A 115,343-nucleotide genomic window follows, 5' to 3' on the forward strand; every position below is an offset into this window, starting at 1 on the left:
CGCCGGCCCCGGCCACACCGCTGTCCCCCACGGCGGCGCCCGCCGCCGCGCCCGCACCGCCACCGCCCAGCGGCCCGCCGCCCACGCCGTCCGGACCGCCGGCGGCGACGATGCAGGGCCTCGCCTACCTCGTCGGCGGCGTGCCGGCCGACGTTCGCCGGGCGGCGGGCGCCAGCGCGCGCGCGAAAAGGGCGCCGGAGCTCGAGCACGCCGACGCTGCCACAGAGGCGCAGCCGGGGGAAGAGGCTTCACATGGGCGGCGTCAGCGGTCGAAGACCGAGCATTTCGGCCGCCGCTACGAGTATCTGGACGCCCAGCCGGCAGCCTCGACCCGGGGCGCGGAAGCCCTGGGGTTCGCCGGGACGGCGCCGGCGAAGTCCGCCACCACACCCGCGGGGTTGACCGCACTCGCCGAAGACGCGTTCGGCGGCGGCACACGGGCGCCGATGCTCCCCAGTACCTGGGACGACAAGCCGTGATTCGCCCTGCCCGACAGCCACATTCGGGCGGCCGCGCCCAGCCGCTCCGGCGTCCGCCACCGGCGCGAGCCGAATACGGGCGGCCGCGATGCGGAACCGCCGCAAGGCGGTAACCTAACGGCCATGCAGAACGCGTCCGTGGTGTCCCTGCTGCGGGAACGCGCCGGCCTGCAGCCCGACGATGTCGCGTTCCGGTACACCGACTACGAGCAGGATTGGGCGGGCGTCACCGCGACGCTGACGTGGGCGCAGCTCTACCGGCGCACCCTGAACGTCGCGCACGCGGTCAAACGGCACGGCGCCGTCGGGGACCGGGCGGTCATCCTGGCTCCCCAGGGCCTGCCCTACATCGAGGCGTTCCTGGGGGCGATGCAGGCGGGGCTGATCGCCGTGCCGCTGTCCGTGCCGGCGGCAGGCTCGCACGACGAACGGGTCGGCGCCGTGTTGGCCGACACCACACCGACCGTCGTCCTGACCACGTCGGCCGCCGCGGTAACCGTCACCGACTACCTCGCGCAGCCGGGACCGGCGCCCCGCCCGAACGTCATCGAGGTGGACGCGCTGGACCTGGACGACGCCGGCGCGCCGAGCATCCGGATCAGCGGCGCCCCCGACACGGCCTACCTGCAGTACACCTCCGGATCGACGCGGCTTCCCGCCGGCGTCATGATCTCGCACCGCAACCTTCAGGTGAACTTCCAGCAGTTGATGGCCGACTACTTCGCCGAGACCAACGGCGTGCCGCCGCGCGACACGACCGTGGTGTCGTGGCTGCCGTTCTACCACGACATGGGGTTCGTGCTCGGCGTCATCGCGCCGATCCTGGGCGGCTACCGCGGCGACCTGACGAGCCCGGTCGCCTTCCTGCAGCGGCCGGCGCGGTGGATCCAGGCGATGGCGAACGCCCGCCCGGTGATGTCGGCGGCGCCGAACTTCGCCTTCGAACTAGCCGTCCGCAAGACCTCGGATGCCGACCTGCAAGACGTCGATCTGGGCAACGTGCTGGGCGTCGTCAGCGGCGCCGAGCGCATCCATCCCGCCACGCTGGACCGGTTCTGTAAACGGTTCGCCCCCTACAACTTTCGCGAACACATGATGCGCCCCTCCTACGGCCTCGCCGAGGCGACCGTCTACGTTGCCAGCCGCACCGCGAGCCGCGCCCCTGAGGTCGTTCACTTCGAGCCCGAGAAGCTGTCCGAGGGCGCCGCGCAGCGGTGCCCGGCCCAGAGCGGCTCGCCGCTCCTCAGTTACGGCACGCCGAGGTCGCCCGCGGTGCGAATCGTGGACCCGGACACCGGCAGCGAATGCCCGGCGGGCACGGTCGGGGAGATCTGGGTCCACGGCGACAACGTGGCGGGCGGCTACTGGCAGAAGCCGGAGGAGACCGAGCGCACCTTCGGGGGCGTCCTGGCCGAACCGTCACCGGGCACGCCCGGACGAGGATGGCTGCGCACCGGCGATCTCGGGTTCGTCTCCGAGGGCGAGATGTTCATCGTGGGGCGGATGAAAGATTTGCTCATCGTTTACGGGCGCAACCACTATCCCGAGGACATCGAATCGACCGTCCGGGGGATCACCGGGGGCCGGGTCGCGGCGATCTCCGTCCCGGTGGACGAGACCGAGAAGCTGGTCACCATCATCGAATTGAAGAAGGGCGGCGATTCCGACGAGGAGGCGCTGCGCCTGCTCGACGTGGTCAAAAACGATGTCACCGCGGCCATTTCGAGCTCGCACGGCCTGAACGTCGCCGATCTTGTGCTGGTGCCGCCGGGGTCGATTCCCACCACGACGAGCGGCAAGATCCGGCGGGCCGCCTGTGTCGAGCATTACCGCCGGCAGCAGTTCACCCGACTGGACGCCTGAGCGGCCAAGGCGCGATCCACGCCCGGGCGACTCGACGCACCGTCACGGGACCGTACCGATCGCATCCTCTGGCTCGGCCCCGACAGGTTCTGCCGCCGGAACCCCCTCCCCCGCGACGGCCGAATCCTCTTCGACTACATCGGATTTGAGCAACGGCCAGCCCTTGCGCAGCACGTAGTCGAGCCAGGCGCCCGCCAGTTGCGACGTGAGCACGGCCGCGACCACCAGTGTGGTGTAGAACTTCGAGCTGATGATCCCGGCGTCGAAAGCGACGCTGGCAAGCACGATCCCGGGGCCGCCCCGGGCGTTGGTGGTGATTCCGAGGTTGATCAACTCCAGGCCCCGGAACCCCGCCAGCCGCCCCGCGAGTGCCACCGACAACATTTTCACGACGCAGGTACCGGCGATGAAGATGACGATCATCGGCAGGGAGACGCCCCGGATGAGGTCCAGCTTGAGGCCCACGATCGCGAAGTAGACCGGGATGAAGAACGCGAAGGAGACCTTACTGATCGCATCGATCGAGTCTGCGAAGATCGCGCGTTCGTTGTCCACCAGGGCGAAGCCCGCGAGGAAGGCCGCGAACACGAGGTTGACATCGAGCGCCCCGGCGACCGCGCAGTAAGCCAGCAGGATTGCGATGGCATATCCGGTGGGCGAGTGTTGCGCGAGGACGTTCCAGCGCGCCTTGTTGAAGGCCTTGATCATGCGCGGGACCACCGTGAGGCCGAGCGCGAAATAGGCCACCGTGATCAGCAGGTGCAAGCCCATCTGCCACGGATGCAGGTGGGATTTCGCGGCGATGGAAGTCGCGATCGCCAGCGCCAACCACAGCACGATGTCCTCGAGCACAGCGACCCCGAGGATGAGCCGCGCGAAACGCGTGTCGAGGATCTTGAGGTCGGCGAAGATCTTGGAGACCACCGGCACGGAGGTGACGGCGACGCCGACCGCCAGGATGATGATGAGGGACACCCGGTTGCCGTGCGGTCCGGCCAGGCTCGGACGGATCAGCTGCGGCCCGAATGCCAGCCCCAGCAGGAACGGGATGCCGGTGCCCACGATCACCAGCCAACTCACCGTCCGCCGTTCACCCTTGCCGAACAGTTGTTGCACCTCCGCGCCGGACACGAACATCAGCAGCAGCAAGCCGAGCCAGTAGACGAAGCTCAGGATGTGGGTGTTGTGCCTGGCGGTGCCGACGAGGTGCTCGACGAAGTGCAGCCGGCCGAGCAGTGCGGGGCCGAGCACGATCCCGGCGAGGATTTCCCCGACGACCTTCGGCTGACCGAGCTTCAAGAACACATACCCCAGCAGCTGGGCGAGCCCGACGAGCGCAAACAGAACGCAAATAACCGCTGTCAGTTGAGGATTCGACACTACGCACTCCTGATGCTATTGGGAACACTCCGGCCGGCGCGGCCGTGGCCGGTGCCCCAGCGTTGATAGAACTGATAAGCGAGCGTCAATGCTCCGGACCCGATAGCCACGGAAATCGGGAATTTGACAGTGGGCGAATCGATCACCAGGGGCAGCAGCCCTACCGCCAGTGCGGGCGGCATGCGCAGCCGCAGCAGACGCAGGGCGGCGATGCCCAACGCCATCGCGCAGGCGGCCGCGACGGCTCCGCGGCCGAACAGCGTGACGGCCCCCCATCCCGCGACCGCATTGAGGACGCACACCCCCGGCAGCGCCAGCGGTTTTCCCGCCCACGGACACGTCGTGGGGTGGGCGAACATCTCGTAGGCGATGACGATCAGCGGCGGGAAGAGGATCAACCGGAGTCCCGCCGCGGTGGCGCACCAAGCCATCACCGTCAAGAACGCGAAAAACGGTAGTACCCACGCAGTCCCGGCGGCGGGCGACTCGAGGACGTCGTCGACGCTTGGCGTCGAGACGTCGGTTTGCGGATACTTTCGCCGGCAGTGCCGTTGCCACGGCAGCAGAATCGCGACGAGGACGATCAGGCTCAGCGCGATGGAAACCGGATAGAGCCAGGTCTTGATTCCCAGGAAGAGCGGTAGCGCCCCGGCCGCGATCCCCGGGGCGACAGTGGATTTGAGCAGCGCCAGTAGCAACAAGCATGGTGTGACGATCAGCAGAATCGCCGCAACGCCGAACGGGAGCATCCGCGTGATCAGCACGCCGATGACCGCCCCCGCCACCGGCGTGACCACGAGCCGCCCGGGCTGGCCGGCCCACTTCCCCCACGGCCTCGTCAAGACGTCGTAGGACAGGGCCGCCAACCCGGGAAACAACAGGTAGTGCCAGCCGTGCAGGCGTGCCGCCAGCACGATGTATGCCAGGGCTATTGCCTCCATCAGGAGGCGATCCCGAAGTGCCAGGCCTCGATCAGCCATAGACCCTGTGTCCTGTCGTGGCGCCGCGGGACTCCGCGTCACCGCGAAGTCCCGCGACACCGTGACGTCGTTTCCGGTGAACTCAGCCGGCCGGGAGGGATTCGCCCTTTTCCAGCCAATGGGCGCACTCGGGGCCGAGCTTCTCGAGAGCAACGCGGTCGAAGCGCTCGACCTGCTCCGGGGTCAGCTCCTGGCGATGGTCGCGCTTGAGCCCCTTGTGGAAGAAGGCCTTGGCGCTGGACATGTGCGACCCGCCGAACGGCGCCATCTTCTCCGCCCGCTCGCTCATGTAGTCGAACGAGCAGTGCTCCACGATGACGTCCATCCGCAGCGACGCGGGGTCGATGGAGAAGAACTGGGCGAGCCGGGCGATCTGGCCCCGAAGGTCCCTCTTCAGCTCCCCGTAGTGCAGCAGCAGCACGTTCGGCTCATTCCGCAGCGCCCACCACGTTTTCATGATGTCGAGCAGGTCGCAGCACTGGTACCCGTTGGTGTCCAGCCACAGATCGAAGAACTCCTGCATGTCCTCGGGGATCACCAATGGCGCTGGGTCCCCGGACCACTCGGCGTGGATCTTGTTGATCGCCTCCATGGTCGCCGGATTGAAGTTGTACAGATAGTTGTGGAAGCTGATGCCGAGGTCTTTGCCGTTACGCCCGACGAACACGTAGCGGGCTTCCGGGGCGATCGGCAGCGCATCGGCGGGCAGATGCGATTTCATCACCCGCCGCATTCCGGCTTCCCGCTGCTCCTTGAGCACCTTGAGCATCCCGGCGTGATCGCCCCAGCTCGAATCCAGCCACGGCGAGGTGTCCGAGAGTCCGCCCTCGGGTTCCTCACCGTTGTGCAGAATCTGCTGGACGATCCTCTGGGTCCAGGTGGTGCCGGCTTTGAACGGGTCCGCGACGACGATGTCGCTTTCGACGAAGCCACCCTGGGCCAGGAAGTCTTCCCAGACCCTGGAATCGGAGAGGTAGTCCCGCAGGACTCTGGTCGGAGCGAGAAGTTGGTTTTCCACCGTGAATGTGCCTTCCGTAAGAACAGGTTGCGAGATACGTGATTCACACGCTCTGGCAAGCAACGCGACCCGGCTGATCGGCTCGGTGAAAAACACCTCCGCAAAACCCCGGGTCTCCATTACCCGAGAGTTCGGCAGGCAGCGTTGCTATCCAGTTGGTCGAACGGGCCACGAGCGGTCCCGCCGAAGCGGGGCGAACTGACCTCGAGTCTCCTAGTCACATCCGACCGCGTAGCAAGCCCGCATGTCGTCCGCGCCTATTTAAACTCGTGATGATTCAAATTATGTGGCGAACACCTGGCAACTTCCTGTGCTGCGGTTGGACGCTTCCTGTCCTTTTGGCAGCAAACAGGTCACCGCCGCATGACGCGCTGTCTCCGCGCAGTTACCCCGCGGGGCGCCGTCGCGGCGCGCAAACGAACGGCCCGGCCGTCAGGCCACTCGTCGCGCTTGGGGTGGGCGCACCAGCGGTCCGGCTCCGCGGTGTTGAACAAGCCGATCGGCTGGAACTAAAGCCAATCGGCTGGAACCGAAGGCCCTTTCGGCCGCACCGGTGCCGGCCACCGGGCGGCGCACCACCGGCCCGCCGGGGCGCCGTGCGACATCTATGCGGACACTCCGGCGGCCCGCCGGCGCGCCGTGGCGATGCGGTGCGCCGGCTAACGCTCCGTGCCCTCATCAAAAGAGACCGACCGGTGACTGGGCTATCCCAATCACCGGTCGGCACTCTTCAGCGTCTGGTATTCTCCTGCCGCCGCGCGGTCAGGCTTGCGCCTCCTCGAGGAAGCGGCCCATCACATCGGGCCCGGTGGAATGCATGTCGATCGACAGTTCGAGCAGCCTGTCCTTCGCCTTCTTCGGCAGCAGCTCGATCGACTTCGTCGTGGCGGAGTCGTACTTGGCCCCGGGGAAGCGCTGCAGCACGACATCCTTCTGCTCTTCGGTCGTGTAGATCTCGAGCAGCCTCATGCCGGCAAAAGCTTCCCTCGCCGCGTCGGCCATTCCGGCCTGTTGCAGCGCCTCGAGCCTCTCCTCGTTGATCCAGACGTTGACCTTGATCATCTTCTCCGTGGTGCTCATGATTCCTCCAATGCGTTCAGCGTGAAGACCGGGCGTCGGGTCTTGAGGTATTCCTCGGTCACGAAGGGCGAGCCCTCGCCGTATTTGGCGGCGGATTCCATCACGACCTCGAAAACCTCGTGCCGCATCACCTTCTGCGTCGGCTTGACCTCGTCGGTCAGAATGCTTCTGATCAAGCTGCCGCTGAAGCTCTGCGACTGCGAGTCGTGCCCGCACAGGGCGGAGTTGGTGACCTCCTGGCACTCCGGGCAGTACCAGTTCTCCCTGAGGAACACCGGTTTGATGCCGAGCTCGGTCCGGTGCTCCTTGAGCAGGTTCTGGGCGTCGTAGGGATGGTAGAAGTCGCCCACGCCGGCGTGGTCGCGCCCGAACATGTGATGCGTGCATCCGAGGTTCGTCCGCAGGATCGCGTGGAAGATCGCCTCACGGGGGCCCGCATACCGCATGTCCCACAGCGTGAAGGACACCATGTGGACGTTGTCGCGGAAATACCCGTGTGTCCGGAGGGCGTTCTGCGCCAACAGGATCGCCTCGTCGATGTAGTCGCCGACCCGCTTCTGGCCGATGATGGCGTTCACCAGCACGCCGGTGTTGAGGTTGTCGACGGGCATGTCCTCGTTTGCGGCCAGCCAAGCCTGCTTCATCAGCGCTTCGTGGCCGGTATGGGGCACGTTCCTGGTCTGGTGGGCGACCGCGTGCTTCCAGTCTCGCTCGGCCAGCGCTTCCATGTGCTGTTTGGGAGTGAGCCAGAAGCTCTTGAACGGCTCGTTGAAGACCGGCTCGTTGATGAGCGTGATGTCGCCGCCGACGAACCGGTTCTGGTAGGCCAGCGTCTTCTTCACGCCGGGGTGTCGCGGATCCGAAGTGCCGTAGGTCTTCTCGGCCATCCGCGCGAGGTCGTACTCGTAGATCTCGGAGATTTCGAAGATGGCCATGGGGGCGTCGAGATATTCGAGGACAACGCGGTCGCCCTCCTTGATGTTCATCCTCGCGATGTCGTCGGCGGACATATCGAAGACGATCGGTATGCTCCACAGCGTTCCGTCCGGGAGCTGCATGTTGTCCAGCGTCCCGTCGACCTCCTGCCGCCCCATGAATCCCGTCAGCGGGGTGAAGAAGCCATAGGAGAGGCTGATCACCTCGTGCGCAGTGGCTTTCGAGATGGGAATCCGCGGCATGCCCTTGATCTGGCCCGCGGCGTTATCGGTGGATATCCGTTCCACAATGGGATTTCCGTTGTGCCCCTTGTAGTTCATGATGACCTCTTTTTCTTATCCGTGTGATCGGCGGTTCGTGGTTGGGCGCGCTGGGCGGACACCGGCCAGCGCGGCTGGTCAGACTTCGACCATTCCTTCCCGGGGATTTTGGCTGCGGTCGAGCGCCGGGATGACTCCCGCCTGCTCGAGGTGGAGAACCACTTCGTCGGCCAGGGTCTCCGCCGGCTTCTCGCCGCCCTCGAGCCGCAATTCCGCCCGTGCCGGCGCCTCGTAGGGGTCATCGATCCCGGTGAAACCCTTGATCTCGCCGGCCCGGGCCTTCTTGTAGAGCCCCTTGGGGTCGCGCTGTTCGCAGACCTCGATGGGGGTGTCGATGAAGATCTCCTGGAAATCCCCTTCGCTCAGCGTGGCGCGCACCGCGTCGCGGTCGCGGCGGTAAGGGCTGATGAATGCCGTCAAGGCGATGACGCCGGCCTCGCAGAACAGCTTGGACACCGCGCCGATTCGCCGGATGTTCTCTTCGCGATCCTGCGCGGAGAAGCCCAATCCGAACCGTTGTGCGAACTCGGTCCCGTGACGCTCTTCGAGGATCCCCGGGCCGGCGTTCAGCCCATAGCGCACGTTGTCCCCGTCCAGCAGGAAGCTCCGCACTCCGCGCTCGTAGAGCTTCTGCTCGACGAGGTTGGCGACCGTGCTCTTGCCACTGCCGCTCAGCCCGGTGAACCAAATGACGCATCCGCGATGGCCGTTGAGTTTTTCGCGCTCACCGCGACTGATGTTGTGCTCGTGCCAGGTGATGTTGTTGGACATTTTTTTCTAGCTCCTCATGGGGTGTGAACATGGGATGTGAACAGACCGTGGGTGTTTCATGGATGCCCGATCGCGCATGGCGTCACGTTTTGACCGTCTCCCCCGCCGTAGTTTCCCGCGACGCCGCCGAGATCGACGCGTGCCGTCTCTGTGGTCGCACGTAGCGGGCCCAGACCAGCAACGCCGCCACGACGTAACACGCCAGGAAGATGCAGAATGCCGGGGTTTCAGTGCCTTCGGCGTCATAGGACTGCCGCAGTGTCAGGTCGATTCCCACCCCGCCAAGCGCACCGAAGGCCCCGGCGAAACCGATCAGCGCCCCCGAACGGACCCGGGCCCAATGGTGACGTTCGCCGTTGTCGAGGCCAAGCGCACGACCGCGCTCCTCGAAGACCGACGGGATCAGCTTGTACACCGCCCCTTTGGCCGCTCCGCAGAAGATGAACAGCGCGATGAAGCCGACGATGTAGCCCACCATCGTCGGGCCCGTCGCTTCGGCTCTCCGATCCTCGGCGGCGTCCGCTTGCAGACTGACACCGACCAGCAGGGCACCGGCGACGATGGCGGCGACGAAGACGGTCAGCGTGACCCGGCCACCGCCGAATCGGTCGCTCACCTTGCCGCCGACTATTCGCGCCAGCGAGCCGAGCAGCGGCCCGATGAAGGCGATCTCGGCGGCGTGCAGCGCCGCCTGGCTGTGGGTTTCCCCCGCCGCCGTGAAGTTGTGCGCCAACACCTGGCCGAAGGCGAACGCGAAACCGAGGAACGACCCCGACGCGCACATGTAGCAGAACGAGATGGCCCAGGAGTCCGGCACCGAGATGATCGCGCGCAGGTTGTGCAGCGACAGGCCCGTGCGGTGCGCGACGACGTTGTCCATGAACAGCGCCGCGCCGATACCGCCGATCGCGAGCAGCACCAGGTAGATCGCGCACACCCAGTACGGCGCCTCATGCCCGGCGGTGGCCAGTACCACCAGTCCGACGGCCTGAATGCTGGCCGACCCGAGGTTCGCCATCCCGCCGATGAGGCCGAGCGTGACCCCCTTGAGGCGTTGCGGGAACAGGCCGTCGACTTTGGCCAGCGACGCCGAGTAGTTGCCGCCGCCCAGTCCGGTCAGCGCCGCGCACACCAGGTAGGGCCACAAGGGCAAACCGGGGTGGGCCAGCAGGACAATCGCGCCGGCTGTCGGAATGAGCAGCACGGCCGCCGAGAACATGGTCCAGTTTCGCCCGCCGAACCAATTGGCGGCCATCGCGTAGGGGATGCGTGCCAGCCCACCCACCAGGGCGGCGACGGCCCCGATCAACAGCTTGTCGCCGGTGGAGAAGCCGTAAACCGACTCCGGCATGAACAGCACCATCACCGACCAGAGGTACCAAATCGAGAAGGCGACATGGACGTTCACGACCTGCCAGAAAAGGTTCCGGCGGGCGATGGCGCGGTTTCCGTTGTCCCAGGCCGCGGCGTCCTCTGGGTCCCAGACCGCGATGCGATGCGAACGCGCCACGCGATATCTACCTTTCGCCGACGATGCTGTCGCGCCCCCGACCCCGCCGCCCTGAGAACTCAGGGAGTCCGGCGCGGTCAGGTTCGTCAACAACTCAGTGCTTGCCAACCCGGACAGCGCGCGGCCGTTGGGCTTTGGGCGCAGAGCCGGCCGTTCGCAGGTATCTGCGAAACCTGAACGGCCACTCGTCGCCCTCCACGTCACGTACGACCGCACGCCTTGCCAGCCGGCGGTGCTGAACCTTCCGCAGGAACCGTCGGCCGCCGACATTGACAGCCAGTTGCGGCTTATCCCACGCCTCCTCCATCGAGTAAAACGCCGGTGCGGCCACTTTACAACTTAAGATGGTCAACTTACAGGAGATTTACAGACAAAGGTGAGCCGTCGCCCCCTGCCGGTCGACTCAGGGACCCGGATTGGGCCTCACGAACGCGCCACCCGCGCGTCGGCGGATTGGTCACGGTGGATCCCCCGCGCCGCCACCAGCGACATGGAAGCCGGCCCTTCCGGGGGGGCGACTTCGTGGCCGGGCGGCACCGGGCCGGGCGCGGGCATGGTCCGCGGTCGCGCGTAGCGCACCCAGGCCAGGACAGCGGCCGCGACGTAGCACACCAGGAAGATCCAATACGCGGGCGTCTCGGTACCCGCGCTGTCGTAGGACTGCCGCAGGGCCAGGTTGATTCCCACGCCGCCGAGCGCGCCGAACGCACCGGCGAAACCGATCAAGGTTCCAGATCGGATCCGCGCCCACTGCCTGCGTTCGGTGTCGCCGAGATTGCGCTCCCGGCTGCGCTCGTCGAAGACCGAAGGGATCAGCTTGTACACCGAGCCCTTGCCCGCGCCCGAAAAGATGAACAGTGCGATGAAGCCGACGATGTAGCCCACCATGGTGAACAGCGTCACCGGCTTCCCCGCGCCGCGGGTCAGGTCGTCGTGGGTGCTGACCGCGACCAGAAACCCGCCGCCCACGATCATGCACACCAACAGCGCCACACTGACGCGGCCGCCACCGAAGCGGTCGCTCAACTTGCCGCCGGCCACCCGCGCCACCGATCCCAGCAGCGGTCCCGCGAAGGCGACCTCGGCCGCGTGCAGCGCCGCCTGGGCGTGGCTTTGCCCACTGACGAAAAAGTTGTGTTGGAGCACCTGGCCGAAGGCGAAGGCGAAGCCGAGAAACGAACCCGAGCAACACAGGTAGAGGAACGCGATGCCCCAGGAGTCGGGGACCCGCAACACCTCTTTGAGGTGGCTCATGTCGATGCGGTAATGCAGGTTGTCCATGAACAGCGCCGCACCGAGCCCGGCGACGGCCAGCAGCACCAGGTATATCGCGCACACCCAGTACGGCGCCTCGTGTCCCGCCGTGGCCAGTACGAACAGGCCCACGGCCTGGATGACCGCCGACCCGAGATTCGCGATCCCGCCGGTGAGGCCCAGCGCGAAGCCCTTGAGCCGCTGCGGGAAGAACGCCTCGGCGGTGGACAGCGAGGCCGAGTAGTTGGCACCACCCAATCCGGTCAGGGCGGCGCAGATCAGGTACGGCCACAACGGCAGCCCCGGATGGTTCAGGAGCACAATGGTTCCCGCGGTGGGAATCAGCAGTATGGCCGACGAGAACATCGCCCAGTTGCGCCCGCCAAACCGGGCACCCGCCATCGCGTAGGGGATGCGCGCGACCGCCCCGACCAACGACGCCGTGGCCCCCATCAGCAGCTTGTCTCCGGTCGAGAAGCCGTAAGTCGACACCGGCATGAACAGCACCATCACCGACCAGAGGTACCAAATGGAGAAGGCGACGTGCGCGGTGGCGATCGACCAGATCAGGTTGCGGCGGGCGATGGCGCTGTTGCCGACGTCCCACGCGGCGACATCCTCTGGGTCCCAGTCCGGGATGCGTTGCGTCATGCGTGAGTTACCTTTCACCGGTCACGCCGACCGCCATCGCGCTCCGTGGCGGTCGGTTCCATTGGGACGATTGCCGATTCAGCAGCGCGAGGTCGAACTCGATTCGTTGTCAGTCCTTTTCGCGTTGTCCTCACGTGCGCGAGGCCACTCGGCCGTGAACGCCCGCGATTGGCCGGCCGCGCGTTGAGTCAACTTTCGATGGAACCGTCGACGTCAGCGGTGACGCACAATTGAAGCGGTTCCATCAACGTCGCGCGCCGCCGCCCACCGGTACGTTCCGGGTGGCAACGCGCTATGGCCAACCGACCGCCAGTCAAATCGAAAAGCGCGCGTTCGACAACTCGAATCACTCACTTTCAGGACATTTCCAGCCAACCTCACCGATATGTCCAGTTACCCACGGCCCCAAACGAATTTATACAGTGTCCTCCGTGAAAAAAGCCCCGGCTTCGACACATCGACGGAACGGACACGGCCAATCCGGGCACGTGAAGCCGGCGCCGGCAAGACGCTCCACCAGGCGGGTCAGCGGCCACCTTGTTGCCGGCACCGGGGAGCCCCCGCCGGCACCGCTCACCAGATGGTTTGCTGCCGCGGCCGGCGTCGCAACAACGGTGACCGATCGAAACCGTGCCACTGCGAGCGAAGCATGCGGTCGGCGGTCGCCATACCGGCGACGCGCATATCTGGACGTACCGGTGAAGTTAGCTGGAAATCTCCTGTACATCAACGATTTCGCGTTGCCGAATGCGCGCAATTCGGTTTGACTGCGAAATAGGCAAACCACGTTGCTAATGCGGCAGTTCCGCAATTGGCAAGGCGCGATAGCCCCCGGGACCGCCATAATTCGCAGTCATCGCCGACGGCCGAAGGCCCCCGGAACAATGCAGTCCATTTGTGCGGCGGCCGCGACGCGAAGGACAACTGGCCATTCATTTGGTCCTGGCCAGGCCCGCGTCCGCCGTGTCGGCCGAGTTCTTTGGCATCCCGCGATCTCGGCCGATCCGCCGGCCCGAACGCGCCGCGGATTCGCCGCCCGCGCGCGGCTGACGAAGGGGGACCATATGCTCGACTACGGGGCACTGCCGCCCGAGATCAATTCCGGCCGAATGTATTCGGGTCCCGGGTCCGGACCCATGCTGGCGGCGGCCGCGGCGTGGGACGTCTTGGCCAACGGGCTGGAATCTGCCTCGCGCGGGTACACCTCGGCGCTGGCGCAATTGCAGGGCGAAAGTTGGTCTGGCGGTGCGTCGACGGCGATGGCCGGCGCGGCCGCGCCCTATGTGGCGTGGGTGACCGACGCGGGCGTGCAGGCCGAAGAGGCCGCAAGCCAGGCAAGGGCGGCCGCGGCGGCCTTCGAGGCCGCCTTCGGCGCCACCGTGCCGCCGGCACTCGTGGCGGCCAACCGCGCCCAGCTGCGGGCGCTGGTGGCGACGAACGTGTTCGGGCAGAACACCGCGATGATCGGGGCGACCGAGTCCGCGTACGAACAGATGTGGGCGCAAGACGCCGCCGCGATGTACGGCTACGCCGGGTCCTCGTCGGCCGCGACGACGCTGCGGCAATTCACCCAGCCTCCGCAGACCACCAACGCCGGCGCGCAATCCGCTCAGACCGCGGCGGTCGGCCAGGCCACGGGCACCTCGGCCACCGGGAGCGCCCAGGGCGCCCTGTCGCGACTGACATCGGCTGTGCCGCAGCAGTTGCAGGCCCTTGCGTCGGGGGGCGCGGCGGGCTCCTCGGCAGGCCCCACCTCAGCCGGGTCCTCAGTACTGACCGCATTCAGCAATTTCAACACCCTTACCGGCCCGGCGGGCCTGGCCTCCAACTTCAGTCGCACCAGCACCTCGGCGATGAGCGGCTACACGGGGATATACCGGTCTTCCATCCAAGCCGGTAAAGATGCCGCCAAGGCGGCGGCCACCCCCGCCATCAGCGGCGAGGCGGCGGCGTTGACTTCCGCCGGCCCGCGACCTCCGGTGCTCGCGACCACGGGCAATGCCACGGCGGTGGGGAGACTGTCCGTTCCGCAGACCTGGGCGACCACGAATCCGGCGGCCGTCACGGTTGCCGACGCGCACTGGCTGTCCGACACCGAACTCGACGGTGGGCCGTCCTGGCACGAAGGGCCGCCGACCAACATGTTCAACGGGGTGCCGGCAACGAGTGCCGGGGCATCGTCTTCCGGGCTGTTGTCACGTCCCTCGGTCAACAACGTGTTGCGGGTGACGCCACGCCAATTCAAGATGCCGCGCCCTTCGGCGGGCGGCTAGCTGCGATTCGCGCCCGCCAGCGCACACAGAACCGCAAATCATTCGTTGCGCGAGGTCCGCGCGACGGTTGACACCCGGCCAGGAAAGGGACTTGGATGCTTGATTTCGGGGCGCTTCCGCCCGAAATCAACTCGGCACGAATGTATTCGGGCCCGGGCGCGGGGCCGCTGATGGCGGCCGCGGCGGCCTGGGACGCGCTGGCCGCGCAGCTGGAATCGTATGCGGTCGGTTACTCCTCGGCGGTAGCTGACTTGAGCCAAAGCTGGTCGGGCGGCGCGGCGTTGGCGATGTCGACCGCCGCCGCGCCGTATGTGGCGTGGGCGTCGGCGACGATGGCGCTCGCCGAGCAATCGGCGGCCCAGGCCCGGGCGGCGGCGGGCGCGTACGAGGCGGCATTCGCCGCGACGGTGCCTCCGCCGATGATCGCCGCCAACCGCGCGCGGCTGGCGATTCTGGTCGCCACCAATTTCTTCGGCCAGAACACGCCGGCGATCGCGGCGACCGAACTCGAATACGCCGAGATGTGGGCGCAGGACGCCGCTGCGATGTACGGGTACGCCGCGTCCGCTGCTGCCGCGACCGCGCTGACGCCGTTCGCCCCGCCGCCGCATACCACGAGCGAAGCCGGGCAATCCGGTCAGGCGGCCGCGGTCGCCCAAGCCACGGGCACCTCGACCGCAGGACACGCCCAGACGACGGTGGCAGGGCTGGCGCCCACCGTTTCGCAACAGCTGCAGACACTTTCGACAGGGGGCGCTTCGAGCCCGGGTACCTCGCCGGCGTCCACCTCCGCGGGGTCGTCGGTGCTCAACGCATTCAGTAACTTCAACACTCTGACTGGACCGGCGAATCTCGGCGCCGCCTTCAGCCGTACAGAAACGTCGGGCATGAGCGGCGGGACGGGCCTCTACCGCTCCGACATCCAATCCGACTCTGCCGGCGTCCCCGTTCCCCGGGTCACCACGGTCGGCGCGCAGACGGCAGGCTCGGCGGGCCTGCGCGGTCCGGTGCTTGCGGACGCGGGCAGGGCGGTGCCGATCGGCAAGCTGTCGGTCCCGCAGAACTGGGTGACGGCCAGCCCCGCCAGCGGCCCGGGCAACGGCCCAATGCCGCTGCCGGAAGCCGGCTTTCGTGCGACGCCCCCGTCCGAGGCCCACTCGCCCGCGAGCACGTTGGGCGGTCTACCGCCTGCGCGGCCTGGGCAGGGAGCCACCGGGGTGCCCGTCCTGCGCAACGGGCGGCGCGCTTTCAAGATGCCCCGCCCGACTTTCGGCGGCTGACCGGCTCCCCCGGCCGGTCACGACGCGGACGGCGCGACCTCCGAAGCGGCCAGTTCGTCGCACAGATGGTCCGCCAAATCGCGAACCGTGGTGATCTTGGTGGGGCTGACCCGCACCCCGGTTTCGGTTTCGATGCGGGTTCGCAACTCCAAATTGCCCAGCGAGTCCAGCCCATAGTCGGACAACGGGCGATCGGGATCGATTGTGCGCCGCAGCAATAGGCTGATCTGGCCGGACACCAGCCGGCGGATCGCGCTCGGCCATTCCTCGCGGGGCAGCGCCCCCAATTCGGCCAGGAACTTGCCCGTGTCGGGCCTGCCCTGGCCCATCGATCCGAACGCCTCGGCGAAGCGGCTGCGTTGCGCGAACGAGGTCAGCCAGGGCGTTCCCACGATCGGCGCGTAGCCGGAGTAGGGGCGGTCGTAGCGCAGCAGCGACTCGAAGGCGTGGTAGCCCTCCGCCGGAGTGATCGCGATGCCGGCGTCTTCCGCCAGGGCCGTGGCACGGCCGACTTCCGACCATGCGCCCCAGGCGATCGCGCAACCCGGCAATCCTTGGGTGCGCCGCCAGAAAGCGAACGCGTCCAGCCAACTGTTGGCCGCGGCGTACGCGCCCTGGCCCGGGGAGCCGACCAGGGCGGCGGCCGAGGAGAACGTGCAGAACCAGTCCAGCGGCTGCCCGTCGGTTCCCTCTGCCAAGGCCCGATGCAGGTTCCAGGCCCCGTAAACCTTCGGCGCCCAGCACCGGTCGATGAGCTCGTCGGTGATGTTGGTCAGCGTGGCGTCCTCGACGACCGCCGCGGCGTGCAACACCCCGCGCACCGGCAGACCCGTCGCCGCCGCGCACGCCACCAGGCGTTCGGCCGTGGCCGGTTCGGCGATGTCGCCACACTCGACCGCGATGTCGGCCCCGGCCGCCCGGAGGCGCTCAATCGCGACGCGCGCCTGGTCGTTCGGTGCCGAGCGGGAGTTGAGCACGATCCGCCCGGTACCTCGGGCCGCCATCTCGCCGGCCAAGAACAGCCCCAGCCCGCCGATGCCACCGGTGACGATGTAGGCGCCGTCGGCGCGGAACGGGTGGACGTCCTCCGGGGGGACCGCGGCCACGCTGCGCCCCGCGCGCGGCACGTCGAGCACCACCTTGCCGGTGTGCCCGGCCGCACCGACCAGGCGGACTGCGGCGGCGGCGTCGTGGATCGGGTAGTGCGTGGTCCGCGGCATCGGCAGCTCGCCCTCGGCCGTCCGTTGGTACACGGTGGTCAACAGGCGGCGGACCGTCTGCGGGTGGCTGAACGTCAGCAACCCCAGATCGACCGCGAACAGAGACAGGTTGCGGCGGAACGGAAAAAGCCCGAGGTGGTTGTCGCGGTAGATGTCCCGCTTGCCCAGCTCGACGAACCGCCCGCCGAAGGCCAGCAACTCGATTCCGGCGCGCTGGGCGGCACCCGGCAGCGAGTTGAGCACGACGTCGACGCCGTATCCGCCGGTGTCACGGCGGATCTCGTCGGCGAACGCCGCGCTGCGCGAGTCGTAGACGTGCTCGACCCCCATGTCCCGCAGCAATTGCCGGCGCTGCGGGCTGCCCGCGGTCGCGAAGATCTGGCAACCCGCGGCGCGGGCGATCGCGATCGCCGCCTGTCCGACGCCCCCGGTGCCGGAGTGGATGAGCACTTTGTCGGACGGCGCGATGCGGGCCAGGTCGTGCAGGCCGTACCAGGCGGTCGCCGCGGCGGTGGGCACCGCTGCGGCGTCGTCCAGCGCCATGCCGGCCGGCAGCGTCACGGCGTGCCGGGCTTCGGCGATGACGAAGGTGCCCCAGCAGCCGTTTCGGGACATGCCGCCGACGCGATCGCCGACCTCGTGCTCGGTGACATCCGGCCCGACGGCCGTCACCACGCCGGCGAAGTCGCCACCCAACTGCTGCTGATAGCCCTCGAAGGTGGGATAGCGACCGAAGGCGACCAGCACGTCGGCGAAGTTGACGGTGGACGCGGCGACCGCGACCTCGATCTCCCCGGGTCCGGGCGGGACGCGGTCGAACGCGACGAACTCCAGCGATTCCAGGTCGCCGGGCGCGCGGACCTGCAGGCGCATGCCGTCCCGGTCGTGGTCGACGACCGTGGTCCTCCGTTCGGCCGGACGCAGCGGGCCGGGCCGCAGCCGCGCGGTGTACCACTGCCCGTGCCGCCACCCGGTCTCGTCCTCCTCCGATCCGCTCTTCAACTGCGCTGCAACGCTTTCGGGTTCGGTGACCGCGTCGACGTCGACCTGGGTGACGCTCAGATGCGGGTGCTCGGAATCGATCACCCGCAGCAGCCCGCGCAGCCCGGTCTGCTCCAGGTTGGCCACGTCCCCGGCGACCACGTTCGCGGCGTTCCGGGTCACCACGAAAAGTCGGGGCGATTCGCCGGGCAGCTCGGAGAGCTCCCGGGCGACCGTCACGAGGTGGGACACGTAGTCGCGCCCGCGCCGTGCCTCGTCGGCGCCGCCGACCCGCTCCGCGGTCACCACGACGACACCCGTCAGGCCCTTGAGCGGGCCGTGCCCATTCGACGCGGCCGGGCCGTTGCCGCTCAGCAGCGTGCGCAGCTGACCGGTGCCCGCCGACCCGAGCGGCACCGACACGGTGGTGCATTGCGCGCCATCGGCATTCAACGCCTCGCTCAGTCGCGCCGGCAACGGGTCCGTCGCCTCGCACGCGCTCAGTAGCAGCCACGAGCCGGGCACCGCCCGCGCCGGGTCGGGCAGTTGGCGCGGCTCCCACTCGATGGTCAACAACCGCTCGTTGAGCAGCTTCTGCGCCCGCTCGTGCTCGGACACCCCGCCGGCCAGCCGCAGCCCCTCGACGGTCAGCAGGACGGTGCCCGACTGGTCCAGCACGTCGAGGTCCGCCTCACACTCGCCGGCGCGAGACGACGTCACCCGGGCCAGACAGTATTGCGCGTTCCGCGTCGAGGAATAGCTGCGCAGCCGCCGCACGCCCACCGGCAGCAGCAGGCCGCCGGCGCTCGCTTGCTGCACCTCGGGATGGACGACCACCGCCTGGAAGCAGGCATCCAGCAGGGCCGGATGGATCGCGTAGCCCGACTGCTGCGAGCGGATCGCCCCGGGAAGCGCGACCTCGGCGAGCACCGTGCCGACGCCCCCGTCGGCGACGAGCGCCGCCGCCAGACCCGAGAACGCCGGGCCGTACTGAATCCCCATCCCGTCGAAGGCTTTTCGCAATTCCGCCCCGTCCATGCCGGACAGGTGGTTGCCGATCAGCGTGGCCATGTCATGGGCCGGCGGCTGCCACGGCTCCGCCTCGTCCGCTCCCGCGGGCGCCCGCAGGACCGCGGCCGCCCGGCGCACGGGTTCGCCCTCCTCGTGGGTGTCCACCGTGAAGTCGAGGACGCCGGGCGCGGCGACCGTCGCCGCGCACGACGCCCGCGTCCGGTCGTCCAGCAACAGCGTCTGCTCGAACGTGACGTCGCGGACCTCGCACCGTTCGCCGAGGGCCACACGCGCCGCGGCGAGCGCCATCTCGCAATAGGCGGCGCCGGGAAACGCTGCCACACCGTGGATTTGGTGGTCGCCGAGCCACGGGTGCGCCTCGGTGCCGACGTCGCCCTGCCAGACGTGCCGCTCAGGCTCCTCACGCAGGTGCACGTGCGCACCGAGCAGCGGATGGACGGGCAGGACCGAGGAGCCGTGCGCGTGCTCTTTCGCCTCGCGGCTGAGCATCAGCCTGCGGTGAGTCCACGTCGGCAGCGGGGCGTCCACAAGACGCCCGGTGGGGTACTGCACCGAGAAATCGACCGCGGCGCCGGCGCTGTGCACGTCGGCGACGAAGCCGCGCAGGCCGACCGGCAGCTCCTGCTCCCTGCGCATGGCGGCCAGCGCCGCGATGGGCATGTCGAGGCTGCCGGCGTTCTGCTCGACCGCGTGGGTGAGCAGCGGATGCGGCGCCAGCTCCCCGAAGACCCGGAAGCCGTCCTTGAGGGCGGCCTGCACAGCCGCGGCGAAACGCACGGTGTAGCGCAGGTTTTCGGCCCAGTAGTCGCCGGTGAACGACGGCCGCTCGCGGGGATCCCACAGCGTCGCCGAGTAGTAGGGAACCTCGGCCTCGCGCGGCTCGAGGCCGGCCAGCGCCTCGACCAGGTCGTCGAGGATCGGCTCCACCTGCGGCGAATGCGAGGCCACGTCCACCGCCACCTCGCGCGCCAGCACGTCCTGCTCTTGCCAGGACGCGACCAGGTCGCGGATCGTCTGCGTATCGCCGCCGACGACCGTCGACGTCGGCGAGGCGACCACGGACAGGACGACGTCACAGACCCCGCGGATGGACAGCTCCGACAACACCTGCTGCCCGGGCAGTTCCACCGAGGCCATCGCGCCGCTGCCGGCGATCCGGGCCATCAGCCGGGAGCGGCGGCAGATCACGCGCACCCCGTCTTGCAGCGACAGCCCGCCCGCGACGACCGCTGCCGCGGATTCACCGAGGGAATGCCCGATGACGGCGCCGGGACGCACGCCGTACGACCTCATCGCCGCGGCCAGTGCGACCTGCATCGCGAAGATCGTCGGCTGCACCCGGTCGATGCCGGTCACCACCTCCGGCGCCGACATCGCCTGCGTCACCGAGAACCCCGACTCGGCGGCGATCAGCGGCTCCAGCTCGGCGATGGTCGCCGCGAACACGGGTTCCCTGGCCAGCAGTTCGGCGCCCATCTGCGGCCACTGCGACCCCTGTCCGGAGAACACCCACACCGGCCCCAGGTCGTCCTGACCGACGGCGGGCTCGTACGGGACGTCGCCGCCGGCGACGTCGCGCAGGACCGCGCTCAGCTCGCCGAAGTCGCCGGCCGGGACCACCGTCCGCACCGGCCGGTGCGCGCGACGGCGCGCCAGGGTGTAGCCGAGGTCGTGCAGGCCCGCGGTACCGGCGCCGCCCGCGTGCGCGTCGACCCAGTCGGCGAGCCGGGCGGCCGTCACGCGCAGCTGCTCCGCGGACGTCGCCGACAGCGGGAACAACAACGCCCCGTCGCCGTTCGGCCGGTCGGGCGTGCCCGCCGGGGCCGGCGCCTGCTCCAGGACGGCGTGCACATTGGTGCCCGACATTCCGTAGGACGACACCGCGGCGCGGCGCGGGTGCCGGCCGTCGGTGGGCCAGGGCGTATTGGCCTGCGGCACAAACAGTTCCGTATTGACCCCGGCCATCTCGTCGGGCAGCCGGGTGAAGTGCAGGTTTTGCGGCACCACGCCGTGCTGCAGCGCGAGGATCGCCTTCATCAGCCCCAACGGTCCGGAGGTGGACTGCGTGTGGCCGAAATTCGTCTTCACCGACCCGAGCGCGCAGGGCCCCTCGGTGCCGTACACGGCGGCCAGGCTCGAGTATTCGATCGGGTCCCCCACCGGCGTGCCGGTACCGTGCGCCTCGACGAAGCCGACCGTGGTGGCGTCGACGCCGGCAGTGTCGAGGGCCTTTCGGTAGACGGCCACCTGGGCGGTTTCCGACGGCGCGGCGATGTTCACGGTGCGGCCGTCCTGGTTGGCCGCGGTGCCGCGGACGACGGCCAGGACGCGGTCGCCGTCACGCTGCGCGTCGTCGAGCCGCTTGAGCAGCAGCATGACGCAGCCCTCCCCGGACACGAAGCCGTCGGCCCTGGCGTCGAAGGCGTGGCAGCGACCGGTCGGCGACAACATGCCCTGCAGCGACCCGGAGACCGACTTCCGCGGCTCCAGCGTCACGACGACGCCGCCGGCCAGGGCGATGTCGCTTTCCCCGCTGTGCAGGCTGCCGCAGGCCTGGTGGACGGCCATCAGGCCCGACGAGCAGGCGGTGTCCACGGTCACCGCCGGGCCGTGCAGACCCAGCGTGTAGGCGATCCGGCCGGACGCGAAGCTGTTGCTGGTTCCGGTGAACCCGTACGGGCCTTCGGCGGCGCCGCAGTCGGCGGACAACAGTTCGTAGTCGCCGTGGGTGAGGCCGACGAAGACGCCGGTCTGCGAGTGCGACAGGCCCGCGGGATCGAGGCCCGCGTGCTCGATGGCGTCCCACGACGTTTCCAGCAGCAAGCGGTGTTGCGGGTCGATCGCGGTGGCCTCGCGCTCGGTCATCCCGAAGAAGTCGCAGTCGAAGCCCGCGACGTCGTCCAGGAAGGCGCCCCACCGCGTGACCGATCGGCCTGGCACGCCGGGTTCGGGGTCGTAGTAGAGGTCGGCGTCCCAGCGGTCGGCGGGAATCTCGCCCACCAAGTCATCGCCGCGCAACAATGCGTCCCACAGCCGTTGCGGAGAATCGATCCCACCGGGAAGTCGGCAGGCCATACCGATCACAGCAACGGGTGTGGCGGTTGCGACACGCAATGCGCAGTCCCCTGTTCTCCCCCAACGGCGTTGGGCAATGGTGCGGTGCCAGCTTACCGACCCGACCTCCGTTCGCCACATCGGCGTTGCGGGCCCGGCGGAATCCGCATGCCGGACCATCCGCAAAAGCGCGAAAGTGGGTCAACCGCACCGGGATTCGGACCACACGCATCGCGCGGCGGCCGGGTGGCGGCGTCGCGACCCGTCGCGTCGTTGGGCGGCACGACGTTACGTCTGGCCGCCCCCTTCCGATTCACCGGAGTCGACGGCCCTCGCGGGGTCCTCGATCACGTGATAGACCGGATCGACCATCGATACGGGCCGGTTGCCGGTCTGGCGGGCCTTCCCGGTGAGCCGCAACAGCTGCCCGGGCTGGATGTCGGCGCCCCCGTGGCCGGGGCGGAAGGTGACGGTGATTTCCCCGCTGTTGTCCCCGACGACGACCTGCCGAAAGGTGCGCCCGCGGTCGGTGACGTCCTCGACCTGGTTGACCCGGCCCTCGACGGTGGCCCGCTGCCCCGAGATGAGCCCCGCCACCAGGATCACCGATGCCGGCCGCTCGGGGTGCTCGTAGGCGTCCACCTTCTCGTCCTCACCCCGCGAGACCCACGCCTCGAGCTTCTCGACCTCCTGCGCGATCCGCTGCTCGAAGGTGTCGGGGTAGGCCTCCTTGATTCGCGACTCCACGTCGTAGGGCACGATCGTGGCCGCCGCATCGGGGATCAGGCTCACCGCGCGGGAGATCTTGTCCGCGGTGCGATCGTGCAGCAGGCGGCCCAACAGCCGCGCGAACGTCCGGCGTGGCAGCAGCACCGTCACGTTGGTGTGCGGTTGCTCGTCGCGCGCCTTGGCCACCAGGAGTTGCGCGGCCCGGCTGATCCGGCGGTCCGGGCAGTCCACCACCCGCAGCGGCGTGTCCAGACCGAAGTGGTCCCAGCGCTTGCGCAGTTGCGCGGCGTGGGCCGGGTCGACCATGAAGTGCACGGCGGTCAGTTCGTCGGCGCGCAGTCCCCGGCCGTAGCGCAACGCCTCGATCACCGCCAGGTCCACCGAGTCGACGAGGACGAACACCCGGTGCCGCGCGTACTTCACCAACTCCGGGCGGTCGGTGCGAAACATCTCGAGAATGGCCGCCTCGGCGCGGTATTCGCGGTTGAGCCGCATCAGCATGAACACCAGCAGCGGGAAGACGACGACCACCAGCCACGCGCCCTCGGTGAATTTCGCCACCGCGAAGATGCCCACCACGATCGTCGAGAGGACCGCCGCGGACAAGTTGATCGCCAGGCGGCGCCGCCATCCCGGATCGCGGTGCGTCAGGTGATGTTTGGTCATGCCGTAGCCGGCCATCGAGAACCCGGTGAACACGCCGATCGCGTAGAACGGGACCAGCGCGTTGACCGAGCCGCCGGTCACGATCAGCAGCAGCACCGACAGCGCGGTCAGGGTGATGATGCCGTTCGAAAAGACCAGGCGGTGACCGCGTTTGGTGAGTTGGCGCGGCAGGAACCGGTCCTCGGCGACGAAGCTGGCCAGCGCGGGGAATCCGTTGAAGCTGGTATTCGCGCCGGTGAACAAGATGGCGGCGGTCGCGGCCTGGACCAGGATGTAGAAGACATTGCCGACGACGCCCCTGCCGAAAACGGCGCGGCCGATCTGCGACAGCACCGACGGGTACTCGGTGAGGTACGGCGTGGCGTGGGTGACGTGCGCCAGGTAGGCGACGCCGGCCAGCAGCAGGCCGAGGATGGTGGCCATGGCGGTGAGCACGCGGCGTGCGTTGCGGCCCTGAGGCTTTCGGAAGTAGTCGACGGTGTTCGAGATGGCCTCGACCCCCGTCAGCGACGAGCCGCCGTTGGCGAACGCGCGCAGCAGCACCAGGATCGTGGCCCCCAGGACCAACCCGCTGCCCTGATGAACCGGCACGGTTCCGGGCATCCGCGCCGGATCGTAGACCGGCAGGTTGCCGGCGAACGCGCGGACCACGCCGACCACGATGGTCAGTCCCACCATGGCGATGAAGGAATAGGTGGCCACCGCGAACGGCATGCCGGCCTCCTTCAAGCCGCGCAGGTTCGCGTAGCAGATGGCAAGCACCACACCGACCGTCAGCTCCAGGCTGTACGGCCCCAGCGCGGGAATGGCGGACACCACCGCGACGGTCCCGGCCGCCGATTGCACCGCGACGGTGACCACGTAGTCGATCAACAGTGCCGCGGCGGCGATCTGCGCCACCCGGGGCCCGAAATTGTCGCGAGCGACGATGTAGGAGCCGCCCGCCCGGGTGTAGGCCATCACCACTTGCCGGTAGGAGGCGGCCACCAACACCAGGATGAGCAGGATGACCCCGGTGATGGGCAGCAACAGCAGGAAGGCGGCCAGCCCGGCCTGCGGCAGCAGCTCGATCAGGATCTGCTCCGGGCCGTAGGCGACCGACGAGACCGCGTCCGGCGAAAGCGCGCCCAGGGCAACCGGATTCGACAGTTTTTCGGACGCGATGTCCTCGGTGATCAGCGGCTTGCCCAGGAATACACGCTTGACGATGTCCCCGACCGAAAGAGGGATGCGCAACTTGCCGGCCGACGTTGTCACGACCACCGTCCTTACCTGAGCGGGCGGAACACCTTCGATGCATTGTGCACGGTCGCCGCTGCCCCGGCGGTAGGCGGTGCGTGTCGGCTAGGCAACATTGCCCGCCTCCACCTCGCGCCGCCAGACGGCGCGCATCGTCGCCGGGCTAGGCGAGCCGCCCCACGGCCGCGGCGATCCGCTCGTCGGTGGCGGTCAACGCGACCCGCACGTGCCGCGCGCCGCGGGGGCCGTAGAAGTGGCCCGGCGCCACCAGGATGCCGCGCTCGGCCAGCCACGTGACGCTGTCCGCGCACGGCTCGCCGCGGGTGGCCCACAGATACAGGCCCGCCTCGGAATGGTCGACGGTGAATCCGGCCGAGCGCAGCGCAGGCAGCAACGCGGACCGCCGACGTTCGTACCGCTCCCGTTGCGCCCGCTCGTGGGCGTCGTCGTCCAGGGCGGCGACCATGGCCGCCTGCACCGGCGTCGGCACCATCATCCCGGCGTGTTTGCGGACCGCGAGCAACTCGGCCACCAGATCGGGATCGCCGGCGACGAAGCCGGCCCGGTAACCGGCCAACGACGAGCTCTTCGACAGCGAATGGATCGCGAGCAGCCCCCGGTGGTCGCCCTCGCAGACCGACGGATGCAGGATCGACAGCGGCTGGGCCTCCCAGCCCAGCCCCAGATAGCACTCGTCGGAGGCCACCACGCTGCCCCGCTCGCGCGCCCAGCCGACCACTTTGCGCAGGTGGTCGACGCCCAGCACGCGTCCGGTCGGGTTGCTCGGCGAGTTCAGGTAGACCAGCGCAGGCGATTGCGGGCCCAACTGAGTCAGCGAATCCGCGCGCAGCACCGCCGCACCGGCCAGCCGCGCCCCGACGTCGTACGTCGGATACGCCAACTCGGGCACCACGATCACGTCCGCGGGCCCCAGCCCGAGCAGGGTCGGCAGCCACGCGATGAGCTCCTTGCTGCCGATCACCGGCAGCACGTCGGCCTGCGCCAGCCCGGTGACGCCGAAGCGGCGGCCCAGCGCGGCGACCGCCGCCTCACGCAGCCGAGGGGTGCCGGCGGTGGCGGGATACCCGGACGCCGAACCGGCGGCCGCCAGCGCGTCGGAGATCACCGGCGCGACCGGGTCCACCGGGGTGCCGACGGACAGGTCGACGATCCCGTCGGGGTGGGAGCCGGCCAGCGCCTTCGCATCGGCGAGGGTGTCCCAGGGGAACTCCGGCAGGGATTCCGACACCCGCCCGCGCGGGGCGCGCGGCCCCGCCCCGGGCTTGTGCAGCACCGGCCCGCTCAGTCGCCCTCGCCCTGCGGTGGCAGGTCCTTGACCACCTGCGGGTCGTTCTCGGTCAGGCCGACCTTGGCGGCGCCGCCCGGGGAGCCCAGCTCGGTGAAGAAGTCGGCGTTGATCTGGGTGTACTGGCTCCACTGGTCGGGCACGTCGTCTTCGTAGTAGATCGCTTCGACGGGGCAGACCGGCTCGCACGCCCCGCAGTCGACGCACTCGTCGGGGTGGATGTACAGCATCCGCGCGCCCTCGTAGATGCAGTCGACCGGGCACTCCTCGATACATGCCTTGTCTTTGATGTCGACACAGGGTTCGGCGATCGTGTAGGTCACAGACGTCTCCTCCATGTACTACTTCGGTGTGGGCTGCTCTTCGGCTCGCGCCCGGTGCCCCGGCCGCTCCAGACAAAGCTTTCGGTTACTGATACTAGACGTTGCACATACACGTCAACCACTTGGCACGCCCGTCGCAGCGACGATTTAAGACTGCCAGTCTCGCGCCCCGCGAACGGAGCCCGTTTCGCCGAGGGCGAACAGCCACCATAGCGCGGTGACCTGCGGAAAGTCGCGCTTCGGCGGGGCTCCACGATAACCATTGAGACGGGACGATCCACGCGGGGCCTGGTAACCTCGATGGGAAGACGGCAACCGCTGGGCAGATGTCGTCGCCTTGATAGCGGTGCATTAACGGGGAAGGTGTCCACACATGAGGCTGTCGTTGACCAAACTGACCGTTGCGGCGGGTAGCGCGGCGGTGGCGTTGACCGCCGGCGCCGGGATCGCATCCGCGGACCCGACCGACGCGATCATCAACACCACGTGCAACTACGGACAGGTGATCGCCGCGCTCAACGCGACCGATCCCGCGGCCGCCGCGAAGTTGAACAGCTCGCCGATGGCACAGTCCTACATCCGCAGCTTCCTGGCCTCGCCGCCGCCCAAGCGCCAGGAGATGGCCCAGCAGATCCAGGCCATGCCGTCGGCGATGAAGTACTACGAGGACATCAACCAGGTCGCCGTCACCTGCAACAACTTCTGAGCCCGGATCACCGGTTCAGTAGCCGCTGAGTAGGCCGCTGACGCGGCCCAGGGCTTCCGTCCCGACGGGGCGACAGACGCGCGACGAGTCCGCGGGCCGACGCACCCCGAGCAGCAGGACCCTCGCGGGCGCACCGGTTTTCGGGGTGGCGGTTCCTTCGGGCCCTCGTGGGTCCCCCGGTCCACCGCGTCGGCTTTACCCGCCGCGCCGGACCGCTAAGCCGCCCGCGGCGCGTACGTGGTGGTGCGTTGGCGCGCCGGGCGCCCGATCCCTTCCGCGATGGCGGTCAGCTCTTCGACAGTCTTGGCCGAGCCGTGCTCCGAGCCGGCCATCCGCGAGATGGTCTCCTCCATCAGCGTGCCGCCCAGATCATTGGCGCCGCCGCCCAGCATCACCTGGGTGCGCTCGACGCCCAGCTTGACCCAGCTGGTCTGAATCTGGGAGATGCGGCCGTGCAACATGATCCGCGCCAACGCGTGCACGGCACGGTTGTCGCGGTGGGTGGGGCCGGGGCGGGCCGCGCCGGCCAGATACAGCGGCGAGCTCTGGTGCACGAACGGCAGGGGCACGAACTCGGTGAAACCTCCGGTGCGGTCCTGGATTCCGCGCAGCACGTTGAGGTGCGCGACCCAGTGCCGCGGGCTGTCGACGTGGCCGTACATCATCGTCGACGACGACCGCAGGCCCACCTCGTGCGCGGTGGTCACGATGTCGATCCACTCCGACGTCGGCAGCTTGCCCTTCGTGAGCACCCAGCGCACTTCGTCGTCCAAAATCTCGGCGGCCGTGCCCGGGATGGTGTCCAGCCCGGCCTCGCGCAAGCCGATCAGCCACTCACGCACGCTGAGCCCGCTCTTGGTGACACCGTTGGCGATCTCCATCGGCGAGAAGGCGTGCACGTGCATCGAGGGCACCCTCGCCTTGACGGCGCGGACCAGGTCGGCGTAGCCGGTGACCGGTAACTCCGGGTCGATCCCGCCCTGCATGCAGACCTCGGTGGCGCCTTCGACGTGCGCCTCCCACGCGCGGTCGGCCACCTCGTCGGTGGACAACGAATAGGCGTCGGCGTCGCCCTTGCGCTGCGCGAACGCGCAGAACCGGCAGCCGGTGTAACAGATGTTGGTGAAGTTGATGTTGCGGTTCACGACGAACGTCACGTCGTCACCGACGGCGTCGCGGCGCAGCGCATCGGCCAGGGCGGCAACGGCTTCCAGCGCCGGACCGTCGGCGGTCGCCAGCGCCAGATACTCGCCGTCGGTGCAGCCGGCCGGATCGCGCTCGGCCGCCCGCAGGGCGGCCAACACATCGGTGTCCAGGCGTTCTGGTGCTTTGGCGCCTTGCGCGGCCAGCTCGTGCACCTGCGCGCGGATCGATTCCCAGTCACCGAAGGCGCTGTCCAGGTCGCTGCGTGCCTCGGCGGCGCGACCCTCGGTGTCGATGGCCGCGTTGAGGTCGACCCGCCCGGCGGAGGCGACGTCGTCGGGCTCCTGCCAGGGCAGGCCCACCGGATTGATGTCGCGGGCCAGGCCGGTCACCGGGTCGGCCAGCGCCAGCACGTGTCCCCGCACCCGCGGGTCGATCCACGCCGCGCCCGCCTGCACGTATTTCGGTTGGGCGGTCAGCCGCTGAACGAGTTCGTAGCCGGCCTCGGCGGTCACGTCAGCCAGCTCGTCGAGGGCGGGCCACGGCCGCTCCGGGTTGACATGGTCGGGTGTCAGCGGCGACACCCCGCCCCAGTCGTCGACCCCGGCACCCACCAGCGCCAGGCACTCGTCGCGGGACACCAGATTGGGTGGCGCCTGGACGCGCATGCCCGGCCCGAGCACCAACCGCGCCACCGCGACCGTCGCCAGGTAGTCCTCGATGCCCGCGTCCGGGACGGCGGCCATCGCGGTGTGTTCCTTGGCGCGGAAATTCTGCACGATCACCTCTTGGACGTGACCGAACTCCTTGTGCGACTTGCGAATCGCTTGCAGCGTCTCGGCGCGTTCGGTCAGCGTCTCGCCGATGCCGACGAGCAGACCCGTGGTGAACGGAATCGACAGCCGGCCCGCGTCGGTGAGCGTGCGCAGCCGCACCGCCGGGTCCTTGTCCGGGCTGCCGTAGTGCGCAAGGCCTTTCGTCTCGAACAGCCGTCGCGACGTCGTCTCGAGCATCATGCCCATCGACGGCGCGACCGGCTTCAGCCGGGCCATCTCCGACCAACTCATCACGCCGGGATTCAGGTGCGGCAGCAGCCCCGTCTCTTCGAGCACCCGGATCGCCATGGCCCGCACGTAGGACAGCGTGGAATCGTAACCCCGTTCCCCGAGCCACTGTCCGGCTTCCGGCCACCGATCCTCGGGCCGGTCGCCAAGGGTGAAAAGTGCTTCCTTGCAACCGAGTTCGGCTCCGCGGCGGGCGATGTCGAGGATCTCGTCGGGCTCGAGGTACATGCCGGCCCCACTCGCGCGCAGCTTGCCGGGCACGGTGACGAAGGTGCAGTAATGGCACGTGTCGCGGCACAGCCGGGTGACCGGGATGAACACCTTGCGCGAATAGGTGATCGGCAGCCCGCCGCCGGGGCCGCGCCGGCCGGCCGACGTCAGCCCCGCGTCACGCACCCGCGCGGCGCTGGCGCACAGATCCGCGAGGTCGTCGCCCCGCGCGGTCATCGCGACGGCCGCCTCATCGACATTGAGCGCCACACCGTCTCGAGCGCGGCGCAACACCCGCCGCAACGCCGAGGCGCTGGTCCTCGGTGAGGACGTGGGCGGAACCACAGGATTAGGAAGAGCGATACGCTCCTCGCCCGGAGTCAGCGGCACCTTCGTGTAACTTCCCCACGATCGAATTTCATCCGCGTGTCCCAACATGTGAAATTTTCGGACCCGTGCGGGCCCCGTCTGCGCAACAGTCAACAGTAGCGGCAGGGCCGCACCGGCGAGCGGGGACGTCCCGGCCCGCTCGCCGCAGGAACGTCAGGCCCGGCGCCCGCGCCGCCACAGCACCCAGAACGGCGGCGCGACGCCCAGCACGATCAACAACAAGGCCCCGTATGCCATCACGCCCCGGCCGCCCAGGATGACGTCGTCGGCGGGCCCGCCCATGCTGATCACCGCCACCGTGAGCAGCCACGTCCACAAGGGCAGCGCGGCGAGCCGCGTCGACGTGGTCCACCGCCCGGCGGCCCAGACCAGGGCGGCGTTGACCAATCCGGAGATCAGTCCGCTGACGGGAAAGGGGATGGCTCCGAGATAGGAGGGCAGCAGCAGGGCCCCGGCCAGCGCGGAGAGAACCCCGTCGACGGCCAGCAGCGCCAAGACAACGAAACGTATCGCGGGGTCGGTCGCGCCGCTGTCCTCCAGCGATGCGGCGCGCGGCTCGGTTTCGATCAGGTCGGAACGCTGTCGACGTTGGACAGTATCGAGCCGATGACCCACTGCAGGCTGTCCAGCCGGTCCTGCCAGTGCTGCTGATTAGGGTCCAGGTCGGGGTCCATGCGAAATCCTTCCGTGGCTGCCTGATTGGCAAGACTACCCCGTGACGGCCGCGCTGAAATCAAGCCCCGCAAGCAGATCTGTTTCCCAGCCGCGCTCGTCGCGCTCCCCCGCCCCGCCGGCGGCCAGGACGTAGTGCTCCTCCGCCACGATCGGCAGCGCCATGTTGTTCGACAGGGCGCAGGCCCGGCCGGTGGGCCCGACGACCACCTGGGTGGCATGTGCGGCCAGCGCAGCCCGCTTCGCCGCCCAGGCCTCAACGCCGGCCTCGACGACGGCGTCGATCTTGTCGTCGGGGTAGCCGAAGTCGAACTCTTCTCGTGTTGGGATCCCCCACCCGGGCAGCAAGTCGCCGCGGTCCAGCACCCGCCAGCCGGCCTCGAAGGCGCTCTCGGCCACGACGGTCCAGTAGAACTTCGGCACCCGCCACGGCTCGCCGGGAAAGTCGCCGGAGCCGGCCCCCGGACCGGACGCCGCCACGGCGGCCGTCGTGATGGTGTGGGTATGGACGTGATCGGGGTGGCCGTAGCCGCCGCCCGGATCGTAGGTCACGACGACGTGCGGGCGCTGCTCGCGGATCACCGCGACCAGCGCGCCGACGGCCTCGCGCTCGTCGGCGTCGACGAAGCGCTCGCGCCGCCGCCCGGGTGTGCCCGGCATGCCCGAGTCTCGCCAGCGTCCCGCGCCGCCGAGATAGTGCGGCGCGCCGGCACCGAGCGCACGCAACGCCGCGGTGAGCTCGCCGATGCGGTAGCCCCCCAACTGATCCGCGTGGTCGACGGCCAGCCCGGCCCAGCGCTGGCCGATGACCTCGCCCTCCTCGCCGAGGGTGCAGGTGACGACGCGGACGTCCGCCCCGCGGGCCGCGTAATGGGCGATGGTGGCGCCGTTGCTGAGGCTCTCGTCGTCGGGATGCGCGTGCACGAACAGCAGCCGTGGCGTCTCGGGCATGGACGCACCCTACCCGCAGTCGCCGACCGCCGGCGGTCTCGTCGCAGCCGATAGGAACGCATACGGCTACTATCGAGGAATGCCGCAGCTCACCCAGACCGCCGCCCAGGCAGGCGGCCGGAGCCGCCGACGGGGTGAGGTCCTCGAACGGGCGCTCTACGAGGCCACGCTGGCCGAACTGGCGGAGGTCGGCTATGGCGGGCTGACCATGGAGGGGATCGCGGCGCGGGCCCACACCGGCAAGGCCGCCCTGTATCGGCGCTGGGCCACCAAGTGCGAGCTGGTGCACGCCGCGCTGGTGCACACCTTGCCGCCCGTGCCCGAGGCGCGCTCCGGCCGGCCGGCCCGGGAGAACCTGCTCACGGTGTTCAGCGCCCACCGCGATGTCTGCGCCGGGAAGACCGCCTTCCCCGGCATGGCAACGGTCTACCAGCTGCTGCACGAACCCGAGATGCGCGCCATCTTCGCCGACGCCGTGGTCGCCCCGCGCCTGCAGATCATCGAATCGATCCTGCAGGCCGCCGTCGCGGAGGGCGACCTCGATCCGGAGATGATCACCCCGCTGACCGCCCGCATCGGGCCGGCCCTGATCAACCAGCACTTCCTGCTGACCGGGTCGCCGCCGAACCGCCGGGAGCTGACGCTCATCGTGGACGCCGTCATCCCGCCGCGTGGGGTGCGGGCGGCCCGGGACTAGCGAAGGCCCGTCAGGGCCCGGTCTTGACCCATTGGCCGGCGTCGCCGACGATGCCGACCGGCACCGCACCCGTGAGGCTGACGTTCTGCACGCTCGGGCCGGCGGCGACGATCGTGGTGTCCTGCAGGATCGGCAACACGGTGGACATGTTCCACAGTCGCGGCTCGACCGCGGTGATCACGTCGTTGATGTTCTTGGTGCCGTTGAGCGCCGCATCGATGTTCGACTGGACGCTGCGATCGCAGATCCCGGTGAGATTCGACGGCGCCTGCACCAGCGCGTTGGGGTCCGCCGGACGGCTGGGCGGGGTCGACGTCGGCGTGGTGACCGACGGATTGGGGCCGGTGGTCGTCGGGCCGCCCGGGGCGGGAGCGGTGGTCCTCGGCCCCGCGGACGTCGGAACCTGGGTGGACTCCAGCGCCGGGCAACCGTAGCGCGACGCGAGCCGCGTGGCGAGGTTTCCGCCCGCCTGGCGCCAGCCGACGATCGCGTCGACCTGGTTGTTGTTCAGCGCGTCGCGATAGAGCGTCACCGGGTCCAGCGCCCGCACGCTGGCGGCGATGCCGACGTTGCGCAACTGGTCGGCCGCGGTGTTGGCCACCGCGACGGACGTCGGGTCGTTGGTCGCGACCCCGATGGCCAGCGACAACTGCTGGCCGTCCTTGCTGATCCGGCCGCGGATGACCTCGGGCGGCGCGGTGTTCGCCGGTGTCGGCGCCGGCGACCCCGAAGCGTTGCCTTCCACCGTGTAGCCCGACCCCTCGAGCAACGCCAGCGCCGCAGGCGTCGTCATCGCGGGTGGCGCGGTCGGCTCGTAGCCCGGGTCGCTGGGCGCGCGGATCTGGGCCTGGTCCAGCGTGACGGTGTTGTCGCTGCCCGCGCCCACGGCGGCCAGCAGGTCGACGTCCAACAGCCCGAGGATCGCCTTGCGCACCTGCGCGTCGGCCAGCTTTGACTCGTTGGCCCGCAGCGTCAGCTGCATGATCCGGGGCGTCACGATCCGGGCGGTGCGGACGTCGGGGATCGCGGACAGTTGCGCGAAGGCCGCCGACCCGCCATGCACCTGCGCCACCTGGGTGTCGCCGTTGCGCACCGAATCGGCCAGGGCCGCCGGCGCCCCGGCGCGCCGGAAGAGGATGAGCGCGGGCTTGGCCGGCGTCCCCCAATAGCGGTCGTTGCGGGCCAGCAGGATCTCGTCGCGCTGCGGATCGATGCTCTCGACGCGGAACTGGCCGCCGGTGACCGGCAGCGCGCGGGCCAGCCCGGCCGCGAAACCGCCCGGCACGTCCTTGACGATGTGCGCCGGGAGGATGTTGCTGAACAACTCCTTCCAGGACGGGTACGGCTGGGCGAAGGTGACCACCGCCTGCTTGCCGCCCTCGAGCGACTGCACGCCGGTGATGAGGTCGTAGCCCGCGGGGTCGACGACGCCGGGCTGGCTGACCATCTGGTGCCACAGGTACCAGAAGTCGTCTGCGGCGATCGGGGCGTTGTCGGTCCACTGCGCTTCCGGCCGGATCTTGTAGGTCACCGTGAACGGGTTCTGGCCGGTGACGTCGGCGGACTCCAGCAGGGTCGGGTCCATCTCCCAGCGCGATCCCGTCGGCGTGGCGGGGTCGGGCACCGGCCGGAACGCGCTGGGCAGGACCAGGGCGCTGATCGCGGCGTTCACCGGGGACAGGTCGGAGAGCAGGTGCGGGTTGAATCCGGCGCCGATCGAGTCGATGCCCATGATGATCTGGGTGGGTCGCGGCGGCGGCGGTGGCGAGTTGTGCGGCGTGTCGGTGCTCTGCGGAGCCGGCGGGGGGTTGACCGTGCACGCCGCCAGCGCCAGCCCCGCCAGCGAGCCGACCACGCCGACCGTCACGAAGAAACGGCGGACGCGTCTCGGCATGCCGATCAGGGTATCGAGCAGCTGCCCGGCAGCCCGCCCATGCACGCGCGATTAACCCCGGGCCTTGGCGCGCGACCGGCTGCGGGCCCGGGTCGTGGCGTCCAGCTCGACCTTGCGCACCCGGACGATCTCCGGGGTCACCTCGACGCATTCGTCCTGCGCGCAGAACTCCATGGCCTGCTCCAGGTCGAGCTCGAGCGGCTTGGCCAGCGTCTCGATGACGTCCGCGGTCGACGAGCGCATGTTGGTGAGCTTCTTTTCCCGGGTGACGTTGATGTCGAGATCCTCTGCGCGCGGGTTGATTCCGACGACCATGCCCTCGTAGGTGTCCTGCCCGGGCTCGACGAAGAACTGGCCCCGGTCGGCGAGCTGAATCAGCGCGAAGGGGGTGATGGTGCCGGCGCGGTCGGAGACCAGCGAGCCGGTGTGGCGGGCCCGGATCTCGCCCGCCCACGGGCGGTAACCGTCGAACACGGCGTTGGCGATCCCGGTGCCGCGGGTGATGGTGAGGAAATCGGTGCGGAAGCCGATCAGGCCGCGGCTGGGCACGATGAAGTCCATCCGGACCCACCCGGCCGCGTGGTTGGTCATCTCCTCCATGCGACCCTTGCGGGCGGCCATCAGCTGGGTGATCGCGCCGACGAACTCGTCGGGGCAGTCGATCGTCATCGCCTCGAACGGCTCGTGCAGCTGACCGTCGATGGTGCGGGTCACCACCTGCGGCTTGCCGACCGTGAGCTCGAAGCCCTCGCGGCGCATCTGTTCGACCAGCACCGCCAGGGCGAGCTCGCCGCGGCCCTGCACCTCCCAGGCGTCGGGCCGGCCGATGTCGACGACGCGGATGCTGACGTTGCCGACCAGCTCCTGGTCGAGGCGGTTGCGGACCATGCGCGCCGTCAGCTTGTGGCCGGACACCTTGCCCGCCAGCGGCGAGGTGTTGGTGCCGATCGTCACCGAGATTGCCGGCTCGTCGACGGTGATCCGCGGCAGCGCGTGCGCGTGGTCGGGATCGGCCAGCGTGTCGCCGATCATGATCTCGGGCAGCCCGGCCACCGCCACGATGTCACCGGCGACCGCCTCGTCGGTGGCGCTGCGCTCGACGCCCTCGGTGGCGAGGAGCTCGGTGATCTTGGCGCTGGTGATGACCGGCAACCCGTCGACCTCGCGCATCCAGGCGACCTGCTGGCCCTTGCGCAGCTTGCCGTTGTAGATGCGGATCAGGGCGAGCCGGCCGAGGAAGGCCGACGCGTCGAGGTTGGTCACCAGCGCCTGCAGCGGCGCCTCGGGGTCTCCCGACGGCGCCGGGATGTGCTCCATCAGCACGTCGAACAGCGGGTCCAGGTTCTCGCCCGCGGGCACCTCGCCGTCGGCGGGCTGGGTGGTGCTGGCAACCCCGGCGCGGCCGGACGCGTACAGCGTCGGGAGGCCCAGCGCATGCTCGGCGGCCTTGGCCGCCTCGTCGTCGAGGTCCGAGGCGACGTCGAGCAGCAGGTCGTGGCTGGCCTCCACCACCTCGGCGATGCGGGCGTCGGGCCGGTCGGTCTTGTTGACCACGAGAATCACCGGGAGGTGCGCGGCCAGCGCCTTGCGCAGCACGAACCGGGTCTGCGGCAGCGGCCCCTCGGAGGCGTCGACCAGCAGCAGCACCCCGTCCACCATGGACAGCCCGCGCTCCACCTCGCCGCCGAAGTCGGCGTGCCCGGGCGTGTCGATGACGTTGATCACCGTCACGCTCCCGTCCGCGTTGAGGCGGTGCACGGCGGTGTTCTTGGCCAGGATGGTGATGCCCTTTTCCTTCTCCAGGTCACCGCTGTCCATGATGCGTTCCTGGGCGTCGTCACCGCGGTGGTGCAGCGCCCCCGACTGCCGCAGCATCGCGTCCACCAGGGTCGTTTTGCCGTGGTCGACGTGGGCGACGATGGCGACGTTGCGGAAAGGCACGTCGGTGATTGTGGCAGCGCGGGGCCTTGCAAAGCGAACCGGCAGGCGGGCCGACCCGCCGTCCGGTGTGCGTTCGAGGCGGCCCGCCGCGGCGTGCCGGCGCCCCGGGCACACCCTCGAAGCCCCCGCCGCGCACGCGATGCGCGGCGGGAGAGCGTCGTCTACCAGCCCCTGCGACGGGGCGCCGCGCCGACCAACTCGCCCTTGGTCGCCACGTCGCGGCTGCGGTAGACGATGTACGGCCTGAACAGGTAGGCGACCGGCGCGCTGAGTATGTGCACCAGCCGGGTGAACGGCAACAGCGTGAACAGCACCATGCCGATCAGGGCGTGCAGCTGGTAGTCCAGCGGCGCGTTGACCATCACCTCGCCGTGCGGCTGGAAGATCCAGATCCGGCGGAACCACAGGCCGACCGTGTAGCGGTAGTGGAACTCCCCGCCGTGCGGCCCGGTGCCGATCAGGTCGCAGTACAGGCCCACCACGATGGCCAGCACCAGCACCACGTACATCACCTTGTCGCTGCGGGTGGTGGCCATGGAGACCGCGGGCCGGGTGAACCGCCGGTAGATCAGCAACCCGATTCCGACCAGGGTGGCAAACCCCGCCACCGACCCGGCGATGACCGCCTGCAGGTGGTAGGCGTGGTCGCTCACCTTCAGCAGGTGCGTCACCCGCGGCGGGATGAACAGCCCCATCACGTGCCCGGCGAAGACCGCCAGGATGCCGAAGTGAAACATCGGGCTGGCCACCCGCAGCAGCCGCGACTCGTAGATCTGCGAGGAGCGGGAGGTCCAGCCGAACTTGTCGTAGCGGTAGCGCCACCAGGTGCCGACGATCAAGACCGTCAGCGTGACGTAGGGCGCGATGTCCCAGAACAACACGTTGCTAAACACCTGGCGCTCCTTCGCGGCGGGGCGGCACGGTCAGGTTGAAGGGTTGCAGCCCAACGGCTTCCGCGGGCGGCCCGGCCTTGGCCAGGCGCTCCGCGCGGCGCACGTCCTGATCGGTCGCGGCGGGCAGGGTCGCGCACACCGCCGCCACGGTGGGCTCGTAGGGCGACTTCGCGTCGGCGAGCGCGCCCCGCAGCACGTCGATCGGGACGCGGTGTTCGGCCAGCAGCCGCCGCCCGGCCCCGGGATCGACGGTGGCGGCGAATTCCAGCACGACGGGCAGGTGGTCGGGCGCCTCGGCGCGCGGCGGCTGCACCCCCGATTCCCGGTACGCGGCCGCGAATTCGACCATCTCCCGGCCGCGGTTACGGGTGTCGCCCGCGGTCCAGTACGTCAGGTACATCGTGCAGTGGCGCCGCATGTCGAACGTCGCGACGTAGTCCATCGCGGCCGCCATGGGTTCGCGAGCGCGCAGCGCGGCCAGCGTCTGCCCGAGCAGCGCCGCCGCGGGCCCGTGGATGTGGCCGAGCAGCTCCTCGACGGTGTCCAGCCGGCCCGGCAGCTCGTCGTCGGGGTAGGCCAGCAACAGCGACGCCGCCTGCCACACCAGCCGGTCCTGCAGGGTGTCCGCGCGGCCCCGGCGCCCGGCCAGCAGCCTCATCGTTTCTGCTCTTCGGGGAACATCCCGGCGGGCACCTGGCGCCCGTCCCAGTTCAGCAGGTTCACCCGGGCGGACCGGTGACCGTCGGCCGGCGCCTCGCCGCCCGGCCGCTTGAGCGCGTGGAACGTCTCGACCGACACGGGCACCGGTTCGCCCGACTCGTACATGCCCGGGCCGCCGTCGCCCGTCAACGAGCAGCCCATCTCCTCGAGGTCGCGGGCCTGCGGGCTGAACGCGGTCGGGATGACGTACCGCTCTTCGTATTTGGCGATGGCCAGCAGCCGGTACATCTCGTAGATCTGCTCTTCGGTCATTCCCACCGAGTGCGGTATGTGCGGCTGGGTCTCCCGCCCGAGATTGATGTCGCGCATGTAGGAACGCATCGCCGCGAGCCGCCGCAGCACGCCCTCGACCACCGCGGTGTCACCGGCGGTGAACAGTTCGGCCAGGTACTGCATGGGGATGCGCAGCGCGTCCAGCGCGCCGAACAGGTTGCCCAGGTCCTCGCCGTCGTGGCCGTCCCGGCTGACGGCGTCGACCACCGGCGACAGCGGCGGGATGTACCAGACCATCGGCATGGTGCGGTATTCGGGATGCAGGGGCAGCGCGACCTTGTAGTCGTTGATCAGCGCGTACACCGGCGAGCGCTGCGCGGCCTCGATCCACTCGTCGGAGATGCCCTCCGCGCGCGCGGCGGTGATCACCTCGGGATCATTGGGGTCCAACAGGATTCGGCACTGCGCCTCGTACAGGTCGGTGTCGTTCTCCACCGACGCCGCCTCCAGCACGCGGTCGACGTCGTAGAGCACCAGGCCCAGATACCGCAGCCGGCCGACGCAGGTCTCCGAGCAGATGGTCGGCAGGCCGACCTCCATCCGCGGGTAGCACAGCGTGCACTTCTCGGCCTTGCCGGTCTTGTGGTTGAAATACACCTTCTTGTAGGGACACCCGGAGACGCACATCCGCCAGCCGCGGCAGCGGTCCTGGTCGACCAGCACGATGCCGTCCTCGCTGCGCTTGTACATCGCCCCCGACGGGCACGACGCCACGCAGGAGGGGTTGAGGCAGTGCTCGCAGATCCGGGGCAGGTAGAACATGAAGGTCTCTTCGAGCGCGAGTTTGACGTCCTCGCCGACCTTCTTCAGGATCGGGTCGCCGGCCAGGATCTCCGGCGACCCGGACAGGTTGTCGTCCCAGTTCGGTCCCCACGAGATTTTCATCGGTTCGCCGCTGATGAGGCTCTTCGGCGCGGCGGTGGGGAACGTGTCACCCGCGGGCGCGGTGGTCAGGTTCTCGTAGTCGTAGGTCCAGGGCTCGTAGTAGTCGTCGATGATGGGCAGCCGGGGGTTGGCGAAGATGCGCAACAGCTTCTGGATGCGCCCCCCGTCGCGCAGGCGCAACCGGCCCTTCTTGTCGCGAATCCAGCCACCGCGCCACCGCTCCTGGTCCTCGTAGGTGCGCGGATAGCCTTGGCCGGGGCGGGTTTCGACGTTGTTGAACCAGACGTATTCCGTGCCGGAACGGTTGGTCCACGCCTGTTTGCAGGTGACCGAGCAGGTGTGGCAGCCGATGCATTTGTCGAGGTTCATCACCATCGCCAGCTGCGCCATGACCTTCATGAGGGCCTCGCTTCCCGTGCGCGCATCAGTACGTCACATCCTGACTGCGACGGCGCACCACGGTGACCTCGTCGCGCTGGTTGCCGGTCGGTCCCATGTAGTTGAAGGCGAACGCGTGCTGGCCGTAGCCGCCGGCGAGGTGGCTCGGCTTGATGCGGACCCGGGTCAGCGCGTTGTGGTTGCCGCCGCGCTTGTTGTTGGTCTCGGTGCGGGGCGTGTCGACCGTGCGCTCCTGCACGTGGTAGACGAAGACCACGCCGTCGGGCATGCGGTGGCTGACGATGGCCCGGCACACGTAGATGCCGTTGGCGTTGACCGCCTCCACCCAATCGTTGTCGCGCACTTTGAGTTTGGCTGCGTCTCCGGGGCTCATCCACATCGTCGGGCCGCCCCGGGACAGCGACAGCATGTAGAGGTTGTCCTGGTAGGTGGAGTGGAACGACCACTTCGAGTGCGGGGTCAGGTACCGCACCGTCAGGCCGACCCCGTCGTCGGTGGGGCCGAGCTCGGGCTGGCCGAACAGCCGCGCCATGTCCAGCGGCGGCCGGAACACCGGCAGGTGCTCGCCGAGTTCCTCCACCCAGTCGTGGGCCAGATAGAAGTGCATCCGGCCGGTCAGCGTGTGGAACGGCTTGAGGTTCTCGATGTTGATGGTGAACGGCGCGTAGCGGCGCCCGCCGGTTTCGCTGCCCGACCATTCCGGGCTGGTGATCACCGGGACCGGCCGCGCCTGGGTGTCGGCGTAGCTGATGCGGCGCTCCTCGCTGCCCTCGGCCAGGTGTGCCAGCCGCTGGCCCGTCCGCTTCTCCAGCTCGCGGAAGCCCTCGACGGCGAGCCGCCCGTTGGTGGTGCCGGACAGCAGCAGCAGCACGTCGGCCATCCGCGCGGCGGTGGTGATGGCCGGACGGCCCGCCGCCGCACCGGAATTCATCACGCCGAACTTGGCCGAGAGCTCCTCGACCTCCCGGAACGGATGCACCGTGACGCCCTTGGTGGTCAGCCCGAACGTGTCGACCAGCGGGCCCAGCGTCCGCCACTTGTCGTAGACGGCGCCGTAGTCGCGTTCCACCACGGTGAGCTTGGCCATCGTCCGCCCGGGCACCGGGGTGGCGCCGGTGTGCAGCCAGTCTTGTTCCGTGCCATCGGGATAGGCCATCGCGTCCGGGGTGTCATGCTGCAGCGCGGTCAGGACCACGTCGCTGCGGGTGCCCAGGTGCCGCTTGGCTAGGGCGCTGAAGGCGCGCGCGATCGCGCCGAAAGCCTCGAAGTCCGAACGGGTTTCCCACGGCGGATCGGTCGCGGCGCTGAACGCGTGCACGTACGGGTGCATGTCCGTGCTCGAGATGTCGGCCTTCTCGTACCAGGTCGCCGCCGGCAGCACGATGTCGGAGACCAGCGTCGTCGACGTCATCCGGAAGTCGATCGACATCATCAGGTCGAGCTTGCCCTCCGGGATGTCGCCCTCGCACACCACGTCGGCGGGCGGTACCCCGTCGGCGGGCGGCTCGGCCTGGATGTTGGCGTCGGTTCCCAACAGATGGCGCAGGAAATACTCGCCGCCCTTGCCCGACGACCCGATCAGGTTGGCCCGCCACACCGTAAGCACCCGTGGCCAGTTGACCGGGTTGTCCGGATCGGTGACGGACAGCTTGAGTTTGCGGTCGCGGAGTTGCTCGGCGACGTAGTCGGAGGCGTCGCGGCCTGCGGCGCACGCCTCGTCGGCGACGTCCAGGCTGGACCGGTCGAACTGGGGGTAGAACGGGCTCCAGCCCATCGCCGTCGCCGACGCCAGCAGGTCCATCGTGTGCTTGCCCGCGAACCGGCCGCGGCCCAGCGGGCTGGCCAGCTTGTCGGCCCCGTAGCCGTCGTAGCGCCACTGGTCGGTGTGCGCGTACCAGTACGAAGCGCCCGGCACCTGCCGCGGCGGGCGCACCCAGTCGGTGGCCATCGCCATCGTCTGAAACCCGGTGAGCGGACGCACCTTTTCCTGGCCGACGTAGTGCGCCCAGCCGCCGCCGTTGCGTCCCATCGACCCGGTGAGCATCAGCAGCGCGAGCACCGCCCGGTAGATCGCGTCACCGTGGAACCACTGACAAATGCCGCTGCCCATGATGATCATCGACCGGCCGCCGGATTCCTCTGCGCTGCGGGCGAATTCCTTGGCCACGCGGATGGCCTGCGCGGCCGACACGCCGGTGATTGGCTCCTGCCAGGCCGGGGTGTTCGGCTGGGTCCCGTCGTCGTAGCCGGTCGGCCACTCGCCGGGCAATCCCGGCCGGGCCACCCCGTACTGGGCGAGCATCAGGTCGAACACCGTGCACACCAGGTGTTGGCCGGCGCGGCGCACCGGGACCCCGCGCGCCACGGTGGTGCCCTCACCGTTGATCGTGTCGAAGCTGGGCAGGTGCACCAGCGCGGTATCGGCGTCCCCGTTGCGGCCGTGCGTGTTTCGCACGCTCAGCGCGGGCTGCAGCGCGCCGAGGTCGAGGTTCCACTTCCCGACCCCGTCCTCGCCGTAGCGGAATCCCAGCGAACCGTGCGGCACCATCACCGAGTCGGTGGTCTCGTCCAGCACCGCGGGCTTGAGCGCCGCGTTCTCGACCGCCTCCCCCAGATCGGCCGCCGTGAGGTTCTTCCCCGGCACCAGCATGTCGCCGCGTTCTTCCAGCTTGATCAGGAACGGCAGGTCGGTGTAGCGGCGCGCGAAATCGGTGAAGAACGGAACCTCTTTCTGCACATAGCATTCCGAGAGGATGACGTGGCCCATCGCCATGGCCAGCGCCCCGTCGGTGCCGGCCGCGCACGGCATCCATTCGTCGGCGAACTTGGTGTTGTCGGCGTAGTCGGGGCTGACGGTCACCACCTTGGTGCCGCGGTAACGCGCCTCGGCCATCCAGTGCGCGTCCGGCGTCCGGGTGATCGGGACGTTGGAGCCCCACATCATCAGGTACGCGGCGTCCCACCAGTCCCCGGACTCGGGCACGTCGGTCTGGTCGCCGAACACCTGCGGGGAGGCCACCGGCAGGTCGGCGTACCAGTCGTAGAACGACGTCATGGGGGCGCCGATCAGCTCGAAGAACCGCGAGCCCGCCGCATAGGAGACCATCGACATCGCCGGGATCGGCGAAAACCCGGCGACCCGGTCGGGGCCGTAGGTCTTGATGGTGTGCACGTGGGCGGCGGCGATGAGTTCGGTGGCCTCGGCCCAGGTGATCCGGACCAGTCCGCCCTTGCCGCGGGCGCGCTGATAGCGGCGCCGGCGCTCGGGGTCGGCCTGGATGTCGGCCCACGCCAGCACCGGATCCCCGAGCCGCGCCCTGGCTTCCCGGTACATCTCGACCAGCAAGCCCCGCGCGTAGGGATAGCGCACGCGGGTCGGCGAGTAGCTGTACCAGGAGAACGACGCGCCGCGGGGGCAACCGCGCGGCTCGTATTCCGGACGGTCCGGGCCCACCGTGGGATAGTCGGTCTGCTGGGTTTCCCACGTGATGATCCCGTCCTTGACGTAGATCTTCCACGAGCAGGAACCGGTGCAGTTGACGCCGTGGGTGGAGCGGACCACTTTGTCGTGGCTCCACCGGTCGCGATAGAACACGTCGGCCTCGCGGCCGCCCTTGCGTGTGACCGTGCGCAGGTCGGCGGAGATTTCGCCGGACGTGAAGAAGCGCCCGCTGCGCTCCAGCAACTCCTCGAGCGCTCCACCGACGTGTGGCGTGACAGTCAACAGGTACCCCTTCTACTCCGTAGCGTCGCGCGTCGTAGCCGGGCCGTCGCTTCGACCCCAGATGCGTCGTGTGCGCCGGACCCCGGCCCACCGATTCGGCCGCCCGCGCCAACCCGGATCGGCAGCGCCATCGATGTCGGCGGCCCGCGCGCTGGGGAGCGATCGAGCACCAGCATAGGCCGCGGGAGACAGGCCCATCACCTCCGTCGCGCGCGGCCTGTTAACGAGGAATCGTCTGGTCAGCATGCGTTTGTAGATCCGGAGATGCTCGGGGCGGGCGACGGATCGCTTACCGCATGCACCTCGAGGTCAAGTCGTTTATTACAAGTTCCGTTGTTATATCCCAAGTTCACATGGGTGACCTTCTACGGCGCTGGACGTCAGCTTCGGAAAGGCTGTGGACTTGTTATGAGCTTTCGCCGGCCAGCGTCCGCACCAGGTCAGCGAGCCAGCCGCGGTCGGCCGGCACCCAGTCGACGTCGGGCACCTCGGCCGCCGTCACCCAGCGCAGCGCGCGGTGGTCGTGCGCGCGCGGTTCACCGCCGAGCAAGTCCACGCGGTACGCCCGCAGCGTGATGCCGTCCAGCGCGATGTCGGCGCCGAGGCGGTCGCCCACTGCGACGTCGCCGTCCGTCAGGCCCAGTTCCTCGGCCAGCTCCCGGGCCAGCGCGGCGTGCTCGCTTTCGCCCGCCGCGACCTTGCCGCCGGGCAACTCCCAGCGGCCGGCCAACTCGGGCGGCCGCAGACGCTGCGCCACCAGCACCGTGGCGCCGCGGATGACCGCGCCCGCGACGACGATCTGGGTCGGCATGGCCAGACGGTATACGGTCGAGACATGGCTGTGTTAACGGATGAGCAGGTGGACGCCGCACTGCCCGATCTCAACGGATGGGAGCGCGTCGACGGCGCGCTGCGCCGGTCGATCAAGTTCCCGAGTTTTCTGGCCGGCATCGACGCGGTGCGCCGGGTGGGCGAGCACGCGGAGAGCAAGGACCATCACCCGGACATCGATATTCGTTGGCGGACAGTGAGTTTCGCCTTGGTGACGCATTCCGAGGGAGGCATCACCGAGAAGGACGTCGCCATGGCGCACGACATCGACGGGATCGTCGAAGACTAATTAGTCGTGCGCCCCGTCCTCGACCGTCACGCCGGCGTGTCCCCCGTGAGCGGGTGGTGCCCCCAGTTCGCGGGATCGGCCGGCGGCCGCGATCCAGCCCAGGGTGGCCACCGCCGCCACGATGTAGACCAGGCCTGCCCAGGCCAGATACCACGGCCGGCTGATCTGCCAAATGGTCGGCTGCGCGAAGAGCAGTAGCCACGGCACGCCGACGGCGGTGAGCGCCAGCCAGCCCCAGCCCACCATCCGCGCGCCGGGACGCTCGCGCAGCGGGCCGTGAATCGCCCAGATCATCAGCGGCACCAGCCACACCCAGTGGTGGGTCCACGAGATCGGGGACAGCAGCAGCCCGAACATCTCGACCACCAGCAACCTGCCCAGCCGATCCGAGCTGTCCAGCGCGCGCCACGCCAGCACGGCCAGCACCGCGGTGACGGCGATGGCGGCCAGGACCCCCGGGCCGAAGCCGGCGTCGTGACCGAGGATCCGGGAGATGCCGCCGCGCCAGGACTGATTGATCGACGTGGCGATGGGCCCCACGCGGTGCGCGTCGCCGAGCAGCTTCGTGAAGTAATAGCGGGCCTGGTCGCCGACGACCAGGGCCGACACGCCGATGGTGGCGAGGAAGACCGCGAAGGAGAAGGCCGCCGCGGCCCAGCGCCGCATCCCGACCAGGTAGACGCCGGCGATCGCGGGCGTCAGCTTGATCCCGGCCGCCGCGCCGACCAGCAGCCCCGACAGCCACCACCGCGTCGTCAGCACCGCCCAGAGCACCGCCAGCATCAGCAGCACGTTGACCTGCCCGTAGTCGAACGTGCTGCGGAGCGGCTCGATCCAGATCGTGACCGCCGTCCAGGCCATCGCGAGGCGGCGACCGTCGGCGCCCGGCGCGACGCCGATCAGGCGCTGGCTGATCCGGATCGCGCCGTAGAGCGCGGCCATCGTCGCGATCTGCCACCCGAAGGCGACCACGGTGAAGGGCAGCAGGGTGAGCGGGTAGAAGACGACCGCCGCGAAGGGCGGATAGGTGAACGGGAGCGGGAAGTCGGGCGTCTGATCGGCGTAGACGTAGCTGTACAGCGTGCCGGGATGGTCGATGGCGGCGGCACCGCCGAGGTAGACGTGCAGGTCGACGAAGTTCGCCCCGTGCGGGGTCAGATACGTCCACGCGAGCCGCGCGGCGACGCTGGCGACCAGCAGCGCGGGTGCCGCCGCCCGAAGCGAACTCGCGAATCGCCGGCGCGGGGGGGTCGCCGGCGCGGCCGAGGTGGTGTCTATCAGCACGACTTTAGCGATCGCCCGGCCGTGCGCGGCGGGGACGGACGCGTTACCGGATCGGGCCTGGTCGCGGGGCGTTTGGTCACCGCAGCCACTCGTATCAGTAACGATCAAATAAATGCCACACGTGTCACTTGAGTCCCACCAGTATCAACGTAACTTCGGCGGCGGACCCGTTTTCCACAACCAGGGAGAGTCATGCCAACCATCTGGACTTACATGCGTGCAGCGGCCGTCGTCGTCGGTTCGTCCGCAGCCCTACTCACGGGCGGTATCGCCCACGCCGACCCCGTGCCGGCTCCGCCGATTCCGAACATTCCGCAGCAGCTGATCAGTTCGGCGGCCAACGCGCCCCAAATCCTGCAGAACCTCGCAACCGCGCTGGGCGCGACCCCGCCGGCCGCGCCGGCCGCCCCGGGCATCACCTTCCCGGGAGTTCCCTCGGCCGCCACGACGTCACCGGCGACGTCACCGGCGGGCATCCCCTCGATTCCCGGGCTGCCCCAGGCGGCCACGCCCTCCGCGCCGTCCACCGCGACGGCCACGCAGGGCCTGCAGGGGTTGATCCCTGGGCTCACGCAGCCGGCACCCGCGGCGCCCGCCGCGCCGGCCGCGTCGTCCATCCCCGGGTTGCCGGCGATCCCCGGGCTGTCGACGCCGACCGCCCCCGCCACCCCGCCGAGCCCGCAGATTCCGCAGGCGAAGGTCGACATGCCGGCGTTTCTGCCCAACCTGCCGGTCAACATGCCCGCGCAGATGACCCTGCCGCAGGACCTGCCGGCGCTGGCCGGGGCTCCGGCACCGGCGGCACCGGCGGCACCGGCCGCACCGGCCGCACCGGCAACCGGGGCCAACCCGGTAGCGCCGCTGCTCGCCGCCCTGCCCTGAGTAGTCAGCCAGACAGCACAGCCACCCCCTACTGACCGGAGGACACACCGTGGCAACCACTTGGAATCTGTCCAAAGGATTGGCCGCTGTCGTGACGGCATCGGCTGCCGCGTTCGGGTTCTGCCCGAGCGCGGCAGCCGACCCGGCGACACCGCAACCGAGCCCCACCCAAGAACTTCCCGGGCTGCCGGCGTTGTCGCAGCTGAGCCCGATCATTCAGCAGGCGGCCACCGATCCCGGGCAGGCGACACAGCTGCTCATGGCCGCAGCGCAAGCTTTCAGCCACAACCAGAACGCGCCCGCCGAGTCCCGGAACGTGGCCACGTCGGTCAACCAGTTCCTGGCGACGCCGGGTGCGGCGGGCGAGCCTGGGACGGCGCTTCCGGACGCCGCTCCGGTGCCGCACGTCCCGGCGGCGGGTGTCGAACCGGGCGCCCAGTCGCACTTGCCGACCGGCATCGACCCGGCACACGCCGCCGGACCGGGCCGGGTCGCGGCGCCGCCGGCCGGCGCCGAACCGGCGCCCCAGGCGCACCTGCCGGCCGGCATCGACCCCGCACACGCCGCCGGACCGGGGCCGAGCGCGGCGCCGCCGGCCGCGGCCCCGTCCGTCGCACCCGCCGCGGCGCCCGTACCGGCGCCACCCGCGCCGGAGGCGGTACCGGCCCCCGCGCCGGACGCCGCACCGGCGCCCGCGCCCGCTCCCGCGGCGGCCGCCCCGGGGTTCGGCCCCGACGCGCCGCCCACGCAGGACTTCATGTATCCCTCGATCGGCACCAACTGCCTGGCGGACGGCAGCACGGCGATCGCAACGGCGCTGTCGGTGGCGGGGCCCGCGAAGATCCCGACGCCGGGGCCGGGCCCCGGGCAGACCGCCTACGTGTTCACCGCCGTCGGCACGCCCGGCCCCGCCGAGGTGCAGAAGCTGCCGTTGAACGTCACGTGGGTGAACCTGACCACGGGCAAGTCGGGGACCGTCGCGCTCAAGCCGCGCACCGACATCAACGCCGAGGGCCCGACGACGCTGACCGCGATTGCCGACACCGGTTCGGGCAGCATCATGTCGACCATCTTCGGTCAGGTCACCACCAAGGAAAAGCAGTGCCAGTTCATGCCCACCATCGGCTCCACGGTGGTGCCGTAGGGCCGGCACGGTCCCCCGCCCCGGGCGCGCGTGTCCCCCTCCGGGGCACGCGCGCTCCTGTCAGGTTGGGCGTCAGTACGCCATGAACAGGATCGCGTCCCGGTCGTACTCGAGGCCCGGATGAACACTGGCGAGATGAGCCTGGGTCAGCTCGACCAGCTCGTCCTCGTCCTTGCCGACGATGGCTTCCCCGCACGGACACGTCAAATGTGTCTTCACGTTGCCGCCCTTCCCTTCTGGTCACCCACTACTTCGCCGCTTTGGCTGCTGCCTTCATCTGCTTCTTGTAGGACCGCACCTGGTCCATCGATCGGGCGTCGACGATGTCGGCGACGGAGATGTGCGTGCCGGCCTCGCCGAACTGCCCGGCCGCCGCGCGCCAGCCTTTCGGGGTGACGCCGTACTGCTTGCCGAGCAGGGCCAGGAAGATCTGCGCCTTGACCTCGCCGAAGCCGGGCAGACCCTTGATTCGCCGCAGCAGCTCCGCGCCGTCGGGGTCCCCGTCCTTCCACAATCCGGCGGCATCGCCGTCATAGCGGTCCACGATGATCTGGGCCAGCGCCTGGATCCGCCTGGCCATCGACCCCGGAAATCGGTGGATCGCAGGCCTTTCCGAGCACAGCGCGGCGAACTTGTCGGGGTCGTACTCGGCGATTTCGTGAGCGCCGAAGCCGCCCATCCGGTCCGCGATCTTCTTCGGTCCCGCGAAGGCCGTCTCGAACGGCACCTGCTGATCGAGGACCATCCCGATGAGCAGGGCCAGGGGATTCTCGTCCAGCAGCGCGTCGGCCTCGGGATCTTGAGCGAGCCAGAGTTTCACCGTCAACGACCTTCCTTCCGCTGAACACCCTAAGACCGATGAGCCGTTGGTGGGAGACTACTCACCCAACCACCGCGTTATCGTGGCGTGGTGGTGGATGAGGCCCGATTGGCGCTGATGCTGGCCCGCGACGAACTGCACGCGCTCGTCACCGCGTACTGCCGGGCCGTCGACCGGGCCGACTACCAGGCGCTGCGCGGCCTGTACCACCCCGACGCGGTCGACTCCCACGGCTCGTTCGCGACGGGCGGCGTCGAGCAGTTCATCGCACAGCTACGGGCCGCCGAACCGTATGTGCTTGTCTCGCAACACAACATCACCACGACGAATTTCGAGGTCGAGGGCGACGCGGCCAGCGGCGAGATATACTGCCTGGTGTTCCACACCTTCGCCGGTCCCGAACACGACGTCGACGTCGTCATCGGCGGCCGGTACCTGGACAAGTACGCCCGCCACGACGGCCGCTGGAAGTTCCGTCAGCGCACCATCGTGGCGGACTGGGCGTACCAGAACGACCCGTCCCGGCTGGACTTCTCACACCCCAGCACCCGGGGCAGCCCGCGCGGCAAGCCGGGCCAAGCCGACCCCTCGGCCGGCCTGTTCACCGGGCCCGAAGCCTGACGAGAATTGCTGTCCGGTAACGGCTCTAGCCGCTTTTGCGGCGGAATTCCCGACGGCCGCCGCCGGCCGCACCATGCGCCCGCGACTGCTTGCCGCCGCCGTCCCTGTGGTCGGATCCGCCCGACGACTTGGACATCTTGCGTTCCAGCGCTTCGCGAAACTTGCGCTTGTTCTCGTCCTCTGCCCCCGAAGCGTCCTGCTTGGAGTTCGACTCGGCCATAGCGGCAGCCTAGCCCGATTACCGCTTGCCCGGAGGCATGCCATACAGATGCGCGATCGGCAGCGTCAGCAGCACCCGCCGGTCGGTGACCATCGCCTGGCGGTACTCGTCCCAATCCGGGTGTTCGCCGGCGATGTTGCGGTACAACGCAATCAGCGCCTCGACGGTGTCGTCGTCGGGTGCGGCCGCGGGCGGCGTCAATACCGCCGTGCCCTCGGCCACCGCATACGACCACCCGTCGTCGGCGTCGACCAGGATCGATGCCCGCGGATCGCGGCGCAGGTTGCGGGTCTTGGCCCGCGGTTCGGTGATCGACACGCGCACCGCGAGGTCGCGCGGGTCGAAGTGGTAGCTCACGTTCGACAGTTGCGGACGCCCGTCCCGTTTGATGGTGGCCAGCACTCCGAGAGAGTTTCCACTGATCACGGCCAGCAGCTTGTCGTCGAAGACTTGGCGTCCCATGGGGAAAGCCTACGTCGCGCGTCGAGTGACCGGTCCCGGATCACGTCGGCGCGGTCCACCCTGGTGGAATCGGATCATGACCGAGTACGCGGCTTTCCTGCGCGGCGTCAACGTGGGCGGCGTCAACCTCAAGATGGCCGAGGTGGCACGCGCCCTGACCGACGCGGGCTTCACCGGCGTGCGCACCATCCTGGCCACCGGCAACGTCCTGCTCGAGTCGTCGGCCGGCGCCGCGGCGGTGCGCAAGAAGGCCGAGGCCGCGCTGCGCGAGCGGTTCGGCTACGACGCGTGGGTGCTGGTCTACGACCTCAAGACGGTCCGGGCCGTCGTCGATGCCTACCCGTTCGAGCCCGAGGTCGACGGCTACCAGTCCTATGTCACGTTCGTGGCCGACGACGCGGTGCTCGACGAGCTCGCCGCGCTGGCCGGCGACGCCGGGCCGGACGAGAAGATCGCCCCCGGCCCGGGTGTGGTCTATTGGCAGGTGCCCAAGGGCGGCACCCTGGACAGCACGATCGGCAAGACGATGGGCAAGCCGCGCTACAAGTCCTCGACGACCACGCGCAACTTGCGCACGCTGGGCAAGGTGTTGCGGTAAAACGCGGCGCGCCAGGCGGGCTCAGTCGTCCGGGACGTTCGTCAGGTAGCGCATCGCGTCGGACTTGGTCAGCCCCAGCGCGCGCGCCACCTCGACGTACTCCTTGGCCGCGGCGGCCATCGCGGCGTCGGTCGGGTCGAAGCGGGAGATGAAAGTGCCGAAGCGTCCCCGCGTTTCGACGACCGCCGCCGACTCCAGCTCGCGATAGGCGCGGGCCACGGTGTTCGCCGCGACGCCCAGCTGGCCGGCCAGATCACGTACCGTCGGAAGCCGTGTGCCGGGCGGCAACGCGCCGGCCCGCACACCGTCGATGACCTGGGTCCTGAGCTGGTCGAACAGCGGCTTGCCCGCCTTCACGTCGACCTTCAGCCAATCCCGCAGCTCCACGTCTTCAGTATGTCGCAAGCACAGCTATCTTTGTGGGATGCGAGTAACGGTGCTGAGCGGCGCGGGGATCTCCGCGGAGAGCGGGGTGCCGACCTTCCGCGACGACAAGAACGGGCTGTGGGCCCGCTTCGACCCCTACGAGCTGTCCAGCACCCGAGGGTGGCGCGACAACCCCGAACGGGTCTGGGGTTGGTACTTGTGGCGGCACTATCTGGTCGCCGACGTGCAGCCCAACACGGGCCATCGCGCCATCGCGGCCTGGCAGGACGGCGCCGAGGTCAGCGTCATCACGCAGAACGTCGACGACCTGCACGAGCGCGCCGGCAGCATGCCGGTTCACCACCTGCACGGCAGCCTGTTCGAATTCCGTTGCGACCGTTGCGGTATGCCGTACAGTGGGGCGCTGCCCAAGATGCCCGAGCCGACGCTGGAGGTGGAGCCGCCGGTCTGCCACTGCGGTGGCCTGATCCGGCCGGACATCGTGTGGTTCGGTGAGCCGTTGCCCGACGAGCCGTGGCAGTCGGCCGTCGAGGCGACCGAGGCCGCCGACGTGATGGTGGTCGTGGGGACCTCGGCGATCGTCTATCCGGCGGCCGGGCTCGCCGAATTGGCGCTGTCGCGCGGCACCGCCGTCATCGAGGTCAACCCCGAGGTCACGCCGCTGTCCAGGAACGCGACGATCAGCATCCGCGAGACGGCCAGCCAGGCGTTGCCCGGCTTGCTGCAGCGGCTGCCCGCCCTGCTGCGGTAGCCCCTACGGCCTGCGGGCGCGGCCCAGCAGGAGTTCGGACACCGGCATCGGCGCCCACGCCGGCAGGGTGAACTCGCGGCGCGAGGCGTCGATCTCGAATCCGGCGTCGACGATCGAGCGTTCGGTGTCGCGGTGGGTGTGGCAGTTGCCGAACAACTTGGGCCACAGCGTCGCGTCGGCGACCCGTTGCAGGCGGCCCCGCGCGCCGGCGCTCGCCACGTGCTCGAGGTAGCGCAGTTCCCCGCCCGGACGCAGCAACGAATACAGGCGTCGCAGGACGCCGCCGGGATCGCGCACGGAGCACAACACCAGCGAGCACACCACGGCGTCGAACGGCTCGCCGCCGGTGAACCCTTCCGCCGTCTCGCCGGTCACGACCACGCGCGCCGGCACCACGTCCGCCGCGGCGCGGGCCTGGGCCGCCAGCCGCGGCTCGGGCTCGACGGCGACCACCTCGTGGACCGACTGCGGGTAGTGGGGGAAGTTCGTCCCGATGCCGGCGCCGACTTCCAGCACCCGCCCGGACAGGCCGGCCAGGTTCTCCCGGCGAAGCGCCCGTATCGCCTCGGTTTCGTGGCTGGCGACGACGGGCCAGATGCGTGCGAAGAACGGGTTGTCCACCGCCGTTGTCATACCTCAACCTTCCGATTCGGATGAGCCCCAGAATAGGTGTCTTGCGGCCGTTCGATCGCGGGGTTACCCGATGTTGGGCACCGGTTCGGCCAGCGGGCCGCCGTCGAGGGGCACCGGCACGACGTAGCCGCCCCCCCGTTCCCCGCTTTCGCTGATGCCGAACCGATCGTGCAGCCAGGCCAGCGGCCTGGGCGCCCACCAATTCCACCGCCCCATCACGTGCATGAACGCCGGCACGACCACCATCCGGACCAGGGTGGCGTCGGCGAACACGGCGAGCGTCAGGCCGAGGCCGAACATCCGCATGAACGACACGTGGGCGGCGATCAGCGCGGCGAACGACATCGACATCACCAGCGCGGCCGCGGTGATCACCCGACCGGTGCGGGCGACGCCGAGGGCGACGCTCTCGTCGTTGGCGGCGTGCGCCTGCTTCGGGCTCGGGCGCGCCGGGCGAGCGGCCCCCGACGCCAGCCAGTACTCGCGGATCCGCGAGAGCAGGAACACCTCGTAGTCCATCGACAGCCCGAAGGCGATGCAGAACAGCAGCACCGGCATGTTGGCGACCAGCGTCCCGCTCGGCGTGGTGCCGAGCGCGCCGAGATGCCCGTCCTGGAAGATCCACACCAGCGCACCGAACGCGGCGGTCAGCGACAAGATGTTGCAGGCCAGCGCCTTGGCCGGCAGCAGGACGCTGCCGGTGAGCAGGAACAGCAGCGCGAAGGTGATCGCGGCCATCAACCCGAGCACCAGCGGCAGCCGGTCGGTGACCGCGTCGACGCTATCGCGGTTGACCTGGGCGACGCCGCCCATCGCGACGGAGCGGCCGGCCGGCCCGGGCACCTCGTGCAACCGATTCAGTTGGGCGTCGTTCGCCGCGGAGAACAGGGGCGCCGTGCTGCTGACGGTCAGGAAGGCGCTGCCGCCGGCGATCCCGGTCGCCCCGGCCGGTGGACCCGCGCGGTTGCCGCCGACGAAGGTCCCGCCGGGGGCCGACACCTCCGACACGTCGGGAACCCGCGACAGGGCGGCGGCGTAGGAGTCGAGGTCCGCCGGGTTCAGGCCACGCGCGTCGGGGACCACGATCGGCACCGACGTCGCGGAGTCGTCCGCGAAATCGTTGCGCAGCCGGTCCCCCACCTGATGCGACGACGCCGACCGCGGCAGCACCCGGTCGTCCGGGAAACCCCACTTGACCGACAGGAACGGTAGCCCCAGCAGCAGCAGCAGCGCGACGACGGTCAGCCCGATCGGCGCCCAGCGGCGCATCACCAACTTGGTCGACCGGTACCAGAACAGTTGCTCGACCGGCTTGTGCGCCGGCTCGGGACGCCTGAACGCCCGGCGCATCAGCCGACGCACGTCCAGCGCGTCCAGCCGGGGGCCCAGCAGCACGATGGCGGCCGGGGTGATCACGATCGAGGCGGTCGCGACGAACGCGACGGTCGCCACGCCGGCGTAGGCGAACGACTTGAGGAAGTACATCGGGAACGCGACCGTCGCCGACATGGACAACGCGACGGTGACGGCGGAGAACAACACCGTGCGCCCCGAGGTGGCCATGGTCCGGACCAACGCCTCGTCGCGGTCTCGGCCCTCGGCCAGCTCGTCGCGATAACGGCTGACGATCAGCAGCGTGTAGTCGATGGCCAGCGCCAGGCCCAGGGCGGTGCTCAGGTTGAGCGCGAAGATCGACACCTCGGTGGTGAACGTGATCAGCCGCAGCACCGTCATGGACCCCACGACGGCCAGCGCGCCCAGCGCCATCGGCAACGCCGCCGCCAGCAGCCCGCCGAACACCCAGATCAGGATCAGGAAGCTCAGCGGCAGCGCGATCATCTCCATCACCACCAGATCGGCCTGATTCTGCGTGTTGATCTGCGCGTACTGCATCGCCGTGCCGCCGGCGCGCACGGTGACGCCGTCGCGGTCATGGATGAATCGGTCCGCGATGGTTTGGGCGTTGCTCTGCGCGTAGTTCTCGCCGCCCTTGAGGTTGACCACGATCAGCCCCGACTTGCCGTCGCGGCTGACCAGGTCGGCGTTTGGCCCGGGCGGGCCAGCAACAGGCTGGGTCCACGGCGACGAGACGTTGTAGACCAGCGGCGAACTCCGTAACTGCCTGACCAGGTCGGTGCCGACGGCGCGGGCCCGTTCGCTGTTGCTGCCGCCGGGGGCGGTCACCAGGATCAGCATCTGTTGACCGCTCTGGCCGAACTTGTCGGTCAGCACACCGATCGCGTGGGCGGACTCCGAGTGCGGATCCTGGAATCCCCCGGGTGAGAGGCTCTTGGCGACGGGGATTCCGAAGATGGCGGCGGCGGCGAAGACCAGGACGCCTATCGCGATGATGCGGCGCGGCGCCGCGATGGCCATCCGGGCTATCCCCTGCAGCATTCCGAGCCCTTCCGCCGCCGGTGCTGATCGCGCTGGCCGCTGGCGTACTCGCGACAACCTAACAAACGTTAGTTTTCACGCGTCAAACAGATTCCTTCTCAAGTACGGGTGGCGGCGGGCATACGGTTCAATGCGGCGTTCTAAACCGCGCCGACGGTAAGAGTCCGGCCAGAAAGTTGTGCGGTAATTAAGCAGGTCGCGGGCCTAAACGGCGCGCTTGACGGCCCGAACCCTACCCGTGGGTAAATTGCCACCGTTTTCCGAATCGTGACTCAAAGATTCCTTAATGGTGGCCCATACGCTCAGTGTCATGTGGATCGACGACACAAGTGCCGACGTCATCAAGGTTGACTTCGAAGCTCTCTACCACGGCGACGTGCTGGTGGAAGGCGAGACCTCGGAGCAGTTCGAAGAACTCCAAGCGGCGAGCTGAGCAGCGGCCATGAGTATGCTCGCACGGCTGTTGATGGCCGAACCCGCTGTCAGTCGATGGTTCCGTCGATAAGTTCTTTCTCCTACTACGAAAGCCCCCCGCTGGTTGCGGGGGGCTTTCGTGTTCGAGGGCCTCAGCGGGGCGCCATGCGGATGGCGCCGTCCAGCCGGATCACCTCGCCGTTGAGCATCGGGTTCTCGACGATGTGCACGGCGAGCGCCCCGTACTCGTCGGGGTCGCCCAGCCGGGCCGGGTGCGGGACCTGCTTGCCCAGCGACTTCTGCGCCTCCTCCGGCAGCGATCCCAGCAGCGGGGTCTTGAACAATCCCGGCGCGATGGTCACCACGCGGATGAGCTCGCGGGACAGGTCGCGCGCGATCGGCAGCGTCATGCCGACCACACCGCCCTTGGACGCCGAGTAGGCGGCCTGCCCGATCTGGCCCTCGAAGGCGGCGACCGAGGCGGTGTTGATGATGACGCCGCGCTCTTCCCCGACGGGCTCGGTCTTGGCGATGCGCTCGGCGGCGAGCCTCAGCACGTTGAACGTGCCGATCAGGTTGACCCCGATCACCTTCTTGAACGCGTCCAGCGGGAACGGGCCGTCCTTGGACAGCGTCTTGATGGCGTTGCCGATGCCGGCGCAGTTGACGTTGATGCGCAGCGGGCCCAGCGACTCGGCCACGTCGAGCGCCTTGCCGACGGCGGCCTCGTCGGTCACGTCGGCCTGCACGAAGCGGGCGCGCTCGCCGAGCTCCCGGACCGCCTCTTCGCCGCGCAGGTCGATGACCACCACCTGCGCGCCGGCGTCCAGCAGCCGCTTGGTGGTGGCCAGGCCCAGGCCCGAGGCGCCCCCGGTGACGACGGCGACGGCGTCCTTGATTTCCATGCGAATCCTTCCTCGAGGGTCATGTTGCGTCCAGCCAACCAGTTGGTTGGCGACTATACCCAGTCGTTGAGCACGGCCTCGACGTCGGCCAGCGGCGCGGCCGGCGGGCGCGGCACGTCGGGCCGGGTGCGGGAGAACCGCGGGGCGGGCAACGGCTGCAGGCCACCGTCGACGTCGTAGAAGGTGTTGCGCTCGGTGATGTGCGGCTCGGTCTGCACCTCCCCGAACGCGAGCACCGGCGTCACGCACGCGTCCGAATCGGCGAACACCTTGGCCCAGTGGTCGCGGTCGTGACCCGCGAACGCCGCCGTCAGCGCCGCGCGCAGCTCGGGCCAGCGGGTCACGTCGTTCTGCGCCGGCAGGTTGGCGGGATCCAGGCCCAGCCCGGCCAGCATGGCCGCGTAGAACTGCGGCTCGATGGCGCCGACGGCGACGTAGCGCCCGTCGGCGCACTCGTAGGTGTCGTAGTACGGCGCGCCGCCGTCGAGCATGTTGGTGCCGCGCGCGTCCGACCACATGCCCAGGCCCCGCATCGCCCACATCATCTGGATCAGCACGCTGGATCCGTCCACCATGGCGGCGTCGATCACCTGACCCTTGCCGGAGTTCTGCCGCTCCCACAGCGCCGACAGGATCCCGAGCAACAGGAACATCGAGCCGCCGCCGAAGTCGCCGACCAGGTTCAGCGGCGGGACGGGCCGCTCGTTCGCCCGGCCGATCGCGTGCAGGATCCCGTTCAGCGAGATGTAGTTGATGTCGTGGCCGGCCTGCTGGCTGCGCGGGCCGGACTGCCCCCAGCCGGTCATCCGGGCGTAGATCAGCCGCTCGTTCACCTCGGCGCACTGCTCTGGCCCGAGGCCGAGCCGCTCGGTGACGCCGGGGCGGAAGCCCTCGATCAAGACGTCGGCCTTGGCGACGAGCTTGAGCACGGTCGCACGTCCCTCGTCGGACTTGAGGTCGACGGTCACCACGCGCCGGTTGCGCAGCATCGCGTCCTTTGCGACACCGCCGGGCCCGGTCGACGGCCGATCGATGCGTACCACGTCGGCGCCCAGATCCCCCAAGATCATCGCCGCGTGCGGTCCCGGCCCGATGCCGGCCAACTCGACGACCCGAAGTCCCTTCAGCGGTCCAGCCACGATCTACCGACCTTTCGTCTGCTCTGACGCCCGTTGTAGTTGGCATCTTCGCAGCCGCCGTGGACCGGCGCGCAGCCCGGTCACTTAGGGTGAGGCCATGCCGCAATCCGCGATCGACACCCTGACCCCCGTCGAGGGCCTTGCCGTCACGCTGACCGACGGCGTGCTGTCGGTGACCATCGACCGCCCCGACAGCCTCAATTCGCTGACCGTGCCCGTGATTACGGGCCTCGCCGACGCGATGGAGCGTGCGGCCGCCGACCCGGAGGTGAAGCTGGTGCGGCTCGGCGGCGCGGGCCGCGGCTTCTGTTCCGGGGCGGGCATCAGCGCCGACGACGTGTCGGGCACCGGGGTGTCGCCGGACGAGATCGTGCTCGAGATCAACCGGCTGATCCGGGCGATCGCCGCGGTGCCGCACCCGGTGGTCGCCGTGGTCCAGGGCCCGGCGGCCGGCGTCGGCGTTTCGCTGGCGTTGGCTTGCGACGTCGTATTGGCCTCGGAGAGCGCCTTTTTCATGCTCGCCTTCACCAAGATCGGCCTGATGCCCGACGGCGGGGCGTCCGCGTTGATCGCCGCGGCCGTCGGCCGCATCCGGGCGATGCACATGGCGCTGCTGGCCGAACGCCTGCCGGCCGCCGAGGCGCTGTCCTGGGGCCTGGTCAGCGCGGTCTACCCGGCCGACGCATTCGAGGCCGAGGTGGACAAGGTGATCGCGAGGCTGTTGGCGGGCCCCGTCGCGGCGTTCGCCAGGACGAAGCTCGCCATCAACGCGGCCACGCTGCCCCAGCTGGACCCGGCGTTGCAGCGTGAATACGACGGACAGGCCGTGCTGCTGCGGTCACATGACTTCGTCGAGGGCGCAACCGCTTTCCAGCAGCGCCGCTCGCCCGACTTCACCGATCGCTGACGCTATGGCGCTTACGGGTGGCCCAAGCCGGTAATCCTCCCCCGCGTCGGGTCCGAATAATTGGCAGACGACGAACGGAGATTCCATGGCTGGACAGCTGCGCTGCCTCGTGACCGGGGCGACCGGTTACATCGGTGCCCGGCTTGCGCCGCGACTGCTGGACGAAGGTCACCGGGTCCGCGCCCTGGCCCGCAACCCGGCCAAGTTGGAAGACGTGCCGTGGCGGCGGCGGGCCGAGGTCGCGCGGGGCGACCTGGGTGACGTCGATTCCCTGATCGCGGCGTTCGACGGGATCGACGTCGTCTACTACCTGGTCCACTCGATGGGCACGTCGAAGGACTTCGCCGACGAGGAGACGCGCGCGGTGCGCAACGTCGTCAGCGCGGCCCGTCGCACCGGGGTGCGGCGCATCGTCTACCTGAGTGGGCTGCATCCCGAGGGCGGGAAGCTCTCGCCGCACCTGCAATCGCGGGCGGCGGTCGGCGACGCGCTCATCGATTCGGGAATCGAGACCGTCGTGCTGCAGGCGGGTGTCGTCGTCGGCTCCGGGTCCGCGTCGTTCGAGATGATCCGGCACCTCACCGACCGGTTGCCGGTGATGACCACCCCGAAATGGGTGCACAACAAGATCCAGCCGATCGCGGTGCGCGACGTGCTCTATTACCTGGTCGCCGCGGCGACGGCGCCGGTCCCGTCATCGCGCACCTGGGACATCGGCGGGCCCGACGTCCTGGAGTACGGCGACATGATGCGGGTCTACGCCGACGTGGCGGGGCTGGGCAAGCGCTATCTGATCGTGCTGCCGTTTCTGACGCCGACGATCGCCAGCCTCTGGGTGGGGACCGTGACGCCGATCCCGCCGGGACTGGCGCGGCCGCTGATCGAATCGCTGGAGTGCGACGCGGTGATGCGCAACCACGACGTCGACGGCATCATCGAACCGCCGCCCGGTGGCCTGACCGGCTACCGCCGGTCCGTCGAACTGGCGCTTGCGCGGGCCGCCCGGGGAGTCCCGGAGCCCTCGTGGTCGTCGCTGCGGTCCGAACCGGCCGAGGCGCTGCCCAGCGACCCGGACTGGGCGGGCGAGATCGTCTACACCGATGTGCGAACCGCCGAAACCGCCAGCGAACCCGCCCACGTCTGGCAGGCGGCGGAGAACGCGGTGCATTCGCGAGCGGACGGTTGGCAGGTCGAGGAGCGCGCGGCGGGCGCCCTGTTGCGGCTGCGCTCCACCAAGCGGGCGCCGGGACGGGAATGGCTCGAGATCACGGTCACGCCGCGGGACGGCCGCGGCAGCCGCTACACCCAGCGGTCCATCTTTTTGCCGCGGGGCATCCCGGGGCGGGCGTACTGGTTCTTCGCGCGGCCCGCGCACCACGCCGCGACGCGCGCGCTGGCCCGCGAGGTCGTCGGTTCCGCGGGGTAGCGGGCGTCAGACGCCGAACATCGGGGGCAGCACGAGAACCATGATCAGCCCCCATACCAAGTGGGTGAGCACCGGCGCCAGGACACCGCCGGTCGCCCGGCGCTCGAACGCGCACACCGTCCCCAGGATGATCGCGGCGAAACCGAGCATGGGATTGCCACTGGCCAGCGTCGCGAACGTGTACAGGATGGTCGAAATCAGGACGGGGTGAAACCGGCCCAGGGCCGTGTAGAGCGCGCCGCGAAAGAACACCTCCTCGGCCACGCCGTTGACCAGGGTGATCGCCACGATCACCGGATACCAGCCGTGGTGGGCGTATTCCAGCACTCTGGTGATCAGCTCGGCCACGGGCGTGATCTCCCGGGCTATCAGCCCGCCGATCACGAAGACCGCGCCGAGCAGCAAGCCGATCGTCATCCCGGTGATGACCGGCCTCTGGTTGCGGCCGCGCCAGCAGATGCCGCCGAGATGCAGCGGGCCGGACGCGAACCCGCCGGCGGCCCACACCCCCGCCAGCGCCAAGGTCAGCCAATAGAAGCTCGCGTCGCCCGGATGGCGCCGCAACGAAAACCCGAGCACCACGGCGCCGAGCACCACCGTGACGGCCACGATGACCCGCCGGCGGCGCACGACGGCGGGCGACTCATGGTGCGGCACGGCGACCTTGGTGAGCGCGCGCGACCACTCGGACAGCACGCCGGTGTGGGACGGGGCGGTTGACTGGCTCATACGGGACGCACCTTCGGGGTCAGGGCGATCAGGAAGTCGAGTCCGGTTCGAAGCGCTCCGGCCAGCGGACCCGGGACCATGCCGACCAGCCGCAGAGCCGGCCGCGCGACCGGTGGGGTGAGCCGCCGCGCGACGTGGCGGATGCGCCGCGCGTCACCACCGGCCCACACCGGATCGGTGTTGGCCAGGTGATGGGGATCGGCCAGGGCGTTGACCGGGCACGGGCGATGTGGCTGATCGGCCAAGGCTAGGGCAATGGCGTCCCCGACGCCGAGCAACCCACCGGGCGGGTCGGGCACCCGATCGCGTAAGTCGCTCTCGGACGCCACCATCGGATGGTCCAGCGATTCCACCAGATCCCCGGCCAGCCCGGGTGGCACCGGCAGCGCGACGCCGGTGACCAGCGACGCCAGCCCGGTGTCGACCCTGCCGACCGGCAACCCGGCGTGAAACCTGCCGGAGATGCGCGCATACGTCTTGAGCAGCTCGCGGTAGGACGTGGTGTCCGGGCCGGCGATGTCGTACGCCCCCGCCGGTAACAGGCCGGGGTCGGCCGCGGCGACCAGGTAGTGCAGGACGTCGCGGATGGAGATCGGGTCGATCGGGTTGTCCATCCAGCTCGGTATCGGCATGAGCGGGAACCGGTCGCCGACGTAGCGCATCATCTCGAACGACGTCGAGCCGGCGCCGATGATCATCGCCGCGCCCAGCCACACCAGCTCGGGGCCGTCGGGGACCGTCAGGGCCTCGGCCACCTCCGCCCGGCTGGTCAGGTGCTCGGACAGCACCTCGTCGGCCGGCACGAATCCGCCCAGGTAGACGATGCGTCGCACACCGGCATCCCTGGCGGCCGCGGCCAGGTTGGCCGCCGCGGCCCTGTCGGCGTCGCGGAAGCCGGGCTGACCGATGGCGTGCACCAGGTAATACACCACGTCGACCGGGCCACAGCCGGCGAAGGCCGCCCGGGTCGACGCGGGCTGGCTGGCGTCTAGTGTCACCGGTGTGACGTCGCCGAACCACCCGAACCGCCTGAGGGATTCGGGCTTTCGGGTGGCGGCAACGACCTGGTGCCGGTCCGCCAGCAGGGCGGTGACCAGCCGCGATCCGACATAGCCGGTGGCGCCGGTGACCAGGATCCGCATACCGTCCAACCTAGCGGCCGCGTCCGCGTGCGTGACGCCCGTGCGATTTTCGGCCCGGATTTTCGCCATGTGTTTCCCGCAAGCGGGAGGTGCCCCCCGCTCGCGGCGGGTGAACCGGCGCGGCGGCGGCATCGTGACCCACGATGAACCTTCAAGAGATAGTGGAGCCATGTATTACCTGCTGGTCCTGGCCGTCGCCATCGAACGCGTCGCGGAGCTGGTGGTCTCCACCCGAAACGCCCGGTGGTCTTTAGCCCAGGGCGCCAAGGAGTTTGGGCGACCGCATTACCCGGTGATGGTGGTGCTGCATACGGGGCTGCTCGTCGGCTGCCTCGTCGAGCCGTGGGCGCTGCACCGGCCTTTCATCGCGTGGCTGGGCTGGCCGATGCTGGCGGTGGTGGCCCTGAGCCAGGGCCTGCGCTGGTGGTGCATCGCCACGCTGGGCCGGCGGTGGAACACCCGGGTGATCGTGTTGCCGCAGGCCCCGCTGGTGCAACGGGGCCCCTACCGGTGGCTGCACCACCCGAACTATGTTGCAGTGGTGGCTGAGGGGTTGGCGCTGCCGTTGGTGCACACGGCGTGGCTGACCGCGGTGATTTTCACCCTGGCCAACGCGGCGTTGCTGCGGGTGCGGCTGCATGTCGAGAACTCCGCCCTGGGCTACACGTGAGCGATTACGACACCGACCTGTTGATCGTCGGCGGTGGCCCGGGCGGCCTGGCCACGGCGTTGCACGCCCGCCGCCACGGGCTTTCGGTGGTCGTCGCGGAACCGCGGGAGGGGCCGATCGACAAGGCGTGCGGCGAGGGCCTGATGCCCGGCGGGTTGGCCGAGCTGATGTCCCTCGGCGTCGACCCGGCCGGCATGCCTTTTCACGGAATCGCCTACGCGAGCGAGCACCGTCGGGCGCAGGCGCGGTTTCGCCGCGGGCCCGGCCGGGGCGTCCGACGTACCACACTGCACGCGGCGCTGGCCGCGCGCGCCAAAGAGCAAGACACCGAATGGCTTCGGGCGCGGGTGACCACCGTGCAGCAGGACGCCCACGGGGTGACGGCCGCCGGTGTGCGCGCGAAATGGTTGGTGGCCGCCGACGGTCTGCACTCTGCGGTCCGGCGGTCCGTCGGGATCGCGTCGACGGCCGGATCGCCGCGGCGCTACGGCGTGCGCTGGCATTTCCGGGTGCCGGCGTGGTCGGAGTTCGTCGAGGTGCACTGGTCACGCTGGGGCGAGGCGTACGTGACGCCGGTGGAGCCGGACCTGGTCGGGGTGGCGATCCTGTCGCGGGGACGGCCCGACCTGGCGTGGTTCCCCGAGCTGGCACGGCGGCTGGACGGCGCCGCTCGGGGCGAGCCGCGCGGGTGCGGGCCGTTGCGGCAGGTGGTTTCCCGCCGGGTCGCCGGGCGGGTGCTGCTGGTGGGCGACGCGGCGGGGTACGAGGACGCGCTGACCGGTGAGGGCATCAGCCTGGCCGTCAAGCAAGCGGCCGCGGCCGTCGCCGCCATCACCGCCGGCGAACCGTCGTCGTATGAGCTTGCGTGGCAACGGATCACCCGCAATTACCGGCTGCTGACGCGCGCGCTGGTGCTCGGCAGCGCCCCGCCGGTGGCGCGCCGCGCGATCGTGCCGGCCTGCAGGCTGCTGCCCGGCGCGTTCCGTCGCGGGGTGAACGTCCTGGCGTCCTAGCTCCCCGTAAAGGGCGAGCAGACACAAAATCGCATCACCCTCCGGCGTGTCGCGTGCTTTTGCGTCTGCTCGCGCCAGGTCCCCCGGCTCGCGCTACGTGACTAGCGCGCCTTCCAGACCGGCTCCCGCTTCTCGGCGAACGCCAGCGGCCCCTCCCTGGCGTCCTCCGACCTGAGCAGGCCGCGCATCTCGTTCATGGTCCGCGCCCACCCGGCTTCCTCGTCGGTGACCACGCCGTCGTCGACACCGTAGGCGATGCGCTTGCTGGCCTGCACCGACAGCGGGGCGTTGACCGTCACCCGCGCGGCCAGGTCCAGCGCGGCGTCGAGCACCGTCCCGCCCTTGACGACCTGGTTGATCAGGCCCCATTCGCAGGCGTCGGCGGCGGTGATCGGCTCGCCGGTCAACAGCAGCTCCATGCCCACCTTGCGCGGCAGCTGCTGCACGATCCGGAAGACACCACCGGCGGCCGCGATCAGGCCGCGTTTGACCTCCGGCAGGCCGAACTTCGCCCGCTCGTCGGCCACCACCAGGTCGCTGGCCAGGGCCAGCTCGGTGCCCCCGCCCAGCGCGGTGCCGTTGACCGCCGCGATGGTCGGCTTGTCGATGAAGTGGTGCACGTAGCCGGCGAACCCCCACTCGGGACGGTCGGGGTGGTAGATGTTCTCCCGGCGCGAGATCGCCTTGAGGTCGGCCCCGGCGCAGAACGACTTGTCGCCGGCGCCGGTGATCACCACGGCCCGCACGTCGGGGTCGCGCTGCGCCTCGTCGAGCGCGTTCCCGACGCCGACGCTGACGGCGCCGTTGACGGCGTTGCGTGCCTCGGGACGGTTGATGGTGATCACCATGACGTTGCCGCGGCGCTCGGCCAGCACCGCGGGCTGGTCGGCCGGGGCGTCCGTCACAGCAACTCCACGATGGTGGCGTTGGCCTGGCCACCGCCCTCGCACATCGTCTGCAGGCCGTAACGAATTCCCTTGTCCCGCATGTGGTAGAGCAGCGTGGTCATGATCCGCGCGCCCGAGCCGCCCAGCGGGTGGCCCAGCGCGATGGCGCCGCCGTTGGGGTTGAGCTTCTTCTCGTCGGCGCCGATATCCTTCAACCACGCCAGCGGGACGGGCGCGAACGCCTCGTTGACCTCGTAGGCCCCGATGTCGTCGATGGACAGGCCGGAGCGCTTCAGCGCCTTCTGGGTCGCCGGGATGGGCGCCGTCAGCATGATCACCGGGTCGGCGCCGGCCAGTACCGCGGTGTGCACCTTCGCGATCGGCTTGAGGCCGAGTTCCTTGGCCTTCTCGGCGGACATGAACAGGAGTGCGGCCGAACCGTCGGTGATCTGCGAGGAGTTGCCGGCGTGGATCACGCCGTCTTCCTTGAACGCCGGCTTCAGCGACGCCATCTTCTCCATTGTGGTGCCGCGGCGGATGCCCTCGTCCTTGAGCACGACATTGCCGTCCTGATCCTTGATGCCCACGATCTGGTCGTCGAACGCGCCCGAATCCTGTGCCGCCGCAGCCTTTTCGTGTGATGCCAGCGAGAACTCGTCGAGCGCGGTGCGGTCGAAGCCCCACTGCTCGGCGATCATTTCCGCGCCGATGCCCTGGTTCGGCGTCCGGTGGTACCGGTCCTTGAAAGCCTGGGGGTACGGGTTGCCGCCGTTGGCCAGCGACGAGCCCATCGGCGTCCGCGACATCGACTCGACACCGCCGGCGACCACGACGTCGTAGTGCCCGGCGACCACGCCCGCCGCGGCGAAGTGGATGGACTGCTGGCTCGACCCGCACTGGCGGTCGACGGTCACGCCCGGGACGGTCTCCGGCCAGCCGGCGGCCAGCAGGGCGGTGCGGCCGATGTCGAGGGCCTGCTCGCCGGCCTGCATCACGCAGCCCCAGATCACGTCGTCGACGATTCCCGGGTCGATACCGGCCTTGTCGACCAGCCCGTTCAGGACCTGCGCGGACAGGTCGGCCGGGTGCACCCCGGACAGCCCGCCGTTGCGCTTCCCGAGCGGTGAGCGCACTGCCTCGACGATGACGGCTTCAGCCATGGTTGGGTCTCCTTTGACGCGTGGAATTCAGACGACGGTCTTCCGTCGATTGTCAACCAACGCGTTGGACGGTCACCTGCCGGGGTCGCTCTGGTGGAAATGGGCGGGCGCACGCGACCCGACCGAGGTCCCCTGCAGAAGAGTCAGCGGGGACTCATCGGGTGTAGGGCACGGGGCGGGCGTTCGCGTACCCATCCCACCACCGGAACAAGCTGTCCATGTCCTGACCGCCGTGGACGTTGAGGAGCAACAGTTCCCGATCCCGTGTCCACTCGATATCGGGGGCGCCTTGGAAGGTGCCGCAGAAAATCTGCCCAGCGGCCTCACCCGGGTTCGCCGTGTAGTGCCACTGCCCCGGCGAGCCGGCCACGCCCGGACACGGCACGGGCGCGTAATCAGGCCCGCGGCTGGCCAGGTCATTCTGGAAAGCACGGTTCATCGAGTCCAGGTCGGCAAATCGGGTGAAGCGGCCGGCCATCGGAGCCGTCAGCCCGGCGTTTTGGTCGCACTCCAGGCCGGCCACCGACCCGGGGGCCGCGTTGCCGGCCGTTTCGCAGGCATTGCCCGCGAACCCGAAGGGCAACTCGTCAACGATTTGTTGCTCTTCGTTGTTGAACGGGACCGCGCCCGCGGGCGCAGCGCCGACGTGCGCGGTGAGACTCAAACCGCCCAGGAGAGTGAGCACACCGAAGGCGCTCCATGCGACCCGCCATGAAACCGGCTGCCGGCGCGGGCCGGGGAACGGAGGCGCGGACCCGCGAGGTGAATTGTCCATGCCAGCATTGGACGATTCGGCCGAAGGCGGGCGATAGGGACTGAAGTCGCCTCTTCCGGGACGTTGGGCTCTTCCCGCCCGCAGGTCGTGTACTCCGGGGCGCCGTACCAAGCGAACCGTTGCGTACCTCATCCGGCGGGGTACGCCACCGATTTGATCTCGGTGTACTGGTCGAACCCGGCGACGCCGTTCTGCCGTCCCACCCCGCTGTACTTGTAGCCGCCGAAGGGGGTGTCGGCGCCGTACGGCGCACCGCCGTTGACGCCCATGAAGCCGGCCCGGATCCGGCGGGCCACCGCCAGCGAGCGCTCCAGCGAGCCCGACATCACGTTGCCCGCCAGCCCGTAGCGGCTGTCGTTGGCGATCCGGATCGCGTCCTCCTCGTCGTCGAACGGGATGACGGCCAGCACCGGACCGAAGATCTCCTCCTGGGCGATCGTCATGGAGTTGTCGACGTCGGTGAAAAGCGTTGGCCTGATATAGAAGCCCTTGTCGAACCCGGTGGGCGCATCGGGGCCGCCGACGAGCGCCGTGGCGCCCTCCTCGACACCCTTGCGGATGTAGCCCATCACGCGGTTGCGCTGCACCTCCGAGATCACCGGCCCGCACAGCGTTCCGGGGTCCTGCGGGTCACCACACGTGACGTTCTCGTAGATGCTCTTGAGGATCTCCACGCCCTCGTCGTAGCGCGACCGCGGCAGCAGCATCCGGGTAGGGTTGGCGCAACCCTGGCCGGCGTGCATGCAGGGCGCGATGCCGATCGCGCACGCCATCCCGAAATCGGCGTCCTCCAGCACGATGGTGGCCGACTTGCCGCCGAGCTCGAGGAAGAGCCGCTTCATGGTGGCGGCGCCCTTCTCCATGATCCGCTGCCCCACCACGGTCGAACCGGTGAACGAGATCAGGTCGACCTTGGGCGAGAGCGTAAGTTCCTCGCCCACAAAGTGATCCGACGCGGTGACGACGTTCACGACGCCCGGGGGGATGTCGGTCTTCTCGGCGATCAGCCGGCCCAGCCGGGTCGCGTTGAACGGGGTGTTCGGCGCCGGCTTGAGCACCACCGTGTTGCCCGTCCCCAGCGCCTGGCCGAGCTTGTTGAGGGTGACCTCGAACGGGAAGTTCCACGGCACGATCGCGCCGACGACACCCACCGGCTCGCGCCAGACCTTCCGGGTGGTCAGCGTGCCGGTCAGGCTGATCACCTTGTCGCCCAGGTCCGTTTCCCAGGCGTACTCGTCGATCAGCCGGGCGGGGTAGCGCAACCCGTCTTCCAGCGGGGCGTCCAACTGGGGGCCGAAGGTGATGGCCCGGGGGGAGCCGACCTCGAGGATGAGCTCCTCGCGCAGCTCCTCCTTCTCCGACTCGATCGCCTCGTGCAGCTGCAACAGGCAGCGCTTGCGCAGCTCCCGGTTGGTCGACCAGTCGCTCTCGTCGAAGGCGCGCCGGGCGGCGTCGATCGCCCGGTGCATGTCCTCCTTGGACGCGTCGGCGACCTCGCCGAGCGGCTCCTCGGTCGCCGGGTTGATGTTCGTGAAGGTGCCGGCCTGGCCGTCGACGAGCTTGCCGTCGATCATCATCTTCGGCTCGAAGCGGACCTTTACAGCCTCAGTCATATCTGTCACTCTCTTCTGAGTCGTTCGAGGGGCTACAGAGAGCCTTACCGGAAACTAGCCGATTGGCAAGCTGCAACCTCCGCCGGGCCGGTCATCGCGGGTCGAAGAGCACCGGCACCGACGTCGGCGAGCGGAAAATCTGCCCACGGATGTGCGGGTCGTCCGCGTCGGGATCGAGCCGCAGGTTGGGCAAGCGGTCGAGCAAAAGGTTGATGGCGGTGCGCATCTCCAGGCGCGCCAGATGCATGCCGAGACAGACGTGCACGCCGTGCCCCCAGCCCAGATGCGCCCGTGCCTGGCGGAAGATGTCGAACCTGTCCGGATCGGGGTAGCGGTCCTCCTGCCGGTTCGCGGAGCCAAGCATCGGCATCACCGTCGAGCCGGCCGGTATCGGCACCCCGCCGAGTTCGGTGTCGCGGGTGGCCACCCGGGTGATGGTGAGCAGGGGTGGTTCCCACCGCACGCCCTCCTCGATGGCCTGCGGCAGCAGCGACCGGTCCGCGCGGATGGCATCCACCTGCGCCGGATCCGACAGCAGCGCGAGCAACAGGCTGCCCAGGGACCGGTACGTCGTCTCCACCCCGGCGGGCAGCAGCAGCCGCAAGAACGAGTAGATCTCCTCGTCCTTTAGCTTCTGCCCGTCGATCTCCGCCTCGGCCAGCGCGCTGATCAGGTCCTCCTTGGGGTCGGTGCGGCGGGCCTGCAGGATCGGCGCGAAGTACTCGCAGAGCGCGGCCGAGGCGGCAAGGCCGCGTTCGGGATTCAGGATCCAGCTGAGCAACGAGATGGACCAGCGCTGGAACTGGGGATAGTCCTCCTCCGGCAGGCCGAGCAGGCCGGCGATGATCCGGCTCGGGTAGTCGAAGGTGAATTCCTTGACCAGGTCGGCCTTTCCGTTCGCCGCGAACTTGTCGATCAGGCTGTTGCCCACCCGCCCGACGAGCTCGTCCTCCCAGCGCGCCAGCGCCTTCTGCGAGAACGCCTTCGACACCAGCGAGCGCAGCCGGCCGTGCACCGGTTCGTCCATGCCCAGCATGACGCGATCCCCCAGCACCGGCCCGAACGCGGCGATCACGGCCGCCGACGAGAACGTTTCGTTGTCGCGCAGCATCTGCTGGGCTTCCTCGTGCCGGTAGACGATGAAGACCGGCTTGGACTCCTCGTGCGGCATCCCCGACACATCCAGGCGCTGGATGGGCTCCTCGCGGCGCAGCCGCGCCAATTCGGTGTACGGGTCGCGCACGTCACCGGAGACGGCGTCGTCGAAGGCGCCGAAGTCCTCCAGGTCGTCGAATAGCTGTTCCATGCTTTCCCCTCAGTCCCCTTGACTTCCCTTGCGTTTCGCCGCCAGCGCGGCCAAACGCTGCAACACCGGCTGCGGTAGCACGCGCGCCGCGAACACCATCGCCCGTTGGCCCACCGTCAGCGGCCATGCCCCGTCCCGCATCGAGCCCTGTCTGGGGAGTCCGAGCACGACCCGCGACACGTGGTGCATGCCGGAAGACGGCAGGATTCTGTTGGCGGCCAGCAGCATCGAGGCGTCCGGCCCCACACCGCGGCGGCGGAAGGGCACCCGGTCGTCGAGCGCCTTGACCAGGCCGTCGGTGAACTTTTCGGGCGGCCTGGCGAGTTTCATCGCGGCCCTGCCCCGGGTGTTCATGGTGTTGTGCAGCCGGGCGTAGGGGCCGCCGAAGTCGCGATTGTCGATTGTCCCCGCGTCGGTGATGATCGCGGTGTCGTACATGCCGGCCACCAGGACGGTGACACCGAGACCGAAGGGCGCGATCTCGCACCCCATCGACTCACCCCATCGCTCCAGCGCCCCCTTGGCCGCCGAGTACGGCGCGGTGCCCGGCTGGCCGCGTACCCCGGCCGCACTCGATACCAGGACGACGCGACCCTCGCCCGCCGCCCGCATCGACGGCAGCAGAGCCTGGGTGAGCGCGACGGGGCCCAGGACACTGGTGGCGAACATGTTCTGCCACAGCGCCATATCGGCCTCTTCTACCATTCCGGCGGCCGAGATCCCGGCGTTGTGGACCAGCGCATAGGGGGCTCCGACGGCCTCCTCGATGGCCTTGGCCGCCGCCGAGATCGACGCGGGGTCCAGCAGGTCGAGTTGCACGCCGATCAGCCGATCGTCATCCTCGCCGGCCCCGGTGGCCTGCTGCAGCAGCGGGAGGCCGAGGTCGGGCGTGCGCATGGCCGCGACCACGCGCCAGCCTTCGCGGTGGAGCCGCACGGCGGAGGCGAACCCCAGACCGCGCGACGCGCCGGTGATGACGACGGTGCGCGGCTCAGCCATGGGCGCTCGGGGTTGCGCAGGCACCGACACCCGGCGGTGGCGGGTCGACGTGTGGACGCCCGTGGGGCTCCCCGCTGGCCCAGGTCGACCAGATGCCGACCGAGTACGGGCCCTGCGCACCGGCCTTCTCGTAATAGCCTTGCGGGTCATACACTTTCGCCTCCGGGTACGGCCACGGGCAGGCGACCGAGGTCGCCGCATGGCTGACCTTGATGACCCAGAACCACGCTCCGTAAGCGAAATACGACACGTTGATGATGGCGAACATCACCAGGAAGGTGCCGAGCACCGGGCGCGCCGGGAAGATCCTGGCCTTCGCGGCGAGCTTCTCGGCCACCGACTTACCGGTGTCGTCCCGGTAGCAGAGGATGGCCGCCGGAACCATCACGAAGGTCACCGAGAACGACTCCCAGATCAGCGGGAATTGGAAGGTCGTGCCGGTGAACACCGAGCCCCACGGGATGACCTGGGAGTAGATGTACATGCCCATGTGCACGAGTTGGATCTCCAGCCACGCGTCGAAGACGAAGCCGATCGCACACGTCAGCAACCCCAGGCTGACCAGCGGGTGCCGCGAGACGAACGCCGTCGGCCCGTACTTGGCCTGCAGTTTGCGCAGGATCCAGATCGCCGGGAAGTAGGGTCCGAAATAGAAAGTGACGTAACCGAATACGACGAACGGCTCGACGGTCGGCGACAGCGAGACCAGCGGCCAGGACTCCGGCCAGTGGATGAGATCCGGGTTGTACACCGCGAACGGGGCCCAGTTCATGATCGGGTCCTGCCACACGATCAGCGTGGTGCACAGGAACATCAGCATCACCGGGCTGCCCGGGTTGCGGCGCCAGCCCCTGATGAACACCACCAGCAGGACGAGCAACATGATGACGGTGGAGATGTGCAGGAAGGTGATGTAGTCGAGGCCGAAGATGGACCTGACCGGGCGGGGCCGGCCTTGGACGTTCGGGTTGGCGACGCGGGGGTCCAGCGCGACGCGGCAGTTCGCGATGAAGAAGAGGGCGAACGCGGCGAGGGCGGCCCCGGCGATCCAGCCGCCCCGGCCGTGCTTCTCGGTATGCCGCGGGGACGCCGGTTTGCCCTGCGCGACTGGCGGTATGGATTGATCAGTGCTCATGCGTTGACAGCCTCACTCTCCGAAGCGATCGACCAGATGCGAGTTGGTGCCGTCGGCGTCCAGAGTGCGGGCCACCAGATACCCCGCGCCCATCCACGCCCGCCGGGTCCATTTCCCGAAGGAGACGCGGGTGCCGGGGGCGCCCGACGCGGCGGGCATCATCTTCACCCGCTCCAGCGCCTCTTTGACCCCGCGCGGGCTCAGCGGGTGGGCATCGGCGAACGCGCGGACGAGTGTGGCGGCGACGTCATGGTTGACCACCGATACGCAATACTCGGGCCGGCTGCCGTCGTACTTCTTCGCGTAACGGTCGAGAAAGTCTTGGCCGAGCCGGTTCTCCTCGTCGTACTGGTCGACCCCGACCCAACCCATGAACGCGCTCCACATGATCGGGTTCACCCAGGCGTTTTGGAATGCGGTGGTGGTGAATCGCGGCGGATCCCAATCCACGGCCGCAAGCGCGGGGTTGATGAAGACGATGCCGAAGCCGAAGCCCAAATGCACGATCGCCTCGGCCTTGGCCTCGTGCAGCGTGCGGACGGCGTCGTTGATGTCCTGCGCGATCTGGGCGATCGCCGCTTCCGCGACGATGCGAATGCCCTTGCGGCGGCACGCGCTTCGCAGGTTCTTCAGGTAGCTCTCGCCGATGAGGTTCTGCTCCACGAGGACCCCGATTTCGGAGAGCCCGCGTTTGGCGACGAGGTCGGCGATGAAGATGGGCTCGTCGGTCATCGAGCCCTGCGGAAAAGCGAACGTCCATTCGCCCAGCCAGTCGTCGGTGCCGGTGACGCTGATCGCCGGCACCTTGAACCGCTCCTCGATCGCCTCGCGGGTCGGCACGCAGTTGTCGGTGATGTGCGGACCGAACACCAGCAGGCAGCCTTCGTCGACAAGCTCGCCGAACGCGTCGATCACGGCCTTGACCGAACCCTTCGGCAGGCCCTCCACCTCGCGGTAGATCATTTGCACGGGGCGATCGATCAGGCCCTGTTCCAGGGCCTCTCCGAAGACGAGGTCGAAGCACCGCGTGAAGCTCGCCATCAACTCCTCGGGGAAACCCGGTGGCAGCGTGAAGTCCATCAGGTAGCCGACCTTGATCGGCTCAGCGCTGCTTTCGTAGGACATCGGACCTCCCAGGACTTCACGCGCGCCGATTCACGTCGAACCTAATTTTTGTTCAGACACTAGCGGCGGGCGTATGCGGCGTCAATCATTCGCCCGACCCGCTCAGATAGACGTCGATCATCTCGGCCAGGGCCCTGCCGACCGCCACATCGTCGGTGAGCGGCCCGGCGATCGCGGCCCGTGCCGCCTCGCGCATCGTCAGCCCCTCGGCGACCAGCCTGCCGGCGGCGATCAGCAGCCGGGTCGACGCGACCTCGCGCAATCCCCCGGTCTCCAGTCGGCGGATCGCCTGCCCGAGACGCACCAGCTCCGCGGCGATCGCACCGTCCACGCCGGCCTCGTGTGCGACGATCCCCTCTTCGACATCGGCTGTGGGAAAGTCGAATTCGATGGCGACCAGCCGCTGCCGGGTGGAGTCCTTCAGGTCTTTCAGCACGCTCTGGTAGCCGGGGTTGTAGGACACCACCAGGCCGAACCCGGGTGCCGCGTCCAGCGTGACACCGAGGCGCTCGATCGGCAGTTGCCGCCGGTGATCCGCCAGCGGGTGCAGCACCACGGTGGTGTCCTGCCGCGCTTCCACCACCTCGTCGAGGTAGCAGATCGCCCCTTCGCGCACCGCACGCGTCAGCGGGCCGTCCACCCACACGGTTTCGTCGCCCTGCAGCAGGTAGCGGCCGACGAGGTCCGCGGTGGTGAGGTCGTCGTGGCAGGCGACGGTGATCAGCGGCCGGCCCAGGTCGTGAGCCATCGCCTCGACGAATCGCGTTTTGCCGCAACCCGTCGGCCCCTTCAGCACGAGGGCCAGGCCCTGGCGGTAGGCCGCCTTGAAGACCGCCCCCTCGCCGCCGATCGCCTTGTAGTAGGGGCGCGACCCGTCGACCTCGGGCATCGCGCCGTTCCGGTGCACCAGCTCGGACTCGTTGGCCATAGCTTCCCCTCTGCTACCCACGGTCAAAGGAGCCTATCGCGGACCAGATGTTTGTTTCAAGCCGCCTGACGAGCGCGTTTAACGCCGATGCGAGGACTTGGTGACGCGCTATCACGCCCCGCGCCGGACCTCGGCCGAGCGCAGCGCCGAGCGGAACAGCGGTCCGATCACCCCAGCCAGCCGGTCCGGTCGCGCGACGGTTGCGTGCGCCGCGCTGCCGAAGACCCGGCGCAGCGACGGCACGTCGGTCCCCGCGCCGACGGTCAGGCAGACGCAGCCGGTGCCGCGGCGACGGGCCTCGCCCAAGGCGCGGCGCGCGTCCGCGGCGCCGTAGGCCCGCTCGTAGCCGTGGTCGTAGGCGAGGCCGTCGGAGAGCACAACCAGCAGCCGCCGCGACGTGCCGCCGCGCGCCTCCAGCACCGCCGACCCGTGCCGAATGGCCGCGCCCAGACGCGAATACGCCCCTGGTTCAAGGCTGTTGAGCCGCTTCATGACCCGCGTATCGAGGCGGTCGTCGAATCGCTTGACCGGCACCATGCTCACCGCGCGCCGGCCCTGCGAGTAATAGGCGTAGAGCGCGACCCGGTCACCCAGGTCGTGCAGCGCGACCGCGAGGTTGGCGACCGCCACGCGTTGTTGCTCGTGCACCGTCCGGCCCACCGTGCCGGGCTCCGCCGCCGACCCGGACACGTCGAGCAGGAGCAATACGGACAGATCCCGCCGCCGGCGCAGGCTGTCGAGGTACACCGCCTCGTCGGGCACCGACCCCGCCAGCACGTCGACGCGGGCCTCGACCGCCGCGTCGAGGTCGATGTCGTCGCCCTGCGCTTGCCGGTGGCGCCGGTGCAGGCCCATCCCGAGCCGGGACAGCGGACGCCGGACGCCGATGCCGGCTCCGATCGCGTGCGTCGCCGAGGGTTTGAGTTCCGCTTCGACCTCGCGCACGGTGCACCACGCGGGCCGGTACCTCCTGCGCGTGGCATCCCATTCCGGATAGGTGGCACCGTCGCCGGCGGTGAGCGGCGCACCGCCATCCTCGCCGGACGTTGCGGCCAAGGAGGTCACCGCAGGCGGGCCCCGCTTGGCGGAGTTGGTCCGGTGCGTCGGGGCGTCCGCGCCGGGGGGCCCGCCGCCGCTCCCGGTCTTGCGCGCCGACGAGAGGATTCTCTTGAGCCACTTGCCGATGAAACCGCCACCGCCCACCGGGCTGGTGAACAGGTCGGGGTCGTCGGAGTCGTCGATGTCACCGTCGCCGAGTTCGTCCAGCTCCGGGGTGCCGCGGCTGCTCGGGACATGTCCCGGCGATTCGCCGTCCCGTTCGGCGGCCGCCCGGGCGCACGCGGCCAATACCTTCGCCGCCCGGATGACGCCGAATTCGGGCGCCGGATCGTCGATCACCGCCCGGCCCTTGGCGATCCGCAGCGAAGCGGCGGGCGAATCGGTGCGAGCCGCGATGCCGCGGTGGCCCAGCGCCGCGAGAACGCCCGGCAGCAGGTGGCCGTTGGCGACGAGCGCGCGGTGTCCCTCCATAGCCAGGTAGCGCCGGGCCAGCCGCGGGTGGCGCGCCAGGGCCCGCATGACGTCCGGGTCCAGGCTGCCGGCCGCGATCATCGACGCCTGCACGGCAACCGCTTCGAGCCGCCCGCGGTCGGTCGTGCCGGCGTCGACGTGAATCGTGTGGCCGTCGGTCCAAGGCTGCTCGCCCGGCCGCAGTTCGGCCACGGCCACCGCCCGGCCCGCAAGCGCCGACGCGAACATGCCGAGACCCGGCCACCGGTCAGCACGAACCTCGGTGGACACGCTCATCTCCGAACCGTGTGGACGTCGTTGACCAAATATCTGTTCCACCGTAAAGTCCGGTGGCATCGCAGTCAATCGGCGAGGAGCACATGGTGGGCGACTTCGCCGACCCGGCGCCGGCAGGGGGTCGGCGCGGTGCGCAACGGGGAGGGGGCATTTCCCGAACCGCGAGGGAGCGGGAGCTGATCATGGACGTCGGTGTTGTTGACCAAAATTCTGCTCGACCGTAAAGTCCGGCTTGGTCGCGGGTGCATGGACAGACGACGCTGAAGACAGAGGAACGTGGACTTTTCATACCCGGCGGAAGTGGAAGAGTTTCGCACCGAGTTGCGCGACTGGTTGTCGAAGAACCTGACCGACGAGTTGGTGGCCGCCCGCCGCCCCGCCGGGCGTGACGACGCCGCGATCGAGATGCTGCGCGCCTGGAGCGCGACGATGGCCGACGCGGGCTGGGCGGCGGTCTCCTGGCCTCGCGAGTACGGCGGCCGCGGCGCGACCGTTCTCGAGCAACTGGTCTACACCGAGGAAACGACGCGGGCCCGAGCGCCCATGCCGCTCAACGTCATTGGGCTGAACAACATCGCGCCGGCCATCATGCAATACGGCACGGAAGGCCAGAAGCTCACCCTGCTTCCCCCCATGATGCGCGCCGACGACATCTGGTGCCAAGGCATGTCGGAACCCGAAGCGGGGTCCGATCTGGCCGCGCTGCGCACCCGGGCGGTGCACTGCGCCGGTCCGCACGGCGACGGCTTCGTCGTCAACGGCCAGAAGATCTGGACCTCGTTGGGGCACCGGGCCGACTGGTGCCAGCTGTACGTGCGCACCGATCCCGATGCACCCAAACACAAGGGCATCTCCTGCCTGATCGTCGACATGACGCTGCCCGGCATCGAGGTCCGCCCGCTGGTGACGCTCACCGGCGACACCGACTTCGCCGAGGTGTTCTTCCACGACGTGCGGGTTCCGGCGGACGCGCTGCTCGGACCGCTGAACGCAGGCTGGCAGGTGGCCACCACGACGCTCAGCCACGAACGGGCCGGCGCCGCCCGGCTGTACGCCGAGATGCAGGTGCGGCTCGAGGAACTGGTGGACGACATCGCCGCGGCCGACGCCGGAGCGCTCGAGGATCCCGTGACCCTGCGTCGCCTCGGCGAGATCGCGCTCCGCATCAAATATCTCGAAGTCCTCTGCCAGCGGTCGATCTCGGCCACGCTGCACGGCGGTGATGCGTTCGGATCGGCCAGCCTCGCCAAGACGGTGTGGGGCGAGATCGGTCAGGACATGGCCGCGCTGGCCTTCGACGTGCTGGGCACCCGCGGCGCCGGCGCGCCGTGGGCGAACTACCGCCTCACGTCGCGCTCGCTCACCATCGCCGGCGGCACGAGCCAGATCAACAAGAACATCACCGCCCAGCGGGTACTCGGGTTGCCGCGCACATGAACCTCGAACTCACCGACGAGCAGGTGGCGCTGCGCGACACCACCCGGCGCTTCCTCGCCGCGAAGGCGCCCGTCTCGGACCACGTGCGCCCGCTGCTCGACGACCCGATCGGCACCAGCGACGCCGTGTGGCGTGGCCTCGCCGATCTCGGGACCACCGGCCTGCTCGTACCGGAGCGCCACGGCGGCGCCGGCATGACGATGGTCGAGGCCGGAATCGTCGCCGAAGAGCTCGGCGCCGCCCTGCATCCGGGGCCGTGGCTGTCGACCGCCGTCGCCGCCACCCGGGCGCTGACGCGGCTCGGCGCCGCCGACGCCGCGGCCGGGCTGCTGAGCGGGATCGCCAAGGGCACCGCGGTCGCCACCGTCGCCTTGCCCGAGGGCGAGGGCGCTTCGGTCGCCGCGAGCCGCCAGGGCGTCGACGTCACCTTGCGGGGCGAGATCGCCGCGGTCGCCGACGCGGCCGCGGCGGACGTGCTCCTGGCGCTCGCCGAGGATGATGGCGGCCCCGGGCTTTTCGCGGTGCGGACCGACGGGCCGGGCATTTCGATCGAGCCCGAACCCGGTATCGACCAGACCCGCAAGCGGTTCCGCGTCGCGCTGAACGCGGCGCCCGCGCAGCGGCTGGCCGCGTCGGCTCCGCACGACGTCGCGGCGGTGCTCGACGACGTGCTGATCGCGACGGCCGCCGACGCTCTCGGTGCCGCGCGCGCCGTCTTGGGCAGCGCCGTCGAATACGCCAAGACGCGAACGCAATTCGGCCAGCCCATCGGCTCGTTCCAGGCCGTCCAGCACCTGTGCGTCGACATGTTCGAGACGGTCGAGCTGGCCCGCAGCGGCGTGATCCACGCGCTGTGGGCCGCCGACAACGCCGGTGCCGACGAGCGCCACCTTGCCGCGCTGCGGGCGAAGGCGTTCGCCGGGCGGCTGGCCACCGTGGGCGACACGGCCATCCAGGTGTTCGGTGGGATCGGCTACACCTGGGAGCACGACGCGCACCTCTACCTCAAGCGGCTGCTGAGCTGGAGCGCATTTCTCGGCGGCCCCGACCGGTACCTCACCGAACTCGGTGCGCGCCTTGCGAAGAGGGGAAAACCGTAATGGACATCGAGTACCTGCTCACCGCCACCCGCTCGGCGCGCAAGACGCTCGACCCGGACGCGCCGGTCGATTTCGCAGACATCCGGGAATGCCTGCGCATCGGCCTGCAGGCGGCCAACGGCTCCAATCAACAGTCCTGGCGCTGGCTGGCGGTCACCGACCCGCAGCTGCGGGCGCAGATCGCCGAGCTGTACCGCGAGGCCTACCTGCTGCGGGTCGGTGGCGAGATGATCGCCGACCTGGTGCCGGCCGAAACGCCAGAAGGGCGGATCATGTCGTCGACGGAATGGCTGGTGGCAAACATGGCGCGGGTGCCGCTGCTGCTGATTCCCTGTTATCAGCCCTACCTGCCGCGCATCGAGGGTGACGAATCGTTTCATCGGGCCACGCTCTACGGCTCGATCTTCCCCGCCGTGTGGAACTTTCAGCTGGCGCTGCACACCCGGGGATACGGAACCTGCATCACCACCCTGCATCTGCATCGCGAGGACGAGGTGCGGCGACTGCTCGGAATCCCCGACACCTACGTTCAGGGTTGCCTGCTCCCGGTGGGGCGGCTTCGCGCCGGGCACAGGTTTCGGCCCGCCCGTCGGCGACCCGTCGACGAGGTCGTCGCGCGCGATCGCTGGGACGGGCCGGCGCTCTAGAATGGGTGCCGGCACCGCCGTTGTGCAGCGCGTTCGTCCCACCCGGGTCTGATAGCCTCTAACAAACATTTGGTTCGGCGAGAGGGACGAATGCGCATGCTTGCCAGTCCGTACTCGCCCGGAAGTGCGCACGGCTGACCATGCCCAGAGCGGAGTCGTTGCGCGCCGGTCCCGCAGCGGATTTGGGCACACGGCGAACCGAGATCCTCACCACCGCGGCCTCACTGATCGCGCAGTCGGGTTTGCGGACGTCGTTGCAGGAGATTGCCGACGCGGCGGGAATCCTTCCCGGCAGCCTGTATCACCACTTCGAGTCCAAAGAGGCGATCCTCATCGAGCTGATCCGCCGCTACCAGGACGATCTGGACCGGATCGGGCAGGCTGCGCAGGCGAAGTTGGACAAGCCCGACCCGCGCCCGGTTCCCGAGCAGATCGTCGAATTGGGCTCGGCGATCGCGCAGTGCGCCGTCGAACATCGCGCCGCGCTGCAGATGTCGTTCTACGAGGGGCCCAGCACCGATCCGGAACTGATGAAGCTGACGCGGCAGCGACCCGTGGCGATTCAGCAGGCGATGCTGCAGACGCTGCGCGCGGGCAGGTGGAGCGGCTACATCAAACCCGACATCGACCTGCCCACGCTGGCCGACCGGATCTGCCAGACCATGCTGCAGGTGGGCCTGGACGTCATGCGTCACAAATCCCCCGCCGACCAGGTGGCCGCGCTTCTCTGCCGAATCATGTTGCAGGGCTTGGCGACCCGACCGCCGACGGATGCCGCGCTGGACAGGTCCAGTGCCTTCGCCGCCGCCACGGACGTCATCGCGACCTGGTCGGACGACCGCGACGCCGACCCCGGCGACAAGGCGGCGCACGTGCACGCGGTCGCGCGCGCGGAATTCGGCCGCAAGGGCTACGAGGCCACCACCATCAGGGACATCGCGTCCGCGGCCGGCCTCGGCACCGGAACGGTCTATCGGGTGATCGGATCGAAGGACGAGCTTCTCGCGTCGATCATGGAGTCTTTCGGCCGAAAGGTGGAGGCCGGCTGGGTCAGGGTCCTGCGCTCGGACGCCACGCCCATCGAAAAACTGGACGCGCTGAGCTGGGTCAACGTCAACGCGCTCGATCGATTCTCCGACGAGTTCCGGATTCAGCTCGCCTGGATGCGGCAATCGCCGCCGGACACTCCCAACCCGGGCTGGTTGTATGCGACCCGACTCCGGCAGATGAAAACTCTTCTTTCCGAGGGCATCCGGTCCGGGGAGATCAGCGTCGACGCCGCGTCGACCGCGATGCTGGCCCGGTGCGTCATCGGCCTGCAGTGGATACCCGAGAACATCCTCGCCGAGGTCGGCAAACGTGCGGCGGTGGTGCACGCGCGGGACACGGTCTTACGTGGTGTGGCGGTTCGCGCCGGGTAGGTATTGAACCAAATAACTGTTACCCATACAGTTGGGCGGTTAGAACTGCATTGGCGGTGAATGAGAAGGGGATTTCCATGACTGTTGTCGATCGGTTGCGCTACGACGGCAAGCGGGCTCTCGTCGTCGGCGGTGCCACCGGCATGGGTGCGGCCGCGGCCAAGTCGGCGGCCGAGCTCGGCGCCGAAGTGATCGTGATGGACTACGCGCCGGTGAGCTACGACGTCGCCAAGTCCATCCAGGTCGACCTGCGCGACCCGGCATCGATCGACGCCGCGCTCGAGCAGCTGGACGGCCCGATACACGCGGTGTTCTCGGCCGCCGGCATCGCCGACGGGACGACCGACCTGATGGCGATCAACTTCATCGGCCACCGCCATCTCATCGACCGGCTCCTGGAGAAAAACCAACTGCCCTCGGGCTCGGCGATCTGCTTCATCTCCTCGGTCGCGGGCATGGGCTGGGAGAACGACCTGGAGCTGTTGACGGAATTCCTCGCCACCCCGGACTTCGCCTCGGCGCAGGAATGGGTCAAGGCGCACGAGGCCGAAGGCATCATCCACTACGGCTTCTCCAAGAAGGTCGTCAACGCCTACGTCGCGACGCAGGGCTACCCGCTGCTGAAGAAGGGCATCCGGATCAACGCGATCTGCCCCGGCCCCACCGACACCCCGCTGGCCCAGGCCAACGCCGACCTCTGGCTGACCTTCGCCCAGGACTACCGCGACGAGACCGGTTCGAAGGTGCACACCCCGGAGCAGATGGGCGACGTCATGGCGTTCCTCAACAGCGCCGCCGCCTTCGGCGTCAGTGGCATCACGCTGCTGGTGGACTACGGGCACACGATGGCCTCGCTCACCGGCGCGTACCCGCCCGGCAAGCCGATCATCGATCTGATCATGGGGCGAGTGAAGCTTTAGTGGCGATCGCGAGCGCGGCGTAGCCGGGCGAAGCGGATCGCCACAATCAGGATCGGCGCGATCGCGAGCGCCCGGCCAGCCGGACGCCGAGCGTCGAGCGCCCGGCCAGCCGGGCACTCGGCGCCGGTAACGTCGGAGGCATGGCACGAATCGTCGTCATCGGCGGCCACGGCAAGGTCGCGCTGCAGCTGGCCCGCATCCTGACCGAACGGGGTGACGAGGTGAGTTCGGTGTTCCGCAACCCCGAGCACTCCGACGACGTCGCGGCCACCGGTGCCACGCCCGTGGTGGCCGATATCGAGCAGCTGGACACCGACGCCCTGGCCGGCCTGCTGGCCGGGCACGACGCGGTCGTCTTCTCGGCTGGCGCGGGCGGCGGCAACCCCGCGCGCACCTATGCGGTCGACCGCGACGCCGCGATCCGGGCGGTCGACGCCGCCGCGCGGGCCGGCGCCAAACGGTTCGTGATGGTCTCCTACTTCGGCGCGGGGCCGGACCACGGCGTACCGCAGGAGGATCCGTTCTTCGCCTACGCCGAGGCGAAGGCGGCCGCGGACGAACATTTGCGGGCCAGCGGCCTGGACTGGACGGTGCTGGGACCGGGGCGGCTCACCGAAGAACCGGCCACCGGGCGCATCACGCTCGGGCACGGCAAGGGGGAAGTTTCGCGGGCCGACGTCGCGCGCGTCGCGGCCGCCGCGCTGGCGGACGACTCGACCGTCGGCCGCACGATCGACTTCAACAACGGCGAGACCCCCATCGCTGAAGCGCTGGCAAGCCGGCGCGCACGACGGGAGTAGACTCCGCTGCGCAGCTGGTCTGCTGTCGCCGCAAGGCAACAGCATCGAGCGAGGCGAGTTGGTAACGCTTCGCGAGAGGGAACCCGGTGAGAGCCCGGGACTGTCCCGCAGCGGTATGCAGGAACGACCGCCGTCAACCAAGCACTGGTCGAAAGACTGGGAAGCGACGGCCAGTAGGAGCACCGGCCGGTGCGCGCCTGCGAGTCCGAAGACCTGCCAGCCGTGCCGGGCGCGCCGCGTCCGGCGGCTCATCGCCTCGTGGAATGGGCGTTTGGCCGAGCGCGTTGCGGTGTGCGCAAGGTGCACACCGCGGCGGATCGGCTGCGCGTCCTCCGGCGGTGACCACCCCGCAGATGGATAGGACACACCGTGACCGCACAACCCTTCACCGCCACCGTTACCGGCTCCCCCCGCATCGGCCCCAAGCGCGAACTCAAGCGCGCCACCGAGGGCTATTGGGCGGGACGCACCAGCCGATCCGAGCTGGAATCCGTTGCCGCCACGCTGCGCCGCGAGATGTGGGCAGGCCTCGCCGCCGCCGGCCTGGACTCGGTCCCGGTGAACACCTTCTCCTACTACGACCAGATGCTGGACACGGCGGTGATGCTCGGCGCCCTGCCGGCCCGGGCCGCCCGGGTGCCCGACGATCTGGACCGCTACTTCGCCGCCGCGCGCGGCAATTCCGACGTCGCGCCGCTGGAGATGACCAAATGGTTCGACACGAACTACCACTACCTGGTCCCCGAGATTGGGCCCGCCACCACCTTCTCCCTCAACCCCGGCAAGGTGCTTTCCGAACTGAAAGAGGCTATGGGGCAAGGGATCCCCGCCCGCCCCGTGGTCATCGGGCCGATCACCTTCCTGCTGTTGAGCAAGGCGGTCGACGGTGGCGGCGCGCCGATCGGCCGGCTCGAGGAGCTGGTGCCGATCTACGCTGAGTTGTTGACGCTGCTGGCCGGGAACGGCGCGCAGTGGGTGCAGTTCGACGAGCCGGCGCTGGTGACCGACATCTCCCCCGACGCCCCGGCGCTGGCCGAGGCCACGTACAACGCGCTGGGCAAGGTGAGCAACCGCCCCGGCATCTTCGTCGCCACCTACTTCGGTGACCCCGGCCCCTCCCTGGCCGGACTGGCCCGCACGCCGGTCGAGGCCATCGGCGTCGACCTGGTGTACGGCGCCGACACAGGGATCGCCGGCATACCGGAGCTGTCCGACAAGACCCTGGTCGCCGGCGTCGTCGACGGACGCAACGTCTGGCGAACCGACCTGGAGGCCGCGCTCGACAAACTCGGTACACTGCTGGGATCCGCTGCCGCGGTGGCGGTCTCGACCTCGTGCTCCACGATGCACGTGCCGTACGCGCTGCAACCGGAAACCGATCTCGACGACGCGCTGCGCGGCTGGCTGGCGTTCGGGCAGGAGAAGGTCGCCGAAGTGGTGGCCCTCGCGCGCGCACTGCGCGAAGGACGCGACGCCGTCGCCGAGGAGATCGCCGCGTCCAACGCCGCGGTGGCGTCGCGCAGGAGCGATCCGCGCCTGCACAACGACGAACTACGCGCCCGCATCGACTCGATCGTCGGGTCGGGCACTCACCGCGGTGACGCGGCGGCACGCCGCGTCAAGCAGGAAGAGCGCCTGCACCTGCCGCCGCTGCCGACGACGACCATCGGCTCCTACCCGCAGACCTCCGCGATCCGCAAGGCGCGCGCCGCGTTGCGCGCCGGCGAGATCGACCGGGCGGAGTACGAGAGGCGGATGCGCAACGAGATCGCCGACGTCATCAAGCTGCAGGAGGAGCTCGGGCTCGACGTGTTGGTGCACGGCGAGCCCGAGCGCAACGACATGGTGCAGTACTTCGCCGAGCAGCTGGAGGGATTCTTCGCGCCGCAGAACGGCTGGGTGCAGTCGTACGGGAGCCGCTGCGTGCGGCCGCCGATCCTGTACGGCGACGTCGTTCGCACCCACCCGATGACCGTCGACTGGATCAAATACGCGCAGTCGTTGACCGACAAGCCGGTGAAGGGCATGCTCACCGGTCCGGTCACGATCTTGGCTTGGTCTTTCGTCCGCGACGATCAGCCGCTGGCCGACACCGCCAACCAGGTGGCGCTGGCCATTCGCGACGAGACCGTCGACCTGCAGGCCGCGGGCATCGCGGTCATCCAGGTCGACGAGCCGGCGCTGCGGGAGCTGCTTCCGCTGCGCCGCGCGGATCAGCAGGATTACTTGCGTTGGGCCGTAGGCTCTTTCCGGTTGGCCACCTCGGGGGTCGACGACTCCACGCAGATCCACACCCACCTGTGCTACTCGGAATTCGGTGAGGTGATCGGGGCCATCGCGGACCTGGACGCCGACGTGACGTCCATCGAGGCGGCCCGGTCACGCATGGAGGTGCTCGACGACCTCAACGCGGCCGGCTTCGCCAACAGCGTCGGCCCGGGCGTCTACGACATCCACTCGCCGCGGGTCCCCAGCACCGCGGAAATGGCGGAGTCGCTGCGCGCGGCACTGCGAGCCGTTCCGGCGCAACGGCTGTGGGTCAACCCCGACTGCGGGCTGAAGACCCGCAATGCGGACGAGGTGACGGCGTCGCTGCGCAACATGGTCGCCGCCGCGCGGGAGGTCCGCACGGGGGCTTAGCCCCGCCGATCAGACGCAAAATCGCACGTTTCCGGCTCGGAACGTGCGATTTTGCGTCTGCTCGCGCAGTCTACTCGGACAGCACCTCGACGGGCACGTCGTCGGCCCACGGTTGCCGGGTCACCATGTCCGCGACCCGGACGGTGCCGCGCTCGAACTCGCCCGTCGCCGCATCAACCAGCCGGTAGGCCTGGGTCTGCTTGTGAATGGGCTGGGCGTCGAGCAGCACCACCCGCACCTCGCCCGGCTCGAAGTGGCAACGCTGCTGCAGCGCGGCGATCAGCTGTTCGTTGTGCATGTGGCCGTCGCCGAAATTCCAGCCGATCGCGGTGCTGCAGATGCGTTCGCCGTCGGTGAGCACGTAGTCGTCCTCGTTCTGCCCCGCCATCGCCCGGTGCGCCAGCGTGAACAGCGCCCGGCCGTGAGTGTTGAACCCGCGGAACGCGTATCCCATGTAGAGCGGGATCTGCGCGGCCTCCGGGCTGCCGTAGAACCGCTCCAGTTGGGCCTGCGGCATGCTGGCGATCGCCACGACGCCCCGGGCGATCTTGTCGCTGGCCGAGGGCTTGATGCACCACAGCGTCGTGTCCCAGTTCCCGGCGTAGTACCGCATCCCCGGCAGGAACGAAATCTTGCGGGGAAACATGTTGCCCAACACCACGATTCCCGCGATGACGCCGAAAAGTATCGCCACCGCCACCGGGTGCCTCAGGTCGCGCAGGCCCAGGCGGGCGTGCGCGACGAACAACGACAGCACGCCGAAGATCATGAAGACGTTCCACTCCAGCGGCACACCCATCGGGATCGACGCCAGGATCCCCAGGTGGAAGCAGACCATCACGATGGCGGCCACCGTGATGGGCCAGCCGCTGTGGCAGAAGAACAACGGCAGCGGCACCAGCATCTCGATCGCGGTGCTCAGGTGCGCCAGCCACCGCGACAGCCGCCCGGGCCGCAGGTCGTCCGGGAACTTCTCGAAGAACCGCCGCTTCAGCCACCGGGGCCGCACCAGCGGGTTGTTGGACATCATCGTCGAGATCACGAACGGGAAGTGCTTGTTCAGCTTCGAGGTCGCGGCGCCCATCCAGATGACCAGGAACACCACCTTGGACGCGACGATCATGTCGACCCCGCCGAACAGGAAGGTCACCGCCATGGTCGCGTAGACCTCGCCACGGGCGGCCAGGAAGATCACCTTGTCGCGCAGCCCGAGCACCCCGAGCAGCAGCAGGATCAGCACGATCTTCCAGGCGGGCAGCAACCCGACCGTAGTGCCCAGCTCGGGTATCGGCCCGCTGCCGTCGGCGAACAGCGCGCTGAGCGTCAGCAGCAAAAACAGCGCATACAGCGCGACGTCGATCGGCTTGCGCTTGGTGCCAGCGGTCAGGGGAACCCGGTCCGGCCACGGTGGCAGCCGGATGGTGCCGAACCGCATCCAGTACAGGATCGACCCCATGGGCGGGAAGAACCGGTTGTTCAGCGGCCCGAACCCGCAACCGAGCCCGACGACCTCGAACAGCATCGTGTAGAGGACGACCTTCTCGAACACGATCGGCTCCGACCACCACTTCGCGACGTTGGTGAACCCGCCGAGGCCCGCGGTGGCCGAGGCGAACAGCCACGCGCCCAGGATGTAGAGCAGGATTTTGGCGACGTAGAACAGGTGCAGCGCGACCGGCGTGCCGAAGCCCACCTCGGCCCAGTGTTTGGCCATCGGGCGGATCTTCTCGCTACGGGTGCCCTTGTTCCACTCGGCCATGTCGAGCTGCGGCAGCTCAGGCTTCAGAAATCCCATGGTGGTCAGATTAGAACGTGTTCTAGGCGCGCGGCACTCAAGCCGGGCAAGAATCCTTTGCCTGCGACTTCGCCGCCGGATAGCGTGAAAGCGGATCGGCGCGGTCCCCGGGAGGCGTCCACCATGAGCAGGCTTCGAAATCTCATACCGGCCGCGATGCTGGCGGCGACGGCCGCGATGCTGGCGGCGATTGCCGCGGTGTCACCGGCCGCCCGGGCCGACGCGCCCGCGCCGGGCGATCCCTGCACGGTGTTGCACGCGACCACCCAGGACGCCAACAACAGGACGATGTGGTGCAACCCCACGATGACCGGCGGACACGACCTGGTGTGGCAATACGGCGGTCCCGGTTAAGCTCGCGATCGCCCGCGGCTTCGCGGCGTGAACTGAGGGCTTTGCGGGTGCGCTGAGGGCGGGAAATCCGCGCTGGCTCCGCCGCTGACGCACACTCAAAGCCATCAGCGCACAAGCGATTTCACCGACCGAAGATCCCCGGCGCGATCACCGGCGCCCGCTGCAGCACCCGCGGATCGGCCTGGGGCGTGAGCGCGTCGAGGTCGCCCGGCGGCAGATCGGGCAGCGCTTCCACGGCAGCAAGAAACCGCTCGCGCTCGGCCGGTTCGACGACGTCGCCGGCGAGCCGGGTGAACTTCGCCACGTACTCCGGGCGACGGAACGGCCGCGCCCCCAACGGGTGCGCGTCCGCCACCGCCAGCTCGTCGACGATCATCTCCCCGCTCTTCAGCGTGATCTCGGCGCGCGCCCCGTACCCCTGCTCGGCCGGATCCGTCGAGTGGTAGCGGCGGGTCCACTCCGGATCCTCGACCGTCGAGACCTTGCGCCACAGCGCGACGGTGTCGGGCCGGTGGGCCCGCTCGGGAGCGTAGGACCGCTCGTGGTGCCAGCTCCCGTCCTGCAGCGCGACCGCGAAGATGTAGGGCAGCGAGTGGTCGAGGGTTTCCCGCGACGCGTCCGGGTCGAACTTCTGTGGATCCCCCGAGCCCGTTCCGATCACGACGTGGGTGTGGTGGCTGGTGTGCAGCACGATGGACGCGATCTCGTCGAGACCGCCGATCCGCTCGCGGAGCCGCCGCGCCAGATCGATCGGCGCCTGGCTCTGATACTCCGCCGAGTGCTCCTTGGTGTAACTGTCCAGGATGGCGCGCTTGGGCTCGCCGGCAGCGGGCAGCGGCACCCGGTATTCGCGCCCGGGTCCACCGAGGAGCCAGGCGATCACGCCGTCCTCGCCCTCCCAGATGGGCGCCGGCGCGCCCTCGCCGCGCATCGCCCGATCCACCGCCTCGATGGCGACCTTGCTTGCGTGCGCGGGGGCGAACGCCTTCCAGCTGGAGATCAGCCCCTTGCGGGATTGCCGGGTGCTGGTGGTCAGGTGCAGCGCCTGCCCGACCGCCTGGTAGATCGTCTCGGTGTCCAGCCGCAGCATGGTCCCGATGCCGGCGGCCACCGACGGGCCCAGGTGTGCGACGTGGTCAATCTTGTGCTCGTGCAAGCAGATTCCGCGGGCCAGGTCGATCTGAATCTCGTAGGCGGTGGCCAGGCCGCGGATCAGGTCAGCGCCGGGCAGGCCCAGCTGCTGGGCGACCGCGACCAGCGGCGGGATGTTGTCGCCGGGGTGCGAGTACTCGGCGGCCAAAAACGTGTCGTGGTAGTCGAGTTCGCGCGCCGCGACGCCGTTGGCCCAGGCCGCCCATTCCGTGGAGTAGGTGCCGTCGACGCCGAAGACGCGGGCACCGCGCCGCGCGGGATGCGCCAGCGCCTGCCGCCGCGCCACCGTGACCGGCCGGCGCAGCACGGCGGCGGCGCTGACCGCGGCGTTGTCGATGATGCGGTTCGCCACCATCTCGGCGGTCGCCGGCTCGACGGCAACCGGATCGGCGGCGACGGCGGCGATCTTGGCCGCCAGGTGCTCGGCGCGGGGAAAGTCTTCGGAGCTGCGCCGCGCGCGAACCGTATGCGTCAACACAATCCGCACCCTATGGCCGGCAAGAACGCGCGCAGAAATCTGCGTTAACCCGCCACCGCCGGTGCGGGCCGCGGTGTAGTTTGCTGCTGGGGCGGGACATAGGTTGAGGAGCCAGCCGTGTCAGAGGTCGATTACTGCGTGGTCGGAGCGGGATTCGCGGGCCTGACGGCGGCCCTGCGATTGAAGCGGGCCGGCCATTCGGTGGCCTTGCTGGAGGCGCGAGACAGGGTCGGCGGCCGCACCTTCACCGAGCACCGCCCCGACGGATCGTGGATCGACCGCGGCGGCGCGTGGATCGGACCGGGGCAGGATCGGATCTACGCGCTGATGGACGAGTTCGGCGTCCCCGAGTACAAGCAGCACAACGACGGCGACGCCATGATGATCGTCGACGGCAAGAAGCACCGCTACGGCGGCACCATCCCCTGGACGATCAGCCCGTGGGCGGTGGCCAACCTCGGCGTCGGGTTGCTGTCGATCGAGAAGATGGCCAAAACACTTCCGCGGGAAGCCCCTTGGGAGGCCAAGCAGGCGCACGAGTGGGACCGCATCAGCATCGGGGAATGGATCGAGCAGAACACCATGTCCAAGCAGGCCCGCGAAATGCTGGACATGGCCTTTGCCGGCCTCTACACCTCCGCGGCGTCGGAGACGTCGTTGCTGTGGGGGTTGTTGCAGACGGCGTCGGCGGGCGGACTGACGTTCGCGATTTCGGGCGAGGGCGGCTCCCAGGACGCCCGCCCGGTCGGCGGAATGGGCGCCATCTACGGTCCCATCGCGGCCGAACTCGGTGACGCGGTCCACCTTTCGCAACCGGTCCGGCAGATCGCCCAGGATCCGGACGGCGTGACCGTCACCGCGGCCGACCTGACGATCCGCGCGCGGCGGGTGATCGTGGCGATCCCGCTCGCCGTCGCCTCCTCGATCGTCTACGAGCCGATGCTGCCGGTGGATCGGGCGATGCTGCACCAGCGGATGCCGAGCGGCGCGGTCATCAAGACGTCGATCATCTACGACGAGCCGTTCTGGCGCGCCGACGGGCTGTCGGGTCAGTCGGCCGCGCCGGGGACGCCCGCAACGTTGACGATCGACGCCTGCACCGACACCGGCACCCCCGGCGTCATGTGCGTCATCACCGAAGGGCCCGCGGCGCGGCGGCTCACGAAGCTCACCGAGGCCGAGCGCAGGGCGGCGCTCGTCGGCGAGTTGGTCGACCGGTTCGGCGAGAGGGCGAGAACGCCGCAGGAGTACCACGAGCAGAACTGGACCATCGAGCGCTACTCCGGCGGCGGAATGATCGGCCACGCCCCGACCGGCGTGCTGACCGAATTCGGCTACACCCTGCGCGAGCCGTGCGGCCGCATCCACTGGGCCGGAACCGAGAGTTCGACCATCATGTGCGGGTGGATCGACGGCGCGATCCGCTCCGGTGAGCGCGCCGCCGCCGAGGTACGGGAAGCCGAGGCCGCCGCCGTCGTCTAGCGGCCCGCCGGAATCACTTGCGCCACTTGCGTTTCAGCAGTGTCCTCATCGCCATTCAATGTCGGTGGGCGGCGATAACATTCGAACATGAATTCGAGTGATCGTGAGGCGATAGCGGCGGACTATGCCGCGCTGCACCAGGTCGTCTCGCGCATCGCCGAGCACTCCTACGATGCGCTGACCACGCCCGAGCGCTTCACTTATCTCGAATCGCTCGAACGCGAGATGCGGCGACTGCCCGTGGCCGGCCACGCGTTGATCAGCCAGATCGACTCCCAGGCCACGCCGGCAGAACTCGGCGGCAAGTTCGCGCACGTACTGGCCGACCGGTTGCGCATCACCGGCGGTGAAGCCACTCGCCGGATCACCGACGCTCGCACGCTGGGCAGGCGGCAGGCGCTGACGGGAGAGCCGCTGGCACCGCACTACGAGGCCACCGCGGCCGCCCAGCGCGCCGGGCTCGTCGGGGCTTCGCACATCGCGGTCATCCACCGCTTCTTCGACGAGCTGCCCTGCTGGGTCGACGCCCCCACCCGGCAAGCCGCCGAGGCCGACCTGGCCCGCTGGGCGAGCGCTCATCGCCCGGAGAGTCTGCGCAAAGTCGCCGAGCGCATCACCTGCTACCTCAACCCGGACGGCCAGTTCACCGACCAAGACCGCGCTCGGCGCCGCGGAGTGAACCTGGGCACCCAGGACAGCGACGGCATGTCGCGCCTCAGCGGCTGGCTCACCCCCGAGGCCCGCGCCACCTGGGAAGCGGTGCTGGCCAAGCTCGCCGCGCCCGGCATGTGCAACCCGGATGACGACACGCCGGTGGTCGACGGCGAAGCGCCCGAAGAGGCGGTGCAGCGCGACACCCGCACAGCGGCTCAGCGGAACCACGACGGCCTCAACGCCGCGCTAAGAGCGACGCTGTGCAGCGGGAACCTCGGCCAGCACAACGGGTTACCGGCGGCCATCGTCGTGACCACCACGCTCGCCGACCTGGAAGCCGCCGCGGGTAAGGGCTTGACCGGCGGGGGCACCATCTTGCCGATGTCCGACGTGATCCGCCTGGCTCGGCACGCTCATCACTATCTGGCCGTATTCGATAAGGGCAAAGCGCTGGCGCTGTACCACGCTAAACGGCTGGCCTCGGCGGGACAGCGAATTGTCTTGTATGCCAAGGATCGCGGCTGCTCGGCACCGGGCTGCGACGTCGCCGGCTACTACTGCGAAGTCCACCACGTCGAAGACTGGGCTAACTCGCACCGCACCGACATCGATCAGCTCACCCTTGCCTGCGGACCGCATCACCGGCTCCTGGAGAAGGGCTGGACCACTCGAAGACGCGCCGACGGCGAGACCGAATGGATCCCGCCACCCCACCACGACCGCGGGCAACGCCGCACCAACGCCTACCACCACCCCGAAAAGCTGATGGCCGAGGAGGACCCCTAGCTAACCAGCCTGCTTAGCGGGCGGACGGTAGAAGATCACCAGCTGGCCAATCGCGCCGGCGAGCCCGAGCACCACCGAGATCAGCAGGCCGCGCCAGCCGTCCATCCAGTTGTGCCCGAACACCACGTAGTCCAGGCTGAGCCTTCCGGCGCCCAGGGTGGCGACGACGACGGCGCTCACCGCCAGGACCAGGTTGTACTCCCAGCCCTCCTTGACGATGAAGAAGCCGTTGGCGCGGTGCACGGTCCAGGCCGCGACCAGCATCAACGACACGAAGCCGGCGGCGGGTATCGGGGTGAGCAGCCCAGCGGCCAGGCCCAGCCCGGCGGCCATCTCGGTGGTCGCGGCCACGGTGGCGTGGAACTTGCCCGGCTTCATGCCGATGCTTTCGAACCACCGCGCGGTTCCCGGGATGCGGCCGCCACCGAAGAACTTGTTGTAGCCGTGCGCGGCCAACGTCACGCCCAACACCAGCCGCAGGATCAGTAACCCGACGTCGTAGGGAGTCATACCTGCAAACCTAGATCATCGGTCGGACCGGACAACAGGACCGCCGAGCAGCTAACTCCGCAGGTCCGTGTGGGACCATTGCGGGCGTTCCGACGTTGGCGTAACGGCAGCTGACCACGAGGGGGTGCACCACGGCGCGTACGGCACGAGGCAGCGGCGCCCGCCGTGACACGTCCGGGACCGCTTCTGACGGGCATTCCGTGGTGTTGCTGGACGGCACGGCGATTCACCCCCGGCAGCTGCTGGGCAACAAGGGCCACGGCATCGAGGCCATGCGCCGGCACGGCCTGGCGGTGCCGCCCGCGTTCTGCATCACCACCGAGGTGGGCCTGCGCTACCTCGGCGACCCGCGGGCAACGATGGACGCGGTCTGGGACGACGTGCTCGACCGCATGCGCTGGCTGGAGGCGGAGACCTCGCGCACGTTCGGGCGGGGCCCGCGTCCCCTGCTGGTCAGTGTGCGCTCGGGGGCCACCCAGTCCATGCCCGGGATGATGGACACGATCTTGGACCTCGGCATGAACGATGACGTCGAGCGAGCGCTGGCCGCGGGCGGCGCCGCGGCGTTCGCCCGCGACACCCGCCGGCGGTTCGACCGGATGTACCGGCGCATCGTCGGAGTGGACCAACACGAGCCGGTGCCCGCCGACCCCTTCGCGCAGCTTCGCGCCGGCATCGAGGCGGTGTTCGCGTCGTGGAACTCACCGCGCGCGGTCGCCTACCGCACGCACTACGGCGTCGGGGAGCGCAGCGGCACCGCCGTCGTCGTCCAGGCGATGGTGTTCGGCAACCGCGGGCCCGATTCCGGTGCCGGCGTTCTCGTTTCGCGCAATCCCGTCACCGGCGACGACGAACCGTTCGGCGAATGGCTGCCCGGTGGCCAGGGCGACGACGTGGTGTCCGGATCGGTCGACGTCGAACCGATCGCCGCACTGCGCGACGAACAGCCGGCCGTCTATGACGAATTGATGGACGCCGCCGAGAAACTCGAGCGGCTGGGGTCCGACGTGCAAGAGATCGAGTTCACCGTCGAGAACGGCAAGCTGTGGCTGCTGCAGACTCGCGATGCCGAGCGGTCTGCTCAGGCCGCGGTGCGCCTGGCGCTGCACCTGCGTCACGAGGGGCTCATCGACGACGCCGAGACGCTGCGTCGGGTGACCCCGGCGCACGTACAGACGCTGCTGCTGCCCGCGCTGCAGCCGGAAGTGCGTTTGGCCGCAAAGCTTTTGGCCAGAGGGCTGCCGGCGTGCCCGGGGGTGGCGTCGGGCAGGGCATACACCGACGTCGACGAGGCACTCGACGCCGCCGAGCGCGGCGAGTCGGTGATCCTGGTGCGCGACCACACCAGGCCGGAGGATGTCTCGGGCATGCTGGCCGCCCAGGCCATCGTCACCGAGGTGGGCGGCGCGGCCAGCCACGCCGCGGTGGTCAGCCGCGAACTCGGCCGGGTGGCGGTGGTCGGCTGTGGCCAAGGCGTCGCCGCGTCGCTGGCCGGCAAGCTGATCACCGTCGACGGCGCCAAAGGCGAAGTGCGGGAGGGCGAGCTGAGCTTGTCCGCGTGGTCGGAAAGCGATACGGCCGAGTTGCGCGAGCTGGCCGACATCGCGCGGCGGATCAGCCCGTTGCGCGCCCACACCTCCGGCGACCACCTGGCGCTGGATGACGCCACGGAGGCCGCCGTGGCGGCCGCCATGGACAGCGGGCATACCGACGTCGTGGCGGCCACCCCGCTCATCGTCATGCTCACCGCGCTGCGCCTGGCCGGGGGCACCGCCCGATGACGGAACTGGCCGTGTTGCAGGCGGTTCGGCTGAAAGGCCGGGTGCGTCCCGCCGAGCTGGCCGCCACCTTGACCGAGGACGTCGCCGACGTCGCGGCGGTGGTCGACCGGCTGACCGCGGCGGGTCTACTGGTCGACGGCCCGATGGTGCGGCTCACCCCGGCCGGGCGTGAGCGGCTCGCGTCCCTGCTCGAAGAGGAGCGCAGCGGCGCCGACCGCGCCGCGCTGCGCGCCGCTTACGACGACTTTCGCCCCGTCAACGCCGATTTCAAGGCCGTGGTCACCCAGTGGCAGCTCAAGGGCGGCCCCGGCGGCACCCCCAACACCCACGACGACGCGCAATACGATGCCGCCGTGCTGGCCCGCCTCGACGACGTGCACGCCCGTGTGCTGCCGATCGTCGAGTCGGCCGCGGCGCAGCTGCCACGGTTGCGCGGTTATTCGGCGAAATTGGCTGCGGCCCTAGGCAAAGTGCACGACGGCGAGACTGCCTGGCTGACCCGGCCGCTCGTCGACTCCTACCACACCGTGTGGTTCGAGCTGCACGAGGAACTGATCACCGCCGCCGGCATGACCCGTGAGGAAGCGGCCCGATCCGGCGACGCGCAGTAGCTACAGCGCCGCCTCGAGCAGCTCCACGTAGGCGTCGATGTCGGGAACGGCGGACTCGGCCGCGTGCACGCTGATCGCGATGGTGTCGCCGATGCCGTGCACGCCGTGCGTCAGGCCCATCACCGGTGACAACGCCGGGTAACCGGCAGTGAGCGCCACCCGGGCGCCCCCGAAGCTCAGGTCGGCCGCGCCACGGTGAACGCTGGACACCACGGTGTTGCCGGAGACCTGTGTCGGCCGGGTGTCGGCGTCGAATTGCGCCACGCCCCAGCGCAACAGGGCCGCGGGTACCGCGGCGAAGGCCCGGTCGGCGCAGCGCGTCGCCGGATCAGCGAACCGGCGCCGGCCGTTGGCCAGCTCCGCCGCGATCCGCTGGGCGCGGTCTTCGGGTCCGAGCTTGGGATACAGCCCCACGGTGACGTTGCCAAAGTGATTAAAGGCTTGCGCTGCACCGGGTTTGGCCGTCGGCACTTCGGCGCCCAGCGTGTCGGCGGCGTCACCGAGTAGCTGGGACAGCGCCGTGGAGATCGCCGTCAGCGCCCCGACGGTAACGGTGGGGCCGCGCAGCTGCTCGCGGCGGCGCACCAGCGTGCGTGCCGAACGGATCGGGCCGGGACGCGCGTTCGTCGGCAGCAGGGGCCGCGGACCGGCACCGGCCGGCAGCACGCCCGCTCGGGTGTCGCGCTCCAGCCGGCGATGGGCGTGGGCCGCCTGCGCGGCCCGCCAGGGCAGGAACCCCGCCCGCGGCCGCGGCACGGAGCGCACGGGGTCGTTCCGACCGAACAGCCAGGCCGCCATCGCCGACGCCCGCGCCCCGTCGGCCAGGGCGTGCGCGACCTGCAGCACCGCCACACAGCCCGGGCCGGTGACGCCCGGGATACCGAGCACCGCCGGGAAGACATGCAGCCGCCAGGGCGACCGGCGGGCGTCGAGCTGGTCGGCGGCGAGGGCGACGACGGCCGCCAGGCAGCCGGCCCAGCCGCGGTCGTCCAGCTCGTGGCGGACCGCCCGGTCGGGCGAGTCGGCCGCCGGAATCCACTGCGGGTATGCCCACGGTCCGCGATCGCGCACCCGAAGCGTCAGCCCTGGGCAGGCGTCAGCTCGCCGGCGCAGTTGCTCGACGGCCTCTGCGTAATCCGCGGGCTCGCCGTCGAACGCGTACAGCAGGAACTCGTCGTTGGGGATCTTGGCCGACATCCAGTAGAACTGCGCATCGACGGCGGCCATCCGCTGCGCCGACATTCAGCCGGGTGAGCCGATGAACCCGAGCACCAGGTCGGCGACCTTGTCGGGTTGTTCGAGCTGCAGGAAGTGCCCCGCGTGCTCCACGATGGCCACCTCGCTGCCGGGCGGCAGCACCTTCTCGGCCCAGCGGGCGAAAGCCGGTGTCATGCAGCCGTCGTCGCGGCCATGCAGGTACAGGCACGGCCACACCGGCTCTTCGGTCCACAGTTTGTTCAGTTCGGCATACTGCGCCGGCGGCCGGGTGTCGCGGAGGGCGCGGTACGGGCCCAGCGCGGCGTGCCAGCTCTCGGGCGTTCCGATCGCCGCGTCCACGTGGCGCAGGTCCTCGTCGGCGCGGTAGCCCGGGGACCACCGCCGCCACAGCAGCGGCAGCACCCAGGACGCGGAATGCTCTGGCGCCACAGGCAATTGGAAGTACATGATGTACCAGCTGCGGAACAGCTGCCGCGCCAGGTGCCCGGCCAGGCGCCCCCGTTCGGCCGCACCGGCCTTGCGCCGGAAGGCGGCCGACGGCGGCACCGACATGATCACCGCCTTGGTGAATGGGCTGTCGGGCATGGCGGCCAGGCCGGTGGTGGCGATCGCGCCCCAGTCGTGGCCGATCACCACGTCGGCGTCGGTCCCCCCCGCCGCCGACCGCACCCGCAGGGCGTCGTCCATCATCGCGCCGACGTGATAACTGCCGTCGGAGGGGATCGACGACGGCGCATATCCGCGCATGAAGGGCGCCACCACGCGCCATCCCGCGTCGACGAGCCGGGGAGCGATCTTGCGGAACCCGTAAGGGGTGTCGGGGAAGCCGTGCAGGCACAACGCAAGGGGGGCAGCGGGGGACCCCCAGGTGAGTGCCTTCAGGTCCCCCGCAGGACTGGGCACGTCGATCCAGCCAGGTTCACCCATGTTCACTCCCTGCTCGGCGGCGCGTCCGCACGGACCAACCTAACGCGTGCGGGCACCACGCGCACCGACCGGTTGCCACACGCGGTCAAACCGCAGCTGCGGCAGGGAGTTTCGCTACACCCGCGCGGCGGCGTCGTCCAGCTCGGCGATGATGATCTTGCGCATGCCATACATGGCTCGGGTGGCCGCCGCCGCGCGGTTCCGGTCGGGATCGCCGATCAACTCGTAGAGCCGGTCCGGCACGATCTGCCAGCTCAGCCCGAAGCGGTCCCTGCACCAGCCGCACTGCGATTCCTCGCCGCCGTCGGTCAGCCGCTCCCAGTAGTAGTCGACCTCGTCCTGGTCGGCGCAGTGGATCGTGAAGGACACGGCCTCGCTGAACCGGAAGTGGGGTCCACCGTTGATGCCGATGAACCGGGTGCCGTCCAGCACGAAGCTGCCGGACAGCACGCTGCCGGGCTCGCCGGGTCCGGCCTCCGTGGTCCGGTTGAAGCCCTCGATGTGCGAGTTCGGGAAGATCGAGGTGTAGAACCTGGCGGCCTCCTCCAGGTCGTGGTCGAACCATAACGACGGGGTGATCGATGGCATGGGGCGCGGCCTCCTCATCGGCTCGTGGGTGTCATCACTGACAGACCCCGGCGATGGCCGAAACTCATCGCCTCGTCGCCCCGGGCACGGGTGCTTAAGCCCCCTATGTAACGTCAGGTCGCATGAGCACCGTCAGCAGCGTCCCTCAGACGGTCGAGTTTTCCGGCGTCGGCGGGATCACCCTGGTCGCCGACGAGTGGAATCGCGGGACCGACGGCGCGGGGCGACCGAGCGTCCTGATGCTCCACGGCGGCGGCCAGAACCGGCATTCCTGGAAGAACACCGGTCAAACGCTCGCCGACGAGGGCCTGCACGTCGTGGCGCTCGACAGCCGCGGACACGGTGACAGCGATCGCGCGCCCAACGCCGACTACGACGTCGAGACGTTGACCGCCGACGTCCTGCAGGTGATCCATGCGATCGGCCGACCCGTGATGATCATCGGGGCGAGCATGGGCGGGCTCACCGGCATCCTCGCCGCCCACCGGGCCGGGCCCGCGGAGGTGACCCGGCTGGTGCTCGTCGACGTGGTGCCGCGGTTCGAGAAGGGCGGCAGCGCCCGGATTCGCGACTTCATGATCAGCGGCCTCGACGGTTTCGACTCGCTGGAGCAGGCCGCCGACGCCGTCGCCGAATACCTCCCGTACCGCGACAAGCCGCGCAGCCCCGAGGGGCTGAAGAAGAACCTGCGCCTACGCGACGGCCGCTGGTACTGGCACTGGGACCCCGCCTTCATGACCAAGCCCGGCGACGACCCCGAGCTGCGCACCGAGAAGTTCGAGCAAGCCGCCAAGAGCCTGTCCATTCCCGTCCTGCTGATCCGCGGAAAGCTCTCCGACGTCGTCAGCCCCGAAGGCGTCCGGCATTTCCTGGCCAGCGTTCCCCGCGCGGAGTTCGTGGAGTTGCCCAAAGCCGGGCACACCGCGGCCGGCGACGACAACGACGCGTTCAGCGACGCCGTGGTGAAGTTCGTCAAACGCCACTAGCTCGCCGGTGGCGACCCGCATCGCCCGGCTACGCCGCCCTCGCGATCGCCACTAGTTCGCCGGCTTTTCGGCGTGCCCGCCGAACTGCTTGCGCATCGCCGACAGCGCCTTGTTGGCGAAGTCATCGAGTGACCTCGAGGCGAACCGGGACTGCAGCGCCGTCGTCAGCACCGGCGAAGGGACGCCCTCGTCGATCGCCGCGATTGCGGTCCACCGCCCCTCCCCGGAGTCGGAGACCCGCCCGGAGAACTCCTCGAGATCCGGCGAATCGTGCAGCGCGATGGCGGTCAGGTCCAGCAGCCAGGAGCCGATCACGCTGCCCCGGCGCCACACCTCGGCCACCTCGGGGATGTCGATGTCGTATTGATAGAACTCGGGATTCGACAGCGGCGCGGTTTCGGCGTCACCTTGCTGCACGTGCTTGCCGATGTCGGCGTTGCGCAGGATGTTGAGCCCTTCGGCAAGCGATGCCATCATGCCGTACTCGATGCCGTTGTGCACCATCTTGACGAAGTGCCCGGCGCCGGACGGCCCGCAGTGCAGGTAACCCTTTTCCGATCGGGCGACCTCGCCGTCACGGCCCGGCGTACGCGGCGCCGCGTCCACCCCCGGGGCGACACTGGCGAAAATGGGTTCGGCGTGCAGGAAGGCCTCGTCGTCGCCGCCGATCATCAGGCAATAGCCGCGTTCCCGACCCCAGACGCCGCCGCTGGTTCCGCAGTCGAGCAGGCGAATTCCCTTCTCGGACAGTGTCTTTGCATGGCTGATGTCGTCGCGGTAGTAGGAGTTCCCGCCGTCGATGACGATGTCGCCGGAGTCCAGCGTCTTGGCGAGCTCCTCGATGACGCCCGTCGTGATGGTCCCGGCCGGCACCATCACCCAGACCACCCGCGGCGCGCTCAGCTTCGCGGCGAGCTCCCGCAGGGACGACACGCCGGTGGTCCTCTCCTCCCCCGCCATGGCCTTGACGGCGTCGGGGTTGTGGTCATAGACCACGCATTCGTGTCCGTCCTTGGCGACGCGGCGGACGATGTTGGCGCCCATCCGGCCGAGGCCGATCATCCCGAGCTGCATTTCTTCCTGTTCTCCTTACTGTGACGACGTGTGCTTTGGCAGCCACGGCCCTTGCCAGCTGCGATGACCGTGCAGCAGCGATTGCGCGGCCTCCGGTCCCCAGGAGCCCTGGTCGTAGTGATGGATCCGGCCGGGTTTGTCCAGCACGGGCTGCACGATCCGCCACGTCTCCTCGATGGCGTCTTCCCGGGCGAACAGCTGCCGGTCCCCGGTGAGCGCGGCATAGAGGAGCCGCTCGTAGGGGCGCACGGCTTCCCCGAGGTCCTCGGCGAACGAGGAGTCCAGGTGCACGTCGTGCCATCCGTCGCCGACCTGGGCGGACAACTGCAGCCGCATCCCGGGATCGGGGTCGATGCGCAGCACGATCTGGTTCGGCTCGGGCGGGCGACGGTTGGGCAGGAACGAGAAACCCGGAACGTGGTGCAGGAACATCCGCACCTCGGTGACCCGTTCGGGCAGCGCCTTGCCGGCGCGCAGAAAAATCGGCACGCCGGCCCAGCGCCAGTTGTCGATCTCGGTCCGCAGCGCGACGTAGGTCTCGGTGTGCGAATCCTTCGCCACGCCGGCGACGTCGGTGTAGCCGCGGTATTGGCCGCGCACGCAGCGGTCGGGATCCAGCGCCGGCATCGCCCGGAACACCTCGGCCTTCTTGTCGTTCAGGTCGTCGGCGCTCGGCCCGACCGGGGGGTCCATCGCGACCAGCGCGAGCACCTGCAGCAGGTGGTTCTGCACGACGTCGCGCAGGGCGCCGACCGCGTCGTAGAACTTGCCGCGGTCCTCGATGCCGAAATCCTCGGCCATGGTGATGTGGATTTCGGAGATGCTGTCGCGGTCCCACAGCTTGGCGAGTGCGTTGTTGGCGAAGCGCAGGTACTGCAGTTCCTCGACGGGTTGCTTGCCCAGGAAGTGGTCCACGCGCAGGATCTGGTCCTCGTCGAGCACGGCGCGCAGCCGGGCGTTCAGGTCGCGCGCCGAGGGCAGGTCGTGCCCGAAGGGCTTTTCCACCGCGACGCGTGCGCACTCCAACAGGTCGGCCTTCGCGAGGTTTTCGACGATGGGCGCGAACAGGGACGGCGGCATCTCCAGGTAGTACAGCGGCCGGCAACCCTTGCCGATCTCCTTCGCGAGCCGGCCGTAGAGCTTTTCGTCGGTGACGTCGCCGTGCAGGTAGGACAGCCGGCCCGCCAGCCGGTCGAACACCGCGCCGTCGAACTTCTCCCCGGACGCCTTGATGGCGTCACGGGCCCGCCCGACCAGCTGCTCCAACGAGATGTCGTCACTGGCCACACCGATGATGGGGACATCCAGCAACTCGCGCGCCTCGAGGCGGTACAAGGCGCGATACGTCATCTTGCGCGCCAGATCACCGGTGATGCCGAAGATCACCAATTTGTTCGAAGCGTTGTCTTTGTTCGAAGCGTTGTCTCCGCCGTCAGCCAAGCCCGCACCTCCGAAAGTCATCCGATCGGCTCTTCCAGACTCACTACCCGCGGCGGTCGGACCTAACACTAGACACCGCGCACAGGCCCGACAACCTCAGGCCATCGGGGCCTTTGGCAGGATGCATGCGTGGGCGACGCGCTGCATATCACGGTCTATGTCGTGGCCGGTGTCGCCGCGATCGAAGCCGTCACCCTCGCCGTGCTGTCGCGGATGCTGGTGCGCAGCCGCCAGGAGATCGACGAATTGCGGCAGCGGACCGACACGCGCAACCAGCTGCTCTCCGGCGGGCGCGAGGCGGTCAAGAGGGTGTGGAACACCGCCAACCTGTTGCGCAAGGAAGGCTTCGGTGCGGCGGTACGCAGCTCGATCGAGGATCTTGCCGACTGGGCGGAGGTGGAACGGCCCGACCTGGCCCGCGTCACACCGGACGGCCGGGTGGTGATCCTGTTCTCCGACATCGAGGAATCCACCGCCCTCAACGAGCGTATCGGTGACCGCGCGTGGGTCAAACTCATTGCGGCGCACGACAAGCTGGTGTCAGACCTGGTGCAGCGGTGGTCCGGTCACGTGGTGAAGAGCCAGGGCGACGGCTTCATGATCGCCTTCGCCCGCGCCGACCAGGCGGTGCGATGCGGCATCGACCTGCAGCATGCGCTGCTAAAGGACGCAAAACGCAAGCGAAATAACGAGATTCGGGTCCGGATCGGCATCCACATGGGCCGCTCGGTGCGCCGCGGTGATGACCTGTTCGGCCGCAACGTCGCAATGGCGGCGCGGGTGGCGGCGCAGGCCGTCGGCGGCGAGATCCTGGTGAGTCAGCCGGTCCGGGACGCTCTGTCCGACGATGACGACATCGGATTCGACGACGGGCGCGACGTCGAGCTCAAGGGGTTTTCGGGCAGCTATCGGTTGTTCGCCGTCGAGGCCCCGGCCGATCCCGACCGGGACTGAAACCCTTGCTCGTCGTATTCGGCCAGCCGCTGGTGCAGGCGGGCCCGGACCTCGTCGGCCGTGTACGCGCGGCGTTTGCGTTGGTCGCGAACCACCAGCGCGCCCCCGGCGACGACACCGGCGACACCGGCCAGCCCGAGCCACTTCCACACATTGCGCATGGACACAGAGTATTCGGGTTGTGATTAACTTGGTGCTCTTGTAACCGGACACAGGCGATTCGGCTCATCATGCTGACCCTTGACGAAGCGCTGAACGAGACGCGCACGGGCGATCTCTGGCTGTTTCGTGGCCGCTCCCGGCCCGACCGTGCAATTCAGACGTTGACGAACGCACCGGTGAATCACGTCGGCATGACGGTCGCGATCGACGACCTGCCGCCGTTGATCTGGCACGCCGAACTGGGTGACAAGCTCGTCGACATGTGGACGGGAACCAACCACCGCGGCGTGCAACTCAACGATCTGCAGCAGGCCGTCCTGCAGTGGACGCAGCGCTACGGCCAGCGGTGCTGGCTGCGTCAGCTGACGCCGCACCCCACCCGCGAACAGGAGAACAAGCTGCTGCGGGTGATCGCACGGATGGACGGCACCGCTTTTCCCACCACCGCTCGGCTGACCGGCCGCTGGTTCCGCGGCCGGATCCCGACCATCAACGACTGGGTGCGGGGAATTCCCGTGGTGGACAGCAAGGTTTGCGAGCAGACCCGGCACCGCCGCGAAGAACGCAAGATGAGCCTTTCGACGGCGTATTGCGCGGAGACGGTGGCGATCACCTACGAGGAGATGGGATTGCTCGACACCGACAAGGACGCGAACTGGTTCGACCCGGGCAAGTTCTGGAGCGGTGACACGCTGCCGCTGGCGCCGGGCTATCAGCTGGGGGACGAAATCGCCGTGACGGTAAGCCAAGTCGGCTAGTCGACCGACATCTCGCCCAGCTCCGACCACCCGGCCGCGTCGATCGTCTGATTGATGATCTTCGGGGTGGACGTCAGGGCCTGCGGCAGCTCGCGCATCGCCCGCTTGAAGTGGTCGCTGTTGACGTGGACGCCGCCCGCCTCCTCGTCACGGAACGCCTCCACCAAGACGTATTCCGCTGGGTTGTCCAGGCTGCGCGACCACTCGAACCACAGGTTGCCCTCTTCGGCCCGAGTGGCGGCCGTGAAGGAGGCGACGAGTTCTGGCCAGCGGTCCGTCCACTCGGGCTTGGTCTCGAACTTGACGACGATGAAGATCATGGCCGGCCCCGCCTAGCTCTGTGTCGAAGACGCGCCCGCTCGGTCCCGGCGAGCAGCGTCAGCATAACCGCCCACCGGGGGCGCCGGACGACCATCGCGTCAGCAAAGTTTGCCCCGGGCGTCTTGATGGACGCCCGGGGCACACCCTGTCTTTGATTCCACATGGATCGCGAACCGGCCATCCGCCCCGGCGGAGTGGCCCGCCTCACAAACCGCTCGCGGGTCGGGCCATTTCACTTCGCCGTGGGTCCCGTTCTATTGACGTGTCCTATACGCGTCGAATAGCGGCGCAATAGATTGAGACATTCGCGAATTGATTTCGTTAAGGATTTGCAATTCCCGGGTCGCCGGGCGGCGGCAATTCGGGCGCCGGCGGGGCCGGCGGCGCCGGTGGTGCCGGTGGCGCCGGGGCCGTGGCATCCACCAGGACGGGGGGTGCCTCCGGCGGTGGCGGCGGCGCGTCGGGGGCAGGCGGCGGCGCGTCCGGGGCCGGCGGCGGCGGCGCGTCCGGCGGCGGGGGAAGGGCACCCTCGCCGTCCGGCGGCATCGGCAGGAACATGTGGTGGGTGAAACCCGCCTGGTAGGCGCCAGCACCACCGATGTGCACGCCACCGCGCTCACCGCTGGATACCGGGGTCCCGTCCGGCAGCGTGGCGGCCGTGTGGCCGCCGTTCCACCCGATCACGAGGGCGTTGGGGGCGGTGCCGTACTGGAAGCCGCGGGCCAACAATGCCGCTTCCTCGTTGCCCGTATTGAACCGGTTTCCGAAGACCGGCCTGTCGGACGCCGCGTTGGCAACCCAGGAAACGAGCCCCGAGCAATCCGTCCCGGCGGGAGAATCTCCGCCTGCAATATAAGGCGTCCCGGAGACTTGATTGATCAATGACATCAATGTTGCAAGTACTACCATGGCCGGCGACGCTAGCAATAGCGATTATTGTTCGCCAAAATTTGTGGCGCACGTCATTCGCTCACCGGATAATGGCGTTCGTCGCACCTTCAGCGGATCGACTTCGCAACGCCAGACGCGGCCGCAGCAAACTAGCCGGCAGACGATCAGCGGGTCTCGGGCCCACGTTCGGTGTCCGTCGTCTGCCGGTCGATGTCGGCTTGCTCGCGCTGGACCGTGGCCTCGCCGCGCGTCGCTTGTTCCTCCAGGCGGCGCAGCCGGGCACGCTCCCGCTCCTCGGGCACGCCTTCGCGTTCGTCCGCGCGCCACTCTCGTTCGTCCGCTACTTGCTCGCGATCGTCCGCGATTCGATCCCGTTCATCGGCGAGCAGGTCCCGTCGCTCGGCCATCCACTCGCGCCTTCTGACTGCGGCCTCGCGCTCGTCGAGCGCCTCCTCGCGCTTGTCAGACGCCTCAGCCCGACGTTCGAGCTCTTCGGGCGTGTCGGGGCAGTCATCAGCGACCACAGTGGCAGTCTAACGCCGCGGCCGCCCAGCCGCGCCGGCCGCTTCGGCTGCCCCGCCACCGCCAAGTCCGCTCCGCCCAACCGTCGTTGCCCTCGGCCGAGAATCCTCGCGACGCCGCCGAGATTTGTTGAACGGCAATCACATTCCGAACTTGGCGCGGGCCTCGTCCGTGACGGGAGTGAACAGGTTGACCAGGTTGCCGTCCGGATCTCGCAGCAGCAGTGCACGGTTGCCCCACGGCATGGTGGTCGGCGCCGTCACGACCTCTCCGACGCCCTCGCGCAGCCGCTCGTATTCCGCGTCCACGTCATCGACGAGGAACTCCACGATCACGCTGCGGTTGGCCGCTGGCTCGGCGGATCCGGCCGAAAACAGCGGCACGGTCTTGTCGCTGCCAATGGCCAGCGTGCCCACCGGCGTCGGGATCTCGGCGAACAGCTCGTTGCCCCAGACCGCGGTGACGCCGGTGACCGTCTCGTAGAAAGCGACGAGCCGGTTGACGTCGGCGGTGATGATGCGGGTGGAAACGAACTTCATGGAGCCCTCCTGACGGCCGTGGCGGTGCATGGTCATGCGACGAGGGCATGCTACGAACCACCTCCGACAAGGAGGCGTCCGTCGCGTGTGCCTTAGACGGGCGTCCAGATCCCGTTGTTCCAGAAGCCCCAGTTGCCGGCGCCGGTCGGGTTCCACATCAACTGGGCCCCGGGCGCCCACGACGGCGGCGGGGGCGCCGGCGGCGCCCAGGCCGGGGGTGGACCCCACGGACCCGCGCCCGCCGGATAGCTCTGGCCCGCCGGGCCTTGCCAGTCGTGGCACTGATTCCAGTCCCAGTTGTAGACGTTGCCCCAACCGGGGTTCCACGGATTGCCCGGGCACCAATGTGAGGTCGGCGCCGCCTGCGCTGTGCCGCCGGCCGGCCCGATGGCGAAGAACGCGAACCCACAGCCCACGACGAACCCCATGAACCGCCGCGCCCACGGCCTCGGCCCCTCGACAACCGCCATCCCTAAAGCATTTCCCTCGAGCGCAATCCAGGCAAGTGGTTCATCCCGGCCGCCCACCCGGCGCACGGGTGTCGCCCGAGTATCGTCGGGATATGCCGCTGCGGTACGTGGACCCGCACAAGAGACGGGGTCCGTTGTATCGGGCCAGTGTTCGATTCGGTCGTTCGCGCGCAGGGCAGTTCATGGCCAGGCACATCGCGCGTCATACCGACCCCTACCTGTTCCGTCTCACCGGTGGGCGGGTCAACATGGGATCGATCATCAATGCGCCCCTCGTGACCACCGGCGCGAAGTCGGGCCGGAAGCGCGAAGTCCAGCTCACGTACTTCCACGACGGGGCCGACGTCATCCTCGTCGCCTCGAACTTCGGCGGCACCAAACACCCGCAGTGGTACTACAACCTCAAAGCGCATCCGGAGTGCGACTTCGGTGCCGAGCCGTTCACCGCCGAGCAGGTCACGGACGCCGAGGAATACGACCGGCTCTTCGAATTGGCCAACCGGATCTCTCGGGATACGCGGACTATCGGGACAGGGCGGCCCCCGCGGGCCGGCAGATCCCGATCTTCCGGCTGAAGCCGCGCTGACGCTGGACGCGGCTCAACCGCCTAGACGTTGAACCGGAACTCCACCACGTCGCCGTCGGCCATGACGTAGTCCTTGCCCTCCATCCGGACCTTGCCGGCCGCCTTGGCCGCGGCCATCGAGCCGGCGGCGATCAGGTCGTCATAGGACACGATCTCGGCTTTGATGAAGCCCTTTTCGAAATCGGTGTGGATCACGCCGGCGGCCTTGGGCGCGGTGTCGCCCTGGTGAATCACCCACGCCCGCGCCTCCTTGGGGCCCGCGGTGAGGAACGTCTGCAGCTTGAGGGTGTGGAAACCCGCGCGCGCCAGCGCGTCGAGCCCGCGTTCGCTCTGCCCGATCGACTCCAGCAGTTCCGCCGCAGACTCGTCGTCCAGTTCGTTCAGCTCGGCTTCGATGGCGGCATCCAGGAACACCGCGTCGGCGGGTGCCACCAGCTGGCGCAGCTCGGCGATGCGCGCGGCGTCGGTCAGCACGGCCTCATCGGCGTTGAAGACGTACAGAAAAGGCTTGGTGGTCAACAGGTTCAGCTCCCGCAGCAGCGACGTATCCGCCCCGGCGCCGAACAGCGTCGTGCCGCCGTTCAACGTCTCCTGGGCGACCGCCGCCGCGTCGTACACCGGCCTGCGCTCCTTGCTGGTGCGCGCTTCCTTCTCCAGCCGCGGCAGGGCGCGCTCCAGGGTCTGCAGGTCGGCCAGGATCAACTCCGTCTCGACCACCTCGATATCGGACCTGGGATCTACCTCACCGGCCACGTGCGTCACGTCGTCGTCGGAGAACACCCGGACCACCTGGCAGATGGCGTCGCATTCGCGGATGTGCGCCAGGAACTTGTTGCCGAGCCCGGCGCCCTCGGACGCGCCCTTGACCAGGCCCGCGATGTCGACGAACGTCACCGGCGCCGGCACGACGCGCTCCGAGCCGAACAGCTCGGCCAGCTTGTCCAGGCGCGGATCGGGCAGCGGAACGACGCCCTCGTTGGGTTCGATCGTCGCGAACGGATAGTTGGCCGCCACCACATCGTTGCGGGTCAGCGCGTTGAACAGCGTCGACTTACCGACGTTGGGCAGACCTACGATTCCCAGGCTCAGGCTCACAGGGACCCAAGTCTAGGGGGCGGCGGCGCGGCCGGCCGCCGTGGACCGTTCGCGCACCTCTCCGGCTCGCGGCCGTGGCACGCCCATGATCGCTACGAGGTATTTACGGGCCTTTCGGTCCATTCCCGGTACGGTCTACATGTGTCAGGACAGCGGCCAAAGTCGACGGTGGAGCCATCCCACCGCTCGATTCACCCAGATATCCCAGGTATCCCGTGGTATGCCGCCCTGCTTTTCGCCGTCACCGCCACCGCGATCGGCTACGGAATCGACGCCGGCCACAAGGAGCTGACCCACGTCTTCGCCGGCTTCTATATAGCCGGCTGCGTGGCGGCGGTCCTGGCGGTGCGCCAGGACGGGCTGTTCACCGCCATCATCCAGCCCCCGTTGATTCTTTTCTGCGCGGTGCCGGGCGCCTATTGGTTGTTCCACGACGGCAAAGTCGGGCATCTCAAAGACCTGCTGATCAACTGCGGCTATCCCCTCATCGAGCGCTTCCCGCTGATGCTGGGGACCGCCGGCATCGTGCTGCTGATCGGGTTGACCAGGTGGTACTTCGGGATGTCGCACCAGACGACCTCGGCGCCGAATGCCCCCGACGAGGCGCCGTCCAGCGACGTCAAGTCCGTCGTGGGCGGCGTCATGGGCGGCGTCGTCGCCAAACTACAGGCGATGTTGCGTCCGGAATCCGAACAGGAATCCGGCGCCGACGACGCCGACGACGCGTCACCCAGGAAGGCGCGGGCCGGCCGCGGTGCCGCTTCCTCGGCACGGGCACGCCGGACGGCGCGCGGCGATCGGTCCGCCACCCGCTCCGCCCGGGCCCATTCCCGGCGCACCCGGGAACCGCTGGACGATGCGGGCGAAGCCGGCGAGCGGCGCCCGAGCCGGAGAGGCTCGTCGGCCGCCCGGGACTACGACGCCGCCGAACCGGCCCGCCGTTCGCGGCGCCGTCCCCGCCCCGACGGCGATTCGGACCCGCGCGGCCAGTCGCCTCGTGAATCCCGTCGCGAGCCCCGCACCCGCCGCAGCCCCTATGAGCGGCCGTACGAGCAGCCCCGGTCCAGCCGTTTCGACGGCTACGACCGGCCGGGGGCCCCGGAGCAGTTCGGCCGCTACGACAGCTACGACCGCTATGAGCCGGCCTACGAGCCGCGGCGGCGGCGCCCCGCCCCCAACGGCAACAACGGGACGCATCACCCGATCTCGCAGGTCCGCTACCGGGGGGCCGGCGCATCCGATGAGCCCGGGGCCGAGCCTCGCCCGGAGCGCCGGAACCGCTCGCGGGCACACGGCCGGCCTCAGCGGCCCTCGGCGGATTCCTGGGAATACGACGTCTGAGTTCCGCCCGGCGGATCAGAGCAATGAGGGATCAGAGCAATGACCGGATCTCGCGCGGCAGCGCGAACACCAGGGTCTCCTGCGCCGTGGTGACGGGCTGCACCACGTCGTAGCCGTGCTCGGCCAGCCGCTCCAGCACACCGCGCACCAAGACTTCGGGGACCGACGCTCCGGAGGTCACGCCCACGGTGGTCACGCCTTCCAGCCAGGCGGGGTCGATGTCGTCGGCCCAGTCGACCAGGTGCGCGGCCGCGGTGCCACCACCGAGCGCCACCTCGACCAGCCGGACGGAGTTCGACGAGTTCCGCGACCCGACGACGATGACCAACTGGCATTCCGGGGCCATCGCCTTGACCGCGACCTGCCGGTTCTGGGTGGCGTAACAGATGTCGTCGCTGGGCGGATCCTGCAACTTGGGGAACCGTTGCCGAAGCCGGTCGACGATCTCCATGGTCTCGTCCACCGACAGCGTGGTCTGCGACAGCCAGACCACCTTGTTCTCGTCCCGGACCGTTACGTTGTCCACGGCGGCGACCCCGTCGACCAGCTGCACGTGGTCGGGCGCCTCGCCGGAGGTCCCGATCACTTCCTCGTGCCCCTCGTGGCCGATCAGCAGGATGTCGTAGTCGTTGCGCGCGAATCGCCTCGCCTCGTTGTGCACCTTGGTCACCAGCGGGCAGGTGGCGTCGATGGTGTGCAGGTTGCGTTCGGCGGCCGCCGCGTACACCGTGGGCGCGACCCCGTGCGCGGAGAACACCACGATGGATCCCTCGGGCACCTCGTCGGTTTCCTCGACGAACACGGCGCCGGCCTGTTCCAGCGTGTTCACCACGTGCCGGTTGTGCACGATCTCGTGGCGCACGTACACGGGCGCGCCGTGCTTTTCCAGCGCGCGTTCGACCGTCTCGACGGCCCGGTCCACGCCCGCGCAGTAACCACGCGGCTCCGCCAGAAGCACTCGCTTGCGGGCTGGATCGCTGGCTACCGAGCTGGACGCACCGGGAATTCCCATGTCGACAGTCGGCGGCATGACACCCAGGGTACGTTCTGCGGACACGGGCTTGCCAGCTCGCGGCGGTGGGCTTGGAGTTCGCCGTCGCTTGAGGCAATCTTGGACCCATGGCTACTGCACCGTATGGAGTTCGGCTGCTGGTCGGCGCGGCGACAGTCGCCGTCGAGGAGACCATGAAGCTGCCGAAAACCATCCTGATGTACCCGATGACGTTGGCCAGTCAGGCCGCGCACCTGGTGATGGTTTTTCAGCAGAACCTGGCCGAGCTGGTGATCAAGGGCGACAGCACCCTGGAGAGCATCTTTCCGCCGAAGGACGAGCAGCCGGAATGGGCGACGTTCGACGAGGATCTGCCCGAGGCGGTCGCCGCGCCCACCGACCAGGGCATCGGTGCAGGCGAACGCCGGACCGAGGGGCGGTTCGCGTTGTACTCACTCGCCGACGCCGCCGCCGACGCGGCGCCGTTGAAGCAGGGCGGGAGATCGTCGGACAAGCCTGCGCTTGCGCAACCGTCCGTGGTGGCCGAGCTCGACTACGCGACGCTGACGCTGGCCCAGCTGCGCGCCCGCCTGCAGTCGCTGAGCGTCGACGAGCTCGAAGCCCTGCTGGCCTACGAGCAGGCCACCAAGGCCCGCGCGCCTTTTCAGACGCTGCTCGCCAACAGGATCACCCGCGCGAACGCGAAGTGACGCCGGCCCCACCTCCCGAGCCCAACTCCGCCGAGAACCCGTTTCCGGTGCGCGCGGTGGCCATTCGCGTCGCGGGCTGGATCGACAGGCTCGGCACCGTCTGGGTCGAGGGCCAGCTGGCCCAGATCAGCGCCCGGCCCGACGCCAAGACGGTGTTCATGGTGTTGCGTGACCCGGCCGCCGACATGTCGCTGACCGTGACCTGTTCGCGCGATCTGGTGGCCAATGCGCCGGTGAAGTTGGCCGAGGGCACGCAGGTGGTGGTCTGCGGCAAGCCCTCGTTCTACACCGAACGGGGCAAATTCTCGTTGCGGCTCAGCGAGATTCGCGCGGTCGGTGTGGGCGAACTGCTGGCGCGCATCGATCGGCTGCGCCGGCTGCTGGACGCCGAAGGGCTCTTCGATCCCCGGCTCAAACGGCCGATCCCCTTCCTGCCCAACATGGTCGGCCTGATCACGGGCCGGGCCAGCGCCGCCGAACGGGACGTGACGACGGTGGCCTCCGGACGCTGGCCGGGGGTGCGTTTCGCGGTGCGCAACACCGCCGTTCAGGGGCCCAACGCGGTGGCGCAGATCGTCGAAGCGCTGTACGAACTCGACCGCCACGCCGAGGTCGACGTGATCGTGGTCGCCCGCGGCGGGGGCAGCGTCGAGGACCTGTTGCCGTTCTCCGACGAGACCCTGTGCCGCGCCATCGCGGCGTGCCGCACCCCGGTGATCAGCGCGGTCGGGCACGAACCCGACAATCCGCTGTGCGACCTGGTCGCCGACCTGCGGGCCGCCACCCCGACCGACGCGGCCAAGAAGGTGGTCCCCGACACCGCCGCCGAGCAGCGCCTCGTCGAGGACCTGCGCCGGCGCAGCGCGCAGGCGCTGCGCAACTGGGTCTCCCGTGAGCAACGCGCCCTGGCCCAGGTCCGCAGCCGGCCGGTGCTGGCCGAGCCGCTGACGGCGCTGACGGCGCGCGCCGACGAAATCCACCGCGCCCGGTCGGCGATTCGCCGCGACATCACCCGCCTGGCCGCCGCCGAGACCGAGCGCGTCGGTCACCTCGGCGCGCGGCTGGCCACGCTGGGCCCGGCCGCCACGCTGGCCCGCGGCTACGCCGTGGTGCAGGCCGTGCCGGATTCCGCGGCTCCGGCGGTGCTGCGCTCGGTGGCGGACGCGCCCGCGGGCACCCGGCTGCGGGTGCGGGTCGCCGACGGCGCCGTCGCCGCGGTCAGCGAGGGGCGGGCCGATGGCGCCTGACGAAGAGGAGCGGTCGATTACACCCATTAGTGGCCTGGGCTACGAAGCGTGCCGGGACGAGCTGATCGAAGTCGTCCGACTCCTCGAGCAGGGCGGCCTGGACCTCGATGCGTCGCTGAAGTTGTGGGAAAGAGGCGAGCAGCTGGCCAAACGATGCGAGGAGCACTTAGCTGGAGCCCGCAAGCGCATCGAGGATGCGCTTGCGGGCGGGGATGCCGACAACGCCTGAAATCCGGCCGCCTAGGCAATTGCGGCCTGACCGACTTACCGAACTAGAACACGTTTCAGTTAGGATTCGCCCATGGCTGATGCAGCACTGACCACCGAACTCGGCCGCGTCCTGGTCACCGGCGGTTCCGGGTTCGTCGGCGCCAACCTGGTGACCACGCTGCTGGACCGCGGATATCGGGTGCGTTCGTTCGACCGGGCGCCGTCGCCGCTTGCGCAGCACCCGCAGCTCGAGGTGCTCGAGGGCGACATCACCGACACGGCCGTGTGCGCCCGCGCGGTGGACGGGATCGACACCATCTTCCACACCGCGGCGATCATCGACCTCATGGGCGGCGCGTCGGTGACCGACGCGTACCGGCAGCGCAGCTTCGCGGTCAACGTCGGCGGCACCGAAAACCTGGTGCACGCCGGGCAGGCGGCCGGTGTGCAGCGATTCGTCTACACCTCGTCCAACAGCGTCGTGATGGGCGGCCAGAACATTCCCGGCGGGGACGAGACGCTGCCCTACACCGACCGGTTCAACGACCTGTACACCGAGACGAAGGTCGTCGCCGAGCGATTCGTGCTGGCGCAGAACGGCATTGATGGCATGCTGACGTGCGCGATTCGGCCCAGCGGGATCTGGGGGCGCGGCGATCAGACGATGTTCCGCAAGCTGTTCGAAAGCGTGATCGCCGGGCACGTCAAGGTGCTCATCGGCCGCAAGTCAGCACGGTTGGACAACTCCTACGTGCACAATCTGATTCACGGATTCATCCTGGCGGCCCAACACCTCGTCCAAGGCGGCAGCGCGCCGGGTCAGGCGTACTTCATCAACGACGACGAGCCCATCAACATGTTCGAGTTCGCCCGGCCGGTGGTCGAGGCGTGCGGCGTCAACTGGCCGCGGGTGCGGGTGAACGGCCCGATGGTCCGCGCGGCGATGACCGGTTGGCAGCGGCTGCATTTCCGCTTCGGCATCCCCGCACCGCTGCTCGAGCCGCTGGCCGTCGAGCGGCTGTATCTGGACAACTACTTCTCGATCGCCAAGGCGCGCCGCGACCTCGGCTATGAGCCGCTGTTCACCACCGAGCAGGCGATGTCGCAGTGCCTGCCGTATTACGTCGACATGTTCCAGCGGATGAAAAGCCAAGCGGAGGCCGCATCCACGAAGCCGGCGGTCGGCGGGGCGAACTGAACGCGCTGGCGGGGCCGCTGACGAAAACGCCGGAGCGGGGCTAAGGTTCCCTCAGCGGCGACGACGCGGAGGGCGGCCCGGTTGCATGAACACCGAATTCACGCTCAACCAAAAGCGCGCCCTGGCGATACTGACGGCGATCGCCCTGCTGTTCGCCGCGTACTTCCTGCGCGACTACTTCGTGCTGATCGTCGTGGCCGCGGTCGGGGCCTACCTGTTCACGCCGCTCTTCAATTGGTTCGGCCGGCGGCTGGGCACCGGTTTGGCGGCGACCTGCACGCTGTTGTGCGCATTGGTGATCGTCATCGTGCCGGTCACGCTGCTGGTGATCCTGGCGATCGTGCAGATCTCGCGCATGGTCAATAGCATCACCGAGTGGGTGAAGTCCACGGACCTGAGCGGCCTCGGCGACCGCACCCTGCACGCGGTGAACGAGCTGCTGTCCCGGGTCCCGTTCGCGCACATGACGATAACGACGGAAACCCTGCGCAAGGCGATGGTCACGGTGGGCCGCAACGTCGGTGAGTGGGCGCTGCACTTCCTGCAGGGCGCCGTCGGCGGTCTGGCCGGCGCGATCACGTCGGCCATCATCTTCCTGTACGTGTTCGTCGCGCTGCTGGTGCACCGCGAGCGGGTGCGCAGATTGATCGCCGATCTCAACCCCCTCGGCGACGAGGTGACGGATCTGTACCTGGCCAAGGCGGGAGCGATGGTGCGCGGCACCGTCAATGGCCAGTTCGTGATAGCCCTGTGCCAGGGCGTCGCGGGCGCCGCGTCCATCTATGTGGCCGGCTTTCACCACGGATTCTTCATCTTCGCGGTCCTGCTGACCGCGCTGTCGATCATTCCCCTGGGCGGCGGGATCGTGACCATCCCCTTCGGCATCGGCATGGTCTTCTACGGCAACATCGCCGGGGGCGCGTTCGTCGTGCTCTGGCACCTCGTCGTGGTCACCAACATCGACAACTTCCTGCGCCCGATCCTGGTCCCGCGCGACGCGCGGCTGAATCCGGCGTTGATGCTGCTGTCGGTGTTCTCGGGCATCGCGATGTTCGGCCCCTGGGGCATCGTCATCGGCCCCGTGTTGATGATCCTCGTCGTCACCACCGTCGAGGTGTATCTGGTGGTGTTCAAGGGAACGGAACTGGACGTACCCGACAAACCGCCCGTCCGCCGCAATTGGCTTCGCCCGCAGGCGAAGTCGGGCACCGCGCCATCGGCCGCCGAATAGTGGCCGGCGGCTACCGGAAGCCGACCATCTGGCTGCCCCAGGCGGCCAGGATTTTCGCGTCGACGTCGTGCGCGACGGTGTCGTGCCTGTCGATGATCAGGCAGGCGCGATCGCCCTCCCGGTAGGGCGTCCACTCCGGCTCGCCGTCCGGACCCGCGGGCGCTGACCGCGCCGCGAAGTTGACCCATCGGGTCCGCATCCTCTTGGAGACCGCCTTGGCGGTCTTGCTGCCGCCCAGCTTCAACGTGGGATCCTTCGGTGCGCCGAGATTGCCCCAGACGTAGGGCAATTCGGTGGCGTGCGCGGCCCTGACCAACAGCACCTTCAGGAGCGGGGTCGAGTAGTCGAACCGGTACAGGTAGACCGGTGCCACCGCGCTGTGCCCCTCGGCGAGCCACACCGACGGCATCCGGAACCCGACGTCGGTGGCGATGCTCAAACTTCTTGCCCTGCGCCGTACCCGCGAATATGCCGATCCGATCTGCTCGTCGGTCGGCAATTGCAGGTCCGGTTGTTCGGCCGCGATCTGGTCGAACATCGACGTGATCGCGCGGGGCGTGATCGGCATCAGCCGCGAACGCATCAACCGGAACAGCGCCGCCTCGTGCTTGTTGGTCCCGATGATCAAGGGGACCGGAAGCGATCGGCCCTCCTGCACGCGCTTGACCGGGTAGTCGTCCAGCAACTCGCCGTCGATGATCGGGACGAACGCAAGGAGGCCGGGATTACGCACGGGCACTTCGTCGAAGACCTCTTGGGACGCGGCAAGCAACACCGCGGTGGGCACGTCGGGCAACCGGTCCGCGTCGACATCAAGCCTGTCGAGGACGGTTTCGGCCACGCGCTCAGCCCTGCGCCGGTCGTATACCGATGTGGCCGGTGAACTCTGGGCGATCGCGCGGGCGAACAGTCCCTCGGCCGACGGGCTGGCGAGCAGGGTCGTCACGATCCCCGCGCCCGCGGATTCGCCGAACAGCGTCACGTTGCGGGGATCGCCGCCGAATGCCGCGATGTTGTCGCGCACCCAGCTCAGTGCCGCCAGCACGTCGCGCAGCCCGACATTGGAGTCGAACCGCCGCCGCGACGTGGTGAACGACGACAGGTCCATGAAACCGAGCGCGCCCACCCGGTAATTGACCGTGACCACGATGACCTCGCCGTCGCCGACCAGCCGCCGCCCGTCATACAGCGCCTGGCTGCCCGAGCCCAGCACGTATGCGCCCCCGTGCAGCCACACCATCACGGGCTTTCGGTCGCCCGACTGCGTGGCGGACGACGCCCAGACGTTCAGCCGTAGGCAGTCTTCGCCCTGTGGCGCACCCAGATCGAGCGGCATGTTGGGGAAAACCGGCTGCGGACAGGCCGGCCCGTAGCGGGTGGCGTCGGCGACCTCGGTCCACCGCTCGGGGGGTTGCGGCGCCCGGAAGCGCAGGCCGCGGACGGGCGGGGCGGCGTACCGGACGCCCTTCCACGAGCTGACGCGGCCGTCATCGGCGCCGCGGACGGGGCCGAAGGTGGTCTCGACCACCCGGTCTTTGGTCGTCGTCGTCATGCCCGCGGGGCTTCCCGACCAAGGCGCTCGGTGAGGAACTCGACGACCCGCTTGCGGGCCTCGTAGGCCGGCTGGCCGTCGACTTCGCGGACCTCGTCGGTCAGCACAGAGTGCGCCATCTTCCCGAAACCGCCGACATTGCCCGGGCTCGAATCGATCTCGATGACCTCGAACGCGTCGCCGAGCCGCTGCTTGAGCGCCGCGAACCGTTCGCGGGGCACGGCGCTGTCCTCGCTGAACCGCAAACCCATCGCGCACAGGCCGTCGTTGGCGCAGCGGTCGGCCACGATCGCGAGTTCGGATTCGCTCAGCCCGGTGTCGCGGCGGCGCGCGCGACCCAACGGCAGCGGGACCGACGGCTGCGAGAGCACGGGGGCCAGCACGGCGTCGTCGACCGCGACGGCCAGCGCGAAACCGCCCGTGAAGCATTGGCCGATGACGCCGACGCCCTTGCCCGGCGTCGACGCGTTGAGGTCGCGGGCCAGCGCGCGCAAGAACATCGACACCGGCCGCTGCTTGTTCGTCGCGAATGCCGCGAATTCCCGTGCCACACAAGCCCGGCTGATCGAGGAGGCGATGTAGCCGACCGTCTTGGGCCTGCCCGGCTCACCGAACAACGACGGGATGGCGACGGTGAAGCCGTTGTCCACCAGGTGATTGCCCAGCGCCAGCACGCCGGGATGGATCCCGGGTATCTCGGGAATCAGCACCACTCCCGGACCGCTGCCCTTGCGGTAGACGTCGTGGGTGTAGCCGCCACCGCTGAACGGCGCCACCGACCATCCGGACAGATCCGCTTGCGGTGCAGTCACGTTCGGTCCCTCCTCAGCGCGCGGGTAGCGGCGGCTGCGATTGCGTCGCCGAGGCCAGCGTACGGAACTGATCGGTGCCGCCGGCACCGGTTATCGCGATTTGGGTGGCCCCGGACGGGCCGGTCAGCCGCGTCGTCCACACCGGCTCGGCCTCCGCCCCGCTTTGGCCGGAGCCGTTGTAGACCACCCAGGTGGTCCCGGCGACGTCGACCGTTCCGGCCGGGTACGCCGACGAATGGATCGAACCCACCAGTTTGTCCTCGTCGGCGTTGCTCTGGGTCAGGCTCAGATACATCCCGGTCGGGCTGATGTAGCCGACGACCGAGGTGGCCGCGTTCAGCCGCTGACCGGTCGAGGGGTCGGCGCGGCCACCCTGGATACCGCCGCGGCCGCCGGAGTTGGCCTGCCATCCGGCGGGCAGCTTGGGCAGCCGAATGGGGAAGCCGAGGGTCTCGGCGTCGGCGCGCAGGGCCGCCGGCGCGTCGTAGGTCGGGACCGCGCCCCGGTGGCTGCCGGGCGCAAACGAGCACATCCCCACCAGGCCGGCCAGCACGATGCACGCGAGCACCAACGGGATCAGCGACCAGAACATGTCGCGGCCGTCCTGCAGCAACCGCGGTTTGGCCGGTCTGGCGGCGGGCCCGGCC

The 115,343-nt window shown here is 69.2% G+C and carries 101 protein-coding genes, 1 pseudogene and 1 riboswitch (1 of these 103 running past the window's edge); of the genes and pseudogenes, 39 read left to right on the forward strand and 63 right to left on the reverse strand.

What is annotated here, in order from left to right; translation table 11 throughout:
- Both BST44_RS30075 and fadD21 read left to right on the forward strand, forming a co-directional pair.
- Nucleotides 1-479 (forward strand): PPW family C-terminal domain-containing PPE protein (locus BST44_RS30075; protein WP_500684507.1); only part of this gene is annotated, 479 nt, incomplete at its 5' end.
- A 123-nt stretch (nucleotides 480-602) separates the two neighbouring features.
- Nucleotides 603-2,342, forward strand: coding sequence for a fatty-acid--AMP ligase FAAL21/FadD21 (gene fadD21 / locus BST44_RS10120; protein ID WP_083176992.1), 1,740 nt, complete (start codon nucleotides 603-605; stop codon nucleotides 2,340-2,342).
- Nucleotides 2,343-2,384: 42 nt separating this feature from the next.
- On the opposite strand, the gene BST44_RS10125 is transcribed toward fadD21, so the two are convergent.
- The 8 genes from BST44_RS10125 to BST44_RS10160 form a co-directional block, all read right to left on the reverse strand.
- The gene (locus tag BST44_RS10125) at nucleotides 2,385-3,722 is read right to left on the reverse strand and encodes a cation:proton antiporter (RefSeq protein WP_083176993.1); all 1,338 of its coding nucleotides are present in this window, start codon (nucleotides 3,720-3,722) and stop codon (nucleotides 2,385-2,387) included.
- Nucleotides 3,722-4,702: a hypothetical protein gene (locus tag BST44_RS10130; protein ID WP_083176994.1), complete on the reverse strand. Its 981-nt coding sequence runs from the start codon at nucleotides 4,700-4,702 to the stop codon at nucleotides 3,722-3,724. Before BST44_RS10130 ends, BST44_RS10125 begins: the two co-directional genes overlap by 1 nt.
- Nucleotides 4,703-4,784: 82 nt before the next feature.
- The gene (locus tag BST44_RS10135) at nucleotides 4,785-5,720 is read right to left on the reverse strand and encodes a sulfotransferase domain-containing protein (RefSeq protein ID WP_142274443.1); all 936 of its coding nucleotides are present in this window, start codon (nucleotides 5,718-5,720) and stop codon (nucleotides 4,785-4,787) included.
- Nucleotides 5,721-6,482: 762 nt separating this feature from the next.
- The gene (locus BST44_RS10140; RefSeq protein ID WP_083176995.1) at nucleotides 6,483-6,800 is read right to left on the reverse strand and encodes a DUF6955 family protein; all 318 of its coding nucleotides are present in this window, start codon (nucleotides 6,798-6,800) and stop codon (nucleotides 6,483-6,485) included.
- Nucleotides 6,797-8,056 (reverse strand): sulfate adenylyltransferase, encoded by a 1,260-nt coding sequence (sat, locus tag BST44_RS10145; RefSeq protein ID WP_083176996.1) that lies wholly within the window; start codon nucleotides 8,054-8,056, stop codon nucleotides 6,797-6,799. Before sat ends, BST44_RS10140 begins: the two co-directional genes overlap by 4 nt.
- A 78-nt stretch (nucleotides 8,057-8,134) precedes the next feature.
- A complete protein-coding gene (gene cysC, locus BST44_RS10150) occupies nucleotides 8,135-8,827 on the reverse strand; it encodes an adenylyl-sulfate kinase (protein WP_083176997.1) in 693 nt (230 codons plus the stop codon).
- An 82-nt stretch (nucleotides 8,828-8,909) separates the two neighbouring features.
- Nucleotides 8,910-10,337 carry an MFS transporter gene (locus tag BST44_RS10155; RefSeq protein ID WP_083176998.1) on the reverse strand — a complete coding sequence of 476 codons (1,428 nt, stop codon included), beginning with the start codon at nucleotides 10,335-10,337 and terminating at the stop codon, nucleotides 8,910-8,912.
- A gap of 423 nt (nucleotides 10,338-10,760) precedes the next feature.
- Nucleotides 10,761-12,242, reverse strand: coding sequence for an MFS transporter (locus tag BST44_RS10160; protein WP_083176999.1), 1,482 nt, complete (start codon nucleotides 12,240-12,242; stop codon nucleotides 10,761-10,763).
- Between the two features lie 1,064 nt (nucleotides 12,243-13,306).
- Here BST44_RS10160 and BST44_RS10165 point away from each other — a divergent pair.
- Both BST44_RS10165 and BST44_RS10170 read left to right on the forward strand, forming a co-directional pair.
- Nucleotides 13,307-14,515, forward strand: a complete 1,209-nt coding sequence (locus tag BST44_RS10165) for a PPE family protein (protein ID WP_083177000.1) — start codon at nucleotides 13,307-13,309, stop codon at nucleotides 14,513-14,515.
- A 95-nt stretch (nucleotides 14,516-14,610) separates the two neighbouring features.
- A complete protein-coding gene (locus BST44_RS10170) occupies nucleotides 14,611-15,795 on the forward strand; it encodes a PPE family protein (protein ID WP_083177001.1) in 1,185 nt (394 codons plus the stop codon).
- A gap of 17 nt (nucleotides 15,796-15,812) precedes the next feature.
- On the opposite strand, the gene pks2 is transcribed toward BST44_RS10170, so the two are convergent.
- The 4 genes from pks2 to fdxA all read right to left on the reverse strand — a co-directional run bounded on the left by pks2 (nucleotide 15,813) and on the right by fdxA (nucleotide 26,345).
- Nucleotides 15,813-22,142 (reverse strand): sulfolipid-1 biosynthesis phthioceranic/hydroxyphthioceranic acid synthase, encoded by a 6,330-nt coding sequence (gene pks2, locus BST44_RS10175; protein ID WP_083177002.1) that lies wholly within the window; start codon nucleotides 22,140-22,142, stop codon nucleotides 15,813-15,815.
- Nucleotides 22,143-22,370: 228 nt separating this feature from the next.
- Entirely contained in the window at nucleotides 22,371-24,734 is a 2,364-nt protein-coding gene (locus BST44_RS10180; protein WP_083177099.1) for an APC family permease, read from the reverse strand.
- 145 nt (nucleotides 24,735-24,879) lie between these two features.
- Complete coding sequence (gene dapC, locus BST44_RS10185) at nucleotides 24,880-25,965, reverse strand: succinyldiaminopimelate transaminase (protein WP_083177100.1); 1,086 nt, start codon at nucleotides 25,963-25,965, stop codon at nucleotides 24,880-24,882.
- A 53-nt stretch (nucleotides 25,966-26,018) separates the two neighbouring features.
- Nucleotides 26,019-26,345 carry a ferredoxin gene (fdxA, locus tag BST44_RS10190; RefSeq protein WP_040622791.1) on the reverse strand — a complete coding sequence of 109 codons (327 nt, stop codon included), beginning with the start codon at nucleotides 26,343-26,345 and terminating at the stop codon, nucleotides 26,019-26,021.
- A gap of 373 nt (nucleotides 26,346-26,718) precedes the next feature.
- Here fdxA and BST44_RS10195 point away from each other — a divergent pair, with 373 nt between their 5' ends.
- Nucleotides 26,719-27,051 (forward strand): hemophore-related protein, encoded by a 333-nt coding sequence (locus BST44_RS10195; RefSeq protein ID WP_083177003.1) that lies wholly within the window; start codon nucleotides 26,719-26,721, stop codon nucleotides 27,049-27,051.
- Nucleotides 27,052-27,266: 215 nt separating this feature from the next.
- Here the strand turns inward: BST44_RS10195 and BST44_RS10200 are convergent, their stop codons facing one another.
- The 3 genes from BST44_RS10200 to mshB form a co-directional block, all read right to left on the reverse strand.
- A complete protein-coding gene (locus tag BST44_RS10200; RefSeq protein WP_083177004.1) occupies nucleotides 27,267-29,906 on the reverse strand; it encodes a bifunctional FO biosynthesis protein CofGH in 2,640 nt (879 codons plus the stop codon).
- Between the two features lie 105 nt (nucleotides 29,907-30,011).
- A complete protein-coding gene (locus BST44_RS10205) occupies nucleotides 30,012-30,473 on the reverse strand; it encodes a hypothetical protein (RefSeq protein ID WP_083177005.1) in 462 nt (153 codons plus the stop codon).
- Between the two features lie 93 nt (nucleotides 30,474-30,566).
- On the reverse strand, nucleotides 30,567-31,481 hold the full coding sequence (mshB, locus tag BST44_RS10210) for an N-acetyl-1-D-myo-inositol-2-amino-2-deoxy-alpha-D-glucopyranoside deacetylase (protein ID WP_083177006.1): 915 nt from the start codon (nucleotides 31,479-31,481) through the stop codon (nucleotides 30,567-30,569).
- A 79-nt stretch (nucleotides 31,482-31,560) separates the two neighbouring features.
- On the opposite strand from mshB, the gene BST44_RS10215 reads away from it, so the two are divergent.
- Nucleotides 31,561-32,178, forward strand: coding sequence for a TetR/AcrR family transcriptional regulator (locus tag BST44_RS10215; protein ID WP_083177007.1), 618 nt, complete (start codon nucleotides 31,561-31,563; stop codon nucleotides 32,176-32,178).
- Between the two features lie 10 nt (nucleotides 32,179-32,188).
- On the opposite strand, the gene BST44_RS10220 is transcribed toward BST44_RS10215, so the two are convergent.
- The 7 genes from BST44_RS10220 to BST44_RS10250 form a co-directional block, all read right to left on the reverse strand.
- Nucleotides 32,189-34,078 carry an ABC transporter family substrate-binding protein gene (locus BST44_RS10220; RefSeq protein WP_167380186.1) on the reverse strand — a complete coding sequence of 630 codons (1,890 nt, stop codon included), beginning with the start codon at nucleotides 34,076-34,078 and terminating at the stop codon, nucleotides 32,189-32,191.
- Between the two features lie 45 nt (nucleotides 34,079-34,123).
- Nucleotides 34,124-36,013 (reverse strand): translational GTPase TypA, encoded by a 1,890-nt coding sequence (typA, locus tag BST44_RS10225; RefSeq protein ID WP_083177009.1) that lies wholly within the window; start codon nucleotides 36,011-36,013, stop codon nucleotides 34,124-34,126.
- Nucleotides 36,014-36,174: 161 nt separating this feature from the next.
- Complete coding sequence (gene narI, locus BST44_RS10230; protein WP_083177010.1) at nucleotides 36,175-36,906, reverse strand: respiratory nitrate reductase subunit gamma; 732 nt, start codon at nucleotides 36,904-36,906, stop codon at nucleotides 36,175-36,177.
- Entirely contained in the window at nucleotides 36,899-37,564 is a 666-nt protein-coding gene (gene narJ / locus BST44_RS10235; RefSeq protein ID WP_083177011.1) for a nitrate reductase molybdenum cofactor assembly chaperone, read from the reverse strand. The genes narI and narJ overlap by 8 nt, the downstream gene beginning before the upstream one ends.
- Nucleotides 37,561-39,183 (reverse strand): nitrate reductase subunit beta, encoded by a 1,623-nt coding sequence (gene narH, locus BST44_RS10240; RefSeq protein ID WP_083177012.1) that lies wholly within the window; start codon nucleotides 39,181-39,183, stop codon nucleotides 37,561-37,563. The genes narJ and narH overlap by 4 nt, the downstream gene beginning before the upstream one ends.
- 25 nt (nucleotides 39,184-39,208) lie before the next feature.
- A complete protein-coding gene (locus tag BST44_RS10245) occupies nucleotides 39,209-42,907 on the reverse strand; it encodes a nitrate reductase subunit alpha (RefSeq protein WP_083177013.1) in 3,699 nt (1,232 codons plus the stop codon).
- 406 nt (nucleotides 42,908-43,313) lie between these two features.
- On the reverse strand, nucleotides 43,314-43,718 hold the full coding sequence (locus BST44_RS10250) for a (deoxy)nucleoside triphosphate pyrophosphohydrolase (RefSeq protein ID WP_083177014.1): 405 nt from the start codon (nucleotides 43,716-43,718) through the stop codon (nucleotides 43,314-43,316).
- Between the two features lie 24 nt (nucleotides 43,719-43,742).
- Here BST44_RS10250 and BST44_RS10255 point away from each other — a divergent pair, with 24 nt between their 5' ends.
- Complete coding sequence (locus BST44_RS10255; RefSeq protein WP_083177015.1) at nucleotides 43,743-44,027, forward strand: 4a-hydroxytetrahydrobiopterin dehydratase; 285 nt, start codon at nucleotides 43,743-43,745, stop codon at nucleotides 44,025-44,027.
- Here the strand turns inward: BST44_RS10255 and BST44_RS10260 are convergent, their stop codons facing one another.
- Nucleotides 44,028-45,323, reverse strand: coding sequence for a mannosyltransferase (locus tag BST44_RS10260; RefSeq protein ID WP_244184776.1), 1,296 nt, complete (start codon nucleotides 45,321-45,323; stop codon nucleotides 44,028-44,030).
- A gap of 180 nt (nucleotides 45,324-45,503) precedes the next feature.
- Between BST44_RS10260 and BST44_RS10265 the strand changes: the two genes are divergently transcribed.
- Nucleotides 45,504-46,193: a hypothetical protein gene (locus BST44_RS10265; protein ID WP_083177016.1), complete on the forward strand. Its 690-nt coding sequence runs from the start codon at nucleotides 45,504-45,506 to the stop codon at nucleotides 46,191-46,193.
- Nucleotides 46,194-46,224: 31 nt separating this feature from the next.
- Entirely contained in the window at nucleotides 46,225-47,337 is a 1,113-nt protein-coding gene (locus BST44_RS10270; RefSeq protein WP_208619771.1) for an Rv1157c family protein, read from the forward strand.
- A gap of 72 nt (nucleotides 47,338-47,409) precedes the next feature.
- On the opposite strand, the gene BST44_RS10275 is transcribed toward BST44_RS10270, so the two are convergent.
- Nucleotides 47,410-47,556, reverse strand: a complete 147-nt coding sequence (locus BST44_RS10275; protein ID WP_007169078.1) for a hypothetical protein — start codon at nucleotides 47,554-47,556, stop codon at nucleotides 47,410-47,412.
- A gap of 28 nt (nucleotides 47,557-47,584) precedes the next feature.
- Entirely contained in the window at nucleotides 47,585-48,157 is a 573-nt protein-coding gene (locus BST44_RS10280) for an HhH-GPD-type base excision DNA repair protein (protein WP_083177018.1), read from the reverse strand.
- A gap of 87 nt (nucleotides 48,158-48,244) precedes the next feature.
- Between BST44_RS10280 and BST44_RS10285 the strand changes: the two genes are divergently transcribed.
- Nucleotides 48,245-48,778, forward strand: coding sequence for a nuclear transport factor 2 family protein (locus tag BST44_RS10285; RefSeq protein WP_083177019.1), 534 nt, complete (start codon nucleotides 48,245-48,247; stop codon nucleotides 48,776-48,778).
- 25 nt (nucleotides 48,779-48,803) lie between these two features.
- On the opposite strand, the gene BST44_RS10290 is transcribed toward BST44_RS10285, so the two are convergent.
- Both BST44_RS10290 and BST44_RS10295 read right to left on the reverse strand, forming a co-directional pair.
- Complete coding sequence (locus BST44_RS10290; protein ID WP_083177020.1) at nucleotides 48,804-48,998, reverse strand: DUF5302 domain-containing protein; 195 nt, start codon at nucleotides 48,996-48,998, stop codon at nucleotides 48,804-48,806.
- A gap of 18 nt (nucleotides 48,999-49,016) precedes the next feature.
- Nucleotides 49,017-49,460, reverse strand: coding sequence for a PPOX class F420-dependent oxidoreductase (locus BST44_RS10295; RefSeq protein WP_083177021.1), 444 nt, complete (start codon nucleotides 49,458-49,460; stop codon nucleotides 49,017-49,019).
- Nucleotides 49,461-49,536: 76 nt separating this feature from the next.
- Here BST44_RS10295 and BST44_RS10300 point away from each other — a divergent pair, with 76 nt between their 5' ends.
- Complete coding sequence (locus BST44_RS10300; protein ID WP_083177022.1) at nucleotides 49,537-50,058, forward strand: DUF1697 domain-containing protein; 522 nt, start codon at nucleotides 49,537-49,539, stop codon at nucleotides 50,056-50,058.
- Between the two features lie 21 nt (nucleotides 50,059-50,079).
- Here BST44_RS10300 and BST44_RS10305 read toward each other — a convergent pair whose 3' ends face one another.
- Nucleotides 50,080-50,445: an Rv1152 family transcriptional regulator gene (locus BST44_RS10305; RefSeq protein WP_007169072.1), complete on the reverse strand. Its 366-nt coding sequence runs from the start codon at nucleotides 50,443-50,445 to the stop codon at nucleotides 50,080-50,082.
- A 37-nt stretch (nucleotides 50,446-50,482) separates the two neighbouring features.
- Here BST44_RS10305 and BST44_RS10310 point away from each other — a divergent pair, with 37 nt between their 5' ends.
- Nucleotides 50,483-51,196, forward strand: a complete 714-nt coding sequence (locus tag BST44_RS10310; protein ID WP_083177023.1) for an NAD-dependent deacylase — start codon at nucleotides 50,483-50,485, stop codon at nucleotides 51,194-51,196.
- A 3-nt stretch (nucleotides 51,197-51,199) separates the two neighbouring features.
- Here BST44_RS10310 and BST44_RS10315 read toward each other — a convergent pair whose 3' ends face one another.
- A complete protein-coding gene (locus BST44_RS10315; protein ID WP_083177024.1) occupies nucleotides 51,200-51,829 on the reverse strand; it encodes a class I SAM-dependent methyltransferase in 630 nt (209 codons plus the stop codon).
- A 63-nt stretch (nucleotides 51,830-51,892) separates the two neighbouring features.
- Complete coding sequence (locus tag BST44_RS10320) at nucleotides 51,893-54,226, reverse strand: MMPL family transporter (protein WP_083177025.1); 2,334 nt, start codon at nucleotides 54,224-54,226, stop codon at nucleotides 51,893-51,895.
- A gap of 310 nt (nucleotides 54,227-54,536) precedes the next feature.
- Here BST44_RS10320 and BST44_RS31310 point away from each other — a divergent pair, with 310 nt between their 5' ends.
- The gene (locus BST44_RS31310; protein WP_085981634.1) at nucleotides 54,537-54,659 is read left to right on the forward strand and encodes a hypothetical protein; all 123 of its coding nucleotides are present in this window, start codon (nucleotides 54,537-54,539) and stop codon (nucleotides 54,657-54,659) included.
- 133 nt (nucleotides 54,660-54,792) lie between these two features.
- On the opposite strand, the gene BST44_RS10325 is transcribed toward BST44_RS31310, so the two are convergent.
- Nucleotides 54,793-55,545, reverse strand: coding sequence for a 3-hydroxyacyl-CoA dehydrogenase (locus tag BST44_RS10325; protein WP_083177026.1), 753 nt, complete (start codon nucleotides 55,543-55,545; stop codon nucleotides 54,793-54,795).
- A 53-nt stretch (nucleotides 55,546-55,598) separates the two neighbouring features.
- The gene (locus BST44_RS10330; RefSeq protein ID WP_083177027.1) at nucleotides 55,599-56,684 is read right to left on the reverse strand and encodes a CaiB/BaiF CoA transferase family protein; all 1,086 of its coding nucleotides are present in this window, start codon (nucleotides 56,682-56,684) and stop codon (nucleotides 55,599-55,601) included.
- Nucleotides 56,685-56,781: 97 nt separating this feature from the next.
- Between BST44_RS10330 and BST44_RS10335 the strand changes: the two genes are divergently transcribed.
- Together BST44_RS10335 and BST44_RS10340 are read left to right on the forward strand one after the other, a co-directional pair.
- The gene (locus BST44_RS10335) at nucleotides 56,782-57,591 is read left to right on the forward strand and encodes an enoyl-CoA hydratase (RefSeq protein ID WP_083177028.1); all 810 of its coding nucleotides are present in this window, start codon (nucleotides 56,782-56,784) and stop codon (nucleotides 57,589-57,591) included.
- An 85-nt stretch (nucleotides 57,592-57,676) separates the two neighbouring features.
- Complete coding sequence (locus tag BST44_RS10340) at nucleotides 57,677-59,017, forward strand: DUF2867 domain-containing protein (RefSeq protein ID WP_083177029.1); 1,341 nt, start codon at nucleotides 57,677-57,679, stop codon at nucleotides 59,015-59,017.
- A 6-nt stretch (nucleotides 59,018-59,023) separates the two neighbouring features.
- Here BST44_RS10340 and BST44_RS10345 read toward each other — a convergent pair whose 3' ends face one another.
- Both BST44_RS10345 and BST44_RS10350 read right to left on the reverse strand, forming a co-directional pair.
- Complete coding sequence (locus BST44_RS10345; RefSeq protein ID WP_083177030.1) at nucleotides 59,024-59,746, reverse strand: CPBP family intramembrane glutamic endopeptidase; 723 nt, start codon at nucleotides 59,744-59,746, stop codon at nucleotides 59,024-59,026.
- On the reverse strand, nucleotides 59,743-60,888 hold the full coding sequence (locus tag BST44_RS10350; protein ID WP_083177031.1) for an NAD(P)H-binding protein: 1,146 nt from the start codon (nucleotides 60,886-60,888) through the stop codon (nucleotides 59,743-59,745). The genes BST44_RS10345 and BST44_RS10350 overlap by 4 nt, the downstream gene beginning before the upstream one ends.
- A gap of 169 nt (nucleotides 60,889-61,057) precedes the next feature.
- Here BST44_RS10350 and BST44_RS10355 point away from each other — a divergent pair, with 169 nt between their 5' ends.
- Nucleotides 61,058-61,558 (forward strand): isoprenylcysteine carboxyl methyltransferase family protein, encoded by a 501-nt coding sequence (locus BST44_RS10355; RefSeq protein WP_083177032.1) that lies wholly within the window; start codon nucleotides 61,058-61,060, stop codon nucleotides 61,556-61,558.
- Entirely contained in the window at nucleotides 61,555-62,571 is a 1,017-nt protein-coding gene (locus BST44_RS10360; protein WP_083177033.1) for an NAD(P)/FAD-dependent oxidoreductase, read from the forward strand. The genes BST44_RS10355 and BST44_RS10360 overlap by 4 nt, the downstream gene beginning before the upstream one ends.
- 101 nt (nucleotides 62,572-62,672) lie before the next feature.
- Here the strand turns inward: BST44_RS10360 and BST44_RS10365 are convergent, their stop codons facing one another.
- The 10 genes from BST44_RS10365 to BST44_RS10410 all read right to left on the reverse strand — a co-directional run bounded on the left by BST44_RS10365 (nucleotide 62,673) and on the right by BST44_RS10410 (nucleotide 74,305).
- Nucleotides 62,673-63,476 (reverse strand): crotonase/enoyl-CoA hydratase family protein, encoded by an 804-nt coding sequence (locus BST44_RS10365; protein ID WP_083177034.1) that lies wholly within the window; start codon nucleotides 63,474-63,476, stop codon nucleotides 62,673-62,675.
- A complete protein-coding gene (locus BST44_RS10370) occupies nucleotides 63,473-64,618 on the reverse strand; it encodes a thiolase family protein (protein ID WP_083177035.1) in 1,146 nt (381 codons plus the stop codon). The genes BST44_RS10365 and BST44_RS10370 overlap by 4 nt, the downstream gene beginning before the upstream one ends.
- Nucleotides 64,619-64,772: 154 nt before the next feature.
- Nucleotides 64,773-65,303, reverse strand: a complete 531-nt coding sequence (locus tag BST44_RS10375; protein WP_083177036.1) for a hypothetical protein — start codon at nucleotides 65,301-65,303, stop codon at nucleotides 64,773-64,775.
- A gap of 218 nt (nucleotides 65,304-65,521) precedes the next feature.
- Entirely contained in the window at nucleotides 65,522-67,006 is a 1,485-nt protein-coding gene (locus BST44_RS10380; RefSeq protein ID WP_083177037.1) for an aldehyde dehydrogenase family protein, read from the reverse strand.
- Nucleotides 67,007-67,097: 91 nt separating this feature from the next.
- Nucleotides 67,098-68,312 carry a cytochrome P450 gene (locus BST44_RS10385; RefSeq protein ID WP_083177038.1) on the reverse strand — a complete coding sequence of 405 codons (1,215 nt, stop codon included), beginning with the start codon at nucleotides 68,310-68,312 and terminating at the stop codon, nucleotides 67,098-67,100.
- Nucleotides 68,313-68,321: 9 nt separating this feature from the next.
- A complete protein-coding gene (locus BST44_RS10390; protein ID WP_083177039.1) occupies nucleotides 68,322-69,311 on the reverse strand; it encodes an SDR family oxidoreductase in 990 nt (329 codons plus the stop codon).
- A complete protein-coding gene (locus tag BST44_RS10395) occupies nucleotides 69,304-70,446 on the reverse strand; it encodes a spirocyclase AveC family protein (RefSeq protein ID WP_083177040.1) in 1,143 nt (380 codons plus the stop codon). Before BST44_RS10395 ends, BST44_RS10390 begins: the two co-directional genes overlap by 8 nt.
- A 12-nt stretch (nucleotides 70,447-70,458) precedes the next feature.
- Nucleotides 70,459-71,571 carry an ABC transporter substrate-binding protein gene (locus tag BST44_RS10400; protein WP_083177041.1) on the reverse strand — a complete coding sequence of 371 codons (1,113 nt, stop codon included), beginning with the start codon at nucleotides 71,569-71,571 and terminating at the stop codon, nucleotides 70,459-70,461.
- An 85-nt stretch (nucleotides 71,572-71,656) separates the two neighbouring features.
- Nucleotides 71,657-72,499 (reverse strand): CbbQ/NirQ/NorQ/GpvN family protein, encoded by an 843-nt coding sequence (locus BST44_RS10405; protein ID WP_083177042.1) that lies wholly within the window; start codon nucleotides 72,497-72,499, stop codon nucleotides 71,657-71,659.
- 111 nt (nucleotides 72,500-72,610) lie between these two features.
- The gene (locus BST44_RS10410; protein WP_083177043.1) at nucleotides 72,611-74,305 is read right to left on the reverse strand and encodes a nitric oxide reductase activation protein NorD; all 1,695 of its coding nucleotides are present in this window, start codon (nucleotides 74,303-74,305) and stop codon (nucleotides 72,611-72,613) included.
- 276 nt (nucleotides 74,306-74,581) lie between these two features.
- Between BST44_RS10410 and BST44_RS10415 the strand changes: the two genes are divergently transcribed.
- The 7 genes from BST44_RS10415 to metE all read left to right on the forward strand — a co-directional run bounded on the left by BST44_RS10415 (nucleotide 74,582) and on the right by metE (nucleotide 83,270).
- Nucleotides 74,582-75,742 (forward strand): acyl-CoA dehydrogenase family protein, encoded by a 1,161-nt coding sequence (locus tag BST44_RS10415; protein WP_083177044.1) that lies wholly within the window; start codon nucleotides 74,582-74,584, stop codon nucleotides 75,740-75,742.
- On the forward strand, nucleotides 75,739-76,842 hold the full coding sequence (locus tag BST44_RS10420) for an acyl-CoA dehydrogenase family protein (RefSeq protein WP_083177045.1): 1,104 nt from the start codon (nucleotides 75,739-75,741) through the stop codon (nucleotides 76,840-76,842). The genes BST44_RS10415 and BST44_RS10420 overlap by 4 nt, the downstream gene beginning before the upstream one ends.
- On the forward strand, nucleotides 76,842-77,489 hold the full coding sequence (locus BST44_RS10425) for a nitroreductase family protein (protein ID WP_083177046.1): 648 nt from the start codon (nucleotides 76,842-76,844) through the stop codon (nucleotides 77,487-77,489). The genes BST44_RS10420 and BST44_RS10425 overlap by 1 nt, the downstream gene beginning before the upstream one ends.
- 140 nt (nucleotides 77,490-77,629) lie before the next feature.
- Entirely contained in the window at nucleotides 77,630-78,910 is a 1,281-nt protein-coding gene (locus BST44_RS10430) for a TetR/AcrR family transcriptional regulator (RefSeq protein WP_083177047.1), read from the forward strand.
- Nucleotides 78,911-78,987: 77 nt separating this feature from the next.
- Entirely contained in the window at nucleotides 78,988-79,830 is an 843-nt protein-coding gene (locus BST44_RS10435; RefSeq protein ID WP_083177048.1) for an SDR family oxidoreductase, read from the forward strand.
- A gap of 140 nt (nucleotides 79,831-79,970) precedes the next feature.
- The gene (locus BST44_RS10440) at nucleotides 79,971-80,630 is read left to right on the forward strand and encodes an NAD(P)H-binding protein (protein ID WP_083177049.1); all 660 of its coding nucleotides are present in this window, start codon (nucleotides 79,971-79,973) and stop codon (nucleotides 80,628-80,630) included.
- Nucleotides 80,631-80,687: 57 nt separating this feature from the next.
- Nucleotides 80,688-80,851, forward strand: a riboswitch (cobalamin riboswitch).
- A gap of 148 nt (nucleotides 80,852-80,999) precedes the next feature.
- Nucleotides 81,000-83,270, forward strand: coding sequence for a 5-methyltetrahydropteroyltriglutamate--homocysteine S-methyltransferase (metE, locus tag BST44_RS10445; protein ID WP_083177050.1), 2,271 nt, complete (start codon nucleotides 81,000-81,002; stop codon nucleotides 83,268-83,270).
- 70 nt (nucleotides 83,271-83,340) lie between these two features.
- Here metE and BST44_RS10450 read toward each other — a convergent pair whose 3' ends face one another.
- The gene (locus tag BST44_RS10450) at nucleotides 83,341-85,065 is read right to left on the reverse strand and encodes a DUF3556 domain-containing protein (RefSeq protein WP_083177051.1); all 1,725 of its coding nucleotides are present in this window, start codon (nucleotides 85,063-85,065) and stop codon (nucleotides 83,341-83,343) included.
- Between the two features lie 123 nt (nucleotides 85,066-85,188).
- Between BST44_RS10450 and BST44_RS10455 the strand changes: the two genes are divergently transcribed.
- On the forward strand, nucleotides 85,189-85,419 hold the full coding sequence (locus tag BST44_RS10455) for a hypothetical protein (protein ID WP_083177052.1): 231 nt from the start codon (nucleotides 85,189-85,191) through the stop codon (nucleotides 85,417-85,419).
- Nucleotides 85,420-85,540: 121 nt separating this feature from the next.
- On the opposite strand, the gene prpD is transcribed toward BST44_RS10455, so the two are convergent.
- Entirely contained in the window at nucleotides 85,541-87,049 is a 1,509-nt protein-coding gene (gene prpD, locus BST44_RS10460) for a 2-methylcitrate dehydratase PrpD (protein WP_142274446.1), read from the reverse strand.
- A 117-nt stretch (nucleotides 87,050-87,166) separates the two neighbouring features.
- Between prpD and BST44_RS10465 the strand changes: the two genes are divergently transcribed.
- Together BST44_RS10465 and BST44_RS10470 are read left to right on the forward strand one after the other, a co-directional pair.
- Entirely contained in the window at nucleotides 87,167-88,531 is a 1,365-nt protein-coding gene (locus BST44_RS10465) for a flavin monoamine oxidase family protein (RefSeq protein ID WP_083177054.1), read from the forward strand.
- Between the two features lie 87 nt (nucleotides 88,532-88,618).
- Entirely contained in the window at nucleotides 88,619-89,971 is a 1,353-nt protein-coding gene (locus BST44_RS10470; protein ID WP_083177055.1) for an HNH endonuclease signature motif containing protein, read from the forward strand.
- Here BST44_RS10470 and BST44_RS10475 read toward each other — a convergent pair whose 3' ends face one another.
- Nucleotides 89,972-90,481: a DoxX family protein gene (locus BST44_RS10475; RefSeq protein ID WP_083177056.1), complete on the reverse strand. Its 510-nt coding sequence runs from the start codon at nucleotides 90,479-90,481 to the stop codon at nucleotides 89,972-89,974.
- Between the two features lie 200 nt (nucleotides 90,482-90,681).
- Between BST44_RS10475 and BST44_RS10480 the strand changes: the two genes are divergently transcribed.
- Together BST44_RS10480 and BST44_RS10485 are read left to right on the forward strand one after the other, a co-directional pair.
- Nucleotides 90,682-92,262: a pyruvate, phosphate dikinase gene (locus BST44_RS10480; RefSeq protein ID WP_083177057.1), complete on the forward strand. Its 1,581-nt coding sequence runs from the start codon at nucleotides 90,682-90,684 to the stop codon at nucleotides 92,260-92,262.
- A complete protein-coding gene (locus BST44_RS10485) occupies nucleotides 92,259-92,873 on the forward strand; it encodes a MarR family transcriptional regulator (RefSeq protein WP_083177058.1) in 615 nt (204 codons plus the stop codon). Before BST44_RS10480 ends, BST44_RS10485 begins: the two co-directional genes overlap by 4 nt.
- Here BST44_RS10485 and BST44_RS10490 read toward each other — a convergent pair whose 3' ends face one another.
- The 3 genes from BST44_RS10490 to BST44_RS10500 all read right to left on the reverse strand — a co-directional run bounded on the left by BST44_RS10490 (nucleotide 92,874) and on the right by BST44_RS10500 (nucleotide 95,606).
- On the reverse strand, nucleotides 92,874-94,115 hold the full coding sequence (locus BST44_RS10490; RefSeq protein WP_083177059.1) for a WS/DGAT domain-containing protein: 1,242 nt from the start codon (nucleotides 94,113-94,115) through the stop codon (nucleotides 92,874-92,876).
- Complete coding sequence (locus BST44_RS10495; protein WP_083177060.1) at nucleotides 94,116-95,018, reverse strand: alpha/beta fold hydrolase; 903 nt, start codon at nucleotides 95,016-95,018, stop codon at nucleotides 94,116-94,118.
- Between the two features lie 114 nt (nucleotides 95,019-95,132).
- Nucleotides 95,133-95,606: a VOC family protein gene (locus BST44_RS10500; protein WP_083177061.1), complete on the reverse strand. Its 474-nt coding sequence runs from the start codon at nucleotides 95,604-95,606 to the stop codon at nucleotides 95,133-95,135.
- A gap of 122 nt (nucleotides 95,607-95,728) precedes the next feature.
- On the opposite strand from BST44_RS10500, the gene BST44_RS10505 reads away from it, so the two are divergent.
- The gene (locus BST44_RS10505; RefSeq protein WP_083177062.1) at nucleotides 95,729-96,592 is read left to right on the forward strand and encodes an alpha/beta fold hydrolase; all 864 of its coding nucleotides are present in this window, start codon (nucleotides 95,729-95,731) and stop codon (nucleotides 96,590-96,592) included.
- Nucleotides 96,593-96,643: 51 nt separating this feature from the next.
- Here the strand turns inward: BST44_RS10505 and gnd are convergent, their stop codons facing one another.
- Nucleotides 96,644-97,666 (reverse strand): phosphogluconate dehydrogenase (NAD(+)-dependent, decarboxylating), encoded by a 1,023-nt coding sequence (gnd, locus tag BST44_RS10510; protein ID WP_083177063.1) that lies wholly within the window; start codon nucleotides 97,664-97,666, stop codon nucleotides 96,644-96,646.
- A gap of 15 nt (nucleotides 97,667-97,681) precedes the next feature.
- Entirely contained in the window at nucleotides 97,682-99,127 is a 1,446-nt protein-coding gene (locus tag BST44_RS10515) for a glucose-6-phosphate dehydrogenase (protein WP_083177064.1), read from the reverse strand.
- 108 nt (nucleotides 99,128-99,235) lie between these two features.
- On the opposite strand from BST44_RS10515, the gene BST44_RS10520 reads away from it, so the two are divergent.
- Nucleotides 99,236-100,060 carry an adenylate/guanylate cyclase domain-containing protein gene (locus tag BST44_RS10520; protein ID WP_083177065.1) on the forward strand — a complete coding sequence of 275 codons (825 nt, stop codon included), beginning with the start codon at nucleotides 99,236-99,238 and terminating at the stop codon, nucleotides 100,058-100,060.
- Here BST44_RS10520 and BST44_RS10525 read toward each other — a convergent pair.
- Entirely contained in the window at nucleotides 100,012-100,221 is a 210-nt protein-coding gene (locus BST44_RS10525) for a hypothetical protein (protein ID WP_065442369.1), read from the reverse strand. The two genes, BST44_RS10520 and BST44_RS10525, sit on opposite strands and share 49 nt — an antisense overlap.
- A gap of 69 nt (nucleotides 100,222-100,290) precedes the next feature.
- On the opposite strand from BST44_RS10525, the gene BST44_RS10530 reads away from it, so the two are divergent.
- Nucleotides 100,291-100,980, forward strand: coding sequence for a guanylate cyclase (locus tag BST44_RS10530; protein WP_083177066.1), 690 nt, complete (start codon nucleotides 100,291-100,293; stop codon nucleotides 100,978-100,980).
- Here the strand turns inward: BST44_RS10530 and BST44_RS10535 are convergent.
- The 5 genes from BST44_RS10535 to BST44_RS10555 form a co-directional block, all read right to left on the reverse strand.
- Nucleotides 100,977-101,300, reverse strand: coding sequence for a putative quinol monooxygenase (locus BST44_RS10535; protein WP_040622461.1), 324 nt, complete (start codon nucleotides 101,298-101,300; stop codon nucleotides 100,977-100,979). The genes BST44_RS10530 and BST44_RS10535 overlap by 4 nt on opposite strands.
- A 322-nt stretch (nucleotides 101,301-101,622) precedes the next feature.
- Nucleotides 101,623-102,210, reverse strand: coding sequence for a glycoside hydrolase (locus BST44_RS10540; RefSeq protein ID WP_083177067.1), 588 nt, complete (start codon nucleotides 102,208-102,210; stop codon nucleotides 101,623-101,625).
- Between the two features lie 146 nt (nucleotides 102,211-102,356).
- Nucleotides 102,357-102,716 (reverse strand): hypothetical protein, encoded by a 360-nt coding sequence (locus tag BST44_RS10545; protein WP_083177068.1) that lies wholly within the window; start codon nucleotides 102,714-102,716, stop codon nucleotides 102,357-102,359.
- A 138-nt stretch (nucleotides 102,717-102,854) separates the two neighbouring features.
- Nucleotides 102,855-103,253 carry a VOC family protein gene (locus BST44_RS10550; RefSeq protein WP_083177102.1) on the reverse strand — a complete coding sequence of 133 codons (399 nt, stop codon included), beginning with the start codon at nucleotides 103,251-103,253 and terminating at the stop codon, nucleotides 102,855-102,857.
- A 92-nt stretch (nucleotides 103,254-103,345) separates the two neighbouring features.
- Nucleotides 103,346-103,681 (reverse strand): Mtp family mycobacterial-type pilin, encoded by a 336-nt coding sequence (locus tag BST44_RS10555; protein ID WP_083177069.1) that lies wholly within the window; start codon nucleotides 103,679-103,681, stop codon nucleotides 103,346-103,348.
- A gap of 134 nt (nucleotides 103,682-103,815) precedes the next feature.
- On the opposite strand from BST44_RS10555, the pseudogene BST44_RS10560 reads away from it, so the two are divergent.
- Nucleotides 103,816-104,309 (forward strand): annotated as a pseudogene (locus BST44_RS10560) (nitroreductase/quinone reductase family protein).
- A gap of 21 nt (nucleotides 104,310-104,330) precedes the next feature.
- On the opposite strand, the gene ychF reads toward BST44_RS10560, so the two are convergent.
- Complete coding sequence (ychF, locus tag BST44_RS10565) at nucleotides 104,331-105,404, reverse strand: redox-regulated ATPase YchF (RefSeq protein ID WP_083177070.1); 1,074 nt, start codon at nucleotides 105,402-105,404, stop codon at nucleotides 104,331-104,333.
- Nucleotides 105,405-105,545: 141 nt separating this feature from the next.
- Here ychF and BST44_RS10570 point away from each other — a divergent pair, with 141 nt between their 5' ends.
- Nucleotides 105,546-106,745, forward strand: coding sequence for a DUF6542 domain-containing protein (locus tag BST44_RS10570; protein WP_208619768.1), 1,200 nt, complete (start codon nucleotides 105,546-105,548; stop codon nucleotides 106,743-106,745).
- Between the two features lie 31 nt (nucleotides 106,746-106,776).
- On the opposite strand, the gene BST44_RS10575 is transcribed toward BST44_RS10570, so the two are convergent.
- Nucleotides 106,777-107,775: a 4-hydroxy-3-methylbut-2-enyl diphosphate reductase gene (locus BST44_RS10575; protein ID WP_083177072.1), complete on the reverse strand. Its 999-nt coding sequence runs from the start codon at nucleotides 107,773-107,775 to the stop codon at nucleotides 106,777-106,779.
- An 89-nt stretch (nucleotides 107,776-107,864) separates the two neighbouring features.
- Here BST44_RS10575 and BST44_RS10580 point away from each other — a divergent pair, with 89 nt between their 5' ends.
- The 5 genes from BST44_RS10580 to BST44_RS10600 all read left to right on the forward strand — a co-directional run bounded on the left by BST44_RS10580 (nucleotide 107,865) and on the right by BST44_RS10600 (nucleotide 112,332).
- A complete protein-coding gene (locus BST44_RS10580; protein ID WP_083177073.1) occupies nucleotides 107,865-108,446 on the forward strand; it encodes a lipid droplet-associated protein in 582 nt (193 codons plus the stop codon).
- Entirely contained in the window at nucleotides 108,443-109,693 is a 1,251-nt protein-coding gene (gene xseA / locus BST44_RS10585; protein ID WP_083177074.1) for an exodeoxyribonuclease VII large subunit, read from the forward strand. Before BST44_RS10580 ends, xseA begins: the two co-directional genes overlap by 4 nt.
- Nucleotides 109,683-109,922 (forward strand): exodeoxyribonuclease VII small subunit, encoded by a 240-nt coding sequence (locus BST44_RS10590; protein ID WP_083177075.1) that lies wholly within the window; start codon nucleotides 109,683-109,685, stop codon nucleotides 109,920-109,922. Before xseA ends, BST44_RS10590 begins: the two co-directional genes overlap by 11 nt.
- Nucleotides 109,923-109,994: 72 nt before the next feature.
- Entirely contained in the window at nucleotides 109,995-111,101 is a 1,107-nt protein-coding gene (locus tag BST44_RS10595; RefSeq protein WP_083177076.1) for a 3-beta-hydroxysteroid dehydrogenase, read from the forward strand.
- Between the two features lie 85 nt (nucleotides 111,102-111,186).
- Entirely contained in the window at nucleotides 111,187-112,332 is a 1,146-nt protein-coding gene (locus BST44_RS10600; protein WP_083177077.1) for an AI-2E family transporter, read from the forward strand.
- Nucleotides 112,333-112,342: 10 nt separating this feature from the next.
- Here the strand turns inward: BST44_RS10600 and BST44_RS10605 are convergent, their stop codons facing one another.
- The 3 genes in view from BST44_RS10605 to BST44_RS10615 are tightly spaced (at most 13 nt apart) and all read right to left on the reverse strand, a layout consistent with a single transcriptional unit that may run on beyond the window.
- Nucleotides 112,343-113,884 (reverse strand): carboxylesterase/lipase family protein, encoded by a 1,542-nt coding sequence (locus tag BST44_RS10605; protein ID WP_083177078.1) that lies wholly within the window; start codon nucleotides 113,882-113,884, stop codon nucleotides 112,343-112,345.
- The gene (locus tag BST44_RS10610; RefSeq protein ID WP_083177079.1) at nucleotides 113,881-114,696 is read right to left on the reverse strand and encodes a dienelactone hydrolase family protein; all 816 of its coding nucleotides are present in this window, start codon (nucleotides 114,694-114,696) and stop codon (nucleotides 113,881-113,883) included. The genes BST44_RS10605 and BST44_RS10610 overlap by 4 nt, the downstream gene beginning before the upstream one ends.
- Before the next feature lie 13 nt (nucleotides 114,697-114,709).
- Nucleotides 114,710-115,343, reverse strand: partial view of a DUF4245 domain-containing protein gene (locus tag BST44_RS10615; RefSeq protein WP_083177080.1) — the 3' portion only. It continues 65 nt past the right edge of the window; only the last 634 of its 699 coding nucleotides appear in the window; its start codon lies off the right edge, out of view — the gene reads right to left on this strand; it ends in the stop codon at nucleotides 114,710-114,712.

It is taken from the genome of Mycobacterium scrofulaceum (genome assembly GCF_002086735.1).
GTDB classification, from domain to species: Bacteria; Actinomycetota; Actinomycetes; order Mycobacteriales; family Mycobacteriaceae; genus Mycobacterium; species Mycobacterium scrofulaceum.

Coding starts and splice junctions, on each gene's coding strand:
- fadD21 (WP_083176992.1), top strand. CDS start 603: ATGCAGAACGCGTCCGTGGTGTCCCTGCTGCGGGAACGCGCCGGCCTG.
- BST44_RS10130 (WP_083176994.1), bottom strand. CDS start 4,702: ATGGCTGATCGAGGCCTGGCACTTCGGGATCGCCTCCTGATGGAGGCA.
- BST44_RS10140 (WP_083176995.1), bottom strand. CDS start 6,800: ATGAGCACCACGGAGAAGATGATCAAGGTCAACGTCTGGATCAACGAG.
- sat (WP_083176996.1), bottom strand. CDS start 8,056: ATGAACTACAAGGGGCACAACGGAAATCCCATTGTGGAACGGATATCC.
- cysC (WP_083176997.1), bottom strand. CDS start 8,827: ATGTCCAACAACATCACCTGGCACGAGCACAACATCAGTCGCGGTGAG.
- BST44_RS10160 (WP_083176999.1), bottom strand. CDS start 12,242: ATGACGCAACGCATCCCGGACTGGGACCCAGAGGATGTCGCCGCGTGG.
- BST44_RS10165 (WP_083177000.1), top strand. CDS start 13,307: ATGCTCGACTACGGGGCACTGCCGCCCGAGATCAATTCCGGCCGAATG.
- BST44_RS10170 (WP_083177001.1), top strand. CDS start 14,611: ATGCTTGATTTCGGGGCGCTTCCGCCCGAAATCAACTCGGCACGAATG.
- BST44_RS10195 (WP_083177003.1), top strand. CDS start 26,719: ATGAGGCTGTCGTTGACCAAACTGACCGTTGCGGCGGGTAGCGCGGCG.
- BST44_RS10200 (WP_083177004.1), bottom strand. CDS start 29,906: ATGTTGGGACACGCGGATGAAATTCGATCGTGGGGAAGTTACACGAAG.
- mshB (WP_083177006.1), bottom strand. CDS start 31,481: ATGCCCGAGACGCCACGGCTGCTGTTCGTGCACGCGCATCCCGACGAC.
- BST44_RS10215 (WP_083177007.1), top strand. CDS start 31,561: ATGCCGCAGCTCACCCAGACCGCCGCCCAGGCAGGCGGCCGGAGCCGC.
- narJ (WP_083177011.1), bottom strand. CDS start 37,564: ATGAGGCTGCTGGCCGGGCGCCGGGGCCGCGCGGACACCCTGCAGGAC.
- narH (WP_083177012.1), bottom strand. CDS start 39,183: ATGAAGGTCATGGCGCAGCTGGCGATGGTGATGAACCTCGACAAATGC.
- BST44_RS10250 (WP_083177014.1), bottom strand. CDS start 43,718: ATGCCGACCCAGATCGTCGTCGCGGGCGCGGTCATCCGCGGCGCCACG.
- BST44_RS10255 (WP_083177015.1), top strand. CDS start 43,743: ATGGCTGTGTTAACGGATGAGCAGGTGGACGCCGCACTGCCCGATCTC.
- BST44_RS10265 (WP_083177016.1), top strand. CDS start 45,504: ATGCCAACCATCTGGACTTACATGCGTGCAGCGGCCGTCGTCGTCGGT.
- BST44_RS10290 (WP_083177020.1), bottom strand. CDS start 48,998: ATGGCCGAGTCGAACTCCAAGCAGGACGCTTCGGGGGCAGAGGACGAG.
- BST44_RS10295 (WP_083177021.1), bottom strand. CDS start 49,460: ATGGGACGCCAAGTCTTCGACGACAAGCTGCTGGCCGTGATCAGTGGA.
- BST44_RS10300 (WP_083177022.1), top strand. CDS start 49,537: ATGACCGAGTACGCGGCTTTCCTGCGCGGCGTCAACGTGGGCGGCGTC.
- BST44_RS10310 (WP_083177023.1), top strand. CDS start 50,483: ATGCGAGTAACGGTGCTGAGCGGCGCGGGGATCTCCGCGGAGAGCGGG.
- BST44_RS10315 (WP_083177024.1), bottom strand. CDS start 51,829: ATGACAACGGCGGTGGACAACCCGTTCTTCGCACGCATCTGGCCCGTC.
- BST44_RS10320 (WP_083177025.1), bottom strand. CDS start 54,226: ATGCTGCAGGGGATAGCCCGGATGGCCATCGCGGCGCCGCGCCGCATC.
- BST44_RS31310 (WP_085981634.1), top strand. CDS start 54,537: ATGTGGATCGACGACACAAGTGCCGACGTCATCAAGGTTGACTTCGAA.
- BST44_RS10325 (WP_083177026.1), bottom strand. CDS start 55,545: ATGGAAATCAAGGACGCCGTCGCCGTCGTCACCGGGGGCGCCTCGGGC.
- BST44_RS10335 (WP_083177028.1), top strand. CDS start 56,782: ATGCCGCAATCCGCGATCGACACCCTGACCCCCGTCGAGGGCCTTGCC.
- BST44_RS10340 (WP_083177029.1), top strand. CDS start 57,677: ATGGCTGGACAGCTGCGCTGCCTCGTGACCGGGGCGACCGGTTACATC.
- BST44_RS10345 (WP_083177030.1), bottom strand. CDS start 59,746: ATGAGCCAGTCAACCGCCCCGTCCCACACCGGCGTGCTGTCCGAGTGG.
- BST44_RS10350 (WP_083177031.1), bottom strand. CDS start 60,888: ATGCGGATCCTGGTCACCGGCGCCACCGGCTATGTCGGATCGCGGCTG.
- BST44_RS10355 (WP_083177032.1), top strand. CDS start 61,058: ATGTATTACCTGCTGGTCCTGGCCGTCGCCATCGAACGCGTCGCGGAG.
- BST44_RS10370 (WP_083177035.1), bottom strand. CDS start 64,618: ATGGCTGAAGCCGTCATCGTCGAGGCAGTGCGCTCACCGCTCGGGAAG.
- BST44_RS10380 (WP_083177037.1), bottom strand. CDS start 67,006: ATGACTGAGGCTGTAAAGGTCCGCTTCGAGCCGAAGATGATGATCGAC.
- BST44_RS10385 (WP_083177038.1), bottom strand. CDS start 68,312: ATGGAACAGCTATTCGACGACCTGGAGGACTTCGGCGCCTTCGACGAC.
- BST44_RS10390 (WP_083177039.1), bottom strand. CDS start 69,311: ATGGCTGAGCCGCGCACCGTCGTCATCACCGGCGCGTCGCGCGGTCTG.
- BST44_RS10395 (WP_083177040.1), bottom strand. CDS start 70,446: ATGAGCACTGATCAATCCATACCGCCAGTCGCGCAGGGCAAACCGGCG.
- BST44_RS10400 (WP_083177041.1), bottom strand. CDS start 71,571: ATGTCCTACGAAAGCAGCGCTGAGCCGATCAAGGTCGGCTACCTGATG.
- BST44_RS10405 (WP_083177042.1), bottom strand. CDS start 72,499: ATGGCCAACGAGTCCGAGCTGGTGCACCGGAACGGCGCGATGCCCGAG.
- BST44_RS10410 (WP_083177043.1), bottom strand. CDS start 74,305: ATGAGCGTGTCCACCGAGGTTCGTGCTGACCGGTGGCCGGGTCTCGGC.
- BST44_RS10420 (WP_083177045.1), top strand. CDS start 75,739: ATGAACCTCGAACTCACCGACGAGCAGGTGGCGCTGCGCGACACCACC.
- BST44_RS10425 (WP_083177046.1), top strand. CDS start 76,842: ATGGACATCGAGTACCTGCTCACCGCCACCCGCTCGGCGCGCAAGACG.
- BST44_RS10430 (WP_083177047.1), top strand. CDS start 77,630: ATGCCCAGAGCGGAGTCGTTGCGCGCCGGTCCCGCAGCGGATTTGGGC.
- BST44_RS10435 (WP_083177048.1), top strand. CDS start 78,988: ATGACTGTTGTCGATCGGTTGCGCTACGACGGCAAGCGGGCTCTCGTC.
- BST44_RS10440 (WP_083177049.1), top strand. CDS start 79,971: ATGGCACGAATCGTCGTCATCGGCGGCCACGGCAAGGTCGCGCTGCAG.
- BST44_RS10450 (WP_083177051.1), bottom strand. CDS start 85,065: ATGGGATTTCTGAAGCCTGAGCTGCCGCAGCTCGACATGGCCGAGTGG.
- BST44_RS10455 (WP_083177052.1), top strand. CDS start 85,189: ATGAGCAGGCTTCGAAATCTCATACCGGCCGCGATGCTGGCGGCGACG.
- BST44_RS10470 (WP_083177055.1), top strand. CDS start 88,619: ATGAATTCGAGTGATCGTGAGGCGATAGCGGCGGACTATGCCGCGCTG.
- BST44_RS10475 (WP_083177056.1), bottom strand. CDS start 90,481: ATGACTCCCTACGACGTCGGGTTACTGATCCTGCGGCTGGTGTTGGGC.
- BST44_RS10485 (WP_083177058.1), top strand. CDS start 92,259: ATGACGGAACTGGCCGTGTTGCAGGCGGTTCGGCTGAAAGGCCGGGTG.
- BST44_RS10490 (WP_083177059.1), bottom strand. CDS start 94,115: ATGTCGGCGCAGCGGATGGCCGCCGTCGATGCGCAGTTCTACTGGATG.
- BST44_RS10495 (WP_083177060.1), bottom strand. CDS start 95,018: ATGGGTGAACCTGGCTGGATCGACGTGCCCAGTCCTGCGGGGGACCTG.
- BST44_RS10500 (WP_083177061.1), bottom strand. CDS start 95,606: ATGCCATCGATCACCCCGTCGTTATGGTTCGACCACGACCTGGAGGAG.
- BST44_RS10505 (WP_083177062.1), top strand. CDS start 95,729: ATGAGCACCGTCAGCAGCGTCCCTCAGACGGTCGAGTTTTCCGGCGTC.
- gnd (WP_083177063.1), bottom strand. CDS start 97,666: ATGCAGCTCGGGATGATCGGCCTCGGCCGGATGGGCGCCAACATCGTC.
- BST44_RS10515 (WP_083177064.1), bottom strand. CDS start 99,127: ATGACTTTCGGAGGTGCGGGCTTGGCTGACGGCGGAGACAACGCTTCG.
- BST44_RS10525 (WP_065442369.1), bottom strand. CDS start 100,221: ATGCGCAATGTGTGGAAGTGGCTCGGGCTGGCCGGTGTCGCCGGTGTC.
- BST44_RS10530 (WP_083177066.1), top strand. CDS start 100,291: ATGCTGACCCTTGACGAAGCGCTGAACGAGACGCGCACGGGCGATCTC.
- BST44_RS10535 (WP_040622461.1), bottom strand. CDS start 101,300: ATGATCTTCATCGTCGTCAAGTTCGAGACCAAGCCCGAGTGGACGGAC.
- BST44_RS10540 (WP_083177067.1), bottom strand. CDS start 102,210: ATGGTAGTACTTGCAACATTGATGTCATTGATCAATCAAGTCTCCGGG.
- BST44_RS10550 (WP_083177102.1), bottom strand. CDS start 103,253: ATGAAGTTCGTTTCCACCCGCATCATCACCGCCGACGTCAACCGGCTC.
- BST44_RS10555 (WP_083177069.1), bottom strand. CDS start 103,681: ATGGGGTTCGTCGTGGGCTGTGGGTTCGCGTTCTTCGCCATCGGGCCG.
- BST44_RS10575 (WP_083177072.1), bottom strand. CDS start 107,775: ATGCCGCCGACTGTCGACATGGGAATTCCCGGTGCGTCCAGCTCGGTA.
- BST44_RS10580 (WP_083177073.1), top strand. CDS start 107,865: ATGGCTACTGCACCGTATGGAGTTCGGCTGCTGGTCGGCGCGGCGACA.
- BST44_RS10590 (WP_083177075.1), top strand. CDS start 109,683: ATGGCGCCTGACGAAGAGGAGCGGTCGATTACACCCATTAGTGGCCTG.
- BST44_RS10595 (WP_083177076.1), top strand. CDS start 109,995: ATGGCTGATGCAGCACTGACCACCGAACTCGGCCGCGTCCTGGTCACC.
- BST44_RS10600 (WP_083177077.1), top strand. CDS start 111,187: ATGAACACCGAATTCACGCTCAACCAAAAGCGCGCCCTGGCGATACTG.
- BST44_RS10605 (WP_083177078.1), bottom strand. CDS start 113,884: ATGACGACGACGACCAAAGACCGGGTGGTCGAGACCACCTTCGGCCCC.